This is a genomic window from Streptomyces sp. NPDC012769, from assembly GCF_042901205.1.
GTDB lineage: Bacteria > Actinomycetota > Actinomycetes > Streptomycetales > Streptomycetaceae > Streptomyces.
Window position 1 is genome coordinate 1 of record NZ_JBIBCP010000007.1, and the last position, 113632, is coordinate 113632.

96 protein-coding genes, 1 pseudogene and 1 riboswitch (1 of these 98 cut by a window edge) are annotated in these 113632 nt (G+C 73.3%); of the genes and pseudogenes, 30 read left to right on the forward strand and 67 right to left on the reverse strand.

Going from position 1 to position 113632, the window contains the following annotated elements:
* Positions 1-424: 424 nt before the first annotated feature.
* Positions 425-874: a PTS glucose transporter subunit IIA gene (locus ACFY7C_RS31215; protein ID WP_389656984.1), complete on the forward strand. Its 450-nt coding sequence runs from the start codon at positions 425-427 to the stop codon at positions 872-874.
* A gap of 100 nt (positions 875-974) precedes the next feature.
* Positions 975-2645, forward strand: coding sequence for a phosphoenolpyruvate--protein phosphotransferase (gene ptsP, locus ACFY7C_RS31220; RefSeq protein WP_389656987.1), 1671 nt, complete (start codon positions 975-977; stop codon positions 2643-2645).
* A 58-nt stretch (positions 2646-2703) separates the two neighbouring features.
* On the opposite strand, the gene ACFY7C_RS31225 is transcribed toward ptsP, so the two are convergent.
* Both ACFY7C_RS31225 and ACFY7C_RS31230 read right to left on the reverse strand, forming a co-directional pair.
* Positions 2704-3597: a hypothetical protein gene (locus tag ACFY7C_RS31225; RefSeq protein ID WP_389656990.1), complete on the reverse strand. Its 894-nt coding sequence runs from the start codon at positions 3595-3597 to the stop codon at positions 2704-2706.
* A 22-nt stretch (positions 3598-3619) separates the two neighbouring features.
* The gene (locus ACFY7C_RS31230; RefSeq protein WP_389656993.1) at positions 3620-4903 is read right to left on the reverse strand and encodes an MFS transporter; all 1284 of its coding nucleotides are present in this window, start codon (positions 4901-4903) and stop codon (positions 3620-3622) included.
* 47 nt (positions 4904-4950) lie between these two features.
* Between ACFY7C_RS31230 and ACFY7C_RS31235 the strand changes: the two genes are divergently transcribed.
* The gene (locus ACFY7C_RS31235) at positions 4951-6270 is read left to right on the forward strand and encodes an aminotransferase class I/II-fold pyridoxal phosphate-dependent enzyme (protein ID WP_389656996.1); all 1320 of its coding nucleotides are present in this window, start codon (positions 4951-4953) and stop codon (positions 6268-6270) included.
* Positions 6271-6333: 63 nt separating this feature from the next.
* Here ACFY7C_RS31235 and ACFY7C_RS31240 read toward each other — a convergent pair whose 3' ends face one another.
* The gene (locus tag ACFY7C_RS31240; protein ID WP_389656999.1) at positions 6334-8301 is read right to left on the reverse strand and encodes an acetoacetate--CoA ligase; all 1968 of its coding nucleotides are present in this window, start codon (positions 8299-8301) and stop codon (positions 6334-6336) included.
* 215 nt (positions 8302-8516) lie between these two features.
* Here ACFY7C_RS31240 and ACFY7C_RS31245 point away from each other — a divergent pair, with 215 nt between their 5' ends.
* Positions 8517-10925 (forward strand): glycoside hydrolase family 31 protein, encoded by a 2409-nt coding sequence (locus ACFY7C_RS31245; protein ID WP_389657001.1) that lies wholly within the window; start codon positions 8517-8519, stop codon positions 10923-10925.
* A gap of 133 nt (positions 10926-11058) precedes the next feature.
* Here the strand turns inward: ACFY7C_RS31245 and ACFY7C_RS31250 are convergent, their stop codons facing one another.
* Positions 11059-11637 carry an NUDIX domain-containing protein gene (locus ACFY7C_RS31250; RefSeq protein WP_389657004.1) on the reverse strand — a complete coding sequence of 193 codons (579 nt, stop codon included), beginning with the start codon at positions 11635-11637 and terminating at the stop codon, positions 11059-11061.
* Between ACFY7C_RS31250 and ACFY7C_RS31255 the strand changes: the two genes are divergently transcribed.
* The 3 genes from ACFY7C_RS31255 (at position 11636) to ACFY7C_RS31265 (ending at position 14271) form a co-directional block, all read left to right on the forward strand.
* The gene (locus tag ACFY7C_RS31255; protein ID WP_389657007.1) at positions 11636-12463 is read left to right on the forward strand and encodes a M15 family metallopeptidase; all 828 of its coding nucleotides are present in this window, start codon (positions 11636-11638) and stop codon (positions 12461-12463) included. The two genes, ACFY7C_RS31250 and ACFY7C_RS31255, sit on opposite strands and share 2 nt — an antisense overlap.
* Before the next feature lie 78 nt (positions 12464-12541).
* Entirely contained in the window at positions 12542-13087 is a 546-nt protein-coding gene (locus tag ACFY7C_RS31260) for a Zn-ribbon domain-containing OB-fold protein (protein ID WP_389657010.1), read from the forward strand.
* Positions 13084-14271, forward strand: a complete 1188-nt coding sequence (locus tag ACFY7C_RS31265; RefSeq protein ID WP_389657013.1) for a lipid-transfer protein — start codon at positions 13084-13086, stop codon at positions 14269-14271. The genes ACFY7C_RS31260 and ACFY7C_RS31265 overlap by 4 nt, the downstream gene beginning before the upstream one ends.
* Before the next feature lie 62 nt (positions 14272-14333).
* Here ACFY7C_RS31265 and ACFY7C_RS31270 read toward each other — a convergent pair whose 3' ends face one another.
* Genes ACFY7C_RS31270 through ACFY7C_RS31285 form a run of 4 tightly spaced genes read right to left on the reverse strand, consistent with a single transcriptional unit; the run spans position 14334 to position 18680 of the window.
* On the reverse strand, positions 14334-14945 hold the full coding sequence (locus ACFY7C_RS31270; protein WP_389657016.1) for an ATP/GTP-binding protein: 612 nt from the start codon (positions 14943-14945) through the stop codon (positions 14334-14336).
* A complete protein-coding gene (locus tag ACFY7C_RS31275; protein ID WP_389657019.1) occupies positions 14926-15354 on the reverse strand; it encodes a DUF742 domain-containing protein in 429 nt (142 codons plus the stop codon). Before ACFY7C_RS31275 ends, ACFY7C_RS31270 begins: the two co-directional genes overlap by 20 nt.
* Positions 15355-15369: 15 nt before the next feature.
* Entirely contained in the window at positions 15370-15810 is a 441-nt protein-coding gene (locus ACFY7C_RS31280) for a roadblock/LC7 domain-containing protein (RefSeq protein ID WP_389657022.1), read from the reverse strand.
* The gene (locus ACFY7C_RS31285) at positions 15807-18680 is read right to left on the reverse strand and encodes a nitrate- and nitrite sensing domain-containing protein (RefSeq protein ID WP_389657025.1); all 2874 of its coding nucleotides are present in this window, start codon (positions 18678-18680) and stop codon (positions 15807-15809) included. Before ACFY7C_RS31285 ends, ACFY7C_RS31280 begins: the two co-directional genes overlap by 4 nt.
* Before the next feature lie 458 nt (positions 18681-19138).
* Here ACFY7C_RS31285 and ACFY7C_RS31290 point away from each other — a divergent pair, with 458 nt between their 5' ends.
* Positions 19139-19498 carry a hypothetical protein gene (locus ACFY7C_RS31290; protein ID WP_389657028.1) on the forward strand — a complete coding sequence of 120 codons (360 nt, stop codon included), beginning with the start codon at positions 19139-19141 and terminating at the stop codon, positions 19496-19498.
* A 73-nt stretch (positions 19499-19571) separates the two neighbouring features.
* On the opposite strand, the gene ACFY7C_RS31295 is transcribed toward ACFY7C_RS31290, so the two are convergent.
* From ACFY7C_RS31295 to ACFY7C_RS31315, 5 genes are all read right to left on the reverse strand, one after another.
* A complete protein-coding gene (locus tag ACFY7C_RS31295) occupies positions 19572-24455 on the reverse strand; it encodes a hypothetical protein (RefSeq protein ID WP_389657031.1) in 4884 nt (1627 codons plus the stop codon).
* A gap of 117 nt (positions 24456-24572) precedes the next feature.
* Complete coding sequence (locus ACFY7C_RS31300) at positions 24573-25469, reverse strand: hypothetical protein (RefSeq protein WP_389657034.1); 897 nt, start codon at positions 25467-25469, stop codon at positions 24573-24575.
* On the reverse strand, positions 25466-26320 hold the full coding sequence (locus tag ACFY7C_RS31305; protein WP_389657037.1) for a hypothetical protein: 855 nt from the start codon (positions 26318-26320) through the stop codon (positions 25466-25468). The genes ACFY7C_RS31300 and ACFY7C_RS31305 overlap by 4 nt, the downstream gene beginning before the upstream one ends.
* Positions 26317-27843: a hypothetical protein gene (locus tag ACFY7C_RS31310; protein ID WP_389657040.1), complete on the reverse strand. Its 1527-nt coding sequence runs from the start codon at positions 27841-27843 to the stop codon at positions 26317-26319. Before ACFY7C_RS31310 ends, ACFY7C_RS31305 begins: the two co-directional genes overlap by 4 nt.
* 165 nt (positions 27844-28008) lie before the next feature.
* Complete coding sequence (locus ACFY7C_RS31315) at positions 28009-28704, reverse strand: GntR family transcriptional regulator (protein WP_389657042.1); 696 nt, start codon at positions 28702-28704, stop codon at positions 28009-28011.
* 156 nt (positions 28705-28860) lie between these two features.
* On the opposite strand from ACFY7C_RS31315, the gene ACFY7C_RS31320 reads away from it, so the two are divergent.
* Genes ACFY7C_RS31320 through ACFY7C_RS31340 form a run of 5 tightly spaced genes read left to right on the forward strand, consistent with a single transcriptional unit; the run spans position 28861 to position 33355 of the window.
* A complete protein-coding gene (locus ACFY7C_RS31320) occupies positions 28861-30141 on the forward strand; it encodes an MFS transporter (protein WP_389657045.1) in 1281 nt (426 codons plus the stop codon).
* Positions 30138-31007, forward strand: a complete 870-nt coding sequence (locus ACFY7C_RS31325) for a putative hydro-lyase (RefSeq protein ID WP_389657048.1) — start codon at positions 30138-30140, stop codon at positions 31005-31007. The genes ACFY7C_RS31320 and ACFY7C_RS31325 overlap by 4 nt, the downstream gene beginning before the upstream one ends.
* Before the next feature lie 55 nt (positions 31008-31062).
* Positions 31063-31872, forward strand: a complete 810-nt coding sequence (locus ACFY7C_RS31330; RefSeq protein WP_389657051.1) for a LamB/YcsF family protein — start codon at positions 31063-31065, stop codon at positions 31870-31872.
* Complete coding sequence (locus ACFY7C_RS31335) at positions 31869-32495, forward strand: allophanate hydrolase subunit 1 (protein WP_389657054.1); 627 nt, start codon at positions 31869-31871, stop codon at positions 32493-32495. The genes ACFY7C_RS31330 and ACFY7C_RS31335 overlap by 4 nt, the downstream gene beginning before the upstream one ends.
* Entirely contained in the window at positions 32492-33355 is an 864-nt protein-coding gene (locus ACFY7C_RS31340; RefSeq protein ID WP_389657057.1) for a biotin-dependent carboxyltransferase family protein, read from the forward strand. Before ACFY7C_RS31335 ends, ACFY7C_RS31340 begins: the two co-directional genes overlap by 4 nt.
* 61 nt (positions 33356-33416) lie before the next feature.
* Here ACFY7C_RS31340 and ACFY7C_RS31345 read toward each other — a convergent pair whose 3' ends face one another.
* The 6 genes from ACFY7C_RS31345 to ACFY7C_RS31370 form a co-directional block, all read right to left on the reverse strand.
* Positions 33417-37097, reverse strand: coding sequence for a hydantoinase B/oxoprolinase family protein (locus tag ACFY7C_RS31345; protein WP_389657060.1), 3681 nt, complete (start codon positions 37095-37097; stop codon positions 33417-33419).
* The gene (locus tag ACFY7C_RS31350; protein WP_389658119.1) at positions 37094-37936 is read right to left on the reverse strand and encodes an SGNH/GDSL hydrolase family protein; all 843 of its coding nucleotides are present in this window, start codon (positions 37934-37936) and stop codon (positions 37094-37096) included. The genes ACFY7C_RS31345 and ACFY7C_RS31350 overlap by 4 nt, the downstream gene beginning before the upstream one ends.
* Before the next feature lie 779 nt (positions 37937-38715).
* A complete protein-coding gene (locus tag ACFY7C_RS31355; protein WP_389658122.1) occupies positions 38716-39864 on the reverse strand; it encodes a glycosyltransferase in 1149 nt (382 codons plus the stop codon).
* 134 nt (positions 39865-39998) lie between these two features.
* Complete coding sequence (locus ACFY7C_RS31360) at positions 39999-41126, reverse strand: glycosyltransferase family 4 protein (RefSeq protein ID WP_389657063.1); 1128 nt, start codon at positions 41124-41126, stop codon at positions 39999-40001.
* 174 nt (positions 41127-41300) lie between these two features.
* The gene (locus tag ACFY7C_RS31365) at positions 41301-42722 is read right to left on the reverse strand and encodes a HEAT repeat domain-containing protein (protein ID WP_389657066.1); all 1422 of its coding nucleotides are present in this window, start codon (positions 42720-42722) and stop codon (positions 41301-41303) included.
* A gap of 243 nt (positions 42723-42965) precedes the next feature.
* Positions 42966-43364 carry an ankyrin repeat domain-containing protein gene (locus ACFY7C_RS31370; protein ID WP_389657069.1) on the reverse strand — a complete coding sequence of 133 codons (399 nt, stop codon included), beginning with the start codon at positions 43362-43364 and terminating at the stop codon, positions 42966-42968.
* A 302-nt stretch (positions 43365-43666) separates the two neighbouring features.
* Here ACFY7C_RS31370 and ACFY7C_RS31375 point away from each other — a divergent pair, with 302 nt between their 5' ends.
* Together ACFY7C_RS31375 and ACFY7C_RS31380 are read left to right on the forward strand one after the other, a co-directional pair.
* A complete protein-coding gene (locus ACFY7C_RS31375; protein ID WP_128976945.1) occupies positions 43667-43861 on the forward strand; it encodes a hypothetical protein in 195 nt (64 codons plus the stop codon).
* A 37-nt stretch (positions 43862-43898) separates the two neighbouring features.
* Positions 43899-45554: a hypothetical protein gene (locus ACFY7C_RS31380; protein ID WP_389657072.1), complete on the forward strand. Its 1656-nt coding sequence runs from the start codon at positions 43899-43901 to the stop codon at positions 45552-45554.
* Positions 45555-45644: 90 nt separating this feature from the next.
* Here ACFY7C_RS31380 and ACFY7C_RS31385 read toward each other — a convergent pair whose 3' ends face one another.
* On the reverse strand, positions 45645-47144 hold the full coding sequence (locus ACFY7C_RS31385) for a PLP-dependent aminotransferase family protein (protein ID WP_389657075.1): 1500 nt from the start codon (positions 47142-47144) through the stop codon (positions 45645-45647).
* Between the two features lie 132 nt (positions 47145-47276).
* On the opposite strand from ACFY7C_RS31385, the pseudogene ACFY7C_RS31390 reads away from it, so the two are divergent.
* The 4 genes and pseudogenes from ACFY7C_RS31390 to ACFY7C_RS31405 all read left to right on the forward strand — a co-directional run.
* A pseudogene (locus ACFY7C_RS31390) lies at positions 47277-47897 on the forward strand (YitT family protein); the annotation flags it as partial.
* A 176-nt stretch (positions 47898-48073) separates the two neighbouring features.
* Entirely contained in the window at positions 48074-48850 is a 777-nt protein-coding gene (locus ACFY7C_RS31395; protein ID WP_389657078.1) for a glycerophosphodiester phosphodiesterase, read from the forward strand.
* Between the two features lie 55 nt (positions 48851-48905).
* A complete protein-coding gene (locus ACFY7C_RS31400; RefSeq protein ID WP_389657081.1) occupies positions 48906-50288 on the forward strand; it encodes an MFS transporter in 1383 nt (460 codons plus the stop codon).
* Between the two features lie 255 nt (positions 50289-50543).
* Positions 50544-50918 (forward strand): RNA polymerase-binding protein RbpA, encoded by a 375-nt coding sequence (locus tag ACFY7C_RS31405; protein ID WP_026278069.1) that lies wholly within the window; start codon positions 50544-50546, stop codon positions 50916-50918.
* 149 nt (positions 50919-51067) lie between these two features.
* Here the strand turns inward: ACFY7C_RS31405 and fxsA are convergent, their stop codons facing one another.
* The 4 genes from fxsA to ACFY7C_RS31425 all read right to left on the reverse strand — a co-directional run bounded on the left by fxsA (position 51068) and on the right by ACFY7C_RS31425 (position 55153).
* Positions 51068-51661 carry an FxsA family membrane protein gene (fxsA, locus tag ACFY7C_RS31410; protein WP_389657084.1) on the reverse strand — a complete coding sequence of 198 codons (594 nt, stop codon included), beginning with the start codon at positions 51659-51661 and terminating at the stop codon, positions 51068-51070.
* Positions 51662-51850: 189 nt separating this feature from the next.
* The gene (locus tag ACFY7C_RS31415; protein WP_389657087.1) at positions 51851-52630 is read right to left on the reverse strand and encodes a polyprenol monophosphomannose synthase; all 780 of its coding nucleotides are present in this window, start codon (positions 52628-52630) and stop codon (positions 51851-51853) included.
* 403 nt (positions 52631-53033) lie between these two features.
* Entirely contained in the window at positions 53034-54644 is a 1611-nt protein-coding gene (locus ACFY7C_RS31420; RefSeq protein ID WP_389657090.1) for an amidohydrolase, read from the reverse strand.
* 68 nt (positions 54645-54712) lie between these two features.
* The gene (locus tag ACFY7C_RS31425) at positions 54713-55153 is read right to left on the reverse strand and encodes an Lrp/AsnC family transcriptional regulator (RefSeq protein WP_189976755.1); all 441 of its coding nucleotides are present in this window, start codon (positions 55151-55153) and stop codon (positions 54713-54715) included.
* Between the two features lie 223 nt (positions 55154-55376).
* Between ACFY7C_RS31425 and ACFY7C_RS31430 the strand changes: the two genes are divergently transcribed.
* Entirely contained in the window at positions 55377-55745 is a 369-nt protein-coding gene (locus tag ACFY7C_RS31430; protein ID WP_389657093.1) for a hypothetical protein, read from the forward strand.
* A 9-nt stretch (positions 55746-55754) separates the two neighbouring features.
* Here the strand turns inward: ACFY7C_RS31430 and ACFY7C_RS31435 are convergent, their stop codons facing one another.
* Both ACFY7C_RS31435 and ACFY7C_RS31440 read right to left on the reverse strand, forming a co-directional pair.
* Positions 55755-56855 (reverse strand): phosphotransferase family protein, encoded by a 1101-nt coding sequence (locus tag ACFY7C_RS31435; protein WP_389657096.1) that lies wholly within the window; start codon positions 56853-56855, stop codon positions 55755-55757.
* 12 nt (positions 56856-56867) lie between these two features.
* A complete protein-coding gene (locus tag ACFY7C_RS31440) occupies positions 56868-57989 on the reverse strand; it encodes a hypothetical protein (protein WP_389657099.1) in 1122 nt (373 codons plus the stop codon).
* A gap of 434 nt (positions 57990-58423) precedes the next feature.
* Between ACFY7C_RS31440 and ACFY7C_RS31445 the strand changes: the two genes are divergently transcribed.
* The gene (locus tag ACFY7C_RS31445; RefSeq protein WP_389657102.1) at positions 58424-58678 is read left to right on the forward strand and encodes a hypothetical protein; all 255 of its coding nucleotides are present in this window, start codon (positions 58424-58426) and stop codon (positions 58676-58678) included.
* Here ACFY7C_RS31445 and ACFY7C_RS31450 read toward each other — a convergent pair.
* From ACFY7C_RS31450 to ACFY7C_RS31460, 3 genes are all read right to left on the reverse strand, one after another.
* Positions 58641-59813 (reverse strand): acyl-CoA dehydrogenase family protein, encoded by a 1173-nt coding sequence (locus tag ACFY7C_RS31450; protein ID WP_389657105.1) that lies wholly within the window; start codon positions 59811-59813, stop codon positions 58641-58643. The genes ACFY7C_RS31445 and ACFY7C_RS31450 overlap by 38 nt on opposite strands.
* Before the next feature lie 178 nt (positions 59814-59991).
* Positions 59992-60138, reverse strand: coding sequence for an SCO1431 family membrane protein (locus ACFY7C_RS31455; protein WP_389657108.1), 147 nt, complete (start codon positions 60136-60138; stop codon positions 59992-59994).
* A 73-nt stretch (positions 60139-60211) separates the two neighbouring features.
* Positions 60212-61600: a peptidase C39 family protein gene (locus ACFY7C_RS31460; RefSeq protein WP_389657111.1), complete on the reverse strand. Its 1389-nt coding sequence runs from the start codon at positions 61598-61600 to the stop codon at positions 60212-60214.
* A 186-nt stretch (positions 61601-61786) separates the two neighbouring features.
* On the opposite strand from ACFY7C_RS31460, the gene ACFY7C_RS31465 reads away from it, so the two are divergent.
* On the forward strand, positions 61787-62416 hold the full coding sequence (locus ACFY7C_RS31465) for a uridine kinase (RefSeq protein WP_389657114.1): 630 nt from the start codon (positions 61787-61789) through the stop codon (positions 62414-62416).
* Positions 62417-62724: 308 nt separating this feature from the next.
* A complete protein-coding gene (locus ACFY7C_RS31470; RefSeq protein ID WP_389657117.1) occupies positions 62725-64614 on the forward strand; it encodes an AAA family ATPase in 1890 nt (629 codons plus the stop codon).
* A 192-nt stretch (positions 64615-64806) separates the two neighbouring features.
* Here the strand turns inward: ACFY7C_RS31470 and ACFY7C_RS31475 are convergent, their stop codons facing one another.
* The 10 genes from ACFY7C_RS31475 to ribD all read right to left on the reverse strand — a co-directional run bounded on the left by ACFY7C_RS31475 (position 64807) and on the right by ribD (position 73336).
* On the reverse strand, positions 64807-65880 hold the full coding sequence (locus tag ACFY7C_RS31475; RefSeq protein WP_389657120.1) for a hemolysin family protein: 1074 nt from the start codon (positions 65878-65880) through the stop codon (positions 64807-64809).
* The gene (locus ACFY7C_RS31480) at positions 65877-67217 is read right to left on the reverse strand and encodes a hemolysin family protein (protein WP_389657123.1); all 1341 of its coding nucleotides are present in this window, start codon (positions 67215-67217) and stop codon (positions 65877-65879) included. Before ACFY7C_RS31480 ends, ACFY7C_RS31475 begins: the two co-directional genes overlap by 4 nt.
* 233 nt (positions 67218-67450) lie before the next feature.
* Positions 67451-67912, reverse strand: a complete 462-nt coding sequence (locus tag ACFY7C_RS31485) for a PH domain-containing protein (RefSeq protein ID WP_389657126.1) — start codon at positions 67910-67912, stop codon at positions 67451-67453.
* Between the two features lie 66 nt (positions 67913-67978).
* The gene (gene hisG, locus ACFY7C_RS31490) at positions 67979-68827 is read right to left on the reverse strand and encodes an ATP phosphoribosyltransferase (protein ID WP_389657130.1); all 849 of its coding nucleotides are present in this window, start codon (positions 68825-68827) and stop codon (positions 67979-67981) included.
* Between the two features lie 48 nt (positions 68828-68875).
* Positions 68876-69157 carry a phosphoribosyl-ATP diphosphatase gene (locus ACFY7C_RS31495; protein WP_389657133.1) on the reverse strand — a complete coding sequence of 94 codons (282 nt, stop codon included), beginning with the start codon at positions 69155-69157 and terminating at the stop codon, positions 68876-68878.
* Positions 69158-69190: 33 nt separating this feature from the next.
* On the reverse strand, positions 69191-69676 hold the full coding sequence (ribH, locus tag ACFY7C_RS31500) for a 6,7-dimethyl-8-ribityllumazine synthase (protein ID WP_356701769.1): 486 nt from the start codon (positions 69674-69676) through the stop codon (positions 69191-69193).
* Between the two features lie 42 nt (positions 69677-69718).
* On the reverse strand, positions 69719-70999 hold the full coding sequence (locus tag ACFY7C_RS31505) for a bifunctional 3,4-dihydroxy-2-butanone-4-phosphate synthase/GTP cyclohydrolase II (protein ID WP_389657136.1): 1281 nt from the start codon (positions 70997-70999) through the stop codon (positions 69719-69721).
* Positions 70996-71586 (reverse strand): nicotinamide riboside transporter PnuC, encoded by a 591-nt coding sequence (locus ACFY7C_RS31510; RefSeq protein WP_389658125.1) that lies wholly within the window; start codon positions 71584-71586, stop codon positions 70996-70998. Before ACFY7C_RS31510 ends, ACFY7C_RS31505 begins: the two co-directional genes overlap by 4 nt.
* Before the next feature lie 44 nt (positions 71587-71630).
* The gene (locus ACFY7C_RS31515) at positions 71631-72239 is read right to left on the reverse strand and encodes a riboflavin synthase (RefSeq protein WP_389657139.1); all 609 of its coding nucleotides are present in this window, start codon (positions 72237-72239) and stop codon (positions 71631-71633) included.
* A 2-nt stretch (positions 72240-72241) separates the two neighbouring features.
* On the reverse strand, positions 72242-73336 hold the full coding sequence (gene ribD / locus ACFY7C_RS31520; protein WP_389657142.1) for a bifunctional diaminohydroxyphosphoribosylaminopyrimidine deaminase/5-amino-6-(5-phosphoribosylamino)uracil reductase RibD: 1095 nt from the start codon (positions 73334-73336) through the stop codon (positions 72242-72244).
* 180 nt (positions 73337-73516) lie between these two features.
* Positions 73517-73646, reverse strand: a riboswitch (FMN riboswitch).
* A gap of 281 nt (positions 73647-73927) precedes the next feature.
* On the opposite strand from ribD, the gene ACFY7C_RS31525 reads away from it, so the two are divergent.
* A complete protein-coding gene (locus tag ACFY7C_RS31525; protein ID WP_389657145.1) occupies positions 73928-76300 on the forward strand; it encodes a chitinase C-terminal domain-containing protein in 2373 nt (790 codons plus the stop codon).
* A 125-nt stretch (positions 76301-76425) separates the two neighbouring features.
* Here ACFY7C_RS31525 and ACFY7C_RS31530 read toward each other — a convergent pair whose 3' ends face one another.
* Entirely contained in the window at positions 76426-77553 is a 1128-nt protein-coding gene (locus ACFY7C_RS31530) for an ROK family transcriptional regulator (RefSeq protein WP_389657148.1), read from the reverse strand.
* 107 nt (positions 77554-77660) lie between these two features.
* Here ACFY7C_RS31530 and ACFY7C_RS31535 point away from each other — a divergent pair, with 107 nt between their 5' ends.
* The 3 genes from ACFY7C_RS31535 (at position 77661) to ACFY7C_RS31545 (ending at position 81173) form a co-directional block, all read left to right on the forward strand.
* Entirely contained in the window at positions 77661-78869 is a 1209-nt protein-coding gene (locus tag ACFY7C_RS31535; protein WP_389657152.1) for an MFS transporter, read from the forward strand.
* A gap of 104 nt (positions 78870-78973) precedes the next feature.
* A complete protein-coding gene (locus tag ACFY7C_RS31540; RefSeq protein WP_389657155.1) occupies positions 78974-80374 on the forward strand; it encodes a uracil-xanthine permease family protein in 1401 nt (466 codons plus the stop codon).
* Between the two features lie 73 nt (positions 80375-80447).
* On the forward strand, positions 80448-81173 hold the full coding sequence (locus ACFY7C_RS31545; RefSeq protein WP_389657158.1) for a DUF5995 family protein: 726 nt from the start codon (positions 80448-80450) through the stop codon (positions 81171-81173).
* A gap of 6 nt (positions 81174-81179) precedes the next feature.
* Here ACFY7C_RS31545 and ACFY7C_RS31550 read toward each other — a convergent pair whose 3' ends face one another.
* Both ACFY7C_RS31550 and ACFY7C_RS31555 read right to left on the reverse strand, forming a co-directional pair.
* The gene (locus ACFY7C_RS31550) at positions 81180-82874 is read right to left on the reverse strand and encodes a flavin monoamine oxidase family protein (protein ID WP_389657161.1); all 1695 of its coding nucleotides are present in this window, start codon (positions 82872-82874) and stop codon (positions 81180-81182) included.
* A 58-nt stretch (positions 82875-82932) separates the two neighbouring features.
* On the reverse strand, positions 82933-83739 hold the full coding sequence (locus ACFY7C_RS31555) for a carbon-nitrogen hydrolase family protein (RefSeq protein WP_389657164.1): 807 nt from the start codon (positions 83737-83739) through the stop codon (positions 82933-82935).
* A 288-nt stretch (positions 83740-84027) separates the two neighbouring features.
* Between ACFY7C_RS31555 and ACFY7C_RS31560 the strand changes: the two genes are divergently transcribed.
* Positions 84028-84570 carry a Repetin gene (locus tag ACFY7C_RS31560; RefSeq protein WP_389657167.1) on the forward strand — a complete coding sequence of 181 codons (543 nt, stop codon included), beginning with the start codon at positions 84028-84030 and terminating at the stop codon, positions 84568-84570.
* 69 nt (positions 84571-84639) lie between these two features.
* On the opposite strand, the gene ACFY7C_RS31565 is transcribed toward ACFY7C_RS31560, so the two are convergent.
* Both ACFY7C_RS31565 and ACFY7C_RS31570 read right to left on the reverse strand, forming a co-directional pair.
* Complete coding sequence (locus tag ACFY7C_RS31565; protein WP_015032260.1) at positions 84640-85095, reverse strand: Lrp/AsnC family transcriptional regulator; 456 nt, start codon at positions 85093-85095, stop codon at positions 84640-84642.
* 10 nt (positions 85096-85105) lie between these two features.
* Positions 85106-86602 (reverse strand): amino acid permease, encoded by a 1497-nt coding sequence (locus ACFY7C_RS31570; protein ID WP_389657170.1) that lies wholly within the window; start codon positions 86600-86602, stop codon positions 85106-85108.
* 331 nt (positions 86603-86933) lie between these two features.
* On the opposite strand from ACFY7C_RS31570, the gene ACFY7C_RS31575 reads away from it, so the two are divergent.
* Positions 86934-87950: a GDSL-type esterase/lipase family protein gene (locus ACFY7C_RS31575; protein WP_389657173.1), complete on the forward strand. Its 1017-nt coding sequence runs from the start codon at positions 86934-86936 to the stop codon at positions 87948-87950.
* Here the strand turns inward: ACFY7C_RS31575 and ACFY7C_RS31580 are convergent.
* From ACFY7C_RS31580 to fmt, 11 genes are all read right to left on the reverse strand, one after another.
* Entirely contained in the window at positions 87934-88437 is a 504-nt protein-coding gene (locus ACFY7C_RS31580; protein ID WP_389657176.1) for a GNAT family N-acetyltransferase, read from the reverse strand. The two genes, ACFY7C_RS31575 and ACFY7C_RS31580, sit on opposite strands and share 17 nt — an antisense overlap.
* 83 nt (positions 88438-88520) lie before the next feature.
* The gene (locus ACFY7C_RS31585; RefSeq protein ID WP_389657179.1) at positions 88521-89963 is read right to left on the reverse strand and encodes a GuaB1 family IMP dehydrogenase-related protein; all 1443 of its coding nucleotides are present in this window, start codon (positions 89961-89963) and stop codon (positions 88521-88523) included.
* 65 nt (positions 89964-90028) lie between these two features.
* Complete coding sequence (locus ACFY7C_RS31590) at positions 90029-90409, reverse strand: barstar family protein (protein ID WP_389657182.1); 381 nt, start codon at positions 90407-90409, stop codon at positions 90029-90031.
* 107 nt (positions 90410-90516) lie between these two features.
* Entirely contained in the window at positions 90517-91566 is a 1050-nt protein-coding gene (locus ACFY7C_RS31595; RefSeq protein ID WP_389657185.1) for a sugar-binding transcriptional regulator, read from the reverse strand.
* Positions 91567-91725: 159 nt separating this feature from the next.
* Positions 91726-92409, reverse strand: a complete 684-nt coding sequence (rpe, locus tag ACFY7C_RS31600; protein WP_389657188.1) for a ribulose-phosphate 3-epimerase — start codon at positions 92407-92409, stop codon at positions 91726-91728.
* Between the two features lie 157 nt (positions 92410-92566).
* Complete coding sequence (locus tag ACFY7C_RS31605) at positions 92567-93415, reverse strand: hypothetical protein (protein WP_389657191.1); 849 nt, start codon at positions 93413-93415, stop codon at positions 92567-92569.
* A gap of 113 nt (positions 93416-93528) precedes the next feature.
* Positions 93529-95364 (reverse strand): alpha/beta hydrolase, encoded by a 1836-nt coding sequence (locus ACFY7C_RS31610; RefSeq protein ID WP_389657194.1) that lies wholly within the window; start codon positions 95362-95364, stop codon positions 93529-93531.
* Between the two features lie 7 nt (positions 95365-95371).
* Entirely contained in the window at positions 95372-95830 is a 459-nt protein-coding gene (locus tag ACFY7C_RS31615; RefSeq protein WP_389657197.1) for a hypothetical protein, read from the reverse strand.
* 203 nt (positions 95831-96033) lie between these two features.
* Complete coding sequence (locus ACFY7C_RS31620) at positions 96034-97473, reverse strand: RsmB/NOP family class I SAM-dependent RNA methyltransferase (protein ID WP_389657200.1); 1440 nt, start codon at positions 97471-97473, stop codon at positions 96034-96036.
* A 38-nt stretch (positions 97474-97511) separates the two neighbouring features.
* Positions 97512-97868 carry a hypothetical protein gene (locus tag ACFY7C_RS31625; RefSeq protein ID WP_389657203.1) on the reverse strand — a complete coding sequence of 119 codons (357 nt, stop codon included), beginning with the start codon at positions 97866-97868 and terminating at the stop codon, positions 97512-97514.
* 26 nt (positions 97869-97894) lie between these two features.
* Positions 97895-98827: a methionyl-tRNA formyltransferase gene (fmt, locus tag ACFY7C_RS31630; protein ID WP_389657206.1), complete on the reverse strand. Its 933-nt coding sequence runs from the start codon at positions 98825-98827 to the stop codon at positions 97895-97897.
* A gap of 258 nt (positions 98828-99085) precedes the next feature.
* Between fmt and ACFY7C_RS31635 the strand changes: the two genes are divergently transcribed.
* Positions 99086-99604, forward strand: coding sequence for a hypothetical protein (locus ACFY7C_RS31635; RefSeq protein ID WP_389657209.1), 519 nt, complete (start codon positions 99086-99088; stop codon positions 99602-99604).
* Positions 99605-99721: 117 nt separating this feature from the next.
* Here the strand turns inward: ACFY7C_RS31635 and ACFY7C_RS31640 are convergent, their stop codons facing one another.
* The 12 genes from ACFY7C_RS31640 to ACFY7C_RS31695 form a co-directional block, all read right to left on the reverse strand.
* Positions 99722-101869: a primosomal protein N' gene (locus ACFY7C_RS31640; RefSeq protein WP_389657212.1), complete on the reverse strand. Its 2148-nt coding sequence runs from the start codon at positions 101867-101869 to the stop codon at positions 99722-99724.
* Between the two features lie 94 nt (positions 101870-101963).
* A complete protein-coding gene (gene metK / locus ACFY7C_RS31645; RefSeq protein WP_389657215.1) occupies positions 101964-103172 on the reverse strand; it encodes a methionine adenosyltransferase in 1209 nt (402 codons plus the stop codon).
* Positions 103173-103426: 254 nt separating this feature from the next.
* Entirely contained in the window at positions 103427-104698 is a 1272-nt protein-coding gene (gene coaBC / locus ACFY7C_RS31650; RefSeq protein ID WP_389657218.1) for a bifunctional phosphopantothenoylcysteine decarboxylase/phosphopantothenate--cysteine ligase CoaBC, read from the reverse strand.
* A gap of 67 nt (positions 104699-104765) precedes the next feature.
* Positions 104766-105038, reverse strand: a complete 273-nt coding sequence (gene rpoZ / locus ACFY7C_RS31655; RefSeq protein ID WP_005319902.1) for a DNA-directed RNA polymerase subunit omega — start codon at positions 105036-105038, stop codon at positions 104766-104768.
* Positions 105039-105066: 28 nt separating this feature from the next.
* Complete coding sequence (gmk, locus tag ACFY7C_RS31660; protein ID WP_389657221.1) at positions 105067-105630, reverse strand: guanylate kinase; 564 nt, start codon at positions 105628-105630, stop codon at positions 105067-105069.
* A gap of 61 nt (positions 105631-105691) precedes the next feature.
* Entirely contained in the window at positions 105692-106015 is a 324-nt protein-coding gene (locus tag ACFY7C_RS31665; RefSeq protein ID WP_026246651.1) for an integration host factor, read from the reverse strand.
* Positions 106016-106338: 323 nt separating this feature from the next.
* Entirely contained in the window at positions 106339-107172 is an 834-nt protein-coding gene (gene pyrF, locus ACFY7C_RS31670; RefSeq protein ID WP_389657223.1) for an orotidine-5'-phosphate decarboxylase, read from the reverse strand.
* Positions 107169-108278 (reverse strand): quinone-dependent dihydroorotate dehydrogenase, encoded by a 1110-nt coding sequence (locus ACFY7C_RS31675; protein ID WP_389657226.1) that lies wholly within the window; start codon positions 108276-108278, stop codon positions 107169-107171. Before ACFY7C_RS31675 ends, pyrF begins: the two co-directional genes overlap by 4 nt.
* Before the next feature lie 58 nt (positions 108279-108336).
* Positions 108337-111645, reverse strand: a complete 3309-nt coding sequence (gene carB, locus ACFY7C_RS31680) for a carbamoyl-phosphate synthase large subunit (protein WP_389657228.1) — start codon at positions 111643-111645, stop codon at positions 108337-108339.
* A complete protein-coding gene (carA, locus tag ACFY7C_RS31685) occupies positions 111638-112780 on the reverse strand; it encodes a glutamine-hydrolyzing carbamoyl-phosphate synthase small subunit (RefSeq protein ID WP_389657231.1) in 1143 nt (380 codons plus the stop codon). The genes carB and carA overlap by 8 nt, the downstream gene beginning before the upstream one ends.
* Positions 112777-113361 carry a hypothetical protein gene (locus ACFY7C_RS31690; protein WP_389657234.1) on the reverse strand — a complete coding sequence of 195 codons (585 nt, stop codon included), beginning with the start codon at positions 113359-113361 and terminating at the stop codon, positions 112777-112779. The genes carA and ACFY7C_RS31690 overlap by 4 nt, the downstream gene beginning before the upstream one ends.
* A protein-coding gene (locus tag ACFY7C_RS31695) for a dihydroorotase (RefSeq protein ID WP_389657237.1) crosses the window boundary here: on the reverse strand, positions 113358-113632 show its 3' portion. The gene runs 1012 nt beyond the window's last position; 275 of the gene's 1287 nt are visible here — the last part of the coding sequence; its start codon lies beyond the right edge, outside the window — the gene reads right to left on this strand; its stop codon occupies positions 113358-113360. Before ACFY7C_RS31695 ends, ACFY7C_RS31690 begins: the two co-directional genes overlap by 4 nt.

Below are 113632 nucleotides of genomic sequence, written 5' to 3' on the forward strand. Positions count from 1 at the left end.
CCTCCGGGCGCTTCCTTCGTTTCCGACTCTATCAGATCTTTCCGATCCGATTTCCTCGGTGCTTTCCGGGTCCTATTCGACTTTCGTCGTTTCGGTCCCTTCGGCGGGGTCAAACACTACCAGGCTTTTTCACTCCCCCTGACCACCCCTCCGCAGGCATGCAGAGGTGTAGACCACTGGGGTTAGGATCTGGCTTGATAGGTGCTGCCGACCCACGACTCAACGTCGCGTTGGGGTCAGGCAGGAGTACGACAGTACATCCCACCGCCACTAGAGGCAAATCGTTTCCGGTAGTCCCTAGCTCCGCCCAACTGGTACGTCTCGTGCGGAACCGGGACTTCCCATGACATAGGCTTCTGAACAGTACGCCGTCCAGGACAGGCAGTGACGGCGCCACACCATCTCCGCCCCTGGGAGGCTTCCCATGACAACCGTGACGTCGCCACTCGCTGGACGCGCCATCGGTCTCGCCGCAGTACCCGACCCCGTCTTCTCCGGCGCGATGGTCGGTCCCGGCACCGCCATCGACCCTGTGCGTGAGCCCTCCGAGGCCGTCTCGCCCGTCGACGGCGTCGTCGTCTCTCTCCACCCGCACGCGTTCGTCGTCGTCGACGGCGAGGGCCACGGCGTGCTGACCCACCTCGGGATCGACACCGTGCAGCTCAACGGGGAGGGCTTCGAGCTCCTCGTGAACAAGGGGGACACCGTGACGCGCGGACAGGCCGTCGTGCGCTGGAACCCTGCCGAGGTCGAGGCCGCCGGCAAGTCCGCCATCTGTCCGATCGTGGCCCTTGAGGCCACCGCGGACTCGCTCTCCGATGTCGTCGACGACCAGGACGTGAAGGCCGGCGACCAGCTCTTCGGCTGGAACTGACCGCCTGCTCGTCCCTTGACGCGCACGCGCGCGCGTACGAGCGCGCGCCCACGACATTCAACGCGGCGGCCCGGCCGCCGCTCTATCGGAGACGGGTGAGATGGAGACAACGCTGCGAGGCGTCGGTGTCAGCCACGGGGTGGCGATCGGCGAGGTCCGGCACATGGGCACGGCGGTTCTGGAGCCGCCGGCCAAGCAGATTCCGGCCGATGAGGCGGAGCGCGAACAGGGGCGCGCCCGTCAGGCCGTGGAGGCTGTGGCGGCCGATCTGATCGCTCGGGGCAATCTGGCCGGTGGCGAGGCGCAGGCGGTGCTCGAGGCCCAGGCGATGATCGCCCAGGACCCGGAGCTCATCGCCGACGTCGACCGTCGGATCGCCGTCGGCAGCACGGCGGAGCGGGGCATCTACGACGCGTTCTCGCACTACCGGGAGCTGCTCGCGGGTGCCGGTGAGTACATGGCCGGCCGGGTGGCCGACCTGGACGACGTGCGGAACCGGATCGTGGCGCGCCTGTTGGGTGTGCCGATGCCGGGTGTGCCGGACAGTGACGAGCCGTATGTGCTGATCGCGCGGGACCTGGCGCCCGCGGACACGGCGCTGCTCGACCCGACGCTGGTGCTCGGTTTCGTGACCGAGGAGGGCGGGCCGACGAGCCACAGCGCGATCCTCGCGCGTGCGCTGGGTGTGCCGGCCGTGGTCGCGCTGCCGGGTGCGGGCGAGCTGGCCGAGGGCACGGTCATCGCGGTGGACGGTTCCACGGGTGAGATCTTCGTGGAGCCGAGCGAGGAGAAGAAGGCGACGCTGACGAAGGCCGCCGAGGAGCGCAAGGCCGCGCTCGCCGCGTCCAGTGGTCCCGGGGCGACGTCGGACGGGCACAAGGTGCCGCTGCTGGCGAACGTGGGCGGGCCCGCGGACGTTCCGGCGGCGGTGGAGGCCGGTGCCGAGGGCGTGGGTCTGTTCCGTACGGAGTTCCTGTTCCTGGACGACAGCGAGCGGGCGCCGTCGGAGGAGAAGCAGATCGAGGCGTACCGCAAGGTGCTCGAGGCGTTCCCCGAGGGTCGTGTGGTCGTCCGCGTGCTGGATGCCGGGGCGGACAAGCCGCTGGACTTCCTGACGCCGTTGGACGAGCCGAACCCTGCCCTGGGCGTGCGGGGGCTGCGGACGCTGCTCGACCACCCGGAGGTGCTTCGGACGCAGCTGACGGCGCTGGCGAAGGCCGCCGAGGGTCTGCCGGTGTACCTGGAGGTCATGGCGCCGATGGTGGCCGACCGTACGGATGCGAAGGCGTTCGCCGACGCGTGCCGTGAGGCGGGGCTGCGGGCGAAGTTCGGGGCGATGGTGGAGATTCCGTCCGCCGCGCTGCGGGCGCGTTCGATCCTGCAGGAGGTCGAGTTCCTGTCGCTGGGTACGAACGACCTCGCGCAGTACACGTTCGCCGCCGACCGTCAGGTGGGTGCGGTGTCGCGTCTGCAGGATCCGTGGCAGCCGGCGCTGCTGGACCTGGTGGCGCTGTCCGCGGAGGCGGCGAAGGCCGAGGGCAAGAGCTGTGGTGTCTGTGGTGAGGCGGCCTCGGATCCGCTGCTGGCGTGTGTGCTGACGGGTCTGGGGGTGACCTCCCTGTCGATGGGTGCGGCGTCGATCCCGTATGTGCGGGCGACGCTGGCGAAGTACACGCTGGCGCAGTGTGAGCGTGCGGCCGCGGCGGCGCGTGCGGCGGACACGGCGCACGATGCGCGGATGGCCGCGCAGGCGGTGCTGTCCGGGGAGTGATCCCTGGCTGTGATGGTGGAAGGGGCTTCCCGCCTTGTGGCGGGGAGCCCCTTCGGCGTCAGTGGGGGTGGGGGTCGTCGTCGTGGTGGAGGGGGAAGCCGGCGCGGTAGTCGACGTGGGGTTCGGGGGCGATGGGTTCGCCGGTGCGGGCGTCGGTGCAGTAGGCGTCGAAGACTTCGGCCTCGGTGAGGGGGTGGAGGCGTCCGTCGTGGAGGCGCCAGCCGTGGAGGCGGTCTCGGGCGCCGGGCGTGGTGGTGCGCAGGACGACGCCGCCGGGGGTGCCGAGGGCGATGCCGGCGGCGAGGACGGTGACGAACTCGGCGCCTTCGGAGCTGTCGAGGCGGGCGGGTCCTGTGGTGTGGCGGGTGATGTGGAGGGTGGCGATGAGCTGTTCGTCGGCGGCGGGGACGCTGCAGACGAGGTGGTGGGTGCCGGGGCCGGCCGCGTCGAGGAGGCGGAGCAGGAGGGAGGAGGCGCGGTCGAAGGCGGCGGTGCCGATGTCCTGGCCGCAGTCGGCGCAGGTGCCGGCGTCGGTGAGGAGCATCGTGGCGTACTCCCAGGTGGCGCGGCGGACGGCGGTGTCGACGAGGGTGGGGAGGAGTGTGGTGAGGGGTTGGCCGGTGTAGGTGACGCGGGCGCCGGTGGCGGCGCGTTCGGCCGTGTAGCGGCTGCGGCTCGTGGGGCGGTCGGGGTCGAGGCCGGTGTCGGCGCAGTAGTCGGCGTAGTCCTCGGGGTCGAAGAGGGCGACGGTGGTGTGGCCGCCTTGGGCGGCGAGGGTCTTGAGGAGGCGCTCGACCTCGTGGAGGTAGTGGGTGTGGTCGTCGAAGGTGAAGGTCTCGTACTGCCGCATGGCGGTGAAGTCCTCCTCGTCGGCGAGGAGGGCGAGGGTGCCGGCGACTTCGCGGCGGAGTGCGCGGCGCTGCGCGGTGGTGGTGTGGTGGTGCTGGGTCATGTCTCCCCCTGAGCGCTGTCGATCAGTGCTCACTCACCGTAACCTCCGGCACTGACAGTGACGGCTTGGTCGGCTTCGGGAGGCGGTCGCGGATCAGGTGGTACTGGGCGGCTCCGGCGGCGACGAGGGCGAGGCCGAGCAGGGGCCAGGCGAGGGCTCCGGCGGTCATGACGCCGGTGACGAGGAGGGGTCCGGCGAAGCGCTGGGTGGAGTGGGCGGTGCCGTGGACGCCGAGGTAGGCGCCCTGGGCGTCGGCGGGGGCGAGGGCGACGGAGAGTTCCCACGAGGCGGTGGCGTGGATGATCTCGGCGAAGGTGAGCGCGATGACGGCGACGGCGAGGGCGGTGATGGCGAGGGTGCGCCCGCCGGCGGCGGAGGCGGCGAGGGCGAGGGTGCCGACGACGAAGAGGCCGCTGAGGGGGATGAGGAGGCGGCGGGCGGCGTGGGTGGTGGTGGCGAAGCGGGCGAGGGGGACCTGGAAGAGGACGACCAGGACGGTGTTGAGGACGAGGAGCAGCGGGGCGAGGCCGACGGGGGCGGCGGTGGCGTGGACGATCCAGAGGGGGACGGCGACCTGGAGGATCGTGTCGTCGAGGAAGAGGGCGGCCTCGGTGGCGGTGTAGGCGAGGAAGGTGCGGTCGCGCCAGGGGTTGGCGGGCTTGGCCCTGGGGGCGTCGGTGTCGGCGGCGGCGAGGCGGGACGGGGACGGCGGTTCGGTGCAGCGCAGGGTGAGGAGGGCGATGACGGCGTAGGTGAGGACGTTGCCGAGGAGGAGGAGTCCGTAGGCGCGGGTGCTGCCGGTGGCGAGGGCGGCGGCGGCGCCGAGGCCGCCGATGGACCAGCCGATGTTGACGGTGGTGCGCTGGATGGCCTGGTAACGGACGCGGTCGGGGCCGGCGACGCGGGCGGCGTAGAGCTTGATGAGGACGCTGCCGGCGCGGTCGGGGAGGGCGCCGAGGGCGGAGTAGAGGGTGAGGAGGAGGAAGTGGTCGGTGGTGAGGAGGGCGAGGAGGGCGGCGCCGCGCAGGAGTTGGGCGGCGACGATGACGCGGACGAGGGGGAAGCGGTCGGCGAGTCGGCCGGCCAGCGGGGCGCCGGCGATGCCGACGCCGCCGGCGACGGTCATGAGGAGGCCGACCTGACCGAGGCTCAGGCCGGAGACGTAGGTGAAGTAGAGGGCGGTGCAGCCGGCCCAGAGGCCGGTGCCGGTCTTGTCGATGATGCTGACGAGGAGCATGCGGCGGCCGTCACGGCCTCCGGGGATGCGGTTCAGCGCGGTGCGGTGCCATGAGGCGGGGCGGCTCACTCGGTTCCCCCTTGACGCGAGTTTTGTATTGATACATAGTTCTGTACGTGGCAACACAATATTCGATCCAGGGGACGACGGCCAAGGGAATTGCCGCGTCCGTCGAACACGGCGTGACCGACGGCGACCTCTCGCCGGGCGACCCGCTGCCTCCGGTGCGGCGCCTCGCCGACGAGCTGGGCGTCAGTCCCGGCACGGTCGCGACCGCGTACAAGGAACTCCGGCGGCGGGGTCTGGTGGTGACCCGCGGGCGTGGCGGCACGGTCGTGGCCGAGGCGCCCTCGGTCGCCTCCCGGCGCCCGCCCCGCGTGCCGGAGGGCCTGGTGGACCTCGCGAGCGGTCACCCCGACCCCGCGTTCCTGCCGGTCCTCAGGCCGCCGGCCGAGGTGCGTCCCGCGTTCGGCTCGCACCGTGCCGCGCCCCGGCTCACGGCGCTGGAGGAACTGACCCGCGCCTGGTTCGCCAGGGACGGGGTTCCGGCGGAGCGCGTCACCTTCGCGCACGGGGCCCTCGACTGCATCGCCCGGCTGCTCTCGGTCGAACTGCGGCCCGGTGACGCGGTCGCCGTGGAGGATCCGGGATTCCACCATCTCCTCGACCTGGTGCCGGCCCTGGGCCTGCGGATGGTGCCGGTGACCGTGGACCGTGAGGGCATCGTGCCCGAGGCCCTGCGGACGGCGCTGCGGGCCGGGGTGCGCGCGCTGGTGTGCACCCCGCGCGCCCAGAACCCCACCGGGGCGGCCTTCTCCCCCGCCCGGCGCGACGAACTGGCCTCGCTGCTCCGGGAGTTCCCGGAGGTGCTGGTGGTCGAGGACGACTACACCGTGGAGATCGAGGGCCCCGTCGCGCCCACCCTGGCCGCGGCCGGCCTGGAACGGTGGGCGCAGGTGCGGACCGTATCCAAGCGCCTGGGCGTCGACCTGCGGTGGGCCGCGGTCGCCGGTGACCCGGTGACGATCGCCCGGCACGACGGGCGGATGCTGATGACGTCCGGCTGGGTCAGCCACGTCCTTCAGGAGACGGTCGTCGGACTGTTCTCCGACCCCGGGGTGGCCCGGCTCGTGGCCGCGGGCGAGGCCGTGTACGCGGAACGGCGGCGGGCCCTGAGCGGCGCGCTCGCCACGTACGGCATCCGCTCGGCGGAGGGGACCGGGCTCAACGTGTGGGTGCCCGTGCGCGACGAGTCGGCCGTGGTGAACGGGCTGCGGACCCAGGGCTGGTGGGTGGCGGCCGGGGCCCGGTTCCGGATCGACGCCCCCACCGGCGTACGGATCACGACGGCGACGCTCCTGCCCGCGGACGCCGAGCGGCTCGCGGCGGACTTCGCGGCGGTCCTCGGCGACGCCCAGGCCACCTACGGCGGGTGAGGCGGACGACGCGAGGGCCCCGCGCGCGTGCGTGGGGCCCTCGTCGTGGCTGTCGGCTCGTGGCTATCGGCGGGTGCGGGCCAGCTCCTCGTAGAAGCGCAGCAGGTCGAGGTTGTCGACCGAGCCCGGGTTGACCGCCTTGGCCATCGGCGTGCCCTGGAGGAGGCGCTTGACCGGGACCTCGATCCGCTTGCCCGTCAGGGTGTGCGGGACGCCGGGGACCTCGATGATCTCGTCGGGCACATGCCGCGGTGAGAGCTCGGCGCGGATCGTCGCCTTGATGCGGCCGATGAGCTCCTCGTCCAGGGTGGCGCCCTCCGCGAGGTGGACGAACAGGGGCATCCAGTACCCGCCGTCCGGCTCCTCCAGGCCGATGACGAGGGACTCGCGGATCTCCGGGAGGCGTTCCACCGCCTCATAGATATCGGCGCTCCCCATACGGACGCCCTGGCGGTTCAGGGTGGAGTCGGAGCGGCCGTGGATGACGACCGAGCCGTGGTCGGTGATCGTGATCCAGTCGCCGTGGCGCCACACGCCGGGGAACATCTCGAAGTAGCTGTCGCGGTAGCGGCGGCCGTCCGGGTCGTTCCAGAAGTGGATCGGCATGGACGGCATGGGGTTGGTGACGACGAGCTCGCCGACCTCGCCGACGAGCGGCTTGCCCGAGGGGTCCCAGGACTGCAGGTCGGTGCCGAGGCCCGCGGCCTGGAGCTCGCCGATGTGGACCGGAAGGGTGGGTACGGCGCCGGCGAAGCAGGAGCAGACGTCGGTGCCGCCGCTGACGGACGCGATCCACAGATCGGCGCGGACCTCGTCGTGAAGCCAGCGGAAGCCGTCCGGAGGCAGCGGCGAGCCGGTGGTGGCCACGCACTTCACCCGGGACAGGTCGAAGTCCCGGCCGGGGTGCACGTCCGCCTTGGCGCAGGCCATGACGTACGCGGCGGAGGTGCCGTACAGGGTGGCGCCGGTGCGCTCGGCGACGCGCCACTGGGCGGCGGTGTCGGGATAGCCGGGGCTGCCGTCGTAGAGGACGACGGTGGTGCCGGTGAGCAGGCCGGAGACGAGGAAGTTCCACATCATCCAGCCGGTGGAGGTGTACCAGAAGAACACGTCGTCGGGGCCGAGGTCGCAGTGCAGGCCCAGCTGCTTGACGTGCTCGACGAGGATGCCGCCCTGGGACTGCACGATCGCCTTCGGCAGCCCGGTGGTGCCCGAGGAGTAGAGCACCCACAGGGGGTGGGAGAACGGGACCTGCTCGAAGACCGGCTCGGTGTCGGCCGCGGTGAGGTCGGACCAGGTCAGGGCGCCTTCGGGCGCGGGCGTGCCGAGCAGCGGGATGTGGACGACGGCGCGCAGCGAGGGCAGTTCGGCGCGCAGCTCGGCGACGGTGTCGCGGCGGTCGTGCTCCTTGCCGCCGTAGCGGTAGCCGTCGACGGTGAACAGGACGACGGGCTCCACCTGCTGGAAGCGGTCGAGGACGCTGCGGGCGCCGAAGTCGGGCGCGCAGGAGGTCCAGACGCCGCCGACGGCGGCGGTGGCGAGGAGGGCGACGACGGCCTCGGGGACGTTGGGCAGGTAGCCGGAGACGCGGTCGCCGGGCCGGACGCCGAGGCGGCGGAGTTCGGCGGCCAGCGAGCCGACCTGACGGCGCAGCTCGGCCCAGGTGATCGGCGTCGGCTCATGTGTCTCGTCCACATGGAGCAGGGCCGTGGCGTGGGGGCGCTCCTCGGCGGCGCGCAGCGCGTGCTCGGCGTAGTTCAGGGTGGCGCCCGGGAACCAGTCGGCGCCGGGCATGGAGCGGTCCCCGAGGACGCGCTCGTACGGGGTGGAGAAGCGGAGGTCGAACCACTCGGCGACGGCCGCCCAGAAGGCTTCGAGTTCCTCGACGGACCAGCGGTGCAGGGCCTCGTAGCCGCCCTCGGCGGGGGCTCCGTGGCGCTCCGCCGCCCAGGCCTGGAAGCGGGTGACGGCGGCCGCGGCGATGCGGTCCTCGTCAGGCTGCCAAAGCGGCTCGGTCTGCGCTGATGTCATGGGTCGGCTCCCTGGCTGTACGCGGGGTCTGCGTGTGTCTCGCGCACGTGCGGGGGTGTGCGCGTGACGCGGCTGACAGGGACGATGCCATGTGATCCTCTTTCGCACCAGGGTTCCCCGCCCATGGTCGGGGAGCTGAATATGTGCTCCCACCACGGGTGAACGGCAGTTGAACGGACCTCGCACGCCCCTGCACGGATGGCAGGGTGATCCACATGGACGGTCGTGAGCTGGTGCGTTCGATGAGGGTGCTGGGGTCGGTGCAGGGGTTGCGGGCGGTGCGGGCGGCGTGGCGGCGGCACCGCATCGATGCGCGGGCGCTGCCGCCGAGGGGTGCGGAGCGGGCCCGGGTGCCGGGTGCGGTGGGCGGGGCGGAGCCGTCGCCCGGCGGCGGGACCATCCGCTTCGCCCGCTCCGAGCTGCGGATCTCCGTGTCGGCGAACGGCACCGTCTTCTGGGGATGGGACGGCGTCGGGCCGCTGCCCTCCTACGCGCTGGCCGGCGATCCGCCCGAGCCCGATCCGCGCGCCGTCCTGGAACCGGACACGGACGGCGGCTGGCGGGTGGTGTCGGAGCGGGTGACGGTCGCGGTCTCCCGGCACGGGGCGGTGGAGGTCCGCACCCCGGGCGGGGTGGTGCTGCGCCGGGACCTGCCGCCGCGCTGGTGGGAGCCGGTGCGCGACGGAGAGGGCCGGGGCGAGGCGGCGGGTGGCGGGTCGGCGGCGGGTGGCGCGGCGGCGGGCCGGGCGGGGCGCTGGGTGCAGCGCAGCGAGGTGCCGGCGGACGCGCGGTTCTTCGGGCTCGGCGGCCGGGCCTCCGGGCCGCGGCTGCGGGACGGCTCGTACCGGCTGTGGAACACCGACCCCTCGGCGGCCTTCTCCCCCGGCGACGACCCGCTCTACATCACCATGCCGGTGCAGCTGGTGGTGGCGGACGCGGGGACGCACCTGGCCTTCCACGACAACTCCTGGGACGGGCGGGTGATCCTCGCCGAGGGCGAGGAGGGTGCCGGGTCGGGGCACGACCGGCCCGGCACGAGCGAGGTCCGGATGGAGGGCGGTCCCCTGCGCTGCTGGGTGATCGTCGGCACCCCCGCGCGCGTACTGCACGGCTGGGCGGCGCTGACCGGCGCGCCGGCGCTGCCACCGTCCTGGGCGCTCGGTCCGCAGCACGCGCGCTGGGGCTTCGGCAGCGAACGGGAGGTGCGGCGGGTGGTGGACGGCTACCGGGACCGGGGGCTGCCGCTGTCCGTACTGCATCTGGACATCGACCACTACGACGGGCACCGGGTGTTCACCGTGGACCGGGAGCGGTTCCCCGGCCTGCCCGGGCTCGCGGCCGAGCTGCGCGAGCGCGGGGTGCGGCTGGTGTCGATCGTCGACCCGGCGGTGAAGGCGGAGCCGGGGAACCCGGTCTACGAGGAGGGGCGGGCCGCAGGGGCGTTCGTGCGGGACGACCGGGGCGAGGAGGTGCGCGGGGTGGTGTGGCCCGGCGAGTGCGCCTATCCCGACTTCACCGATCCGCAGGCTCGGAAGTGGTGGGGCGGACTCTACGAGGAGCGGCTGAAGCAGGGCTTCTCCGGTGTCTGGCACGACATGAACGAGCCGGTCGCCTTCGCGCCCTTCGGCGACCGTACGCTGCCCCGCTCGGCCCGGCACGATCTCGAGGGGCGCGGCGGGGACCACCGCGAGGCGCACAACGTGTACGGGCTGGCCATGGCCCGGGCGGGGCACGAGGGGCTCTGCCGACTGCGGCCGGAGGAGCGGCCGTTCCTGTTCTCCCGTTCGGGGTGGGCGGGGATGCAGCGGTACGGCGGGACCTGGTCGGGCGACGTGGCGACGGGCTGGCCGGGGCTGCGGGCCTCGCTGGCGCTCGTGCTGGGTCTGGGGCTGTGCGGGGTGCCCTATTCGGGGCCGGACGTGGGCGGATTCGACGGTAGCCCGTCGCCGGAGCTGTTCCTGCGCTGGTACCAGCTGGGGGCCTGGCTGCCGCTGTTCCGCACGCACGCGGCGATCGACGCGGGGCGGCGCGAGCCCTGGGAGTTCGGGCCCGAGGTCCTGGAGCACGCGCGGGCCGCGCTGGCGGAACGGGAGCGGCTGCGGCCGTACTTCGTCACCCTGTCGCGGCTGGCGCGGATGACGGGCGCGCCCTATGTGCGGCCGGTGTGGTGGGGGACGCCGGAGGACCGGGCGCTGCGGGACTGCGAGGACTCCTTCCTGCTCGGGGACTCGCTGCTGGTCGCGCCGGTGCTGTCCCAGGGCACGGACCGGCGGGCGGTGCGGCTGCCGCGCGGCTGCTGGTACGACACGGCGACGGGGCAGGCGTACGAGGGGCCCGGTCAGGTGCTGCTCGACGCGCCGCTGTCGCGCGTTCCGGTGCTCGCCCGGGCGGGCGCGGTGATTCCGGTGCGGGGCGAGGCCGACGAGCTGGTCCTGGAGGTGTGGGCGCCGCCGGCCGGGCGTACGGGCGGCGGTCTGGTCGTCCGGGACGCGGGCGACGGCTGGGAGCCGGCGGAGATCGAGCGCTACCAGTCGCGGCGGGTCGACGGGCGGGTCGTGGTGGAGCGGGTGACGGACGAAGGGGCGGAGGAGGCGGGGTTGCGGGTGCGGGTGCGGGGGCTGTGACGGGATCCTGGATCCGAAATATTGGATCCAGGATCCTGAACATTGGATCCCATACATCAGATCCAATACGTCGTCGGATCCCCTACGTCGGATCCAGGATCCAGGATCCCGGATATTGGATCCCATCGCCCCCTCACCCATACGCCCCCGCGAAGAAGCGCCGCACCGCCTCCGTGTGGAGCAGGAAGGCCAGTTCCTCGGGGCCGTGCAGCAGGTGGTGCCCGCTGGTCTCGTCGGTCGGGGTGGACGGCGGGAGTGCGTCGGCCGGGCGGGTCGGGAGGAGGCCGAAGAGGAGGAGGTGGCCGGCCGGGGAGCTGAGGGCGTCGGCGAGACGGACGTCGGCGGCACCGGCCTCGATCCCGGTCTCCTCGCGCAGTTCGCGCACCACGGCCTCCCGCCAGTCCTCGCCGAAGTCGATGAAGCCGCCGGGCAGGGCGACCCGGCCGGTCTGGGGCGGGATGGTGCGGGTGATGACGACGAGTGCGGTGCCGTCGGCGCCGGTGACGGGCAGGAGGGCGACGGCGACCGGAAGCGGGTTGCGGTAGGCCGTGGTGCCGCAGGCGGGGCAGGTGCGGGGCCAGTCGGCACCGGTTGCGGCCGGGTGGCGGGCGCCGCAGGAGGAGCAGTGGGAGTGCGCTGAGTAGTCGGTCACGGGCCGACCGTATGCGATCGGCCTTTCCCGCCGCTGCCGTACCTGATAGACGGTGCGCATGACAGGACTGAAGCGACTGACAGGACGTGTCTCCGCTCTCCGCGCCCTCGGCGCGCTGGCCCTCGCCGGCCTGCTCGCCGCCACCGCCGCCGTGCCCTCGGCCGGCGCGGCGCCGGAGCCCAGGGCGCCGCGGGAGTTCGTGGCGCTCGACCGGGTGGACCCGACGATCGTCCAGGAGATGCGCTACACGACGGAGCACAACTTCGTGGGCGAGCCGATCGACGGCTACCGCCAGCCGGTGTGCATCCTGACCCGGCCGGCCGCCGAGGCGCTGCACCGCGCCCAGGTGAAGCTCCTGGCGCGGGGTTACACGCTCAAGGTGTACGACTGCTACCGGCCGCAGCGGGCGGTGGACCACTTCGTGCGCTGGGCGAAGGACCTCGACGACGAACGGATGAAGGGGGAGTTCTATCCGCTGGTCGACAAGTCGCGGCTGTTCGCGGACGGTTACATCGCGGAGAAGTCGGGCCACAGCCGGGGTTCGACGGTGGACCTGACGGTCGTGCGGCTGCCGGCCGCGCCGACCCGCCGCTACGTGCCGGGCGAGCCCCTGGTGGAGTGCTTCCGGCCGCAGGACGAGCGCTTCCCGGACAACTCCCTGGACATGGGCACCGGTTTCGACTGCTTCGACACCCTCTCCCACACCGACGACCCCCGGATCCAGGGGCCCCAGCGGGCCAACCGGGAGCTGCTGAGGAACGCGCTGGCCGAGCAGGGCTTCGTCAACCTGCCCGAGGAGTGGTGGCACTTCACCTTCAAGCCGGAGCCGTTCCCGTCGACCTTCTTCGACTTCCCGGTGGCCCGCAGGTCGGTGGCGGGGCACTGACGTCCTCCCCTTCCCCGGCCCGATCCGCCCGTGCCACACTTCTGACGGATCGTCAGATGACGTCGTGAGGAGCTGCTGATGGCACGGGCGCGCAGGCCGGTGGTGACCGGCTGGTTCACCGACGACGCCGACGGAACGGCGCCCGCGGAGGAGTTCCGGCTCCTGGGGACGCGCTGCACGGCCTGCGCGTCGGTCTTCTTCCCCCGCGAGGACGACTGGTGCCGCAATCCGTGCTGCCCCGGCGGGGGCGAGCTCACCGAGACCCCGCTCTCCCGGCGCGGCCGGATCTGGTCGTACACCGACGGCCGCTACCGCCCCCCGGCGCCCTACGTCTCGGACCCGGACGCGCCCTGGGAGCCGTACACCCTCGTCGCGGTGGAGCTCGCGGCCGAGGCCATGGTGGTCCTCGGGCAGGCCGCGCCGGGCGTACGGACGGCCGATCTGGCGGTGGGCGCGGAGGTCGAGCTCGTGCCGGGCGTGCTCAACGAGGACGACGGGCACGTCTGGACCACCTGGCACTGGCGGCCGGTGGCGAGAGACTCCAGGGAATCCCGGGACGCCGGGGACTCGGTGGACACCCGGGACTCCGGGACCTTCGGCGACTCCGGGGAGGCCCGGGCATGAAGGACATCGCCGTGCTCGGCGCCGGGATGCACCCGTGGGGCAAGTGGGGCCGCGGCTTCGTCACCTACGGGACGGCGGCCGCGCGGGCCGCGCTCGCCGACGCCGGCCTCGACTGGCAGGACGTCACGTCGGTCGTCGGCGCCGACACCGTGCGCTGCGGCTATCCCGGTTACGTGGCGGGAGCCACCTTCGCCCAGGCACTCGGCTGGCAGGGCGCGCGGGTGACCAGCGTCTACGCGGCCTGCGCCTCCGGGGCACAGGCGATCGGCACCGCCCGGGCGCAGATCCTGGCCGGGCTCGCGGACGTGGTCCTGGTGGTGGGCGCGGACTCGGCGCCGAAGGGCTTCTTCGCCCCGGCGGGCGGCGACCGCCCCGACGACCCGGACTGGCTGCGCTTCCGGGTGCTCGGGGCGACCAACCCCGCCTACTTCGGGCTCTACGCCCGGCGCAGGATGGCCCTGTACGGGGACACTCCCGAGGACTTCGCCGAGGTGAAGGTGAAGAACGCGGCGGCGGGGGCGCTCAATCCGCTCGCCCGCTACCGCACGCCGGTGACCGCGGCGGACGTGGCCGCCTCGGCCGTGGTCGCCGATCCGCTGCGACTGCTCGACATCTGCGCGACCTCCGACGGGGGCGCGGCGCTGGTCCTGTCGAGCATGGAGTTCGCCCGGCGGCGCGGGCACCCGGACCCGGTCCGTATCCGAGCGGTGTCCACGGTCACCCCGACCTATCCGAAGACCGTCCTCGACCTGCCCGACATCGCGACCGACTCGGCGGTGGCGGTCTCCCCCGCGCCCCTCACCTTCCGGGCGTCGATCGCCCGCGCCGCGTACGAGGAGGCGGGGATCGGCCCTGAGGACCTGTCCCTCGCCGAGGTGTACGACCTGTCCACGGCCCTGGAGCTGGAGTGGTACGAGGACATCGGCCTGTGCGGGGCGGGCGAGGGGGCGAAGTTGCTGCGGGAGGGGGCGACCGCGCTGGGCGGGCGCGTACCGGTCAACACGAGCGGCGGGCTCGCCTCCTTCGGGGAGGCGGTGCCGGCGCAGGCCATCGCCCAGGTCTGCGAGCTGACCTGGCAGCTGCGGGGGGCGGCGGGCGACCGGCAGGTGCCGGGGGCGCGGGTCGGGATCACCGCGAACCAGGGCCTGTTCGGCCATGGCTCGGCGGTGGTCGCGGTGCGCTGAGGCGGGCGCCCGGCGGCCGGCCTCGCGAGCAACGGGCTCAGGCCGCCGGGGCGGGCGCGGGCTCAGGTCGTCAGGGCGGCCGGGCCGTCCGCGAGGACCAGGGCGTGTTCGACGACCGCGACAAGGACGTTCTTGACCGACTCGCGGTCACGCGCGTCGCACATCAGGAGCTCGACCTCGGGATCGAGGTCGAGCGCGCCCCGGACCGTCTCGGGCGGGAAGCGGCGGGCGCCCTCGAAGCAGTTGACGGCGACCGTGAAGGGGATGCCACGCCGCTCGAAGTAGTCGATGGCGGCGAAGCTGTCCTCCAGGCGCCGGGTGTCGGCCAGCACGACCGCGCCGAGCGCGCCCTGGGCGAGCTCGTCCCACAGGAACCAGAAGCGGTCCTGGCCGGGCGTGCCGAAGAGGTAGAGGACGAGGTCCTCACGCAGGGTGATCCGGCCGAAGTCCATGGCGACCGTGGTGGTCGCCTTGGCCTCGACGCCGTGCAGGTCGTCCACCGGCCGGCCCGCCTCGCTGAGGATCTCCTCGGTCCGCAGCGGACGGATCTCGCTGACCGCGCCCACCAGCGTGGTCTTGCCGACTCCGAAGCCACCCGCCACCAGGATCTTCAGCGTCACCGGTTCGACCGGCGGCTGCTGCCTGCGGCTGGAGCTAGAGCGCCCGAAGGCCATTGATCACCTCGCGAAGGATGCTCACGTCCGGCAGCTCGGCCGGCGGAACGGGGCGGGTCACGTGCACGAGCTCGTCCTCGACGAGGTCGCCGACGAGGACCCGTACCACCCCTACGGGGAGGTCGAGGCCCGCGGCGAGCTCGGCGATCGACTGCGGCTGCTCGGAGCAGCGTTCGACGATCTCCACGTGTTCGGGGGACAGTGTCTGGTCGCGGCCGGGGTCGTCGGCGGCCGGTTCGGGCACCACCACCGCGATGAGGTCGAGCCGGTGGCGGGTCGCGGTGCTGGTGCGGCCGCGGGTCATCGCGTACGGGCGGACCACCGGGCCCGCCTCGTCGTCGAACCAGTGGCCGGGCGCCTCCTCGTGGGCGGCTTCGGTCCGGCCGCCGGTCCGGTCTGCGTCACTCATCCCCGTCCCCCTCACTCATCCCCCGGTCGGCAGCCCGGTCCGGGGCGCCGTGGCGAGGTGCGCGCCGACCCGCTTGACCATGAGGGTCATCTCGTACGCGACCTGGCCGACGTCCGAGTCGGCGTCGGCGAGGACGGCCAGGCAGCTGCCGTCACCGGCGGCGGTGACGAAGAGGAAGGCGTCCTCCAGCTCGACGACGGTCTGCCGGACCCTGCCCGCCTCGAAGTGGCGGCCCACGCCCTTGGCGAGGCTGTGGAAGCCGGAGGCGACGGCGGCGAGGTGCTCGCCGTCCTCGCGGGAGAGGTCCTGCGAGGCGCCGGTGGGCAGGCCGTCGCTGGAGAGCACCAGGGCCTTGCGGATGGAGCCGACGCGCTGGACGAGTTCGTCGAGGAGCCAGTTCAGCTCCCCGTTGCCGTGTGCGGAGCTGTGGGCTGCTGCGGCGTTCGGTGCGGTCATCGACCGTCCCCCTCGGGTGTCGTTCCTGGTGCTGTCGTTTCGGCGTTCTGCCGGCGGCCGCGCTGCCAGCCGCGCTGCATCGAGGCCATGCGGCTGCGCACCTCCTCGGCGTCGCGCTCGAAGGAGTCGGGTTCGGCGGCGGGGCCGGTGCCGGAGCCGGCCGTGGTGCCCTTCCGGTCGCCGTCCCGCCCGGCCGTGGCTCGGTCGTCGGCGCGCAGCTGGGGCGCGAGGCTGGCCTGGCGGACGCGGCGGGGCAGCCCGCCGAACGGGGCGGGGCTCTCCTGCGGTACGGGGACGAGGGTGGGCGCGGGGCGTACCCGGGCCAGCTCCATCGTGTCGTCGGTGCGGGAGCCGGAGGCGCCCGAGGAGCCCGGGATGCCGGACGAGCCCGACGAGCCCGTCGCCCCGGAGGAGCCCGTGGCCCCCCGGCGGGAACGGTCCTCGCCGTTCGTGCCGTTGACCCCGGTCACCCAGGTCACCCCGTCCGTACCGTTCACGCCGTCCTTGTCGGCCGGGCGGCCTGCCGGGCGGGTGCGGCCCGGCTCGTCGAGGCGCCGGCCGTGGTCGACGACGAGCGTCGGCGGGCGGCGGCGCGGCAGCGGGACGGGCCCGGCGGGCGTGTCGTCGTCGGCATGGACGCCGGGGCGGTCCGCGCTCTGCTGGTGCCGGCCCTGCTTCTGGCCCGGCTTCTGGTGCTGGTGCTGGTCGCCGCGGCGGCGGTGCTCGCGGGCCCGGAACAGGCCGCCCCGCTCGCTCTCGGTGTCGAGGAGGTCGGCCCCGCCGAGGAGGTCGTCGAGGCCGTCGGCGCCGAGCGGGGCCTCCAGCTCGACGGGGCCGTCGAGGGCCGCGTCGCGCACCTTGGTGAGGGCGGGCCGGCCGCCCGTCAGGCTCGCGGGGCCGGCGGTGTCCTTGCGGTCGGGGGTCGTGCGGTCCAGGCTCTTGCGGTCGAGCCGGAAGCCGGCGCCCTGGGTCTCGGGGGCGTCGGTGAGCAGCGCGGCCGGGATGAAGACGACCGCGGTGGTGCCTCCGTACGGGGAGGGCTGGAGCGAGACGCGGACGTTCTGGCGCTGGGCGAGGCGGCTGACCACGAAGAGGCCGAGGCGGTCGGTGTCGGAGAGCTCGAACTCGGGGGTCTCGGCGAGGCGCAGGTTGGCGTCGAGCAGTGCGTCGGGGTTCATGCCGAGGCCGCGGTCGTGGATCTCCAGGGTGAAGCCGTTGGCGACGCGCTCGCCGAGCACCTGGACGGCGGTGTGCGGCGGCGAGAACACGGTGGCGTTCTCGAGGAGTTCGGCGATGAGGTGGGTGAGGTCGGCGACGGCGGGGCCGCCGACGCCGAGCCGGGGCAGCCGGCGGACCTCGATGCGCTCGTAGTCCTCGACCTCGGCGACGGCGGCGCGGACGACGTCCATGAGCTGGACGGGCTTGCGCCACTGACGGGAGGGGGCGGCGCCGGAGAGGATCACCAGGCCCTCGGCGTGCCGGCGCATTCGGGTGGTGAGGTGGTCAAGACGGAACAGGTCGGCGAGCTCGTCGGTGTCCTCGGTGCGGCGCTCCATGGTGTCGAGGAGGGTGAGCTGGCGGTGCAGCAGGACCTGGTTGCGGCGGGCGAGGTTGACGAAGACCTCGGCGACGCCGCGGCGCATGTCGGCCTGCTTGACGGCGGCCTCGACGGCGGCGCGCTGGAGGGTGTTGAGGGCCTGGCCGACCTGGCCGACCTCGTCCTCGGCGTAGCGCAGGTGCGGCACCTCGGTCTCGATGTCGACGTGTTCGCCGGCGGCGAGCCGTCGCATGACGCTGGGCAGGCGGACGCCGGAGACCTCCTGGGCCTCCTTGCGGAGCAGGCGCAGGTCGCGGACGAGGTCGCGGCCGATGCGGACGGAGACGACGACGGAGACGAGGAGGGCGACGAAGCCGAGGACGCCGGCGACGCCCGCCTTGAGCAGCACGCTGTACGCGGCGGGCTGGACGCGGTCCTGGTAGCGGTCGCCCGCCGCGGTGTTCTCACGGGCGAGGTCGTCGAGGACGGGGGCGGTGTGCTCCTGCCACCGGTCGGCGGTGACGGCCCGGGGGTCGTCGGTGGCTCCCGCGGCGATGATCGACTCCTCCGCCTTGCGCAGGGGCGCGGTCTCGGGGCCGTTCCAGTACTGCTCGAAGCGCTGGCGTTCGGCCCCCGGCAGGATCTCCAGATTGGTCTGGTAGAAGAACTTCCGGCCGGCGACGAGGTCGGTGACGGCGCGGATCTCCTCGGTGGTGATGCGCTCGGCGATGAGCGCGGAGACGACGAGGGCGTCCTGGCGGGAGAGGAGTTCGCGGGCGCGGGTGACGCCGACGAGGGCGCGGCCCTGCTTGTCCATCTCGACGTTCTCCAGGGCGTGGAGGGTCAGGAGGAAGCTGTAGCAGGGGTCGACGAGCCGGCTGTAGAAGTCGAGGGCCTGCATGCGGCCGATGCTGCGGTTCTCCACGGAGCGGCGCAGCGAGGAGAGGCCGTCGAGGGCGTCGAGGACGGAGGTGAGCCGCTGGGCGGTGACGGGGCTCATCTCGCCGCGTACACCGGGGTCGGTCGCGTTGCGCCGGATCAGGGCGATCTGGCGGTCGGTGGCCTCGCGTTGCACGCGCAGCTCGGTCATGGCGTCGACGGCGCGGGGGTCGGCGAGGTAGACGAGGGACTGGCGGCGTTCCTTCTGGATGACGCGGACGGTGTCCTCGATGGGGTAGCCGACCTTGTCGACGATGTAGGCGACGTCGAGGAGTTGGCGGGCCTCGCGACCGGTGAGGACCGTCGCGAAGCCCCACAGGCAGGTGAGGGAGACGAGCGGCACCAGGAGCAACGCCACGATCTTCCTGCGGATGGACTTCCCGCGAAAGCGCATGGCCTCCCCCAGCTCGGCCTCCGCGGCCACGGAGGTCGTTCACATCGTCATGTCGTCACGCCCGGCGTCAACACGCGGCGTCAACCTTCAGTTTCAACAAACGGCGGCGCGAGCCTACTACTGCATCACAGCCATCTCGAAGACGCGTCCGGGCGATTTTCAGCCGGTCGAGTGAGTGTTGATCATGAGATGTCCCGGTATTCGGGTAGTTGGGTTCCGCCACTGTGGCGCAGGACACCTTGCGGGACACCGCGGGAGCCGCCAGGTTCCGCCTTCCCCATGATGGCTGGAACTGTTTGTTCCGCTGCGATCGTCTGATGGCCGGGGAGGGGGCCCGGCGAAACCTTTGCCCTCTCTCGTACGTCATTCTGTACCGGGGAGGGTTGTGTCCGCGTAAAGCGGCGCAAGACGGGCAGCAGCTTCCCCGGAGACATCGTTGGTGGGGAGTGACGAGCGCGATGGAACACGAGGCGCGGCCGGTGCGGCAGTTGTGGGTGGAGGACGAGAAGGGCCGTCGCCGGATGCCCGATCCGGTGCGGGCGGCCGCCGTGCGAGCCGTTCTGATCACTTCGGTGACGCTGATTCAGGCGATGGTCGCCTTCTTCTGCTCGATCGCCGGATCGTGGCTGGCGTTCCCGGTGACGGTCATGGCGGTGGGCAGCACCGTGGTGGCGACCTGGAGCGTGCTCGACGTGTGGGTCACGCGCCAGGTGTGGCGACAGCGCAACGGCGTCGTGTCGGAGCCGAGCAGCACGGCCCGCAAGCTGCGGCGCGAGCGGCGCCATGAGGAGCCGGCGGCCCTGTCCGAGGCCGCCTGAGCGACGAGGAGGGCGTTCGGCCCGGCCCCACGACTGGGGCCGGGCCGAACGCCTTCCTCATGACCGCTTCCGGCTACTCCGCCACGGAGGCGGGCGCGGGGCCCGCGGCCGGGGCCGCGGCGGGGTCGGGAGTACGGCGGAACATCCGGGTCGCCGTGATCTCGCCGTGGATGGTCTCGCCCTCCGCGCTCGGCTGGGGCAGGCCCGGGCGCAGGTGCTCCTCCACGCTGATGTACTTCAGGCCCGCCCGCAGGTCGGCGTCGTTGCGCAGCCGGATCACCAGCGGGAACTCGGCGAGAGCCGTCGTGTCGAACAGGCCCGTGGTGTACAGCAGCTGCACGCCGAGCGCGTCCGACACCGCCCGCTGGAGCTCCAGCAGATAGGTGGCGTTGGCGCGGCCGATGGGGTTGTCCAGGAACAGGGTGCCCGCGTGGCGGTGCTTGTCGCGGCCCCGGTCGTTGGAGCGGAGCGCGGCCATCGTGCAGTAGAGGGCGATGGCGGCGGTGAGCAGCTGGCCGCCGGAGAAGACGTCGCCCATCTGCCCGACCGGCACGCGCTCGGCGCGCAGCACCGCGTCCGGCTTGAGGATCTCGACGGCGACACCGCGCGGTTCGAGCGCCGCCTGGACCCCGCGCAGCAGCAGGGACATGCCGTCCCGGCGCAGGTCGGAGTTCTTCCGGACGGCGGCGCGGGTGGCCTCGTCGATCACCTCGCCGAGACGCTCGGTCAGCGTCGCCTGGTCGGGCTCCTCGAAGCGGATGCGCAGGAACTCCTGGCCCGACCACTCCCCCAGGCCCTCGGGCAGCCGGGAGAGCCGCTGGGCGGAGCGCAGGGTGGCGAGCGCGGACTCCACCAGGCCGCGCAGCCGGTCCACGATCGAGTCGCGGTTGCGCTCCAGCTGGGCCAGCTCGTCGGTGAGCACGCGCAGGCGCGGCGCGAAGGCCTCGGCCCACTTCGCCGCGTGCTCCGGCAGCGCGGCCGCGGGCAGTTCGCGGATCTGCTGGCGGGCCGGGGTGCGCACCTGCTCGAATCGGGTCGAGTTGGCGTGCCGTACGAGGATGTCACCGGCCTCGCGGACGGCGGCGTCGGCGGCGGACAGCTCGGCGGCGCAGGCGCGCAGCGAACGGCGGGCCTCCGTCGCCGAGTCGCGGGCCTCCGCCAGCGGTCCGGGATACGGCTCGGGCTCTCCCTGCTCGTCCTCCGCGTGGTCGCGCAGCAGGTCGCGCAGGAGCGCCGCGGTCTCGTCGAAGCCGCCGGCGGCGTCCTCGGCGGCCCGGTGGGCGTGGAGCAGTCCGGCGTGGGCCGCGCGCGCCGCCTCCAGCGCGTCGGTGCGGGCGGCGAGTTCGGTGGTGGCCGTACGGAGCAGGACCTGGGCGTGCTCGGCGTCGGCCGGGATCAGCTCCTCGGGCAGCTCGGTGTGCTCCTCGCCGTCCTCGGGGGCGAGCCGCTCGGCCTCGCCGCGCAGCCGGCCGAGCTTCTCGCTGGCCTCGGAGGCGCGCGTCTCCAGCTTCTGCACGAGGGCCTCGGCGCGGGCCGCGGCGGCCTGGCGGGAGGGGCCGTCGGCGCCGTCGGTGGACTCGAGGAGCTGTTCGGCGCGGGTGCGGACCTTGTTGGTGAGCCGGTCGAGCTCGGCGAGGGCCGCGGACTCGTCGCTCTCCGCGCGGGCCTGCTCGGCGCGCAGGTCGGCGCCGACGCCGACCTTCTCGTACACCTGGGAGGCGGCGCGGTAGGCCTCGCGGAGGGTGGGGAGCGCGACGCGCGGCGCGTCGGCGTCCTCCTCGGGCAGGTTCTCCGGAGCGCCGGCGATCTCGGCGCGCTCGGCGCGCAGCGCGCGGGCGGTGCGGTGGGCGTCGTCGGCGGCGCGCTGGGCGGCACGACGGTCCTCGTCGGCGGCGCGGGCCCGCTCCAGGCAGGTCTGGGCGCGGGCCTCGCACTCGGCGGCGTCGTCGGCGAGCTCGCGCAGCTTGGCCTGCCAGGCGGACCGCTCGCGCAGCCGGAAGGCGAGGCCGGCGAGCGCGTCGGCGACGCGGCGGGCGCGCTGGGCGGCTTCCTGGCGCTCGTCTCGCACCCGGGCGGCGTCGGCGGCGGCCTCCTCGGCCTCCGCCCGTACGGTGCGGGCCTCGGCGAGGGCGGCGGTCGCGGCCTCGGCGGCGGTGCGGGCGGAGGCCGCCGCGGCGGCCAGCTCGGTCAGCATGCCGGGCGGGCAGTCGGCGCGCCAGGCACCGATCCGGGCGGCCAGGGAGCGGTCGCCGGCGAGCCGGGCGGCGAGGGAGCGGATCTCCTCGTCGCGGGCGGCGGCGCGGGCGCGCAGCGCCTGACGCTCCTCGTCGGCGGCGTGCTCGTCGTGCATCGCCGGGTTCGGCGGCACGAGGAAGACGTCCCCGTCCTGGCCGGAGTCGGGCGCGGGCACGGGTGCGAGGAGGGCGGCGGCGGTGCCGACGGCGACGGTGGAGCGGGGCAGCAGGGCGGCGCCGCTCAGCACCTCACGGGCCCGGCCGTACGAGACGGGGTCGGTGATCACGACTCCGTCGACCAGCTCGGGGCGGGCGGCGAGGACGGCGGCGTGGTCGGCGGGGTCGACGGCCTGGGCGAGGTAGCGCCAGCCGGGGAGGGCGGGGATGCCGTGCTCGCCGAGGTACTCGACGGTGGCGAGGACGTCGGGGCCGGGCGGCAGCAGACCGCCGTCGCCGAGGGCGCCGAGGATGCGGTTGTCGTCGGCGGCGGCCGTGCGCAGGTCGAAGAGCTGGCGCTCGGCGGAGGCGATGGACTGGTCGAGCAGGGCGCGCAGGTCGTCGGCGTACCGGTCGAAGTCGGTGACGGTCAGCGGGCCGTCGGCGGCGCCGGTCGCGGCGGGGCCGAAGGCGGCACCGGGGACGGCGGTTCCGGGCCCTCCGGGGCGGTCCGGGGAGGCTCCGGCGGCGCGGCCCTCGGTGGCGACCGGGTCGCCGTCCGGGCCCGAGGCGGCGGTGCCGGGGTCGCCTGCCGCGGTGCCGTCGCGGTCCGTGTGGCCGTCCTCCCGGAGACCGCCGGTACGGCGGGCGCCGGACGCGGAGGCGGTGTCCGGGGCGCCGGTGCGCTGTCCCGGCAGCGGGGAGCCCGCGCCCTGCCCGGCGCCGGGCAGGCTCAGCAGCTCGGCCAGGCGCTCCTCGGCGGCCAGCGACTCGGCGGCGCGGCGCTCGGCGTCGTAGGCGTGCTCGGCGGCCTCGGCCGCGTCGGAGGCACGGGCGGCGGCGAGTTCGGCGCGGGATTCGGCGGCGGCGGCCTCGCGGGCGCGTTCGGCGGTCGTGCGGGCGGCCTCGCGGGCCGCGTCCCACGCGGCGACCGTGGTCTTCTCGGCGTCGCTGGCGGCGAGGGCGGCGCGGGCCGGGTCGGCGTCGGGCGCGGTGTCGTCGAGCCAGCCGGCCCGTACCGCCTCGGCGGTCTCCTGCTCGACCTCGGCGAGGCGCTGGCGCAGGTGGCCGGCCTCGCTGCGGGCGCGCTGGGCCTCGGTGGCGGCTGCGGTGGCATCGCGGTGGGCGGTCTCGCCGGCCTCCTGTAGGGCGGCGGAGCGCTCCTCCTCCTCGGCGGCCTGCCGCTCGCCCTCCTCGGCGGCGGCGGCCAGGGCCCGTACGAGATCGGCGGCGGCCTTGGCGCGGGCGGCGAGCGCCGGGGCGGCGTCCCGCTCGGCCTCGCGGATGGCGGCGGCGACGCGCGCGGAGCGGTCGCTCGCGGCGCGGTGGCGGAGCACGGACTCGGCGGCCTGCCACGCGGCGTGCAGGGTGCGGGCGTCGGTGAGCTCGCGGCGCTGGGAGGCGGCGCCCTTCTCGGCGGCGGTCAACGCCAGGGAGGCGTGCCGGTACGCGAGTTCGGCGGCGACGAGGGCGCTGCGGCCGCGCGCGGTCTCGGCCTCGGAGACGGCGTGGGCGGCGGAGGTGACCTGCTGGGCGAGCTCGGCGGCCCGGCCGCGCTCCTCGGCGGCGCGGGCGGAGAGCCGGCGGGCGAGGGTGCGGGTGCGGCGCTCGGCGCCGGCGTGCACGTCGCGGGCGCGGGCGCGGGTGTCGGCGGCCTCGACGATGCGGGTGAGGAGGTCGACGGAGCCGGCGGTGAAGTCCCGTTCGGCGGTGAGCTCGGCGCGGCGGCCCAGTTTGTTGCCGAATCCGCTCACCAGGTCGGCGAGGCCGTCGGTGTCGCGGGTGTCGGTGACGGCGCGCAGCAGGAGATCCGTGAAGTCGGAGTCCTTCTTGACCGCGAAGAGGCCGGCGGCCTCGCCCTCGTCGGCGTTCATCTCGCGCTGGTAGCGGAAGAGTTCGGGGTCGAGGCCGAGGTCGCCGAGGTGCTCGTTCCAGCGGTCGTGGATCTCCTCCCAGTAGACCTCCAGGTGCGGATAGGCCTTGCCCGCCTCGGTGAGGGCGTCGCGGAAGCCCTTCATGGTGCGGCGGCGGCCGGTGGCGCCGGAGGTGCCCTCGGCGGCCGGGCGGACGGAGGTGGCCTCGGCGACCGGCAGGTTGTCGAGGCTGAGCCCCGGGCCGGGTCGGAAGGAGTACCAGGCCTCGGCGAACTTGCGGGGGTCGTTGGAGACCTGGCGGCCGCGCCACTCGCTGGCCTTGCCGACGACGACGAGTTCGCCGGTGAGGGTGTGCTGCCACTCCAGGGCGACGTGACCGCAGTCGTCGGCGAGGAGGAACTTGCGGAGCACGCCGGAGCTGGCGCCGCCGAGGGTGTTGCGGTGGCCGGGAAGCATGACCGAGAAGATCAGCTTGAGGAGGACGGACTTGCCGCCGCCGTTCTCCAGGAAGAGCACGCCCGCGGGGGCGGGGCGGCGCGGCGGGCCGACCGGCTCGTCCTCGAAGAACTCCGCCTGGGTGGGCGCGGGGTGGGGCACGGGCGCGCCGACTCCGCGCAGGTCCAGGACGGTGTCGGCGTAGCGGGCACCGGCCGGGCCGATGGAGTAGAGGCGGACCCGGGACAGCTCGTACATGCGGCGGACTCTCGTGCTTGTCGTACTCGGTCGGGACGGTCGGTCGGTCGTGACGGTAGGTCGGGGCGGTCGGTCGCGTCGGGCGGTGACGCGGGACGGTGGGGGACGGTCGGGCGGTTACGCGTGGAAGGGCAGGCCCGCGTCGGCGGCGATCTCCAGGTCGTCGCCCTCGGGCGGCGGCAGGAGCGTCGCGGTGCCGTCGCTGACGGGGACGATGCCGAGGTCGAGGAGCTCGGCGAGGGCGGCGCTGCCGGCCATGTCGCGGACCTGGAGCTGGTAGCGGGCGGTGGTGCGGTAGGAGCCGCCGGACTCGTCGCCGGTGCGCTGGAGGAAGCCGGAGTCGGTGAGGAAGGCGACGGCCTTGCCGACGATGCCGGTGGTGGAGCCGGCCAGGCGGCGGGCGTCCTTGGTGGCACCGGTGGCGCTGCGGCGGGCGTAGATCCGCCAGGCGGCCTCCAGGCCGGGGGCGTCGGTCTCGGGGTCGGTGTTCTCGCCCTGCTGCTCGGCGCGCTCCTCCAGGCGGCGGCAGGCCTGTCGCACGAAGGCGTCGACGCCGTTGACGGTGAGCCGGCCGATGTAGCCGTCGTCGGCGAGGTCCTCGGGGCGGGGGAAGGCCATGGCGGCGACGGCGAGGTGGGCGAGGCCGTGCAGGAACCGGTCGGCGGAGTCGGTGGAGGCACGGCGGGCGTAGTCGCCCATGCGGACGGCGAAGACGGAGTCCTCGCCCGCGGTGACGGCCATGCCGGCGCGCGGGGAGACCTCCAGGACGACGAGGCCGAGGCCGGTGGCGACGGCGTCGGCGAGCCGCGCGAAGGAGGAGTCCTCGCGGTAGCGGCGCAGCAGCTCGGCGTATTCGGCGTCACGGGCGGGCAGCAGCTTGGGCTGCAGACCGAAGGAGACGAGCCGGGCGGCGTCGGCCGCGTCGGCGGGCGTCAGCGCCGTGGGCGCGGCGGGGGTCCTGGGGGCCTCCGGCTCGCTCCACGCGTCGTTGTGCTCGACGTGGTGTTCGCTCACGGCTGGGGCTCCTCGGGACGCTGGGTGGGTTCGGGCAGGGGAAGGCGTACGGGCGTGACGGTGACGGGCGGCGGCGCGGCCACCGGCTCCTCGCCGGCCCGCTCCCCGCGCGGCAGCGGCACGGCCCGCACGAACGGCCGCGCCACCGGACCGCTCGCCGTCCCCACGACCACGGCCTCCACCCGCGGCCCGTCCCCCGTCGGCTCCGTCCCGACGACGGCGGGCCGCTCCACGGCGACACGCGTCACCCGCAGGCGCGGGGCGGGGGCGGGGGTGCCGCCAGAGGCGAGGGGGGCGTCGCCCTCGGCCGCGCCACCGGCCGGGCGGGCCGCGCCGGGCGCGTCCGGCGCGTCGGAAGGCGCCGACACGGGTGGCTCGGCGCCGGACGGGCGGTCGTCGGTGGTGATGATCGGTGCGGCATCCGCGGCGGGGGCCTCGCCGGCCTCGTCCGGCGCGTCGGAAGGCGCCGACACGGGCGACTCGGCGCCGGCCGGGTCGCCGGGCACGGTGACGGGCACCGTGAGGGCGGCCTCAGCCGCGACAGCCGCCGCGGGGGCCGGACCCGCGGCCTCGGACGGCGCGGGCGGCTCCGGCTCGGCGGGGCGGGGTACGGGGAGGGCGGGGGCCGTCGTGGCGGTGGGGGGAGCGCCGCCCTCGGGGGTGGTGGGCAGGGGGGCCGCGTCGGCGGGAAGGGAGCCGCCGGCCGCGCAGGTCTCACAGGCGCCGGGGGCGTGCGGGCACGTGGGCGCGACGGAGACAGGCGCGGTGGGGGCGGTGGTCGGTGACGCGTCCGCCGCGTCGGAGCACAGCGGCTCCTCCGGGGCGGTGTCGGCGGGGCCGAGGGCGGTCATGAGGACTCCTTGCGGTCCGCCGCCATGCCGGCCGCGTCGAGGAGGGCGGTGCCGACGATGAGGTCGGCGCCGCCGAACTCGGGGTCGTCGAGGGGGGTGCCGTCGTCGACGGCGAAGAGGAGGCGTTCCTCGCCCTGGCGGTAGGCCGTGCCGACCGGCGGGCTGGCGGCGTGGACGGCGAGGAGGGCGACCAGATACGGCAGGTCGCGGTCTCGACGGCGGGCGTCCGCGAGGAGGCCGGAGAGCCGCCGCGGGGCGTCGTGCTCCAGGTCGAGCAGCTCCATGGCGCTCGCCAGCTGCTCCTCGCTGAACCGGCTGTCGTCAGGGGTGGCGATCAGGTCCGGTTCGGGCATCTCGGCGCCCAGGTGCTGGCGCTCCACCGGCGGGGTGAGGAGCATCTCGACGAGGTCGCCGACGCGGACGGAGGCGGGGGTGCGCAGCCCGGTGCCGTGGGCGAAGAAGGCGTCGGTGACCTTGATGGCCTGCTCGACGGGCAGCGGGAGGACCGGGGCGACCAGCTGTCCATACAGGTCGAGTCCGGTGTACGCGGTGGGCGCGGCGAAGGCCTGGCGGTCCTGCTCGGCGCGGAACAGCGGGCCGGCCTCCAGGAGGCGGGACTGGAGCTGGGTGTGCCGGCGGATGCAGTCCTTGACGATGTCGACGAGCTCGGCGGCACGACGCTTGTGCTCTTGGTCCTCCGCCTCGTCGCGGGCCTTGCGGATGTTGGTGAGGATGGCGTTCTCGTGGCGGTAGCGGTCGGCGACGTGGTCGAGCGCCTCGGCGATCATGTCGGGGACCGTGTTGAGCCAGTCGACCGCGCGGACGTTGCGCCGGGTGGCCTCCAGGGTCTTGCGGAGGGTCTCCGCGTACTGCACGGTCCGGTAGCGGGCCTGCTCCGCGGCGAGCTGGGCGTCGGCGAGGCGGCCCCGGTTGATGAGGACCTCCAGCTTGACCTCGGCGGCGATCTGGGCGCTGGTGACGTCCGTGTCGAGGGCGCCGACGAGGACGTTGACGGCTTCGTCGGTCGTACGGAGGTAGACGCCGCCGCCGTAACCCGGCACCTCTTCGATGAGCTTGAAGTCGTAGTCACGGCGGGTGTAGACGCCGTCGGATCCGAACGTGCCGTAGACCGCGCGGAAGCCGCGGTCGACGCTGCCGACGTTGATCAGGTTCTCCAGGACCCAGCGGGCGACCCGCTCGTGCTCGGCGGCGGGGCGCTCGGGGGCCTGGGCGGCGACGCGGGGCAGCAGACGGGCGATTATCTGCTCGCTGTCGGCGCCGGTGTCGAAGTCCATGTTGAGCGTGACCAGGTCGATCGCGGCGAGGGCGACCTCGGCCATCGCGTAGACCGAGTACTCACCGGCCAGATTCGCCTTGCGCGCGTCCAGATCGTGCAGCGGGGCGGTGCACGCGAGCGCGCGGAGCCGCCGCGCGAGCCCTTCGTCGGCGGCCGGGCCCTGCGCGGGGCGCGGCCCCGCGCTGAGCTGGGGCGGAGCGAGGTCCGTCGAGGCAGGCGAAGTCACGGTGCACAGAGTAGGTCCTCGAACTGACAACGGTCGAAACGGCGCTTATGCGACCGCTGCGCGACCACTGTGGGACCGCTGTGCGACCGCGACCGCGACCCGACCGCAGCCCGCGCGCCCGGCCCCGGTCGCTCCGGCCGCGACCCCGCCCGCCCCGGCGCCCGTTCACGCCTCCGGCTCGTCGACCGCCTTCGCGTACGCGTCGACGATGCGAGTGCGGGAGTCGTCCAGGTAGCGGACGAGGAGCTGCTCGGCGCGGTCTCGCTCTCCGGACCGGAGGACGTCCAGAATCTCCCGGTTTCGCAGGAGATAGGGCTCATGGAGCCCCCGCGGGTCGTCCACCATGTGGAAGGCCAGGCGGAGTTCGGCGAGCACGCCGCGCATCAGTTCGTCGGTGCGGGCGCTGCCGGCCAGGGCGACGAGTTCGCGGTGGAAGTGGATGTTGGCGGTCGAGACGCCCTTCCAGTCCTCGGCGTGGGCGGCCCGCTCGCCCTCGGCGACGGCGGCGGCGAGGCCGTCGACCGGGAACGGCGGCTCCCCGAGCCCGCGCACGACGGCGCATTCGACGAGCCGTCGGGTGCGGTAGATGTCGGCGACGTCGTCGACGGCGAGGACCCGGACGAAGACGCCCCGGTTGAGCCGGTGGACGAGCAGCCGTTCGTGGGTGAGCAGCCGGAAGGCCTCGCGCAGGGTGTTGCGGGACACCCCGAGGGCGCCGCCGATGCTCTCCTCGGACAGGCGGGTGCCGGGCGGGAAGAAACCCTCGGCGATCCGGGTGCGCAGGATGTCGGCGACCCGTTCCGCCGTGCTCGTACGTCCCAGCAGGGCGCGGTCGTCGGCCAGTTCGCCGAATCCGTCCATCGTGCCTCGTTCCCTCCGTCGTCCGCGGCCGAGTCAATCGCAGGAAGGGGCGTGGAACAAGGACGAGCCGACACGTCTCTTGTCGGATCGTTGAACAATCCCTACATTGAACGACACCGCACCGCTCCTCACTCCTCCTCCCTCTGCGAGGTGCAGATGAGCACGACCAAGCCCCAGCAGCAGACCCGGGACCAACGACCCGACGACACCGGCGCGTTCGCGTGGCTGCGCGCCCTCGGACCGCGCGGCCGACGCGCCTTCGGCGGCGCTTTCGGCGGTTACGCCCTCGATTCGTACGATTTCTTCACGCTGCCGCTGTCCATGGTGGCCATCGCCGCCTACTTCGGCCTCGACAAGGGACAGACCGGTCTCCTCACCACCGTCACCCTGGTGGTGTCGGCCCTCGGCGGCGCGCTCGCCGGCATCCTCGCCGACCGGATCGGGCGGGTGCGGGCGCTGATGATCACGGTGGCCACCTACGCCCTCTTCACCGTCCTGTGCGGCTTCGCGCCCAACTACGAGACGCTGATGGTCTTCCGCGCCCTTCAGGGCCTCGGCTTCGGCGGCGAGTGGGCGGTGGGCGCGATCCTGGTCGCCGAATACGCCTCCGCCCGGCACCGGGGCCGCACCCTCGGCGGCATCCAGAGCGCCTGGGCGGCCGGCTGGGCGCTCGCCGTGATCGTCTACACGCTGGTCTTCCAGTTCGTCGACGCCGACACCGCGTGGCGGATCATGTTCTGGACCGGCGCCCTGCCCGCCCTGCTCATCGTCTACGTGCGCCGCAACGTCGAGGACGCCCCGCAGGCGGCCGAGGTGCGCCGCGCGAGCGCCGACCGCGGCTCGTTCACCGCCGTCTTCAAGCGCCCGCTGCTCGGCACCACGCTCTTCGCCGTGCTCCTGTCGACCGGTGTCCAGGGCGGCTACTACACGCTCGCCACCTGGGTCCCGACCTTCCTCAAGACCGAGCGCGGGCTCACGGTCGTCGGCACCGGCGGCTACCTCACCTTCCTGATCTCCGGGGCCTTCATCGGCTACCTCACCGGCGGCTACCTCACCGACCGGCTCGGCCGGAAGAAGAACATCGCGCTCTTCGCGGTCCTGTCCGCGCTCGCCGTGCTCGCCTACACCCACATCCCGGCCGGGGCGAACGACCTGCTCCTGGTCCTCGGCTTCCCGCTCGGCTTCTGCATGTCGGCCATCTTCAGCGGCTTCGGCTCCTTCCTCGCCGAGCTCTATCCGACGGCCGTGCGCGGCACCGGCCAGGGCTTCACCTACAACACCGGCCGCGCCGTGGGCGCGCTCTTCCCGACCCTGGTCGGCTACCTCGCCGACAGCTGGGGCGTGGGCGGGGCACTGGTGTTCGGCGCCGTCGGCTACGGACTCGCCGTCATCGCCCTGCTCGGCCTGCCCGAGACCCGGGGGAGGGAACTCGTATGAGCCTCCCGACGGCCGGAGACCGCGCCGGCGACCCCGCCGGCGACCCCGAGCACGCCCCCGCGACGCCCGCGCCCCAACCCGCCTCCGGCCCCGCGCCCGACCCGCGTACGGCCCGCGCGCGAGCCCGCGCCGGGGCGACCGGCCCCACCGCCGGCTGGGCCCCGGGCCACACCCAGGCCAACCTGATCGCGGTGCCCGCGGACTGGGCGTACGACGTGCTGCTGTTCTGCACCCGCAACCCCCGGCCCTGCCCGGTCCTCGACGTCACCGACACAGGCTCCTGGCGGACCCGGCTCGCCCCGGACGCCGATCTGCGCACCGACATCCCGCGCTACCGGGTGTGGGAGCACGGGCGGCTGGTCGACGAACCGGCGGACGCGACCCCGTACTGGCGCGGCGACCTGGTGTCGTTCCTCATCGGCTGCAGCTTCACCTTCGAGGGGGCCCTCGCCGACGCGGGGGTGCCGCTGCGCCACATCGAGCAGGGCCGGAACGTGTCGATGTACGTCACCGACCGGCCCTGCCGGCCCGCCGGGCGGCTGCACGGGCCGATGGTGGTGTCGATGCGGCCGGTGCCCGCCGCCCTCGTCCCGACCGCGCGGCGGATCAGCGGACTGCTGCCCGCCGTGCACGGGGCGCCGGTGCACGCCGGCGACCCGGCGGCCCTGGGCATCGCGGATCTCTCCCGGCCCGATTTCGGCGACCCGGTGGTCGCCGAGCCGGGGGACGTGCCGGTGTTCTGGGCCTGCGGGGTCACCCCCCAGGCGGCCGTGACGGCCTCACGTCCGCCGTACGCCCTCACCCACGCGCCGGGGCGGATGCTGGTCACGGACGTACGGGACGCGGAATACCGCGTACCGGTGTGACGCCGGAGGCGGCTGGGATCGTGCTCTTCTGCACGGAAAGGAAAGGAAACCTCTCATGACCCGGGTCTCGATCGACCTCAACGCCGACCTCGGCGAGGGCTTCGGCCGCTGGACGCTGACCGACGACGAGCAGTTGCTGTCGGTCGTCACCAGCGCCAACGTGGCCTGCGGCTTCCACGCGGGGGACGCGGCGACCATGCGCCGCGTCTGCGAGCTCGCGGCGGAGCGGGACGTACGGATCGGGGCCCAGGTCTCCTACCGGGACCTCGCCGGCTTCGGCCGGCGCGCCATGGACGTGCCGCCGGCCGAGCTGGCGGCGGAGGTCGCGTACCAGATCGGCGCCCTGGAGGTGTTCGCCCGCGCCGCCGGCTCCCGGGTGGCGTACGTCAAGCCGCACGGCGCGCTCTACAACCGCGTGGTGCGCGACGAGGAGCAGGCGGCGGCGGTCGTGGACGGGGTGCTCCTCGCCTCGGCCGGACTGTCCGGGCACGGACCATCCGGCGGCGGCCCGGCCGCATACGGGCTGCCCGTTCTCGGACTGCCCGGGTCACGGCTGCACGAGGCCGCCGTGAAGGCCGGGCTGCCCGTCGTCGGCGAGGCGTTCGGCGACCGTGCCTACCGGGCCGACGGCACCCTGCTGCCACGGGGGCAGGAGGGCGCCGTCGTGACCGACCCGGCGGAGGTGGTGGAGCGGTCGCTGTCCATGGCCCGGTTCGGCGTGGTCACCGCCCGCTGCGGACGCTCGGTCGCCGTCCGGGCCCGCTCGCTGTGCCTGCACGGCGACACGCCCGGCGCCGTGGAGCTGGCCCGGCGGGTGCGGGCGCAGCTGGAGTCCGCCGGGGTCCGGGTGGAGGCCTTCGCATGAGGGCCCGCAAGGTGTTCCGGGTCGGCGAGCGCGGCCTGCTGGTCGAGCTGGTGAGCGGGGAGGCGACCGAGGCCTTCCACGCCGAGCTGCTGCGCCGGCGCGAGGCGGGCGCGCTGCCCGCCGTACGGGAGATCGTGCCGGCGGCGAGGACGGTGCTCCTCGAAGGAGTGGCGGCTCCGGACCGGCTCGCGGCCGAGCTGCGTTCCTGGGACGTTCCCGTGCTGCACGCGCGCGCGGCGGCCTCGGTGGAGGTGCCGGTGCGCTACGACGGGCCCGACCTCGCCGACGTGGCCGATCTGTGGGGGGTGTCCGTGGAGGCGGCGGTGCGGATCCACTCGGAGACCGGATTCCGGGTCGCCTTCTGCGGGTTCGCGCCGGGCTTCGGCTATCTCACGGGGCTCGGCGGACGGTACGAGGTGCCGCGGCGGGCCACTCCGCGCACCTCCGTCCCGGCCGGCTCGGTCGCGCTCGCGGGGCCGTACACCGGGGTGTACCCGCGTTCCTCGCCCGGCGGCTGGCAGCTGATCGGCACGACGGACGCGGTGCTGTGGGACACGGCCCGCGAGCCGGCCGCGCTGCTCTCCCCCGGCACCCGGGTGCGTTTCACGGTGGCGGGCCGATGACCGACCGTGCCTTCGCCGTCGTACGGGCCGGGGCGCTGACCACCGTGCAGGACCTGGGGCGTCCGGGCTACGCGCACCTGGGCGTGCCGCGCTCCGGGGCCCTCGACCCGGACGCCGTACGGCTCCTCAACCGGCTGCTCGGCAACCCGGAGGGCGCCGCCGTCCTGGAGACCACGCTCACCGGGTGCGCGGTGCGGCCGCGCTGCGCGGTGACGGCAGCGGTGGGCGGGGCGCCCTGCCCGGTGACGGTGGACGGCCGGCCCGCCGCCTGGGGCACTCCCGTACGGGTCGGGCCCGGGCAGCTCCTGGAGGTGGGCGCGGCGGCGCGCGGGCTGCGCTCGTACGTGGGGTTCGGCGGCGGCGTCGCGGTCGAACCGGTGCTCGGCAGCCGCTCCACCGACCTGCTGTCGGGGCTCGGCCCGGCGCCGCTGGCGGGCGGGGCGGTGCTGCCGCTGGGGGCGGCCACGGCCGTACGGGGGTCGGTCGACGCTCCCCCATGGCCGGGCCCGCGGGACGAGCTCGTCCTGCGGGTCCGGCTCGGGCCGCGTGACGACTGGTTCACTCCCGGCGCCCTGGCATCCCTCGCCACGCGCGCGTGGCGGGTCTCGTCGGCGAGCAACCGCATCGGACTGCGCACGGAGGGCCCGCCCCTGGAGCGGGCCGTCGACGGTGAACTGCCCAGTGAGGGCATGCCCCTGGGCGCGGTGCAGGTGCCGCCGGACGGCCGTCCGGTGGTGTTCCTCGCCGACCATCCGACGACCGGCGGCTATCCGGTGGTGGCCGTCGTCCGGGAGGCGGACCTGGCGGCGGCGGCACAGGCGGTGCCGGGGACGGCGGTGCGGTTCGTGCCGTACCGCTGACGCGGCCGGGCGGGCGGGCGGGCGCCACCGGAGCGCGCGACCACGCTGCTGCCAGGACGGGTCAGCGGGCCCGGTCGCCCGCCGTGGACGGGTTGTCGTCCTCGGGCGGGCCGTAGCCCCCGCCGCCCGGGGTGCGGACGACGAGGACGTCACCGGGGCCGACGTCGGTGGTGTCGACGCCCTCCAGCCGCTCGACGCTGCCGTCGGCGCGTTCGACCGTGTCGACGCCGAGCGCGCCCGGCAGGCCGCCCGCCCTGCCGTACGGCGGGACGCGGCGGTGGCCGGTGAGCAGGGCGACCGTCATGGGTTCCAGGAAGCGGATACGGCGCTCGACACCGTCTCCGCCGTCGTGGCGGCCGCGGCCGCCGCTGCCGTCCCGCACGGCGAAGGCGTCGACCCGGACCGGGAGGCGCCACTCCAGGATCTCGGGGTCGGTGAGCCGGGAGTTGGTCATATGGGTCTGTACGGCGTCGGCGCCGGCGAAGTCCTCGCCCGCGCCGGAGCCGGAGGCGACCGTCTCGTAGTACTGCACGCGGTCGTTGCCGAAGGTGACGTTGTTCATCGTGCCGGAGCCTTCGGCCTGGACGCCGAGGGCCGCGTAGAGGGCGCCGGTGACGGCCTGGGAGGTCTCGACGTTGCCGGCGACGGTGGCCGCCGGGTAGCGGGGCGCGAGCAGGGAGCCCGGTGGGACGCGCACGTCGAGCGGCTCCAGGCAGCCGCTGTTGAGCGGGATGTCGTCGTCGACGAGGGTGCGGAACACGTACAGGACGGCGGCCAGGACGACGGAGGTGGGCGCGTTGGCGTTGCCCGGCAGCTGCGGGGAGGTGCCGGTGAAGTCGAGGACGGCGCCGCGCCGTTCGCGGTCCACGCGCACGGAGACCTGGATGACGGCGCCGGCGTCGGTCTCGTAGCGGCAGGAGCCGTCGCGCAGTCCGGCGACGATGCGGCGGACGGACTCCTCGGCGTTGGCGCGGACGTGCCGCATATAGGCGTGGACGACGTCGAGGCCGAACTGGTCGACGGCCTTGCGGAGTTCCTCGATGCCCTTCTCGTTGGCGGCGATCTGGGCGCGCAGGTCGGCGAGGTTGGTGTCCGGATCGCGTGAGGGGTACGGGGCGCCGGTGAGCAGCGCCCGGGTCTCCGCCTCGCGCAGTCTGCCGTCACGGACGAGGAGCCAGTTGTCGAAGAGGACGCCCTCCTCGTGGACGGTGCGGCTGAAGGCGGGCATGGAGCCGGGGGTGATGCCGCCGATCTCGGCGTGATGGCCGCGGGAGGCGACGAGGAACAGCAGGTCCGTGCCGGTGTCGTCGAAGACGGGTGTGACGACGGTGACGTCGGGAAGGTGGGTGCCGCCGTGGTAGGGGTCGTTGATGGCGTACGCGTCCCCGGGGCGCAGGTCGTCGGCGTTGCGGCGCAGGACCTCCTTGATGGACTCGCCCATGGAGCCGAGGTGGACGGGGATGTGGGGGGCGTTGGCGATGAGGTTGCCGTCGGGGTCGAACAGGGCGCAGGAGAAGTCGAGGCGTTCCTTGATGTTGACGGAGTGGGCGGTGTTCTCCAGGCGGACGCCCATCTGCTCGGCGATCGCCATGAAGAGGTTGTTGAAGACCTCCAGGAGGACGGGGTCGACGTCGGTGCCGGCGGCGGTGCGGGCGGGGCGGGGGGTGACGCGGCGCAGCAGGAGGTGGCCGCCCTCGGCGGCGGTGGCGCGCCAGCCGGGGTCGACGAGTGTGGTGGCGTCGTCCTCGGCGAGGATGGCGGGGCCGTCGACGGTGTCGCCGGGGCGCAGGTCCTCCCGCCGGTACAGCGGGGTCGGCATCGGCTCGCCCCCGCTGTACGTGGTGACCGTCGCCCGGGGCGTGAGGGCGCCCTCACGAGCGGCCTGGGGGACGACGACGGGGCCGTGCGGTCCTGTGGTGCCGACGGCCTCGACGGACACGGCCTCGACGACGACAGGGGCGTCCGTGGTGAAGCCGTACCGTCGCAGGTGCGCGGCTGTGAACTCGGTTTTCATCGTATCTGCGGATGTGAGCGGTACGGGGAGGCTCGCGTCGGTGCCGGCGTAACGCAGCAGCACGCGCGCGGCGGTGGTGATCGCCTCGTCGGGCAGTCCCTCGGCGCGCAGTTCGGCGCGGGTCCGGTCGGCGAGTTCCGCACAGAGCCGGGTGACCCGCTCGGCGGTGGCGGGGTCTTCGGCGGTGCCGGGCGCCTCGGCGGTGCCGGGGTCGTCGGCGGTGCCGGGGTCGTCGAGTGCGGCCTCGACGGACTGCTCCCGCATGGCGGTGGCATCGGCGAGGCCGATCCCGTACGCCGAGAGGACCCCGGCGAGCGGCGGTACGACGACGGTGTCGACGCCCAGGGCGTCGGCGACGGCGCAGGCGTGCTGGCCGCCGGCGCCGCCGAAGCAGGTGAGGGCGTAACGGGTGATGTCGTGGCCGCGCTGGACGGAGATCTTCTTGACCGCGTTGGCCATGTTGAGGACGGCGATCTCCAGGAAGCCGGCGGCCACGTCCTCCGGGCGGCGGTCGCCGCCGATCTCGGCGGCGAGCGCCGTGAACCGCGTGCGGACGACGTCGGCGTCGAGCGGCTGGTCGCCGTGCTCCCCGAACACGGCGGGGAAGTGGTCCGGTTGGATCCGCCCGAGCATGACGTTGGCGTCGGTGACGGTCAGCGGGCCGCCGCGGCGGTAGCAGGCGGGTCCGGGGACGGCTCCGGCTGAGTCCGGCCCGACGCGGTAGCGCCGGCCGTCGTAGTGGAGGACGGAGCCGCCGCCCGCGGCGACGGTGTGGATGCTCATCATGGGGGCGCGCATCCGCACCCCGGCGACCCGCGTGCCGAGTTCCCGCTCGAACTCGCCCGCGTAGTGCGAGACGTCCGTCGAGGTGCCGCCCATGTCGAAGCCGACGACCCGGTCGAAGCCGGCCTGTTCGGAGGTGCGGGCCATGCCGACCACGCCGCCGGCCGGGCCGGACAGGACGGCGTCCTTGCCCCGGAAGTGGGCGGCCTCGCGCAGTCCGCCGTTGGACTGCATGAACATCAGCCGGATGCCGGAGAGTTCACGGGCGACCTCGTCGACGTACCGGCGCAGGATCGGCGAGAGGTACGCGTCGACGACGGTGGTGTCGCCACGTGGGACGAGCTTGATGAGCGGACTGACCTCGTGGGAGCAGCTGACCTGCGTGAAGCCGGCGGCGCGGGCGAGTGCCGCGACGCGGGTCTCGTGGGCGATGTGGCGGTAGCCGTGCATCAGGACGACGGCGGCGGAGCGCAGTCCGTCGCGGTGGGCGCCGGCCAGGGCGGCGGTGACGGCGTCCTCGTCGAGAGGCGTGACGACCCGGCCGTGGGCGTCGACCCGTTCGGGGACCTCGATCACCCGCGCGTACACCGCTTCGGGCAGCACGATACGGCGGTCGAAGATGCGGGGCCGGTTCTGGTAGGCGATGCGCAGGGCGTCGCGGAAGCCGGCGGTGATCAGCAGGACGGTGGGCTCGCCGCGCCGCTCCAGCAGGGCGTTGGTGGCGACGGTGGTGCCCATCTTGACGACGGCGATCCGCTCGGCGGGGACGGCTTCGTCGGGGCCGAGGCCGAGGAGAAGCCGGATTCCGGCGACGGCGGCGTCATGGGGCCGGGCCGGGTCGTGCGAGAGCAGTTTGCGGGTGACGAGCCGGCCGTCGGGACGCCGGCCCACGATGTCGGTGAAGGTGCCGCCGCGGTCGATCCAGAACTCCCAGCGTCCGGTCATTCCCCCATTGTGGCCGCGAGGGCCCGGGACAGGGCGTGCTCGGCGCGGGCGTCGAGCCGGGTGCCGGTTCCGGTGGCGGAGTGACGCAGCTCGGTGGCGGCGAGCAGGAGCAGCTGCGGCAGCAGGTCGCCGCAGCGGCGTACGACCCAGGCGGTCCCGGCGGTGGCGAGCCAGAGCAGGGCGTCCGTACGGGTGGGCGGAGGCTGTTCGGGTTCGCGGGACGGCGGTGTGCCGTGGGCGAGGCCGCGGTCGTGGAGGAGCCGGTGGAAGGCTGCGGCGACGGCGCGGTGGCCGCGCTCGCCGGGGTGGAGCCGGTCGGCGCTCCACAGGGTGCGGTCCTCGGTCCAGCCGGGATCGTCGAGATGGAGGTGGACGGCGCCGTACCGGGCGGAGAGCGCGTGGACGACGGCGTTGACCGCCCGCTGCCGCCGGGCCAGCGGCCGGGCGAGGGCGGCGGGCAGGCCGAGCATCCGTCCGGGGTCGGGGAGGCACGCGGTGAGCAGGACGGTGCCGGTGGCGGAGAGTTCGCCGCAGACGCGGTCGAGGCGGCGGGCGAGCGGTCCGATGTCGAAGGTGCGGCGCAGGGTGTCGTTGACGCCGACGACGACGGACGCGAGCTGGGGGCGTAGCGCCAGCGCCCTCGGCAGTTGGATTTCGGCCACGTCCCGGCTCTGCGCCCCGCTGATGGCGAGGTTGGTGAAGACGACCCCCTCCCCACCCGGCCGCAACCCCTCCGCGAGCAACGCGGCCCACCCCCGCCACCGCGCACCGACCGGGTCGCCCACGCCCTCGCTGAGCGAGTCGCCGAGCACCACGAACCGGGTGACGGGCGGCGCGATGAGCGCCGGACGTGGGGTGGGGGCCGGGCGGGCGGGCGCCGGGACGGTGGGCGCCGGGCCGGTCGGCGCCAGGTCGGCGGATGCCGGGACGGTGGGCGCCAGACCGGCGGGCACCAGACCGCCGGGCGTCGGGCCGGGAGCCGCGCGAGTGACCGCGATGGGCGCCGGGACGGCGGATGCCAGGCCGCAGGGCGGCAGGTCGGCGAATGCCGGGCTGCGGGGCGCCGGGCCGGCGGGCGCCAGGTCGGCGGAGGCCAGACCGGACGGCGCCGTACTGCCGGACGCCCCGCCGCAGGACGCGCCGCCGCAGGACGTCGGACGGCGAGGCGCCAGACCGCCGGGCGCCGGACTGGCGGGCGCCAGGTCGGCAGCCGCCAGGCCGCAGGAAGCCGGACCGCCGCTCGCCAGACCGCTGGACGACAGGCCGGCGGGCGCAGGGCCGGCGGATGCCGGGCCGCGGGCCGCCCCGGCGCAGGGCGCCAGACCGCCGGACACCGGGCCGCCGGACGCCAGACAGCCGGTCGCCATATCGCCGGACGCCAGACCGTCGGACACCGGACCGTCGGACACCGGACCAGAAGCCGCGCGGGTGGCCCCGGGGGGCAGCGGCCCGGTCCCGGGCGCCCCGGGTACCCCAGTCATCTCGGGTGGCGCGGGTATCCCGGGCACCACGGGTGTGCCGGCTACCCCGGCCAACTCAGGCACCTCAACCACCCCAACCACCCCAGCCGTCCCAGCCGGCCCGGCCGCCCTCCGCCACGCCCGGCCCTGCCCGCCCGTCATCGGGGTGTCTCCCGCGACGCCCTGGCCGCGGGGGCGGCCGGTGTCGCGTCATGCGCCGTCAGGAAGGCGGCGGTCGCGCGGGGCCAGGAGAAGAGCTCGGCACGGGCGCGGGCGGACGTGCGGCGCTGGGGTTCCGGTCGGGCCAGGACCGTGCGGACGGCCCGGGCGAGGGAGACGGGGTCGTCGGCGGCGCAGGCACCGGCGTCCGCGACGACCTCGGGCAGGGCGGAGGAGGCGCTGCAGACGACGGGGGTGCCGCAGGCGAGGGCTTCGAGGGCGGCGAGCCCGAACGTCTCGGCGGGTCCCGGGGCGAGACAGACGTCCGCCGCTGCCTGGAGATCGGCGAGGACCTCGCGGTCGGCGACATGCCCGAGGAACCGCACGGGGAGCCGCCGCTCCCGCGCCCGGCGCTCCAGGGCGCCCCGCAGCGGTCCCTCGCCGGCGACGACGAGGGCGGCTCGTACACCCAGGGCACGCAGCTCGGCGAGGGCGTCGAGCGCGGTGCCGGGCCGCTTCTCGACGGAGAGGCGGGAGCACATCAGGAGCAGCACCCGCTCGCCGTCCGCGTACCGGGCCCGCAGGACGGTGCTGCGGCGTCCCGGGCGGCAGCGGTGCAGGTCGACGCCGAGCGGAGCGCGGACGACGTTGCGCGCGCCGATCCGTACGAACTCCCGCTCGGCCCACTCCGTGGTGCAGACGATCCGGGAGTAGGCCCACGCCGTGCGGCGGTTGAGTCGGTCGGCCGCCCGGGCCGCGACCGCGGCGGGCACGCCCCAGGTGCGGAGCACCCCGTCGGCCGTCTCGTGCGACACCATGACCGACGGCACCCGGGCGCGGCGGGCCCACTCCCCCGTCCAGCGCAGGGTCGTCCGGTCGGAGACCTCCAGCCGGTCGGGGGCGAGCTCCTCCAGGAGCAGGCGCAGCCGCCGGCGGTCCGCGAGCACCCGGTAGCCGCCGGTGCCGGGGATCTCCGGCCCGGGGAGGGTGATCACCCGGCCCTGGGCCGTCTCCTCGTCGCTCGCCACGTCGCCGGGCACGACGAGCACGGCCTCGTGCCCGGCGTCGCGATAGCCGCGTCCGAGCTGGTCGAGAGCGGTGCGCAGCCCGCCGGAGGTCGGGGTGACGAAGTTGGCGAGCCGGACGATCCTGAGCGGGCGATCGCCTACGGGCGCGCCCGTACCGCCCGCGACGGGACCGAGTGCGGGTGCGGGTGCGGATACGGGTGCCGGACTGGACACGGATACGGATACGGGTGCCTGCCGGACACCGTGGGCCGCGTTCATGCCGCCACCGCCGTCCGTGCGCGCAGCACGTCCCCGTAATGGCCGATCAGTTCGTCGCCGACGGCCTCCCAGGTCCGGCGTTCGACGGCGGCCCGGGCGGCTCTTCCGTAGGCGGCGCGCAGGGCGGGCGCGCCGGTCAGGGAGGAGACGGCGTCGCGGAGGGCGTCGGGGTCCTCGGGTGGCACGAGGAGGCCCGTGTGACGGTGGACGACCAGGTCGAGGGGGCCGCCGGCGGCGGGGGCGACGACGGGGACGCCGGCGGCCATGGCCTCCTGCACGGTCTGGCAGAAGGTCTCGTACGGTCCGGTGTGGGCGAACACGTCGAGCGAGGCGAAGATCCGGGCCAGGTCGGCCCCGGTGCGGCGGCCCAGGAAGACGGCTCCGGGCAGCGCGGCCCGCAGCCCCGGCTCGCTGGGGCCGTCGCCGACGACCACGACCCGTACGCCGGGCAGTCCGCACACCCCGGCGAGCAGGTCGACGCGCTTCTCGGGGGCGAGACGCCCCACGTAGCCGACGATCGTCTCGCCGCCGGGCGCGAGCTCACGGCGCAGGACCGGGTCGCGCAGCGCGGGCCGGAAGCGTTCGGTGTCGACTCCGCGCCGCCAGAGCCGGATCCGCCCGATGCCGTGGGCCCGGAGGTCCCGTACGGCGGCGGTGGACGGCGCGAGGGTGCGGTCGGCGGCGCCGTGCACCGCCCGCAGGCGGCGCCAGGCGGCGGCCTCACCCGCGCCCATGTAGGTGCGGGCGTAGCCGGCGAGGTCGGTCTGGTAGACGGCGACGGCGGGCAGTCCGAGGCGGGTGGCGGCGCTCATCCCGCGCACGCCCAGGACGAACGGGCTCGCCAGGTGGACGAGGTCGGCGCGGTGCGCCGTGATCGCGGCGGCCACCCGCCGGCTGGGCAGGGCGACCCGTACCTGCGGATAGCCGGGCAGCGGGAGGGAGGGCACGCGGACGACGGGGCAGGGCGCGTCGGCGTCCGGTCCCATGGCCGCTGCGGGGACCGCGGGGGCGACGACCAGGGGGTCGTGCCCACGGCGGGCCAGGTGGTGGGCGGTCTGCAGGGCGCAGTGCGCCACACCGTTGACGTCGGGCGGGAAGGACTCGGTGACGATGACGACACGCATACGGGTGTTGTCGTCGCGCTCGGCGTGTCCCCGTCAAAGTGGATCTGGACGCCCGGGGAACGTCCCATGAGCGTTTGCCCCGGCGCGACCGCGTTCCGGGTCCCACGCGACCGCGTTGCCGGTCTCCGGGGGCGGCCGTCGGCGGCCGCCCCCGGTTCGGCTCACGCGGGGAGGTCAGACCTGGAGGTCGAGGTCCGGTCCTATCCGGTTGCGTACGGCCGTCTGGACCTCCGCCTCCTCGGCGGGGTCGGCGGCGAGGCGGCGCAGGCGTTCGGCGACGCGTACGTCGCCCGTCTCGGCGTGGAGTGCGGCGAGCTCGCGGGTGGTCTCCTCGCAGTCCCACAGGCACTCGACCGCGAAACCGGTGGCGAAGCCGGCGTCGGTGGCGGCGAGGGCGCGGGCGGTGCGGCCGCGCAACTGGGAGGAGGCGGTCTCGCGGTAGATGTGGCGCAGCACGGGCGCGGCGCAGGCGATGCCGAGGCGGCCGGCGCCGTCGACGAGCGGGTAGAGGGCGGGGGCGTCGGGGCCCTGGGAACGGACGGTCTCGCGGAGGGCGCCCAGGACGAGGGGGGAGTCCTGGGTGCCGCCGCGGTGGGCGAGCGTTCCGGCCGCGGCCGAGCCGAGCGCGTCGGGGCGGTGGATCCAGCCGCGGGCGCGGTCGACGGCGGCCTCGCCGCTCATCCGCTGGTACGCGGCGACCGCGGCGTCGGCGACGGTGCGGGAGCCGTCGAGGACGGCGCGTTCGACGAGGTCGAGGACGGCGGGGTCCTGTGACTCGGCGAGGTAGTGCAGGGCGGCGCAGCGGGCGCCGTCGGGGCCGCTGCCGGCGGCGGCGAGGATCGTCTCGCGGTCCTCGGGTCCGGCGACGGCGACCAGGCAGCGGGCGGCGGGCCCGTGCAGCTCGGCGCCGCGCTCGTGGCCCTCCTGGGCCCAGTCCAGGACGGCCTGGACGCTCCAGCCGGGCCGGGGCCCGGTGGGGCGGAGCTGCCGCTGCCAGCGGTCGAAGGAGCCCTGTTCGCGGGCGGCCCTGATCCGGGCGCCGACGGACTCGCGCGGGTCCTCGGCCCACAGGCGCCAGGGCCGCGGCTCGAAGGCGTCGCGGACGGTGGCGGCGAGCTCGGCCTCGCCCTCGGCGGTGGCCGGGAAGCGGGCGAGCACCGGCAGCGCGAGGGCGCGCAGGCCGGCGTCGTCGTCGCGCAGGGCGAGCTCGTCCAGGGCCCAGGCCCAGTTGGTCCCGGCGGCGGCGTACCGCCGCAGGAGCAGCAGGGCGTCATGGCGGCCGTAGGAGGCCAGGTGGCCGAGGACGGCGAGCGCGAGCCCGGTCCTGGACTCCTCGGTGTCGAGGTGGTCCTCGGCGCCGAAGAGATGCGCCTCGATCTCGTCCAGGCCTCCGTGGAGGTCGAGGTAGAGCCGGGCGTAGTAGAGCGAGCGGTTCTCGACCTGCCAGTCGTGGCGGGGGTCGTCGAGAACGCAGTGGTTGAGGGCCGCGAGGGCCTCGGCACGTGGCGCGGCGAGCGCGTGGAGGGTGCCGTCGCCGCGGCCCCTCTGCAGCAGACCGAGCAGGGTGCCGCTCGGCGCTATGACTGGATCGAACATGGAAGACGCCTCACATCAAGCTGTCGACACGACCGGGGGAAACCGGGGTGAACCGGGTCAGGCTGTTCGCCTAGGCCGTGCGGCAACATGTCGGGCCGCCCGTTGTCGTCCTGCGCTTGCCAGTGACCATCTTCCTCTGCCTCTCGTCGGTGGCCCCCTGCGGGCCCGACGTCATGATGACCCACCCATTTCGCCACCGCGACCACATTTACGGCGCCGTCTCACCTGGGGTTCAGCCGTTGTTCACCGGGCTCCGAAGAGCTCGAGCAGTTCCGCCTTCCCAAACATCCGTGCCGTATCCACGGCGGACGGAGTCCCTGCTTCCGGATCTGCCCCGCCGGAGAGGAGGGCGCGGACGACCGCGTCCTCGCCCTTGAAGACGGCGCCGGCGAGCGGGGTCTGGCCGCGGTCGTTGGCGCGGTCGGCGTCGGCGCCCCGGGACAGCAGGGCGGTGACCGCCGCGGCGTGGCCGTGGTAGGCGGCGAGCATGACGAGCGAGTCGCCCTTCTCGTTGGTGAGGTTCGCCGGGACACCGGCGTCGAGGTAGGCGGCCAGGGTCACCGCGTCCCCGGTGCGCGCCAGGTCGAAGACCTTGGAGGCCAGTTCGACGACCTCGGGGTCCGGGGCCTCGTGCTCGCTCATCGTGGTGTCCTGCCTCTCTTGCCTGTCCCGCGCACGGCGGGCGCGGCCGTACGAGTGAATCGACAGGGTACTGCCCGTCGGACGACATGAGGGGGCGTGTCCGCGGCAAGGATCACCGCAGCTCGCGGCCGGGCCGTCGCACTACCGCACCCGGCGCGTTTCGCCACCCGGAGAACCCCCGGCATCCGCCGGTCAAGTGAAATCGCCCGCCATTCACCCATATGCACCTTTAATCACATAGATACTTGCTGTGAACTTGGAAGGACTCATGGTGACTGTCCCCTCAACCAGGAGAACACCTCATGATCCTGTCCATCTCAGGCGTCGTCCTGCTCGGCATCATCTGCTTCCTGTTCTTCAAGAAGGACGGACTCAAGGCCTCGCACGCCCTCGTCTGCGCGCTCTTCGGCTTCTACCTCGCGGGCACCGCGATCGCCCCCAGCATCACCGCGGGCGGCCAGAGCCTCGCCAGCCTCTTGGGCGGGATCAAGTTCTGACGCCCCCCATCCCCTCCCACCACTCCAGGAGTACGACGTGGCCCGGCGACCACTCCCCCGCATCCTGAACAGCGGCAGCGCACAGATCGCTCGCAGCCGAGAGATCGCGCGCACGGCCGCCGACAGCGCCACCGACGTGCTCCATCCGCTGATCACCATCTCGCGTGGTCTGCGGAAGCTGGCCGCGACCGCGCGCGCCAAGTGGGCCGCGACCCCCAAGGAGCGGCGCGGTCCCACGCTGTTCCTGGTCGCGGCCTGCGTCCTGGTCGTCGCCCTCGTGCCGTACGGACCGCTGCTCGCCCTCGTCGCGGTGATGGGCGCGGCCGCCTGGCAGGGACGTGAGCGCCCGGTCGTCAAGACCGGGCCCGACGACGCCGAGATCGCCCGGCTCAAGGGCCTCTACGAGGCTCTGGTGCCGTATCTGTCGCTGCCCGAGGACCCCGAGCCGCTCTTCGCCCACGGCGGCGACTGGAGCGCCGCGTTCGCGGACCACGCCTTCGACGACGACGGCCGCCTGACCCGGCTGCGGATCTCCTACCCCCCGTACTTCACCGACGGCGAGCCGGCCGCCCGGGCCCGGATCGAGCATCTACTGCACGCCAAGTCGGGGCGTGGACGTGAGTACCTCTTCGACTGGGACGAGGAGGGCAACCGGCTCACCATGCGCGTGCTGCCCGCGCTGCCCACCACCATCGCCGCCCAGCGCTTCGTGACCGTGCCCGGCGAGACCGTGCTCGGGTTCACCGACGCCGACGCCGTGCAGCGGACCGTGCCGGTCCGAGCCTCCGACGGCACCGAGGACGCCCCGGCCGTCGTCTGGCGCACCGGTCCCCGCTCGACCGAGCCGCACCTGCTCGCCGTCGGCCAGCCCGGCAGCGGCACCACCTCCCTGCTGCGCTCGATCGCCCTCCAGGCCCTCCCCCACGGCGACGTCCTGATCGTCGAGGGCAGCGGCACCGGCGAATACGCCTGCCTGGTCGGCCGGGACGGCGTGCTCGCCGTCGAGTGCGGGCTCTCCGGCGCGCTCACCAGCCTGGAATGGGCCGCGCACGAGACCGAGCGGCGGCTGATCGCCGCCAACCGCGCCCGGCAGGCCGGCCGCCCCGCGCCGGAGGACACCCGACGGCCGCTGTGGATCGTGCTCGACCGGCCCAGCGTGCTCGGCCACCTGGCGGCCGCCGACGGCCGGCCGGACCCGCAGGACCTGCTTCAGGTGCCGCTGCGGCATGGGCGGGCCGCGCAGGTCACCGTCGTGGTGGCCGAGCAGTTCGACAGCGTGGAGGCGCTCGGCGAGACGGTACGGAGCCACACCCGGGCGCGGATCGTGCTCGGCCCGGCCTCGCCGGAGCAGATCGCGGCGGTGCTGGGCGCCGCACCGCACACCACCCCGGTGCCCGACGTCCCGCCGGGCCGCGGCTACGCCCGTCTCGGCGCCGGACCGGTGCTCCGCCTCCAGGTGCCGGCCACCCCCGACCCGTACGACGACGCGACCAGCGAGGCGCACCGGCGGGCGGTCCTGGAGCTGCTGCCCGAGCGCCGGACGGCGACGGCCCCCGGGATCGAGACGATCGAGGCCGTCGACACGGCCCCCGGCCCCGCTCCCGCACCGGACCTGGACGCCGACACCGCTCCGACCCGACGCAAGGAGCCGAGCCCGACGCCGCTCCCCGCCCCCGTCGCCGCGGAGAGCTGAGCCGCACCGGCCGACGTGGCCTGTGCGAGGTCCTACGCGAGGGCGGCCGCACCATGACGGGTGCGGCCGCCCTCGTTCGTCGACGGAGCGCTAGGCGACGAAGGAACGCGGCCCCTCGACGCCCGCCCCCGCGCCCGACTCCACCAGGCGGGCCGCGGCGGCCAGCCGGACGGCGGCCTCCTCGGCGACCGGGCCGCCGACCGTGAAGGGCAGCCGGACATAGCCCTCGAAGGCGCCGTCCACGCCGAAGCGCGGGCCTGAGGGGACCCGGACGCCGACGCGCTCGCCGACCTCCGCGATGCGGGAGCCCGAGAGGCCGCCGGTGCGCACCCACAGGGTCAGACCGCCGCGCGGGACCTCGAACTCCCAGTCGGGCAGCTCCTTGCGGACCGCGGCCACCAGGGCGTCGCGGTTCTCCCGGGCCTGGGCGCGGCGCAGTCCGACGGCCTCCTCCCAGCCGCCGGTGCGCATCAGCCAGTTGACGCCGAGCTGCTCCAGGACGGGGGTGCCGAGGTCCGCGTAGGCGCGGGCGGCGACGAGGGAGCGGATGACGTCGGGCGCGGCCCGCACCCAGCCGATCCGCATGCCCGCCCAGAACGCCTTGCTCGCCGAGCCGACGGTGAGGACGGTGGCACCGGCCGGATCGAAGGCGCAGACCCGCCGGGGCATCGTCAGGTCGTCGTCGAGGAACAGCTCGGTCATCGTCTCGTCGACCACCAGGACCGTGCCGGCCGAGCGGGCCGCCTCCACGAGCTGCCGGCGCTGGTCCTCGTCGGCGAGGGCGCCGGTCGGGTTGTGGAAGTCGGCGACGACGTACGCGAGGCGGGGCGCCGCGTCGCGCAGCACCTGGCGCCAGCGGCCGAGGTCCCAGCTGGCGAGGCCCTCGGCCATGGCGACGGGCACGAGCCGGGCGCCGGCCTCGCGCATCAGCTGGAGGATGTTGGCGTACGAGGGGGACTCGACGGCGATCCGCTCGCCGCGGCCGGCGAAGAGGTGGCAGATGGCGTCGATGGCGCCCATGGCGCCGGTGGTGACCATGATCTGCTCGGGCATCGTGGGGATGCCGCGCTCGGTGTAGCGGTCGGCGAGCATCTGCCGCAGCGCGGGCAGTCCGGCCGGATAGTCGCCGTGGGTGTGGGCGTACGGCGGCAGCTCCTCCAGGGCGCCCTGGATGCCGCGGGTGAGCCAGGGCTCGGGCGCGGGCAGCGCCGCGCAGCCCAGATCGATCATGGAGCCGAGCGACTCCGGCGGCAGCGGTTCGAGGCCGCGGGCGGGCAGCGGGTTGCCGGCCGGAACGGCGGTCCAGCTGCCGGCACCGCGCCGGGACTCGAGGAAGCCCTCGCCGCGCAGCGCCTCGTAGGCGGCGGCGACGGTGGTGCGGCTGACGGTGAGGGCCAGGGCCAGTTCGCGTTCGGCGGGCAGCCGGGCGGCGACCGGGACGCGGCCCTCCAGGACCAGCAGGCGGATGCCGTCGGCGAGGGCGCGATAGGCGGGCGGCTTGCGGGCGCCGGGCGCCGCGGGCCGCGGCTGCTGGGCCTGGAGCTGCCGGGCGAGCTGGGCCGGCCCCACGGCCGAAGTCCACTGGGCCATGGAAATCAGTCCACCTTCCGCGAATTGGCCATGGTTGGCCTGTCATCCCCCGCCACAGAGTGTCATGAACCAGTCCACCAACACCACCCAGGCCCATGCAGCGCCCGGGTCATCCCACGAGGGGGCAGTCCTTTGTCCATCGCCTCCGGCCTCCGCGGCCGGCACCTGACCCGCCGGCTCGTCCAGCTCTACGCCGGTCTCGCGCTGTACGGCATCAGCTCGGCGCTGCTCGTGCGCGGCGGGCTCGGCCTGGAGCCGTGGGGCGTGCTCCACCAGGGGCTCGCCGAGCGGACGGGGCTGAGCATCGGTGTCGTGTCGATCGTCGTCGGGGCGGTCGTGCTCCTTCTGTGGATCCCGATCCGGCAGAAGCCGGGCCTGGGGACCGTCTCCAACGTCTTCGTCATCGGGCTCGCGATGGACGGCACCCTGGCCCTGGTCCCGGAGACGGACGGCCTGCCGGCCGGGATCGCGCTGATGGTGCTCGGCATCGTCCTCAACGGCCTGGCGACCGGTCTCTACATCGCCGCCCGCTTCGGCCCCGGCCCGCGCGACGGCCTGATGACCGGCCTGCACCGGCTGACGGGCCGGTCGATCCGGCTGGTCCGCACGGCGATCGAGGTGGCCGTCGTGGCCACCGGCTTCCTCCTCGGCGGCTCGGTCGGCGTCGGCACGGTCCTCTACGCGCTGTCGATCGGGCCGCTCGCGCAGTTCTTCCTGCGGTGGTTCGCCGTGCCGGAGTCGGATCGTGGATCCGGGATCCAGGATGTCGGATCCACTCGGGAGACGGATCGTGGATCCCATATCCAGAGCGTCGGATCCCCTGTGGCGTCGGATCATGGATCCGATATCCAAGTTGTTGGATCCAATATTCAGGATCCTGGATCCGATCCGGTCGCCCCCGCGACACCCCGGCAGGCCATACTGCGGCGGTGACTCGCGCATCCCGCCCCCACCGCCACCCCTACCTCGACCACCCGGCCCCCATCCCCTTCGCCCACCGCGGCGGAACGGCGGACGGCCTGGAGAACACGGCGGCCGCCTTCCGGCGGGCCGCCGCGGCCGGTTACCGCTACTTCGAGACGGATGTGCACACGACCTCGGACGGGGTCCTCGTCGCCTTCCACGACGCGACGCTCGACCGCGTGACGGACGCCGGGGGCCGGATCAGGGACCTGCCGTGGGCGGCGGTCCGGGAGGCGCGGGTGGCCGGCAAGGAGCCGCTGCCGCTGTTCGCGGACCTCCTGGCCGAGTTCCCCGACGCCCGCTGGAACGTGGACCTCAAGACCGAGTCGGCGCTCGTCCCGCTGCTCGACGCGATCCGCGGGGCCGACGCCTGGGACCGCGTCTGCGTGAGCTCCTTCACCGAGGCCCGGGTGGCGCGGGCGCAGAAGCTCGGCGGCGAGCGCCTCGCCACCTCGTACGGCGTGCGGGGCGTCGTCGGTCTGCGGCTGCGCTCGCTCGGCCTGCCGGCGGCGCTGCGCGCGGGCGCGGTCGCCGCCCAGGTCCCGGAGCGCCAGGCCGGCATCCCGGTGGTGGACCGGCGCTTCGTGCGCGAGGCGCACGCGCGCGGCCTCCAGGTGCACGTGTGGACCGTGAACGATCCGGCGCGGATGAACGCTCTCCTCGACCTCGGGGTGGATGGCATCATGACCGATCATCTGGAGACGCTGCGCGCGGTGCTCACCGACCGGGGAGTGTGGGCCTGAGGCCTCGAAGCCGCGCGCGCGTCCCGTCGACGGGGACGAACGAGGGGGCGCGGGCGTGACGGCCGACACCACCGATCCGGAGGGGCGGACCGCCGACCCCGCCGAGCGCAGACGCGAGCAGCGCGGCTGGTACTTCTACGACTTCGCGTGCTCGGTCTACTCGACCAGCGTCCTGACGGTGTTCCTCGGGCCGTATCTGACCTCGGTCGCGAAGGCGGCGGCGGACCCGGAGGGGTTCGTGCACCCGCTGGGCATCCCGGTCAGGGCGGGCTCGCTCTTCGCGTACTCCGTCTCGGCCTCGCTGGTGGTGGCGGTGCTCGCCATGCCGCTGGCGGGCGCGGCGGCCGACCGGACGGGCCGCAAGAAGCCGCTGCTGGCGGTGGCGGCCTATCTGGGCGCGGCCGCGACGACCGGCATGTTCTTCCTGGAGGGACAGCGCTATCTCCTGGGCGCGTTCCTGCTGATCGTGGCGAACGCCTCCTTCGCGGTGGCGATGGCGCTGTACAACGCGTATCTGCCGCAGATCGCCGAGCCGGACGAGCGGGACGCGGTCTCCTCGCGCGGCTGGGCGTTCGGCTACACGTCGGGGGCGCTGGTCCTGGTCCTGGATCTGGTGCTGTATTCCGGTCACGAGTCCTTCGGACTCACGGAGGGCACGGCGGTGCGGATCTGTCTGGCCTCGGCCGGGCTGTGGTGGGGCGTGTTCGCGCTCGTCCCGTTGCGGCGCCTGCGGGACCGGCCGGTGCGCCCGGCCGAGTCGGCGGGCGCGGAGGGCGCCGAGGACACCGAGGGCGCCGTCGGTGGCTGGCGGCAGCTGGTGGCGACGCTCAAGGACATGCGGCGCCATCCGCTGACCCTGTCCTTCCTGCTCGCGTACCTGGTCTACAACGACGGCGTGCAGACGGTGATCTCCCAGGCCTCCATCTACGGCTCCGAGGAGCTGGGCCTGGACCAGACGACGCTGATCACGGCGGTGCTGCTCGTCCAGGTCCTCGCGGTGGTGGGGGCGCTCGGGATGGGCCGGATGGCGCGGTCGTACGGGGCGAAGCGGACGATCCTCGGGTCGCTGGCGGTGTGGACGGCGATCCTGGCGGCGGGGTACTTCCTGCCGGCCGGCGCGCCGGTGTTCTTCTACTGCCTGGCGGCGGCGATCGGTCTGGTCCTGGGCGGCAGCCAGGCGCTGTCGCGGTCGCTGTTCTCTCATCTGGTGCCGCGTGGCAAGGAGGCGGAGTACTTCTCGGCGTACGAGATGAGCGACCGGGGACTGAGTTGGCTGGGTCCGTTGGTGTTCGGTCTCGCGTATCAGCTGACCGGGAGCTATCGGGATGCCATCATCTCTCTGGTGATCTTCTTCGCCGCCGGCTTCGTCCTGCTCGCGAGGGTGCCGGTGCGGCGCGCTGTGGCCGCCGCGGGGAACCCCGTACCCGACCGGATTTAGACGCAGGAGTGAAAGGGCGGTAGTGTACGCGTTTGGCCTGCCAGGCGGACCGTTACTGCGTGCTGACTTGGTGAAAACGTTGAGTGACATCTGCTGCCAGATGTGACAAAACGGGCACTGGTGGGTACAACAAGGGGCGGCACGACGGGCGACGCATGACCCGGAACGGGAATCTTTACCGCCGACCGGACGTTGACCGGATGACGACGACAGCGACACCTGTCCTGTGGGCGACAAGCCCGGGAGGCACGATTCATGAGTGAGCGAGCTCTTCGCGGCACGCGCCTCGTGGTGACCAGCTACGAGACCGACCGCGGCATCGATCTGGCCCCGCGCCAGGCGGTGGAGTACGCATGCGAGAAGGGGCATCGTTTCGAGATGCCCTTCTCGGTCGAGGCGGAGATTCCGCCGGAGTGGGAGTGCAAGGTCTGCGGAAGCCAGGCACTTCTGGTGGACGGGGACGGCCCCGAGGAGAAGAAGGGCAAGCCGGCGCGTACGCACTGGGACATGCTCATGGAGCGGCGTACCCGCGAGGAGCTGGAGGAGGTGCTGGCCGAGAGGCTGGCGGTCCTTCGGTCCGGCGCCATGAACATCGCCGTGCATCCGCGCGACAGCCGCAAGTCCGCCTGACGCGACAGTCCGTCTGACGGACGGCCGCACGGCCCGACAGAACAACGCCGCGGGGCCCGGTACACGATTCGTGTACCGGGCCCCGCGGCGTTGTCATACAAGGTCGCAAGTGCACCCAAGGTCGCCAGCGCGCCGGACGGCGCCGCCGGTCACGGCGTGAGGGGCGGACGGGGCTCCTGCGGCCGACGCGGCCCCTGGGCGGCGTCCTCGCGGATGACCTCACCCTGCACGACCTTTCCGTCGGGCCGGTGCATACGGGCCTGCTGGAAGGCGTCCTGGAGGCTTCCCCGCGGCGCGGCGGCCATCCGGCGCTCCGCCGCCTTCTCCGCGTACCGGCCCACGGCGGTGCGGACCGGCGGCACGAGCAGCAGCAGACCGGCCAGGTCGGAGAGCAGGCCGGGGAGCATCAGGAGCAGGCCGCCGAGCATCAGGAAGCCGTTGCGGTCCTCCGCCCCCGTCCGGTCGGCGGCCGTGGGCGTCTCACCGCGCAGCGCGGCCTCCTGGGCGCGCTGGAAGGTCGTGGTGAGGTTGGCGAAGGCCCGCCGGCCCGCCCGCTTGATCACGGCGGCGCCGAGCACGGCACCTCCGACGAGCAGCAGGAAGACGGTCAGCCCGCCCGCCGCGTCCGCCACGACGGTGAGCAGCCAGATCTCCAGGACCAGCCAGGCGGCGAGACCCAGCGGAAGGAACGTACGCGCGCGTGAGCGCTTCGGGGCGAGGGGAGGCGGTGCGCCGGTCGTCATGCCCCCCAGTGTGCCTGGCGGCCCGCAGGAACGCCGTAAAGGCGGCAGTCCGCACGACGGACCGGCGCGACCCGGTCCGGGAGACCCGGAGCTGTCAGCCCGGGAGAGCCGCGCGCCCGGCCCGAGCGGGCGGGCGCGATCAGCGCGCGCCGACGGGCCGGGGCGATCAGGGCGAGAGGGCCGGAGCGATCAGTGCGAGGGCTTGCGGCCGAGGAGCTTGCCGACCTTCTGCGCCCGGGCCGTCAGACCCCAGCCGGTGACCCGCCACAGCGCCTCGACGACGATGTTGCGGCTCATCTTGGAGTCGCCGACCTCGCGCTCCACGAAGGTGATGGGCACCTCGACGACGTGGAAGCCGGCGGCGACCGCGCGGCGGGCGAGGTCGACCTGGAAGCAGTAGCCGGCCGAGGCGACGTCGTCGAGGCCGAGGCCCTCCAGGGTCTCCTTGCGGAAGGCCCGGTAGCCGCCGGTGACGTCGCGGATCGGGACGTCGAGCATCAGGCGCGAGTAGAGGCTGCCGCCGCGGGAGATGAACTCGCGGGACTTGGGCCAGTTCACGATCCGGCCGCCGGGCACCCAGCGGGAGCCGAGCACCAGGTCCGCGCCCTTGAGGGCGGTGAGCAGCCGGGGCAGCTCCTCGGGCTGGTGGGAGCCGTCGGCGTCCATCTCGACGAGGACGTCGTAGCCGTGGTCCATGCCCCAGCGGAAGCCCGCGAGGTAGGCGGCGCCGAGCCCTTCCTTGCCCTTGCGGTGCAGCACGTGGACGTGATCGTCCTCGGCGGCGAGCTCGTCGGCGAACTTGCCCGTGCCGTCGGGGCTGTTGTCGTCGGCCACGAGGATGTGCGCCTCGGGTACGGACTCCCGTACGCGCGAGACGATCGGCTTGATGTTCTCCGCCTCGTTGTACGTGGGGATGATCACCAAGGCCTTGCCGAGCGGGCCGTAACGCCTCTGGCCACCGTCGTTCACTACTGCCCCTTCGGATACATACGCGAGCCCCCACCATAGCGAGCCCTGCGCATGGGGTGCGGGATCGGGGCCCGGCGTCCTTCGGGCCGACCCGGGACCCGCTGGCTGCGGATCGACCCAAGGCCGTTGTCTACTGAACGCCGGGGCCCCACCCGGGTCGCACCCTCCGCCGGAAAAACCTTCCCTCGCCCCCGAGGCGCGGGCGGCGTTCGGTGCCTGCGTGGAGGTTTGAAACCGGTCGGACGTCCTTGGTGGACCCGCCGAACCTACCGGCCGGTGGCGGCCTGCTGTCAACACCCGTTTGACCTGCGGTGATGAACCGTCTCTGCGGAGCGTCGGTAAAGATCCGCAGGTCGCGGGCGAGCCCGCCGGAAGTCGAGCGGTGGTACGAAATGTCCTTACGTCACTCGTTCGGCCGTACGAACACCGTCTGCCCGAAGACGACGGTCCGCAGGCAGACGGGGAGCTCGCCGCCGGGGGACAGATCGGGCAGACCGGGCGTCCCGGAGCGCGGGTCGGTCGACCAGCGGGCCACTCGGTCGTCCGGGGCCTGGACCACCAGCTCGCCGGTGCGCCAGATCGCGTAGTCGGCCGGCGCGCCGGGCACCAGCGTGCCGGCGTCGTCGCGGCCGACCGCGCGCCAGCCGCCCCGGGTGTGGGCGGTGAAGGCGGCGCGGACGGAGATCCGGTGCTCGGGCGTCCGGTGGAAGGCGGCGGCGCGCACGGTGCCCCACGGGTCGAGCGGGGTGACCGGGCTGTCCGAGCCGAAGGCGAGCGGCACGCCCGCGCGCAGCAGGGCGGCGTACGGGTTGAGGGTGCGGGCCCGCTCGGCGCCGAGGCGGTCGGCGTACATGCCGTCCTCGCCGCCCCAGTACGCGTCGAAGGCCGGTTGCACGGACGCGGTGAGTCCCAGCTCGGCGAAGGCGGCGATCGACTCGGGGCTGAGCATCTCCGCGTGCTCCACGCGGTGGCGGGCGGCCCTGATCCGGGCCAGACCGAGCTTCTCGGAGGCGGTCCTGACGCCCTCGACGACCGCGTCGACGGCGGCATCGCCGATGGCGTGGAACCCGGCCTGGAGGCCGGCCTCGGTGCAGGCGACGACATGGGCGGCGACGGCGGCCGCGTCGAGGTGGGCGACGCCGGCGCCGGAGTCGTCGGCGTACGGTTCGTGCAGGCAGGCGGTGTGGGAACCGAGGGAGCCGTCGGCGAAGAGGTCGCCGGCCGCGCCGAGGGCGCCGAGGGCGCGCGCCCGTTCGACGTCGAGGTCGGCCCAGTAGCCGACGATCCGGGGGCCGGGCTCGCTGCGGGCGAGGTCGAGCAGGCCGGTGAAGTCGTCCTCCGAGGAGATCTCGGGGCCGCCGCACTCGTGCAGGGTGCCGATGCCGAGGGAGGCTGCGTGCTGCCGGGCGGCGCGCTGGGCCTCGGTGCGCTGCCGCGGGGAGAGCGCGGCGTAGGCGGCGGCGCGGACGGCGTGGTGGGCGTCGCCGGTGAGCGGCTGCCCGTCGTGGAAGCCGGTCAGCGCGCGGACGCCGGGCACGAGGTCGAGCAGGGCGGTGGTGACGACGGCCGAGTGGACGTCGATGCGGGTGAGGTAGAGCGGCCGGCCGCCGGTGAGGCCGTCGAGCTCGGCGCGGGTGAGCGGGCGGCGCTCGGGCCAGCGGGCGGCGTCCCAGCCGTGGCCGATGAGGATGCGGTCGGCGGGACGGGCGGCGGCGTGGGCGCGGATCGCGTCGGCCGCCTCGGCCAGCGAGGCGGCGCCGGACAGGTCGAGGCCGGTGAGCGCGAGGCCGGTGGCGGTGGTGTGCACATGGGCGTCGACGAACGCCGGGGTCACGAGCGCGCCGTCGAGGTCCACGACCTCGTCGACACCGGAGGCGAAGGCGTCGGCCGCGCCCTCGGAGCCCACCCAGGCGACGTGTCCGCGCTCCACGACCATGGCGGTGGCGAAGGGGTCGGCGGGGCTGTGGACTTCTCCACCGCGCAGCAGCACGGTGCGGTGTTCGTACGCGCTCATGCGACCAGGCTAGGACCTGCGGGGACCCGGTTTGTCCGCCGGGCCCCCGGAGTCAGGGCGCTCGCCCCTCAGATGCGGGGCGGTCTGGCCTCGTAGGGGGTGGACAGGACGACGGTGGTGCGGCTGGAGACATGGGCCTGGGAGCGGATCCGGCTGAGCAGGTGCTCGAGTTCCAGGGGGGTGGCGACGCGCACCTTGAGGATGTAGTTCTCCTCCCCCGCGACGCTGTGGCAGGCCTCGATCTCGGGGATGTCGGCGAGTCGGTCGGGGGTGTCGTCGGGGGCGCTGGGGTCGAAGGGTTTCACCGAGATGAAGGCGGTGAGCGGCAGACCGACGGCCTCCGGGTCGACGACGGCGGCATAGCCGCGGATGACTCCGCGCTGCTCCAGGCGGCGGACGCGCTGATGTACGGCCGAGGTGGACAGGCCGGTGGCCTTGCCCAGGTCGGTGTAGCTCATGCGCCCGTCCTTGACGAGCAACTCGACGATCTGACGATCCAGCTCCTCCATGCGGTGACCCTATTGCCCCGGAGGGGCGGGGGCACAGTCGGGGCCGGACCTATCCCAGAGTTTGGGCATCCATGGGGCACCTGCGACCGGCATGTGACGAACACCACAGGTTTTGCGGGGGCTGAGGCGTGACCTCACGGTTATGCGGTCGGCCGTATGGGAATTGGTTGCTGTGGTCGAGGCCACTCAGATCCGGCCGACCCGTCCGAGGGGGAGATTCTCCATGCAGGAGCCTGTTGATTCCGTCGACACGTCCGACGAGCTCGACGCGTACGACACCTTTGAGATGTACCGGGTGATCTGCCCGGACTGCGAGCAGCCGATCGCACTGCTCGCGGACGAGGACGTCCTGCCGGAGCACGCGCTCTGCCCGACGCCGTGGAACCCCTTCGTCCTGACGGTCTGCACCGGCACCGGCCGGTCCGCCGCCGACACCCGTCCCGCGGACGACACCCTGGAGGTCCAGGAGCAGGACACCGCCCTGCTCCTGACGCTCCCTCAGGGTCTGGACTGGCGGACGCAGCCGTTCTCGCACGTCGGCGGCCCGGGCTCGCGGCCGATCAAGCGGGCGCAGCTGCGCCGCGCGGCCTGATCCCGGCCCTCACCAGTAGCGCCCCTGCACCATCGCCGCGAGGGTGGCGTGGTGCAGGATCAGGCGGTCGGCGTCTTCCGCGGCCCCCGGGACCCGCGCCTCGCCGAAGTGCACCTGGCGGTAGGCGATCCTGAGCATCACGATCGCGTGCCGCAGCGCCGCGTAGAGGGTGTGGAACTCCATGTCCCGGGGCGTGTGCCCGGTCAGTTCGGCGTACCTGCGCTCGACGGCGTTGCGCCGCAGGAAGTCGGGGAGTCCGGGCTGCCCGAAGCTCACGGTGAGGTCCTGGAAGAAGCGGTGCAGGTAGACCGTCCAGCCGAGGTCGACCTCGCGCGGGGCGAAGCCGGCCATCTCCCAGTCGAGCACGGCCGCGGGGGTGAACCCGTCGTAGACGATGTTCCCGATGCGGGCGTCTCCCCAGTTGAGGACGGCCGGCCCCTCGTCGGCGGGCCAGTGCGCCTCCAGCCAGTCGAAGGCGGACTCGATCAGCGGTGAGGGAGTGAGGCCGTCCACCACCCAGGCGTAGTAGGCCCGTTGGGCGTCGACATGGCGGCGCAGCGGGCTTCCCTCGCCGGGCGGCATCAGGAACTCGGCCTCCTTGGCCGGGAATCCGTCGTGCAGCCGGGCGAGGACGGCGACCGACGCCGCCTCCAGCGCCGCGCGTTCGGCGTCGGTGGCCGCGTGCAGCCAGTTCCCCTCGTACGTGTAGGGCATGACGTCCGGCGGGACGCGGCCCTCTGCGCGGGCCATCACGAAGAAGGGCGCCCCGAGCGGTCCAGGGTCCTCCTCCAGCCAGAGCACCCGCGGCACGGGGACGTCGGTGTGCTCGCCGACCAGGCGCATCACCCGGTGCTGACGCGCCATGTCGTAGACGGGGAAGACGGTGTACGCGGCGGGGTCGGCGGCGAGCCGGAGCGCGCAGCCCCGCACCGGGGCGTCGGGGTGCTCCAGGTCGAACAGCAGCGTCTCGCTGGACATGCCGTTGGAGCCGGGCACGGCGAGGCCGCCGACGCGGGCGCCGGGCAACCGCCGGTCGAGCCAGACGGTGAGCCGCCGGCCCAGCTCCTCGGGGTCGCGGGTGGTGGTGCGGGGGCGGGGCGCGGTGGCCATCAGGGGCACTCCCTACGGGGCGGTGGCGGCGTGGTCGGCGAAGCCGCTGGGGTCGTGGCGGCCGAAGGAGCCGTGCTCGAAGATGCCGTAGCCGGTGCGGCCTTCGAGGGTGAAGCGGGCGGCGTGGTCGGTGACGCCGAAGGCGGCCAGGGGGTGGGCGGCCGGGTCGGAGAGGTCGTAGACGCGGCGGTCGGTCCAGCCGCGGCCCTGCCAGGTGCCGTGCTGCCAGTCGGGGGCGGGCGGATAGCCGGCGCCGACGGCGAGCGGGGAGGAGGCGAGGATCTCGACGCCGATCTCCAGGGGTTTCCCGGCCGGGTCGGCGAGATGGACGACGGCCCGCTCGGGCGTACGGGTGCCGGGGCGGTAGGTGATGTCCGTACGCGGCCAGCCCAGTTGCGTGTCGCGCCGGCCGTTCCGCACGAGCAGGGCCTCGTTGAGGGTGCGGTAGCCGTCGGCGTCCTCCTGGGCGATGACCATGAGGAAGCGGCCGTCGAAGCGCATGGGGATCCAGAGCCAGTGGAAGCCCTCGGGGCGGAACTCCTCGGCGCGGCCGGGCTCTTCGCCGGGCAGCGGGCGGATGCCCCAGCTGCGGTCGCGGGTGCCGGTCCACTCCCCCGCGGCGACGGCGAAGGTCTCGCCGCCCGCCCGGACGGTGCCGGTGGCGTGGCCGGCCTGGACGAAGCGGCGGCCCTCCAGGGTGAGACGGTCGCCGCGGCGCTGGGTGTGGTGCGGTTCCCAGACGGCGGGGAAGTCGCCGGTCCAGGCCAGGTCGAAGGAGAGCCCGTCGGGGTCGTCGGGGTCGGGGTCGCAGTGCAGGCCGAGCCGTCGCAGCGGTTCGTCGACGGTGATCCGCAGGGGGCCGACGGACAGGTCCGTCCGGTCGTCGCCGAGGGCGTCGGAGGCGCGGACGGCGTGCAGCCGGTCGCCGGTGCGCAGGGTGGCGTAGGCGTCGATGACGCCGGCGTTGGGGTAGACGCCGAGGCCGGCGATCAGCAGGGCGCGGCCCTGGTGGTCGAAGACATGGAAGATGCATCGGTCGTAGACGTTCCGGTCACCGCTGATGTGGTGCTTCATGGAGAGCGGTGCCTGGTGCACGGGGTACTCGTCGAGCGGGACGGGCCGGTCGTCGGACACGGCTGACCTCCTGACCTCCTGAGCGGGGCAAGGAAGTTGACGGTACGTCAGTTGATGCGGCGAGGGCCAGGGTCGTGCAGGCGCCTGGGCGGGCTCGGGAGGGGGCCGGGGAGGACCGGGGAGGGGGCCGGGGAGGACCGGGGAGGGGGCCGGGGAGGGCCGGGGACGCCTCGAACTTCCGCTCGACGGCCCCGGGCGGTGACCGGGAGGCGGCGCGGAGCGTTGATCCCGGCATGACCACGCTGTATACGACACCCAGCGGATACGGCCGGCATCGACAGTCCGAGCCGCGCTTTGAAGAATCGGTTCAGCACGACGTTTCGATGCCGGACCCCACGCCGGTTCCGATGCCGGTACCGGCCCAGATGCCCGCGACCGCGCCCATCAGCGCGACCGCGACCATGACCGCGTCCGCGTCCGCGACCATGACCGCGATGACGGCGGCACCGATGACGGCGCCGATGGCCGTTCCCGTGCCGCCGTCCGCTCCCGGTCCCGCGGCCCCACCGCCGCCGCACCTCGCCGACCCGCCGATCTACACGGCGCTGCTGCACCTCTGGGCCAGCAACGGAAGGACCCTGCCCGGCCGTCGCGACCAGGAGTGGAGCCGCCTCGCCGCCGGCCCCGTGTGGGCCGACCGGACCGTACGCGTCAGCGGGACTCTGGTCCGGCAAGGTGACGTGCGATGACCACCCGCTGGATCTGATTCGTGCCCTCGACGATCTGGAGCATCTTGGCCTCGCGCAGAAACCGTTCGACGGGGAAGTCCGCGGTGTAGCCGTAGCCGCCGAGCACCTGCACCGCGTCCGTCGTGACCCGCATCGCCGCGTCCGAGCAGAACAGCTTGGCCATCGCCGCCTGCCGCCCGAACGGCCGCCCCTCGTCGCGCAGCCGCGCCGCCTCCAGGTAGAGCGCCCGGCCCGCCTCGACCTGCGTGGCCATGTCGGCGAGCAGGAAGCGCAGCCCCTGGAAGTCGGCGATCGGCCGGCCGAACTGGCGTCGCTCCAGCGCGTGGCCGACGGCCGCGTCCAGTGCCGCCTGCGCGAGGCCCACCGCACACGCCGCGATGCCGAGCCGCCCCGAGTCCAGGGACGCGAGGGCGATCGAGAAGCCCTGCCCCTCCGCTCCGATCCGCCGCGCGTCGGGGACGCGGACGCCGTCGAGGTGCACCTGCGCGGTCGGCGAGCCCTTCATTCCCATCTTCCGCTCCGGCGCCGCGGCGCTCAGCCCCTCCGCGTCCCCGGGCACCAGGAAGGCAGTGATCCCCTTCGGCCCCTCCCCGCCCGTACGGGCCATCACGGTGTAGAAGTCGGCGATCCCGCCGTGGGTGATCCACGCCTTGGTGCCGTCGAGCACCCAGTCGTCGCCGTCCCTGACCGCCCGGGTGCGCAGCGCGGCCGCGTCGGATCCCGAGGACGGCTCGGAGAGGCCGTACGCGCCGAGGAGACCGCCGCCGAGCATCGCCGGCAGATGCGCGGCCCGCTGCTCCTCGGTGCCGAAGGCGGCCAGGGCGTGGCAGGACAGGCTGTGCACGCTGACCCCGAGGGCCACGGTGAGCCGGGCGGCGGCCAGCTCCTCCAGGACCTGGAGGTGGACGGTGTACGGCTGGTCGCCGCCGCCGTACGCGGAGTCGTACGGCAGTCCGAGCAGGCCCGAGGCGGAGAGCAGCGAGAAGAGCTCGCGGGGGAAGCGGCCGGCGACCTCCTCCTCGGCGGCGCGCGGAGCGATCTCCCGCGCGATGATCTCCCGGACCAGGGCGAACAGCTCCCGGGACTCCTCGGTGGGCAGCCTGCGTTCCACGGGCTGCGGGGCGCGGTCGGACATGGCGGCGCACTCCTCCCTCTCGCGGCCCCTCGGGCCGGGGCACTGCGCCGATGCTGCCCCGCGGCGAGCGCGCGCGGGCGCGGCAGGCGGCCGTGGCGGCTGGAGTATGCCCGTTCGGCGGCGCCCGCTCACACCCCGCCCGCGCCGCGCCTCCCAGGCGCACCGAGGGCCGGCCGGCTCACATCAGACCGGCCTGGGTGACGAACATCGCCAGGACGACCACCAGGGTCCAGCCGAGGAGGTGTTCCAGGACCTTCGGTCCATCGGTCTTCGGGCCACCGGTGCGGGTGCGGACACGGGCGGCGGCGTGAGAGGTCGCGGTCATGCCGCTCACCCTGCCAGCCGCCCGGGCAGGGGGCAGCGACGCAGATCACGCCGCCCCGGGGCACACGCGGGCCTCAGCGGACGCCGACGGCGGCAAGCGCCTTCCGCTGCGCGGGAGTCGGCCGGTCGGGGAAGTAGAGGTAGCAGACCCCTCCTGTGCCGGACACCACTTTGCCGCTCGCGTTGTAGCGCTTCGTCCGCAGCCAGATGTTCTCCCACTCGCGCCGCCGGTAGACCCGGCGGACGGCCTCGTTGCTCGGGGAGGCCGGGTCGTTGGCGATCACGTCGCCGGCCGGGGTGAAGCCGATCACGGTCATGAGGTGGCCGGAGGTGCCGTAGCCCGCGCCGGTGAGTTCCTCCTTGCGGAAGGACTGGGAGGTGATGACCGGGATGCCCGCGGCGATCAGGGTCTCGAGGTCGGCGAGCGAGCGCAGCCGGGTCACGACCGCGTTCATGTCGGGGTAGGTGGCGGCGTAGGCGGCGTTGAAGGGCCAGTTGCCGCAGCCCTCGTACTGGTGGTCGTAGGTGAAGCGGGCCGCGTGGCAGACCTGGGGGTCGGCGAAGGCGGGGTTCACCCAGGCCAGGTCCTCGGGCGACGGCCGACGGCCCCAGTACTCGACGATCATCTGCGAGGAGGTGGGGCTGCACCAGGCCTCGCCGCCGTTGTCGTACTCCGGGTACTGGCCGATGTGGGTGTTCTGCGAGTAGCGCGGCACGATCAGCTCGCGGTCGAGGCCGGGCGCCGAGGCGGGCACGGTGAAGCGGTCGGGGATGTCCGAGGCCATCGCGCCCACTCGCCACACCATCGGGGTGAGGGTGGTGCCGGGCCTGCGGTGGAGGGTGAGGCGCAGCCGGTACGAGAGGATCCGCAGGCCGCTCGCCGGGTCGTCGACGGAGAGGGTGTCGGTCCAGAGGGAGGCCCTGCCGTCGGTCTGGTCGTCGACCGAGGTACGGCGGATGTCGGTGTCGCCGGCGGCCCAGCGGCCCATGACGAACCAGGGCGTCCGGGTTCCGTCGCCGTACGCACCGCTCAGCTCGACCTGCAGCCAGGTGCCGGGCGGGGTGTCGGCGTTCCAGGAGGCGATGACCTCGGTGGCGGGGACGGTGGAGGTGTGGACGGGCGAGGTCCAGACCGCGTACTCCCAGGTGCTCGTGAGGCCGGTGTGCGGGTCGGTGTAGTCGGTGCGGCCGGCGGGGGCGTCGATGACGAGGGCGGGGCGGTGGCCGGCGACGGCCCGGGTGCCGGCGGGGGTGCCGCAGCGCCAGTCGGTGTACGTGCTCCAGAAGCGGTTGTCGACCGTGCCGGGCGCCGGGGCGTGGCCGCCCCTGGTCTCGTCGGCACCGGCCGCGCCGTCGGTGCAGGCCCCGGTCAGCGCGGCGGCGGGGGTGGCGGTGGCCGCGGTCGTGCCCGCGGCGGCCGCGAGGGCGGCGAGGACGGTTCTGCGCGGAGTGGCAGGGGGCATGGGCGGTGACCCTCCAGTCGGTGGTGGCGAACGGACGGGCTGCGGGCCCACTATCGCGGCTCGCGGACGCGTTCTGCCAGCGATTCGACGCGTGCCGCCCGAGCAATATTGGTCTCGACCGATGGCACCGTGCGCGGCGCTGACCTGCGGCGTCCCGCTCGCTCCGGCTCGCCTACCCTGGAGGCCATGAACGACCTCGACCGCTCGGCCGCGTTCTTGCGCCGGCTGCCGCCCTCCTGCGGACCGGTGCGGCTCGTCGCGGTCGACGGCCACGCGGGCTCCGGCAAGTCCACGCTCGCCGCGCGGCTCTCCGCGGCTCTCGACGACGCCCCGGTCCTGCACCTCGACGACCTCGCCACCCACGCGGAGCTCTTCGAGTGGACCGGCCGGATGCTCGCCGAGGTGATCGGGCCGCTCTCCCGGGGCGAGACGGCGCTCTATCGCCCGTACGACTGGAATCTGCGCGCCTTCGGACCGCCGAGGGAGCTGTCCCCGGCACCCGTGGTGCTGGTGGAGGGTGTGGGGGCCGGGCGGCGGGAGCTGCGGCCGTTCCTCGCGCGACTGCTGTGGATGGAGCGCGGTCCAGAGGAGTCCTGGGCGCGCGGCCGGCACCGCGACGGGCCTGCGCTGTCCTCCTTCTGGGACGGCTGGACGGTGGCGGAGACTCGCCATTTCGCCGCGGACCCCTCACGGCCGTTCGCGGACACCTTGGTACGGGAGCGGGGCGAGGGGTACGAGTGGCTTCCCGGCCCTTCTGTGACAGCAGGCCCGAACCAGATCCTCACCCATCGTGACGGCTCCCCGGCCGCAAACTGAGGAGGCGGAAGTCCACTTCCGCAAGTGCCCCAACTCGGCTTGACCCCAGGGGCGGACAGGTCTTACGTTCTTCAATGTGCGGCTCTTCGGAGTCGCCGCGGACGCGAAGCCCCCGGTTGTTCCCCCGTGATCGGGGGCTTCGTTCCGCCCCGATCATCACCGAGGGTCACGATCGCCGTGCCTCCGGCGGATCGCGTCGATCACGATTGATCGCCTCCTTCTCCCTCATCACGCACCCCCTGCGCAGGTACGATGCCCCTCGGTGCGGTCAATTCCCGTCCACGTGTAGACGGTTGTGGGGGACCCGAATGGACTTCGGCACACAGGGCACGCATGCCCCCGCCGAGCTCGCCTGGCTGCGCGGAGTCGACGCCTACACGATGGGCGCCTATCCGCAGGCCGAGGAGGAGTTCCGTACGGCGGTACGCATCGACCCCGGCATGGCCGACGGCTGGCTCGGTCTGCACGCGCTGCGGGTGGACACCACCACCGCCCTGCTGCGGATGTACCGCCACCGCGAGCGGTTCGGCGAACAGCGCGCCCGGCACCGCAGGAACCTGAACTCCTGGTACTGGCTGGGCTGGTGGGTGCAACCGGTGCTCGAGAGCCCGCGTGATCTGCTGCTCGCGCACGCCTCGCACTGGCTCGACGGACGCCATGTGCCGGAGCTCGACCGGGCGCTCGCCGGCCTCCCGCCGGTCGACACCGACCCCCAGGTCCGCTTCCTGCACGCCTGCCGCTCGTACCTGGTCAAGGACTGGGAGCAGCTGGTGCGGCACACCGAGCCGCTGGTCGACGATCCGCTGCTCGGCATCGAGGCGGGGCTCTTCGGAGGCATGGCGCGGGTGCGTCTGGAGATGTACGGCCAGGCCGAGCCGCTGCTCGCGACGGCGCTCATGCGCTGCCGCAGCGAGCAGCCCCAGCGCAAGGAGCTGCGCTACTGGCTGGCCAGGGCGCACGAGGGCACCGGCCGCACCGCCGCCGCGCTGCCCCTGTACCGGGCGGTGCACCGGATCGACCCGGCCTTCATGGACACGGCGGCGCGGCTCACCGCCATCGCCGAGTACGACGGCTTCGACGGGCCGGATGACCCGATGGGACTCGCCCCGGCGATGTACGGCGGCCTCGGCCAGGACACGGTGGACGGCGAGCGCGCCGACCCCGAGGTCCCGGCCGGCGACGGCCTGCTCCTGAAACCCGAGGCCGTACCGCCGCCGGCGCCCGCGGTGCCGCCGGAGGCGGTGCGCCAGAAGGCGGCGGTCCCGCCCCAGCCGGTGCCGCCCCGCTTCCCGGCCAGCCCGACCGACCCGGCGCTGCTCGCCGAGGCACTCGCGGAGCTGGAACGGATGGTCGGCATGGAGCCGGTCAAACGGCAGGTGAAGGCGCTGTCGGCGCAGCTGGAGATGGCCCGGCTGCGGGCGGGGCAGGGGCTTCCGGTCCAGCCGCCGAAACGTCACTTTGTGTTCTCCGGTCCCTCCGGCACCGGGAAGACCACCGTGGCCCGCATCCTCGGCCGGGTCTTCTACGCCCTCGGGCTGCTCGGAGGGGACCATCTGGTGGAGGCCCAGCGGGCCGATCTGGTCGGCGAGTTCCTGGGCCAGACCGCCGTCAAGGCGAACGAGCTGATCGACTCCGCGGTCGGCGGGGTGCTCTTCGTCGACGAGGCCTATTCGCTCTCCAACACCGGCTACAGCAAGGGCGACGCCTACGGCGACGAAGCCCTCCAGGTCCTCCTCAAGCGCGCCGAGGACAACCGCGACCACCTGGTGGTGATCCTGGCCGGCTACCCGGAGGGGATGGACCGGCTCCTCGCCACCAACCCGGGGCTCTCCTCCCGGTTCACGACCCGGGTCGACTTCCCCTCGTACCGCCCGCGAGAGCTCACGGCGATCGGCGAGGTGCTCGCCGCCGCCAACGGGGACGGCTGGGACGAGGAGGCCCTCGACGAGCTGCGCTCCATCAGCGCGCACGTCGTCGAACAGGGCTGGATCGACGAGCTCGGCAACGGCCGCTTTCTGCGGACCCTGTACGAGAAGTCCTGCGCCTACCGCGATCTGCGGCTCTCGGGTTACCCCAGCACCCCGAGCCGCGAGGACCTCGCCACGCTGCGGCTGCCGGACCTGATGCAGGCGTACGGGGAGGTGCTGTCGGGCCGCGGTCCGACGAACCGCGGCCCGCAGGAACCGCCGGGGATCTGACCGGATCCAGGATGTTGGATCCGACATCCGACATCTCGGATCCAATATCCCGGATCCAACATCCGACATCTCGGATCCAATATCCCGGATCCAACATCCGACATCTCGGATCCAATATCCCGGATCCAACATCCGACATCTCGGATCCGATATTCGGATATTGGATCCGAGATCCGACCCGGGCCTCACGCCTCAGCTCGCCAGCACCTGCTCCGGCCTCGGAGGCCGCGGCGGCGACACCACCCGGTGCGCCGGGTCACGGACCTCGCCGACCAGGGTCTCCAGAACGTCCTCCAGGGCCACGAGACCCAGCACCCGGCCGGAGGCGTCCGCGACCTGGGCCAGATGGGTCGCGGCCCGGCGCATCACCGTGAGGGCGTCGTCCAGCGGCAGCTCGGCCCGCAGCGTGGCCATCGGCCGCCAGATCTGCTGGGGCACCGCCCGCTCCCCGTCCTCCAGGTCCAGGACGTCCTTCACGTGCACGAAGCCCATGAAGGTGCCGCCCCGGCCCTCGGCACACACCGGGAAGCGGGAGTAGCCGGTCCGGACCGTGAGTTCCTCGATCTGGCGCGGGGTGACGGACGGGGAGACCGTCACCAGGGAGGCCGAGGGGATGAGGACGTCCGTCACCGGGCGGGTGCCCAGTTCCAGGGCGTCCTCCAGCCGCTCCTGCTCGGCCGGGTCGAGCAGTCCGGCCTGACCGGCGTCCTCGACGAGCCGGCCGAGCTGGGTGCTGGTGAAGACCGCCTCCACCTCGTCCTTGGGCTCGACCCGGAAGGCCCGCAGCACCACCCGGGCACAGGCGCCCAGTGCGCGGGTCACCGGCCGGCAGAGCCGGGCGAAGCCGACCAGGGCGGGGCCGAGCCACAGCGCGGTCCGCTCGGGGGCGGCCATGGCCAGGTTCTTCGGGACCATCTCGCCGATCACCAGGTGGAGGAAGACCACCGCGGCGAGCGCGAGCACGTACCCGAGGGGATGGATCAGGCCCTCCGGCACACCCACGGCGTGGAAGACCGGTTCGAGCAGCCGGGCCACGGTCGGCTCGGCGACCGCGCCGAGCGTCAGCGAGCAGACGGTGATGCCGAACTGGGCGGCGGCCATCATCTGCGGCAGGTTCTCGAGCCCGTACAGGACCTGGCGGGCCCGTTTGCCGCCCAGCGGCTCGATCTGGCTGCGCCGCACGGACACCAGGGCGAACTCGGCGCCGACGAAGAAGCCGTTGGCGAGGACGAGCAGGAGGGCGAAGAGCAGGGGAAGCAGACTCATCGGGCCGCCTCCGCCGCGACCGGCACCTGGGCGGTGCGCATGATCCGCACCCGTTCGGCGCGGTAGCGGTCGACCTGGCGCACGGAGAGCCGCCAGCCGGGGAGTTCGGCACGGTCGCCCGGGGCGGGGATGCGCCCGAGCAGATCGGCGACGAGCCCGGCGACCGTCTCGTACGGCCCTTCGGGCACGTCGAGGCCTATCCGGTGCAGGGTGTGCACCCGGCAGGAGCCGTCGGCCTCCCAGACCTGCGAGCCGTCCTCGGAGGGCAGGGCGGCCAGTTCCGGCCGTTCGTCGGCGGCGGTGTCGTGCTCGTCGCGGACCTCGCCGACGAGCTCCTCGACGATGTCCTCCAGGGTGACGACCCCGGCGGTGCCGCCGTACTCGTCGACGACGACCGCGATCGGCTGCTCGCGGCGCAGCCGCTCCAGGAGCGTCCGGGCCGGCAGCGACTCGGGGACGAGCAGCGGCGGGACGGCGATCCGGCCCACGGGCACGCGATGCCGCTCGTGCGGCACGACGGCGAGGGCGTCCTTGAGATGGACCATGCCGACGATCTCGTCGATCCGCTCGCGGTAGACGGGGAACCGGGACAGGCCGGTGGCCCGGGTGAGGTTGACGACGTCGGCCGCGGTGGCGTCCGACTGCAGGGCGCTCACCTTGACCCGCGGGGTCATGAGCTGCTCGGCGGTCAGCCCGCCGAAGGACAGGGTCCGTACGAAGAGGTCGGCGGTGTCCTGTTCGAGGGCGCCGGCCCGGGCGGAGTGGCGGGCGAGGGCGACGAGCTCGCCCGGGGTGCGGACCGAGTCGAGCTCGTCCGCCGGTTCGACGCCGAACAGCCGGACGATCCGGTTGGCGACGGTGTTCAGGAGGGTGATCACGGGCCGGAACAGCGTGGCGAAGACATGCTGCGGTCCGGCGACGAACCGGGCCACCTGGAGCGGCCGGGAGACCGCCCAGTTCTTGGGCACGAGTTCGCCGACGACCATCTGCACGGCCGACGCCAGCAGCATGCCCACGATCACGGCGATGCCGGAGACGGCGCCCGCGGGCAGTCCGGTCGCGGTGAGCGGCCCGTCGAGCAGCCCGGCGAGCGCGGGCTCGGCGAGCATGCCGGTGACCAGCGAGGTGAGGGTGATGCCGAGCTGGGTGCCGGAGAGCTGGAAGGACAGCTCGCGCAGCGCCCTGACGACGGTGCGCGCCCGGCGGTCGCCTTCGGCGGCGGCGCGCTCGGCGTCGGCGCGTTCCACGGTCACGAGGCCGAACTCGGCGGCCACGAAGAAGCCGTTGGCGAGGATCAGGAGAAAGGCCGCGGCGAGCAGCAGCAGGGAGACGATCATGCCGCCGCCTCGGGGAAGAGGGCGGCGCAGGTACTACCGGACGATCCGTCCATTGCCGGAGGGAGTCACTCCTCGGGTCGAAGGGCTGCCTCGCGGGCCGCCGGCGGCGGCCCTGCACATACGCGAGGCGGTGGTGCCACTCGGCACCACCGCCACAAGAGTAATCACGCCCGTGCCGTCGCGGGCAGGGGGTCGGCCCCGTATGGGGGACGAACGGGGGACGGTCCGGGGGCTCAGGCCGCCCCGGCCGACTCGGCGCCGGTGCCCCGGCTCTCGGCGAGGGCCCGCAGCGCGCGGGCGTCCCTGATGGCCTGCTGCTTGGCGATTCCCGGCTGGATGCCGAGGGCCGGCAGGCTGGTGCCGTCGCTCAGGTCGAGGAAGACCCAGGGGTCGCCGGGGCGCAGGTTGACCCGGAGGATCTCCGCCCATGCCAGTCGGCGTGTCCGGGTGATGTTGACGACCGTCACCCCCTCCTGGTCGGCGACGACCTTGGGGCGGCTGAGCATCACCAGGACGCCGAGGAAGAGCGCGGCGGTGAAGACGAAGCTGACCCGCTCCCCCGGGTTGAGCCGCTCCAGCATCAGCGCGACCACGGTGATGACCACGAACATCACCGTCCCGACGGTCAGCAGCACCGCCCGGGTGCGGCCGGGCCGGAAGGTGACCGGGAGGGCGGGGGCGGTGGCGTCGGACATGGCGTTCCTAGCAGTGCGGTGCGAGCAGTGCGGGCCTGGCGATGCAGGTGCGAGCAGGCGGCGGGGTCAGAGGCGGCAGGCGTGGATGGCCGTGGTCAGGATCGCCCGGGCGCCCAGCTCGTAGAGGTCGTCCATGACCTTCTGCGCCTCCTTGGCGGGGACCATGGCGCGGACGGCGACCCAGCCCTCGTTGTGCAGCGGCGAGACGGTGGGCGACTCGAGGCCCGGGGTGAGGGCGACGGCCTGCTCCAGGTGCTCGGCGCGGCAGTCGTAGTCCATCATCACGTAGCTGCGGGCGACGAGGACGCCCTGGAGGCGGCGCAGGAACTGCTGGACCTTCGGGTCGTCGGTCGGGGCGCCGGTGCGGCGTACGACGACGGCCTCGGAGGTGAGGATCGGCTCGCCGATGACCTCCAGGCCGGCGTTGCGCAGGCTGGTGCCGGTCTCGACGACGTCCGCGATGATCTCGGCGACGCCCAGCTGGATCGCGGTCTCGACGGCGCCGTCGAGGTGGACGACGGAGGCGTCGACGCCCTGCTCGGCGAGGTGCTTGGCGACGATGCCCTCGTAGGAGGTGGCGATCGTCATCCCGTGGAAGTCCTCGGGGCCGCTCGCGGTGCCGGGCCGGGTGGCGTAGCGGAAGGTGGAGCGGCCGAAGTTCAGCGGCAGGATCTCCTCGGCGTTGGCGCCGGAGTCGAGGAGCAGGTCGCGGCCGGTGATGCCGATGTCGAGCCGGCCGGACGCCACGTAGATCGCGATGTCCTTGGGACGGAGGTAGAAGAACTCCACCTCGTTGTCCGGGTCGACGGTGACGAGCTCCTTGGACTCCTTGCGCTGCCGGTAGCCCGCCTCATGGAGCATCTCCATCGCAGGTCCGGAGAGTGAACCCTTGTTGGGGACGGCGATGCGCAGCATGGGGTGGGCTTCCTTTGCCTCAGAGGTTGGTGACGTAAGGGGAAAGAATCAGAGGTGGGCGTAGACGTCGTCGAGGGAGATCCCGCGGGCGACCATCATCACCTGGACGTGGTACAGCAGCTGCGAGATCTCCTCGGCGGCGGCTTCCCTGCCCTCGTACTCGGCGGCCATCCAGACCTCGGCGGCCTCCTCGACGACCTTCTTGCCGATGGCATGGACGCCCTTGCCGACCAGTTCCGCGGTGCGGGAGGTCGCCGGGTCGCCGGTCTCGGCCTTGAGCTTGAGCTCGGCGAAGAGCTCTTCGAAGCTCTTGCGGGTTTCGTTCGCCATGATGTCCTAAGAGTACGGGGTGGGGATCTGCACTCAGCGCCAGGGTTCGCTGACCGTCCGCAGCGTGGTCGCGGTGGCGACGGCGGCGGTGACGGCCTCGTGGCCCTTGTCCTCGCTGGAGCCTTCCAGGCCGGCCCGGTCCAGGGCCTGCTCCTCGTTGTCGACGGTCAGGACGCCGAATCCGACGGGTACGCCGGTGTCGATCGAGACCTGGGTGAGGCCGTGGGTGACGCCCTGGCACACGTACTCGAAGTGCGGCGTTCCGCCGCGGATGACGACGCCGAGCGCCACGATGGCATCGTAGCCGCGACCGGCGAGCACCTTCGCCACGACCGGGAGCTCGAAGCTGCCGGGGACGCGCAGCAGGGTGGGCTCCTCGATGCCGAGCTCGCTCAGGGCGCGCAGGGCGCCGTCGACGAGGCCGTCCATGATCTTCTCGTGCCACTGGGCCGCGACGACCGCGACGCGGAGGTCGCCGCAGTTCTTCACGCTGAGGACGGGTGCGCCCTTGCCGCTCATGTCTCTCCTTGGTCCTGCTCGGGTGACTTGTGTACGGGTGACTTACTGGTTGCCGCAGGTGGCGGCCGGGGAGCCGTCCAGCCAGGGCAGGTCGTGGCCCATCCGGTCGCGCTTGGTGCGCAGGTAGCGGAGGTTGTGCTCGCCCGCCGTGACGGGCATGGGCTCGCGGCCCTCGACGTCGAGGCCGTGGCGGGTGAGGGCGTCGATCTTGTCCGGGTTGTTGGTCATCAGCCGCACACCGCGGACGCCGAGGTCGGCGAGGATCTGCGCGCCGGCCGCGTAGTCGCGGGCGTCGGCGGGCAGCCCGAGCTCCAGGTTGGCGTCGAGGGTGTCGCGGCCGCGCTCCTGGAGCTCGTACGCGCGCAGCTTGGACAGCAGTCCGATGCCACGACCCTCGTGGCCGCGCAGATAGACGACGACGCCGCGGCCGGCCTCGGTGATGCGGTCCATGGAGGCCTGGAGCTGGGGGCCGCAGTCGCAGCGCAGCGAGTGGAAGACGTCGCCGGTCAGGCACTCGGAGTGGACCCGGACCAGAACGTCCCGGCCGTCGCCGATCTCGCCGTGGACGAGGGCGACGTGCTCGACGCCGTCGACGGTGGAGCGGTAGCCGTACGCGGTGAACTCGCCGTGCGCCGTGGGCAGGTGGACCTCGGCCTCGCGGCGGACGGTCGGCTCGGCGGAGCGGCGGTAGGCGATCAGGTCCTCGATGGAGATGATCGTCAGGCCGTGCTTGCGGGCGAACGGGATCAGCTCCGGCAGCCGCAGCATGACGCCGTCCTCGCCGGCGATCTCGACGATCGCGCCGGCCGGGCGCAGACCCGCGAGGCGGGCGAGGTCCACCGCCGCCTCGGTGTGGCCGTTGCGGACCAGGACGCCGCCTTCCTTGGCGCGCAGCGGGAAGATGTGGCCCGGCCGGACGAAGTCGGAGGGCTCGTATTCGCCGCTCGCCAGCATCCGCAGGGTGGTGGCGCGGTCGGCGGCGGAGATGCCGGTGGTGACGCCGTGGGCGGGGGCCGCGTCGACGGAGACGGTGAAGGCGGTCCGCATCGACTCGGTGTTGTGCTCGACCATCTGCGGGAGCTGGAGGCGCTCCAGCTCGTCGTTCTCCATGGGTGCGCAGATCAGGCCGCGGCACTCGCTCATCATGAAGGCGATGACCTCGGGGGTGGCCATCTCCGCGGCGATGACGAGGTCGCCCTCGTTCTCGCGGTCCTCGTCGTCGACCACGACGACGGGGCGGCCCGCGGCGATGTCGCGGATGGCCTGCTCGACGGGGTCGAGGGCGAGGTCGGTGGCGTCGAACAGAAGGGGTGCCGTGCTCATGCCGCTGCTCCTTCCAGGGCCGGAGCGGTGCGCGTCCGGAGCCACCAGTCGCGCATGCCCCAGATGACGAGGGCGAAGTAGATGACGTAGACCAGGCCGGAGAAGGCGAGGCCGCTGTTGAAGGCGAGGGGGACGCCGACGAGGTCGACGAGGAGCCAGGCGAACCAGAACTCGACCAGGCCGCGGGCCTGGGCGACCATCGCGACGAGGGTGCCGACGAAGATGTACGCGTCGGCCCAGGGGCTCCAGGAGAGCGACGGGTAGAGGGTGAACAGTCCGCCGACGGCGAGGGTGCCGAGGACGGCGCCGGCGAGGAGCAGTCCGCGCTCCTTCCAGGTGGCGAAGCGGACGGCGATGGAGCCGTCCTGGGCCTGCTGCCGGCCTCGGTTCCACTGCCACCAGCCCCAGGCGGCCACGGCGATGACGAGGAGCTGCTTGCCGACGCCGCCGGAGAGGTGGGCGGAGGCGTAGGCGCCGACGAGGATGACGCCGGAGAGCAGCTGGGCGGGCCAGGTGAGGATGGAGCGGCGCCAGCCGAGGGCCAGGGCGATCAGACCGATCGTGTTGCCGATCATGTCGGACCACATGATGTGCTGACCGAAGACGGTGAACGCCTCGGAGTTGAGCCAGTTCACTTGACGTTCTCCTGTGCGTTCGGGCCGAGCAGCCGCTCGACGTACTTGGCGATGACGTCCACCTCGAGGTTGACCGGGTCGCCGGGCTGCTTGATGCCGAGCGTGGTCAGGGCGAGGGTGGTGGGGATGAGGCTGATGGTGAACCAGTCGTCGCCGACCTCGACGACGGTGAGGCTGACGCCGTCGACGGTGATGGAGCCCTTCTCGACGATGTAGCGGGCGAGCGGGGCGGGCAGGCCGACCTTGACGATCTCCCAGTGCTCGGAGGGGGTCCGCTCCAGGACGGTGCCGGTGCCGTCGACGTGTCCCTGGACGATGTGGCCGCCGAGGTGCCCGCCGACGGCCATGGGCCGCTCCAGGTTGACCCGGGAGCCGACCTCCAGGGCGCCGAGCGAGGACCGCTTGAGGGTCTCGGCCATGACGTCGGCAGTGAACTCCCCGTCACCGAACTCGACCACCGTGAGGCAGACGCCGTTGACGGCGATCGAGTCGCCGTGCTGGGCGCCCTCGGTGACCAGGGGGCCGCGCAGGCGGAAGCGGGAGGCGTCCGCCAGTCGCTCGACGGCGACGACCTCGCCCAGCTCTTCGACGATTCCGGTGAACACGGTCAGGCTCCCTTGGAGGTGAGGGTCGCGGTGATGCGGAGGTCGGGTCCGACGGGCGTGGTCTCGGTGATGTCGAGCCGCAGCGCGTCGGCGATGGTGGTGATGCCGGCGTCGGCCAGCGCGTGCGGGCCGGCGCCGAGGAGGACGGGGGCGAGGTAGCCGACGACCTGGTCGACGGCGCCGGCGGCGACGAAGGCGCCGGCGAGGGTGGGGCCGCCCTCCAGGAGGACGGAGCGGACGCCGCGGTCGTACAGGGCGGCGAGGAGGGCCGGCACGGACAGGCCGCGGCCGTCCCTGGGGAGGCGTACGACCTGCTCGCTCGCGAGGGTCGTCCCGGCGTCCTCGGCGATCGCGATCAGGGTGGGCGCGGCGTCGTCCAGGACGCGGGCGCCGGGCTGCACGGCGGTGGCGTCGGTGTCGACGACGACCCGCAGCGGCTGGACGATCTCCTCGGCCGCCGCGGTGCCCCGGACGGCGAGGTGCGGGTCGTCGGCGCGGGCGGTGCCGGAGCCGACGACGACGGCGTCGGACTCGGCGCGCAGCCGGTGGACGTCGGCGCGGGACTCGGCAGAGCTGATCCAGCGGGAGGTGCCGTCGGCGGCGGCGATCCGGCCGTCGAGGGTGGCGGCGTACTTCCAGCGGACGAAGGGGCGGCCCTGGCGGACGGAGGTGAGCCAGGCGATGTTGCCGGCCTCGGCCTCGTCCTGGAGGAGGCCCTGCGTCACCTCGACGCCGGCCGCGCCGAGGGTGTCGGCACCGCCCGTGGCCTGCGGGTTCGGGTCGCCGACGGCGTAGACGACACGGGCGATCCCGGCCTCGATCAGGGCCTGGGCGCAGGGGCCGGTGCGGCCGGTGTGGTTGCAGGGTTCGAGGGTGACGTAGGCGGTGCCGCCGCGGGCCAGGACGCCGGCCTCGCGCAGGGCGTGGACCTCGGCGTGCGGGCCGCCGGCGCGCCGGTGCCAGCCCTCGCCGACCTGGTGGCCGGAGGCGTCGGTGATGACGCAGCCGACGACGGGGTTGGGGCTGGTGGAGCCGAGACCGCGGGCGGCGAGCGCGATCGCGCGTCGCATGGCGGTGATGTCGGCCTGCTGGGCCACCGGGTCCTCCTGCCTCTTCGGGCACGGACTCCGGGGCCTGTCGATGACGACAGAGAGCGGGTACGACGGCTCGCGCAGGGGGTGCGTGGGCCTTCAGTCCCCGGTACGCCGGTGCGGCACTCGTGCCGAGACGGCGACCAGCGGACGTACGGCCGGCACACCCCTGGAAAGGGTCGCCCGCCGCGCACTGCCTCCCATCCGGACTTTCACCGTCGGTCCAGGAATCTCACCTGGTCAACCGGCCGCTGGCTGCGGACGGGTCGCGGACTATACCGCCGGTTCGGAATTACACCGACCCCGGAGTGCGCTGCTGCTGATACAGGGCCAGTGTGCCACGGCCGGGGAGCGGCCATGCGGGTGAAGCCCTGTGGGCTGGCTCACAAAGCGCCATGCCCCTGTCACACCCCACGCCTGGAGACCTCTCCCGAATTCCTCGTTGGTCCAGACCTATTGACGCACTGGTCTAGTCCTCTTAATCTCCGAGTCACCTCCGAGGTACGGCCCGCCGGCGTGCGCACTCCACGGGCCCAACACGATCCACCCCCTTGTTCGTTGTTGTGCTCTGCCGACCTCCCCCTGGAGGAACCGACCGTGTTGTCCCCCACGAAGAAGAGGGCGTCGCTGCTCGCTTCCGGCGCCGCCGTCGCCGGACTGCTGATCAGCTCCCTCGCCTCCGGCGGCGTCTCGTACGCCGCCGACAACGAGTCCTGTCGCCCCGACGGCCTCTACAAGACCCCCGGCGTCGACGTCCCGTACTGCTCGGTCTACGACACCGAGGGCCGCGAGAAGATGGGCGCGGACCACCAGCGCCGGGTGATCGGCTACTTCACCGGCTGGCGCACCGGCAGGAACGGCGAGCCCGCCTACCTCGCCAAGGACATTCCCTGGGACAAGATCACCCACATCAACTACGCCTTCGGGCACGTCGGCGGCGACAACAAGCTGTCCGTGGGCACCGACGGTCCGGACAACGCGGCCACCGGGATGACCTGGCCCGGTGTCGCGGGCGCGGAGATGGACCCGGCGTACGCCTACAAGGGCCACTTCAACCTGCTCAACAAGTTCAAGAAGCAGCACCCCGACGTGAAGACGCTGATCTCGGTCGGCGGCTGGGCGGAGACCGGCGGCTACTTCGACGACAAGGGCACCCGGGTGAACTCGGGCGGCTTCTACTCCATGGCGACCAACGCCGACGGGTCGGTCAACCAGGCCGGGATCGACACGTTCGCGAACTCGGCCGTCGACTTCATCCGGAAGTACGGCTTCAACGGCGTCGACATCGACTACGAGTACCCCACGACGATGAAGGACGCCGGCAACCCGCTCGACTGGCAGCTCGCCAACGCGCGCCGCGCCGGCCTCGTCCAGGGCTACGCCGCCCTGATGAAGTCCCTGCGCGAGAAGCTCGACCGGGCCGGTGCCGCCGACGGGAAGCACTACCTGCTGACCGTCGCCGCGCCCTCCTCCGGCTACCTGCTGCGCGGCATGGAGACCTTCCAGGTGCAGAAGTACCTGGACTACGTCAACATCATGTCCTACGACCTGCACGGCGCCTGGAACGAGTACGTCGGCCCGAACGCCTCGCTCTTCGACGACGGCAAGGACGGCGAGCTGGCGGCCGCGAACGTCTACGGCTCCTCCCAGTACGGCGGCATCGGCTACCTCAACACCGACTGGGCGTACCACTACTTCCGCGGCTCGATGCCGGCCGGCCGGATCAACATCGGCCTGCCCTACTACACCCGCGGCCACAAGAACGTGCAGGGCGGCACCGACGGTCTGTGGGGCAAGGCCGCAGCGACCAGCTGCCCGGCCGGCGCCGGCCTGACCAAGTGCGGTGACGGCGCCGTCGGCATCGACAACCTGTGGCACGACAAGGACACCAGCGGGCAGGAGTCGCCCGCCGGTTCCAACCCGATGTGGCACGCCAAGAACCTGGAGAAGGGGATCGTCGGCGACTACGTCACGAAGTACGGCTTCCCCGCGAACACCACGCTCACCGGCACCTACGCCCGCAAGTACGACTCCACGCTGGTCGCGCCGTGGCTGTGGAACGCCCAGAAGAAGGTCTTCCTCTCCACCGAGGACGAGCAGTCGGTGGCCGCCAAGGCGGACTACGTCGTCAGCCGCGGCATCGGCGGCACGATGGTCTGGGAGATGGCCGGCGACTACGACTGGAACGCCGCCAAGGGTCAGTACGAGATGGGTGACACGCTCACCTCCCTGATGTACGACAAGTTCAAGGCGGCCACCCCGTACGGCGCCAAGAAGTCGAACAAGGCGCTGCCGGCCCAGGCGGTGAACGTGGGCGTGGAGTTCACCGAGTTCAAGCTCGGCGACTCCAACTACCCGATCACCCCCAAGATCAAGATCACCAACAACACCAAGACGGCGCTGCCGGGCGGCACCGAGTTCCAGTTCGACTACGCGACCGCCGCCCCGGGCAACGCCTCCGACCAGTCCGGCTTCGGTACGAAGGTGATCAGCAGCGACCACACGGGCGGCAACGTGGGCGGCCTGAAGGGCGACTTCCACCGGGTCTCGCTGAAGCTGCCGGCCTGGCAGTCGCTGGCCCCGGGCGCGAGTGTCGACCTGGCGTTCAACTACTACCTGCCGGTCTCGACCCCGTCGAACTGGACGGTGAACATCAGCGGCACGACGTACGCGCTCGCCGGCGACCTGGCCCGCGGCACGACGGTCGTCGAGCCGGGCGGCTCGACCCCGACGCCCACCCCGACGCCGACCCCGACCGGTCCGACGCCCACCCCCACCGGGCCGACCCCGACCCCCACGCCCACGGGTGGCACCTGCACCGCGCCGGCGTACGTGGCGGGCACGGTCTACAACGCGGGGAACCTGGTCTCCCACAAGGGCCGCACCTGGAAGGCCCAGTGGTGGACCCAGAACGAGGAGCCGGGCACGACCGGCGAGTGGGGCGTCTGGAGGGACCAGGGCGCCTGCTGATCGACACGACCCGAGAACCCCCGGCGGTGGTCTCACGGCCCTTGGCCGCCGCCGGGCCTCCCCCGCCCGCGCCGCGCTCCCCTGTCCGGAGCGCGGCGCGGTCGCGTTTCCCGGGCCCGCCCCCCTTACGGGAAGAGGGCGTCCTGCGCCGCGTCGCGGGCGGTCAGGAGCGCGCCGCGCAGGATGGCGGCGTCGCCGAGGGTGGTGGCGCGGACCTCGGTGCGCAGCGGGGACAGCTCGGCGAGGCGGGCCTCCACGCGGGCGGCGAGGCCGGGGCCGCCACGGTGGCCGGTCTCGCCCGCGAGGACGACGCAGCCGGGGTCGAGGACGGCCGCGACGGCGGCCGCGCCGATGGCGAGCCGGTCGGCGAGGGCGTCGAGGAAGGGGGCGTGGCCGGATTCCAGGGCGGTGGCGGGGTCGAGGCCGTGGGTGCGGGCGAGGGCGGCGACCGCGGCGGCGCAGGCCAGCTCGTCGAAGCCGCCGTCACAGCCGTGGGCGGAGGGCAGCCCGGAGGTGCCCGGCACCGGCAGGAAGCCGATCTCGCCCGCTCCCCCGGAGGCCCCGCGGCGCAGCCGCCCGTCCAGGACGATCGCCGCGCCCACCCCCTGGCCGAGCCAGAGCAGCACGAAGGTGTCGCGGTCCTGGCGGGCGGCGCCCTCGCGCAGTTCGGCGACGGCGGCGAGGTTGACCTCGTTCTCCACCAGGACGGCGGCGGGCAGTCGTTCCTGGAGGGCGGCGATCAGGCGCCGGTGCCATTCGGGGAGCTGGGCGGTGTCCCGCAGCTCCCGGGTGGCCGGGTCGATGAGGCCGGGGGCGCCGACGGCCACGCTGTGCAGCCGGGCGGCGCCGGCCTCGGCCGCGGTGCGTTCGAGGAGGGCGACGGCCCGGTCGGCGGCCGGTCCGGGTGCGGCGCCCTCGTCGATCGGCAGGGACGCCTCGGCGAGGGTGGTGCCGAGGAGGTCGGCGACCACGACGGTGACGGAGCGGGTGCGCACGTCGAGGGCGGCGAGATGGGCGCGGTCGGCGACGATCCCGTACAGCTTGGCGTTGGGGCCGCGGCGCTCGGCGCCGCTCTCGCCGACGACATGGACGAGCCCGGAGTCCCGGAGCCGCTCGACGAGGTCGGCGACGGTGGGGCGGGACAGTCCGGTGAGCGTCTTGAGCTGGGTCGCCGTCAACGGGCCCTCGGCCTGGAGCAGTCGCAGGGCGAGCCGGTCGTTGATGGCCCGCGCGGTGCTCGGGGATGCGGCCATGCGGCGATCCTCTCAGACGGACTCGGACTTCCGTTCCCCTCGGCCCACTATTTATCAGGCAGGGTTCCTGATAGTTTACGCCGAGACCACGACCCAAGGGAGGGACCATGGCGGCGGAGACCGTCTTCAGCACCGAACGGCTGCGCCGGGCCCGGTTCGCCGTCGCCGCCGTCTTCTGCGTCCACGGCGCGGTCACGGGCAGCTTCGCCACCCGCATCCCCTGGATCCAGGACCACGCGGGCGTCAGCCCGGGCCAGCTGGGTCTCGCCCTCGCCTTCCCGGCGATCGGCGCCTCGCTCGCGATGCCGCTGGCCGGCGCGATCAGCCACCGCTTCGGCGCCCGTACCGCGCTGCGCGGCCTGCTCACGCTGTGGACCCTGTCGCTGATCCTGCCGTCCCTCGCGCCGAACATCTACGGACTGTGCGCGGCCCTCTTCGTCTACGGCGCCGCCGCCGGCATGTCCGACGTGGCCATGAACGCGCTCGGCGTCGAGACCGAGAACCGGCTCGGCCGCTCGATCATGTCCAGCCTCCACGGCATGTGGAGCGCCGGTGCCCTGATCGGCTCCGCGGCCGGCACCGTCGCCGCCCACCTCGGCGGCGACGCCCGGCTGCACCATCTGATCGCCGCCCTGGTCCTGACCGTGATCGGGCTCGTCTGCTGCCAGGGCGTGCTCGACCTGCAGAGCGCGCCCGAGGAGGAGGCGCCGCCGCGCTTCTCGCTGCCCCCGAAGTCGGCGCTGGTCATCGGCGCCATCGGCTTCTGCGGGGTGTTCGCGGAGGGCGCCAGCCTGGACTGGTCGGCCGTCTACCTCAGGGACGAGCTGGGCACGTCGGCCGGTCTGGCCGCGGCGTCCACCACCGCCTTCGCCCTCACCATGGCCGTGGCACGCCTCGTCGGCGACCGGGTGGTGGACCGCTTCGGCGCGGTGCGGACGGTACGCGTGGGAGGCCTGGCCGCCACCCTGGGCGGGCTCCTCGTGGTGTTCGCCCCGCACGCGGCCCTCGCGCTGACCGGTTTCGGACTCATCGGGCTCGGCGTCGCGGTCGTCGTCCCGCTGGCGTTCGCCGCCGCGGGGCGCAGCGGCCCGAACCCGAGCCAGGCCATCGCGGGCGTCGCCACCATCACGTACACCTCGGGCCTCATCGCCCCGTCGGCGATCGGCGGGATCGCCGACGCCACCTCGCTGGTCTTCTCCTTCGGCCTGGTCACGCTGCTGACGTTCGGGCTCGTCCTGGGGGCGGGCGTGCTGCGGTCGGGCGGCCGGGCCCCGGCCGGGACGACGAAGGTCGGTGCCTCGGACGGGGTCCGCTGACCGGCGGCGCACTACCATGTGGCTGATCTTTTTCGGTCCCGCTCCCGGCCCCGGCACGACGGGACCGGAGCCACCGGAATCCCCTTGAGAACTGGAGCGACCACATGAGCCTCGGCGTGCGCTGGACCCTGCACGGCGACGGGAGGACACCCGCCCCCGGAGCCGTCGTCCGTCCGGACGAACGCCTCTCCTGGCCCCGTACGGTCGGTCTCGGCGCCCAGCACGTGGTGGCGATGTTCGGCGCCTCGTTCGTGGCTCCGGTCCTCATGGGCCTCGACCCGAACCTCGCGATCATGATGTCCGGTGTCGCCACCGTGATCTTCCTGCTCGCGACCCGCGGCACGGTCCCGTCCTACCTGGGCTGCTCGCTCTCCTTCGTGGGCGTCGCCGCCGCGATCCGGGCCTCCGGCGGCGACAGCGCCACCGTCACCGGCGCGGTGCTCGTGGTCGGCGTGGTGCTCTTCCTCGCCGGTCTCGCGGTCGCGAGGTTCGGCGCGCGGATCATCCACGCGGCCATGCCGCCGGTCGTCACCGGCGCGGTGGTCATGCTGATCGGCTTCAACCTGGCCCCGGTCACCGCCTCCACGTACTGGCCGCAGGACCAGTGGACGGCGCTGCTGGTGATGCTGTTCACCGGTCTGGCCGTGGTCGCGCTGCGCGGCTTCTGGTCGCGGATCGCGATCTTCCTCGGCCTGATCTTCGGCTACGGCATCTCCTGGGTCTTCGACCTGGTCTTCGGCAGGATCCACTCGATGTCCCCGAGCGGCCAGGTCACCGACCACTGGCGACTGGACCTGTCCGGCGTCGGCAAGGCCGACTGGATCGGCCTGCCCTCCTTCCACGGACCGAGCTTCGAGTGGTCCGCGATCCTGGTGGCGCTGCCCGTGGTCATCGCGCTGATCGCCGAGAACGCCGGACACGTCAAGGCCGTCGGCGAGATGACCGGCGACCCGCTGGACGACAGGCTCGGCACCGCGATCGCCGCCGACGGCGCCGCCTCCGTGCTGTCCACCGCCGTGGGCGGCCCGCCGAACACCACGTACTCCGAGAACATCGGCGTCATGGCCGCCACCCGCGTCTACTCCACCGCCGCCTACTGGGCCGCGGCCGGCTTCGCGCTGCTCTTCGGCCTGTGCCCCAAGTTCGGCGCGGTCGTCGCCGCCATCCCCGGCGGCGTGCTCGGCGGCATCACCGTGATCCTGTACGGCATGATCGGCCTGCTCGGCGCGCAGATCTGGATCAACGCCGGGGTCGACCTGCGCAACCCGCTCAACCTGGTGCCCGCCGCGGCCGGCATCATCATCGGCGTCGGCGGGGTGAAGCTCACCTTCACCGACACCTTCGAGCTCGGCGGCATCGCGCTCGGCACCCTCGTCGTCATCACCGGCTACCACGTGCTGCGCGCCTTCGCCCCGGCCCACATGAAGCAGCAGGAGCCCCTGCTCGACGCCGGCACCAGCTCGTACGAGACCACGGACGGCCAGGAACCCGCCGCCAAGCCGTAACCGATTCGCCCGATCTGGGGAAGCCGGGCGGCGGAATCCTTCCGTCCGGCTCTCCGGCTGCCACGCTGCACCCATGGCATCCACGGCGCAGACGCAGGACATGGCGCAGCAGGACATCGAGCTCGGGCCGTTCACGGCCGTCGATCCCGTGGTGGACCGGATGCGGGCCATCCGTTCCGCCTGGCACCCCTCGGACGGGGTCGCCGTGTTCAACCGGGTCTATCTGACCGTCACCGAGGAGATCGGCCGGGCCATCGAGGCGGGCACGTTCGCCGACCGGCAGGCCGCCGCCACCCTCGACGTACGGTTCGCCGAGCGCTATCTCGCGGTCGTCGACGCCGTCGCCACCGACCGTCCGGCCCCCGCCTGCTGGCGGCCGCTCTTCCACTACCGGCGCCACCCCGGCGTACGGCCCCTCCAGTTCGCGCTCGCCGGGATCAACGCGCACATCGGCCACGACCTGGCCCTCGCGGTGGTCGACACCTGCCGGACCCTGGACTGCGCGCCCGCCGACCTGGAGGACGAGTTCCACCGGGTCGGCGACGTGCTGGTCCTCCTGGAGGAGCGGATCCGGGAGGAACTGATGCCGGGCCCGGACCTCCTGGAGGTCACGGACCCGCTGACGCATCTGCTCGGCTGCTGGAGCCTGGACCGGGCCCGCGACGGGGCCTGGCTCGCCGCCCGCTCGCTGTGGCAGCTGCGGCGGCTGCCCGACCTGGCCGAGGAGTTCACCGAACGCCTCGACCGGTCGGTGGGCCTGGTGGGGCGGATGATGCTCACGCCCCTCACCAGGCCCTGACCCGGATCAGTCCTCCGGCAGCTCGACCGGGGCGATCTCGTCGTACACGTCGCCCGGGCCCGGGTTGGTGGCGTCGGTCTCGCCGCCGAAGTGGTGCATCACGCCCCACACCGCGTTGAGCGCCGTCTGCACCGCGCCCTCGGCCCAGCCGGCCGTCCAGGAGATGTCGTCGCCGGCGAGGAAGATGCCCCGCTTGTCCTCGGGCAGCCGGTCCTGCATGAAGTGCGTGAACAGGCGGCGCTGGTAGCGGTAGTGGCCCGGCAGGTTGGCCTTGAAGGCGCCCATGAAGTAGGGCTCGTTCTCCCAGGAGACCGTCACCGGGTTGCCGATGATGTGCTTCCGGATGTCGACCTTCGGGTAGATCTCGCCGAGCGACTTCAGCATGACCTCCATCCGCTCGTTCGCGGACAGCGGCAGCCACTTCAGGCTGTCGTCGCACCACGTGTACGAGAGGCAGATGACGGCCGGCTTGTCCGGGCCGTCGTCCAGGAGGTAGGTGCCGCGGGTCATCCGGTCGGTCAGCGTCATCGACATGACGTCCCGGCCGGTCTCCTCGTCCTTGTCCAGCCAGAACGGCCGGTCGACGGGCACGAAGAGCTTGGACGACTCCATGTAGTGGGTGCGCTCGATCGCCGTCCAGTGGTCGATCGGGAAGAGCGAGTCGTCACACGCGATCTTGGACAGCAGCATCCAGGACTGCGCGGTGAAGATCGCCGCCTGGTACGTACGGATGTCACCGGAGGCGTCCGTGACGGTGATCCGGTTGCCGGCGGTGCGGTTCAGGCGCGTGACGGCCGGCTTGGGGGTGCCGTCGTGCAGCGAGGACAGCGAGGTGCCCTGCGCCCAGTGGACGATCTTCTCCGGCTCGCGCTCCCACAGGCGCAGCGGCAGCTGCTGGGAGCCGCCCACGATGCCGCGGTGGTGGTCGTCGGCCTCGGTGTAGACGACCCGCAGGATCTCCAGGATGGAGTTGGGGAAGTCGGTGTCCCAGCCGCCGGTGCCGAAGCCGACCTGGCCGAAGATCTCCCGGTGCCGGAAGGACTTGAAGGCGTCGGAGTCGCACAGGAAGCCGTAGAAGGTCTGGTTGTCGAGCTTCTCGACGAGCTTGGCCCAGATCTCGCGGATGCGCGGCACGTCGCGCTCGCGCATGGCCTGGTTCATGTCGGAGAAGTCGGCGCCCTCCTCCAGGCAGTCGTTCCACGCCTTCGCCACGTCGCGGTAGACCTGCGGCAGGTCGTCGACGGTCTCGGCGTAGTGCGACTCGCCCTTGAGGTCGACGACGGTCGACGGGGTGGACTCGGCCAGCGGGTTCGGGAACGGCGTGGTCTTCAGGCCCACCAGGTCGATGTAGTGCTGCAGCGCCGTGGAGGACGGCGGGAAGCGCATCGCGCCCATCTCGGCGGTCAGGCCGTCCGTGCCGGTGCCCTCGAAGCCGACGGTGCGCAGCCGGCCGCCGATCTGGTCGGCCTCGTAGACGACGGGCTTCAGGCCCATCTTCATCAGCTCGTACGCGGCGATGATCCCGGAGAGCCCGCCGCCGATGACGGCGACCTCGGTGCCGTGCTCGGTCGCGGGTATCTGGCCGAGACCGGCCGGGTGGGCCAGGAAGTCGTCGTAGGCGTACGGGAAGTCCGGGCCGAACATGGTGATCGGCGGCTGACCGTCGGTGTGCTGGACGGCGGTGGGCACCGTGGACGTCATGGGGTACGGACTCCTTGCACGAAACAGGTGAGGCAGGGGGAGGGCGGGGCGGGCCGGCTCAGACGAGGGAGCCGTAGAGCCCGGGGCGGCGGTCGCGGAGGTAGGGGTTGACCTTCCGGGAGGCCGCCAGGAAGTCGGGGTCGACCTCGCCGATCACGAGGTCCTCGCCGCGCCCGGCGCGGACCCGGGCGGTGCCGTCGGGGGCGGCGAGGGTGGACAGGCCGACGAACTCGAAGTCGCCCTCGGGGCCGGTCCGGTTGGCGTACGCGATGTAGAGCTGGTTCTCGAAGGCGCGCACGGGGACGACGGAGTCGGGGACGATCTCGGCCGGGTGCATCAGCGCGGTCGGCACGAGGAGGAGGTCCGTGCCGGCCAGCGCCTGCGCCCGTACGTTCTCGGGGAACTCGACGTCGTAGCAGATCATCAGGCCGATGGTGAGGCCGTCGAGCTCCGCCTGGACGACACCGTCGTCGCCGGGCGTGAACCACTTCGCCTCGAAGTCGCCGAAGAGGTGGGTCTTGCGGTAGTGCGCCAGCACCGCGCCGTCGGCGCCGAAGAGCTGAGCCGAGTTGTACAGCACGCCGTGCCGCTCGGTGTCGCGCTCCGGGTAGCCGTAGCCGACGGCCAGGCCGTGGCGGGCGGCGATGTCCGCGACCGCGCGGGCGGAGGGGCCGTCGGAGGGCTCGGCGAGCCGCGCGAGGTCGGGGCCGATGGCGTAGCCGGTCAGGAACAGCTCGGGGGCCAGCAGAAGGCGCGCACCGGCGTCGGCGGCCCGCGCCGCGGCCTCGTCGAGGATCTTCAGATTGGCGGCCACGTCACCGAGCTGTCCGGAGCTCTGGAGCAGGGCGGTGCGCAGCGCGGGCATGAGCGATCCTCGGGGGGCGGAGTTGAGGGGGAAGACGTCAAAAACGGTACGGTTTCGCGCTCGGTCGGGACAAGGCGGGAGCGTTGCGGACCGACCGTCGAACCGTTGCGCGATTCTCGACGGCGGCGGCGATTCGTTGCGCACGGCTCCGACCGGGGGTGTACGGCTCCCCCGCCGCGCGGCGGAGACGGGGACCGTTCCCCGGCGCGACGCCGTGGCGCGGGCGGCGCGGAAGAGTGGTGGTCGTCCGGAAGACAGCCGGACGACCTGCCGAAAGGACCAGTCGACATGAACCGTCGTACGAAGATCGCCGCCCTGGCCGCCGCCCTGTTGATCACGGCGGGGGCGGCCGGTTCCGCCACCGCCTCGGGGGACGGGAAGGGCGGCGACCGCGAGGCGGCGGCGCTGACCGGCACCGCCAAGCTCTACCGGCCGGCCGGCGACGACATCACCTTCTCCTTCGACGCGCACCTGGCGGCGAAGGACACCATGGACCCGCAGGCCGCGACCGGCACCTTCCGCTACAGCCACTACAAGAACGGCGAGGGCGGCTACGCGGTGGCCGAGGTCGACTGCCTCACCACCGGCGGGAAGGTGGCCGTGGTGACGGGCGTCGTCGTCGACACCGATCTGGAGCCCCTCAGGGGGAAGCGGGTCGGGATCTCCGTGCACGACGACGGGAAGCGCGACCGGCTGGGCTACAGCTGGGTCGGGCGGGACGCGAGCGTGGAGGTGCCGCCCTGCCTGAGCGCCGCGCCCTTCGAGAAGGTGCGGGCCGGCACGGGTGACTTCCAGGTACTGCCCTGGCACCTGGTCTACCCGACCGAATAGACCGACCGCATAGACCGACCGCCCCGTCCCACGGGGGTGGGCGGGGCGGTCGACAGGCCGCGCGGGGCCTTACGCGGGCGAGCCGGAGGAGAAGCGCCGCAGCAGCGGCGAGAGCACCAGGACGGACTTGGTGCGCTCCACGAAGGGCTCGCCCGCGATCCGCTCCAGGACGCGCTCGAAGTGGCGCATGTCGGAGGCGAAGACCTGGACGACGGCGTCCGCGTCACCGGTGACGGTCGACGCGGACACCACCTCCGGGTACCGCTCCAACCCGCGCCGGATGTCGTCCGGCGAGGTGTTGTGGCGGCAGTAGATCTCGACGAACCCCTCCGTCTCCCAGCCGAGCGCCGCCGGGTCCACCCGTACGGTGAATCCGGTGATGGCGCCCTCGGCCCGGAGCCGGTCCACGCGCCGTTTGACGGCGGGCGCGGAGAGGCCGACGAGCGAGCCGATGTCGGCGTAGCTGCGGCGGGCGTCTTCCGCGAGGGCGTGGACGATGCGTTCGTCGAGGTCGTTGAGTCGCACTACGGGTGGATCACTTCTCTGCGGGGGCCTCTGCCAGGGCCGGGGCCGTGGCCAGTCGGGAGCGGCGCATGCCGTACAGGAAGTAGAACACGAGACCCACGGCCATCCAGGCACCGAAGTACGCCCAGGTGATCAGGTCGAGGCTGTACATGCTGTAGGCGCAGCACACGAAGCCGAGCACCGGGAAGACCGGGCCGAAGGGCACCTTGAAGGTGCGCTCCATGTCCTTGCGGGTGGAGCGGAGCACCACCACGGCGACGTTGACGAGGGCGAACGCGAAGAGCGTGCCGATGCTGGTGGCGTTGACCAGCTCGCCGAGCGGGACGACGGCGGCGAGGACGCCGCACAGCAGGGAGACGATCAGCGTGTTGACGCGGGGCGTGCCGGTGCGGGCGTCGACCTTGCCGAACACCTTGGGCACCAGGCCGTCGCGGGACATCGCGAAGAGGATGCGGGTCTGGCCGTAGAGCACGGTGAGGACGACGCTGGCGATGGAGATGACGGCACCGGCGGCGAGCAGGGTGCCCCAGAAGCTCTGGCCCGTGACATCGTTCATGATCGCGGCCAGCGAGGCCTCGGAGCCCGCGAACTTCTTCCAGTCCCAGGCGCCCACGGCGACGGCGGCGACGAGCACGTACAGCGCGGTCACGATGACCAGCGAGAGCATGATCGCCCGCGGCAGGTCACGCTTGGGGTCCTTGGCCTCCTCGCCGGCGGTGGAGGCGGCGTCGAAGCCGATGTAGGAGAAGAAGAGGATCGCTCCCGCGGCGCCGACGCTCCCGATGCCGAGCGGCATGAAGTCGGAGTAGTTGCCGGACTTGAAGCCCATGAAGCCGACGGCGCAGAAGAGCACCAGGGCGGCGATCTTCACGCCCACCATGATCGTGTTCGCACGGGCCGACTCGCGGGCGCCGCCGAGCAGGAAGAGCATGGCGAGGACGACGACGATCAGCGCCGGCAGGTTGAACACGCCGCCGTCGCCGGGGGGCGCGCTGAGCGTCTCGGGGAGGGTGACGCCGATCGTGCCGTCGAGCAGCTCGTTGAGGTAGTCGCCCCAGCCGACCGCCACGGCGGCGACCGAGACGCCGTACTCCAGCATCAGGCACCAGCCGCACACCCAGGCGACGAGTTCACCCATCGTTGCGTACGCGTACGAGTACGAGGATCCGGCGACCGGTATGGTCCCGGCCAGCTCGGCGTACGAGAGCGCCGAGAAGAGCGCGGTGAGGCCGGCGAAGACGAACGCCAGCGTGACCGCCGGGCCGGCCTCGGGAACGGCCTCGCCGAGCACGACGAAGATGCCGGTGCCGAGCGTCGCACCGATGCTGATCATGGTCAGCTGCCACATCGAGAGCGAGCGGCGGAGGCTGCCGCCCTCGCCCTGGCCACCCTCTGCGACCAGGTCTTCGACCGGCTTGCGGCGGGTGAGGGCGGAGAGCCCGGAAGTCTTGCGGGCGGTCGGGACGGTCGTGTCCTCGGCCGGTGGGGCTGCGCCGTGGTCCAGCACTGCGGAGGCTCCTTATCGCTGCCTGTGACGAGGCGAGGACCGCGGCGGTACGCGGGCATGTCGAGACAGCCCACGGGGGAAGGGGGAACCGCCGAGCAGGCGGTCGCCGCCACTCCTGGTACGAGGCACGAGCCTAAGCGCTGAGGCTTCGCACTCGTAATGCAGGGTTGTTGCGCACTGTCGAATGATCATTGCGCGCTTCCGACACAGACGGGGAAACATTGCGCTCCCCCGCATGAATCGACACATCGGGGGCGTACGGAGGCCCGTTCAGGTGCATGGACTCCTTGTGGCGCATGACCCACGCCGCACCCGCCGATCGGAGGTCGTCGTGAGCTGGCTCGAACCGGAACCCTTTCTGCGCGGTACGGCATGGCGGGACGGCGCACGGCCGGTCCGGGCCGACCCCGCGGACCTGGGACGGCTGCCCTCGGACATCGCCGCGCGGGCGGCGCTGCCCATCGGGGTGCGGGTGGAGTTCAGGGCGGCGCCGGGCACCCGGGCGGTGGAGCTGCGCTACCGGGCGGCCGTGCCGGCGGCGGGCGACGCCCTGCGGGCGCTGCGGCACGGCTTCGCGCTCTGGGACAGGTCACGCTGTCTCGCCGAGGTGTTCGCCGAGCCCGCCGAGGAGTCCGCCGTCCGCATCGAACTCCCTCCCGGCGGCGGCGAGTTCACCATCCATCTCCCGGAGGGACAGGCCCCGTTCGTCCGGGGCATCAGGCCGCTCGGCGGCGCCCTGGCCCCCGCGCCGCGGCGCCCGCGCTGGCTGGTCCACGGCGACTCGATCACCGAGGGCTGGTGGGCCACCCGGCCCGCGCACTCCTGGCCCGCGACGGCCGGCCGCACGCTCGGGCTCGACCCGGTCAACCTCGGCTACGCGGGCGGCGCGCGCGGCGAGCTGCCCCTCGCCGAGCAGCTCTCCCGCCTCCCGGGCGAGCTGATCACGCTCGCCTTCGGCACCAACTGCTGGGGGGCCGTGCCCCATTCGGCCCCGCTGCTCTACGAGACGACCCGGGCCTTCGTCACCCTGGTCCGCCGCGGCCACCCGGGCACCCCGCTGCTGCTGCTCTCCCCCGTGCTGCGCCCCGCGGCCGAGCGGACCGGGAACGCCCTGGGCGCCACGCTCGCGGAGCTGCGCACGGCCATGGAGGAGGCCCTACGGGACCTCAGGGCGGCCGGCGACGCCCGTCTGGCGCTGCTGCCCGGCCGGGAGCTCCTCGGCCCGGAGGACCTGGCGGACGGCCTCCACCCGAACGACCGGGGCCACGCGCGGATCGCGGCGGCGGTGGCGGCGGCGCTGCGCGAGGCGGGCTTCGTGGGGCGAGCGGGGGTCAGTCCAGCCGCCTGACCAGGAACGTGCAGGAGTCGGCCTCGTGGTGCGTCCGCCCCTGCGGGTCCGTGTACGACCAGCGGTCGATGTAGGCGGTCACGGGCTCGTAGCCCAGCCGCGCGTACAGCGCCGCCGCCCGGGGGTTGTCGTGGGCCACGCCGAGCCCGAGGAGGCCCGCGCCGCGCTTCCGCGCCAGCTCCTCGGCCGCCCGGACCAGCTCCGTGCCGATGCCCTGCCCGCGCAGCTCCGCCCGTACGTCCAGGCCGTTGAACTCGGGGCAGTCGCCGAGCACGGCCCGCACCTCGGGCGCCGCGCAGCCGTCCCAGCGCACCTGGCCGTGCCCGACCGGCTCGCCGTCGCGCCAGGCGATCAGATACGTGCCGAGCCCGGCCTCCTGCCGCGCGAACCGCCCGGGATGACGGTCCGGCGCGCCGGGAGCGGGCAGGTGTCGGTCGAGCGGGGTGAGGTCCTCGGCCCGGCAGGGTCTGATCTCCGTAAGGTCCATGCGGCCGACCGTACGGGAAGGCCGTGGGCCCCCGGGAGGTGTTTTCCCGGGGGCCCACGGCATCAGCCGATTCGTTTCGGCGGTCAGCTCCAGCTGGCGTGCAGCGGCTTGCCCTCCGCGTAACCGGCGGCGGACTGGATGCCGACGACGGCCTTCTCCTCGAACTCGGCGAGCGAGCCCGCACCGGCGTAGGTGCAGGAGGAGCGGACACCGGCGATGATCGAGTCGATCAGGTCCTCGACGCCCGGGCGCTGCGGGTCGAGGAACATCCGGGAGGTGGAGATGCCCTCCTCGAACAGCGCCTTGCGGGCGCGGTCGTAGGCGGACTCGTCCGAGGTCCGGTTCTTGACGGCGCGGGCCGAGGCCATGCCGAAGGACTCCTTGTACGCACGCCCCTTGGCGTCGTGCTGGAGGTCGCCGGGGGACTCGTAGGTGCCGGCGAACCAGGAGCCGATCATGACGTTGGACGCACCGGCGGCGAGCGCCATGGCGACGTCACGCGGGTGACGGACACCGCCGTCGGCCCAGACGTGCTTGCCGTACTTCTTCGCCTCGGCGGCGCACTCCAGGACGGCCGAGAACTGCGGGCGGCCGACACCGGTCATCATGCGGGTGGTGCACATGGCGCCGGGGCCCACACCGACCTTGATGATGTCGGCGCCGGCGTCGATCAGGTCCTTGACGCCCTCGGCGGCGACGATGTTGCCCGCCACGATCGGGACCTGCGGGTCGAGCGCCCGGACGGTCCGGATGGCGGAGATCATCGACTCCTGGTGGCCGTGCGCGGTGTCGATGACGAGCGTGTCCACGCCCGCGTCGAGCAGCTGCTTGGCCTTGCCCGCCACGTCGCCGTTGATGCCGACGGCGGCGGCGATGCGCAGCCGGCCCTTGTCGTCGACGGCCGGCGTGTACAGGGTGGCGCGCAGGGCGCCCTTGCGGGTCAGGATGCCGACCAGCTTGCCGTCCTGGTCGACCGCCGGGGCGTAGCGCCGGTTGTGGTGGTCCAGGGTGTTGAACGCCTCGCGCGGGTCGATGTCGGCGTCGAGCAGCAGCAGGTCCCGGGACATGATCTCGGACAGCTGGGTGAAGCGGTCCACGCCGGACAGGTCGGCGTCCGTGACGACACCGACCGGGCGGTCGAACTCGTCCACGACCACGCCGGCGTCGTGCGCCCGCTTCGGCAGCAGCGAGAGGGCGTCGGCGACGGTCTGGTGCGGGGCCAGGACGATCGGGGTGTCGAGGACGTGGTGACGGCTCTTGACCCACGAGATGACGTCGGTGACGACCTCGATGGGGATGTCCTGCGGGATGACGACCAGGCCGCCGCGGCGGGCCACGGTCTCGGCCATCCGCCGGCCGGCGATGGCGGTCATGTTGGCCACGACCAGCGGAATCGTCGTACCGGTCCCGTCCGGGGAGGAGAGGTCCACGGCCTGGCGGGAACCGACGGCCGAGCGGCTCGGCACCATGAACACATCGTCGTACGTGAGGTCGTACGGCGGCTTGACGTCATTGAGGAAACGCACGTGCTGACATCCCAGTCGTTCGGATCGGCCCCTAGGCATTTCAGCCAGGGGAAAAAGCACGTAGTTCATTGTCCCACGCCGGGGGCGCGGGGTGATGCGGGCTGATCGTCCGAGCCTTGCGAGGGGGCGCTTGTGCGATCCTCCAGATGGGCGAGGTCGCCGCCGAGCGAGAGGAGGACCGCGAGGCCGGCGGAGCTCGCCCGGGCCGCCGCCGAGAACACCTCCTGGGCGATGGACCAGTCGTCCGGTTCGGCCTCGGCGTAAGCGTGCCAGCCCGTCACCACGATCGCCATGGGTTCGCGCATATCGGCGAGGCAGTCGGCGAGCGCGTCCCAGTTGCGGCCGAACCAGACCGGCAGCGGCAGGGTGCGGACGCAGCGGTTGATGAAGGCGTTCTTGTCCGTGACCCCGTGCAGGTCGAGGACGACGGCGTCGTCGATCCTCATCCGGGACCACCTCCCGGAGGCTCTGGTAGTGGTCGTCCGTGTAGTGCGTCTCCCCACCTCGGCCGGTGACGATGCGCCGGGCCCCGGTCGCGTTCGCCGGGCGTCCGTCAGACGCCGTCCGGGTCGGCGCGGTCGAGGGCCGGGCGCGGGGCCGGGCTGAACTCGGTCAGCAGGTAGTCGGCCGCGGACCGGTCGGTCACCAGGCTGGTGACGAGACCGGAGCGGAGCACCGCGCCGATCGCCGCCGCCTTGCGCTGGCCGCCGGCGATGGCGACGACCTCGGGGATCCGGCGCAGCCGGTCCGCCTCGACGGTGATGCACCGCTCGCCGAGGTCCCGGCCGACCCGGCGGCCCTCCGCGTCGAAGAGGTGCGCCGACATCTCGGCCGCGACGCCGAGCGAGGCGTAGTGGGCCCGCTCCTCGTCGGAGAGCATGTCGTGCACGGTCGAGATGCCCGGCTCCCAGGAGCCGATGGACACGCAGGCGACCGTCACCTTGTCGAAGTACTCGAAGGCCCGCGCGATGCCGGTCTGGCTGCGCAGGGCGTTGGCGGTCGCCGCGTCCGGCAGCAGCATGGGCGCGTAGATGGGGTGCGCCTCGCCGCCGGAGACCTGGGCGGCACGCCGTACCGCCTCGACCGAGCCGCGCTCGGCGGTGCCCGCGTCGTACACGCCGGTGAGCTGGACGACGGTGCAGGGCGGCAGCCGGTCGAGGGCGGCCGCCATGTGGATGGTGGAGCGGCCCCAGGCCAGGCCCAGGACGTCTCCCTCGGTGACCAGCTCGCCGAGCAGGTCGGCCGCCACCTCGCCGAGGTTCTCCGGGTCGGGCGACTCCTCGTCGCCCTCCGCCGGGGACTCGACGACGACGGCGTGGCGCAGCCCGTAGCGGGCGCGGAGCGCGTCGGAGCGCTCGGCGTCCAGCTCGGCCGGTACGCGGATCTCGATGCGCACGAGGTCGCGCTCCAGGGCGGTCTCCAGGACCCGCGCCACCTTGAAGCGGCTCACGCCGAACTCCTCGGCGATCTGGATCTTCGACTTGCCCTCGAGGTAGAAGCGGCGGGCCATGGCCGCCGCCTGCACGAGCTCCGCGGGTCCCATCCGCAGGGCTGACCGTCCCGCCGACATACCCGCCACCGCGATCTCCTCACTGCTGTTCACGTACCGCTGCTCATGTGCCGTGTTCCGGCCGCGCTTGCGCTTCGGTGCTGCTGTTCACACTCCGGACTCACCGTTCATCCTGTCAGATCCGGTGGGTCCTGATCGGCCGTGTCGGCGGCCCGATGGACCACGTTCACGTACCGGTGGGTCATTGGAGGCTCAGTGGCCACACGCCCACGGTGCCGAGGCGGTCGCGGCCTCGGCCTGAGCCCGCAGGGAACGGACGGCGGCGGCCGGGTCCGCGGCCCCGTAGACGGCGGAACCGGCCACGAAGACGTCCGCGCCGGCCTCGGCGCACCGCTCGATGGTGGACTCGGCGACGCCGCCGTCGACCTGGAGCCAGAGCTCCAGACCGTGCTTGGAGATCAGCTCACGGGTGCGGCGGATCTTCGGCAGCATGATGTCGAGGAAGGCCTGGCCGCCGAAGCCGGGCTCGACGGTCATGATCAGGAGCATGTCGAGCTCGGGGAGCAGGTCCTCGTACGGCTCGATCGGCGTGGCCGGCTTGAGCGCCATCGACGCCCGTGCCCCCTTGGCCCGGATCTCCCGCGCCAGGCGCACCGGGGCGGCGGCGGCCTCCACGTGGAAGGTGACCGAACCGGCGCCGGCCTCCACGTACTGCGGGGCCCAGCGGTCCGGGTCCTCGATCATGAGGTGGCAGTCGAGGGGGGTGTCCGTCGCCCGGCTGAGCGACTCGACCACCGGCACGCCCAGCGTCAGGTTGGGCACGAAGTGGTTGTCCATCACGTCGACGTGCAGCCAGTCGGCGCCGTCGACCGCCTTCGCCTCCTCGGCGAGGCGGGCGAAGTCCGCGGACAGGATGCTGGGATTGATCTGCGCCATGTGCCAAGCCTGCCACGTTCTTGAGGACTTCTTTGCCGCGATGCGGTGCGGATTGTGCGGGGGCGGGTCCCCGCACGGGACGTAATGGTACAGACCAGTGGATTTCGCCGGCCGCGTGCTCCCGGAACGCGCGGCCGGCGGCGGTCGGAACCGGCCGTCACACGTCCGCGGACGCCGGACCGTCGAAGGGCGTCGTCACCGCGACCCGCAACGCACCGGTGGGCGAGGCCGCGACCTGGGCGACCGTGTGCTCCTCGGGGTGGCCGGCGACGAGGGCCGGGGCGGCCTCCGGGGCCGGCAGCCGGCGCACGTTCCACCCCGCACCACGGAAGTACGTCTCCGCACGCGCGACGGCCCGTGTCCTCTCCTCGTCCGACAGCGGCACGGTCGACCAGGTGTGGTGCACCCCGGCCAGCGCTTCGTCCCGGACCGTGGTGAGGCCCTCCCCGGTCCGCGGGGGCACCGATCCCACCCCCAGCGCGTCGTAGATCCGGCTGGAGTGCCCGAGGGCCCGGCGCGCGGCGGGAGAGTCGGCCTCCGCGGTCTCGAACGCGGCGGGGTCGGCGGCGGCCGAGCCCGCCGAGGCCTTGCCGGGCGGGAGGAAGCAGGGGGACGTCACCTTGAGGGAGGCGATCCCTTCGCCCTTGGCGCGGTCGACGACACCGGTCACGGCGTCCATCCAGAAGTCGTCGGGCTCCGTCCGCATGTAGACCGTCGGGAAGGCCCCGGCCCAGTCGACCTCGCCCGAGGTGTTGTACGTGTAGCCCTTCTTCAGCCAGGCGTCCCGGGCCTGGCGCACGAGGTTCTGGGCCTGGGCCCCGGGAACGCCGGTCAGTTTGTAGATGAGGGTGACCTGCACCCGTTCGTCGGGGCCGTGGTCGTCCCTGGCGAGGCAGGCGCCGACGGGCGCGTTGCCCATGCGCTCCAGGGTCGGTCGGGGTGACATGCCGTCCACCGCCTCGCCGATGATCTGCTCGGCCCGGTCGATCGCCTGCTGCTCGTTCATCGTTACCTGCTTCGGTGGGTTTGCGCCGGCCTGTCCGTCCTCCTGTGCCCCGCACCCGGTCGCCATGATCGTCATGGCCAGCAGTGCGGCAGCCGGGATTGCCCTGCGTGCTTTCACGGTCGTCCTCCGGTCACGATCTTCCCCAGGCTGCCGAGCGGCTTCTCCTCCCAGTACTGGGAGTGCGCCGGCATCATCTCCCAGTCGTGCACCAACGGCAGCTTCCCGTTGGGAACCTCGAAGACCTGGCCACCGAAGTCCTCGGAGGTCGGGTCGGTTCCGTGCACGATCGCGTCACCGTCGAAGAACGTGTCCCAGTACGCCTTCGGGCTGAGCGGGTCCTTGCCTATCGGCGGGGCGAGGTTGATCAGGTCGTTCTGGGCCGTGGCCGCGAAGACGCGGTCCGGCGGGATGTTCAGGTCCTTGGCGTGGTCCACTCCCACACCCGGACTGCCCAGCATGATCGCGTTGTCGACAGGCAGATCGATGTGCATCTCCATCGTCTCGCCCACGACCAGGGAGCCGTAGCTGTGGCCCATGAGCGTCTGCCGCACACCGCCTTCGCGGTGATTGGCCTCCTCGATCCCCTGGATGAAGTCGCCGAGCGGCTCCTTCGCGGCGTCGGCCCACTCGGGCTCCGTCGCGTCGGTCATGATGCCCTGCGGGGCGTCGTAACCGAGCCACACGATCGAGGCCGTCCTGTGGGCGCCGTCCTGGCGCTCCGCCTCCGCCTGGAGCGCCACGGCCCTGTCCATGTCCCCGCCGATGGACTCCAGCTTGGCGAACGTACCCGGCACGTACGTCACCACGTTGTCGGCGGTGTCCGGGTTGCCGATGGAGACGATGGCGCGGCCCATGTTGTCGCCGTCGAACCCGAGGAGATAGGGGCGGTTGCTCTCGCTCGTGAAGGTCTCGAACCGGGACTGGATGGCGTCCATGCCCTTGTAGCCGTTCTCCAGCTGCTTCCTCTTCTCCTCCCACTCCTTCCACTCGTCCGTCGGGACCATCGCGCCCTTGACCTCGCGCCCCGTGACGGGGCTGATGTAGGGCCGGTAGTGCTCCGGCTCCTTCTTCAGCCAGGCGTCGTACTCCAGCTGCCTGGCGGCTCGCTGTTCCGCGAGCACCGTGCGGTTGGCCTCGTCGCGCACGGTCGAGGGGAGGCCGTCGAGGGCCCCGACGCTCGCGGGGTGCATCGAGATGTAGGCCTCGCGCTGCTCGTCGGTCAGGCCGTTCCACCAGTTGGCGTTGTCCTGGGGCCAGTTGTTCTCGGGCGGCGGCTTGATCGCGTCGAGGTAGGCGTCGGCCGCCTCGCGTACGCCCCCGGTGTCCGACGTGACGTCCGTCCAGTCCTTGTCGGACACGGTCAGGTCGTCATCGGCCTTGAGGGCCCGTATCTTCGGCTCCCACTTCGCGTCCGCGTCCGTGGCTTCCTTGAGCGCGTCGGCGATCCGGTCGGCGTACGCCATCGCCTTGCCGTAGTTCGGATTGGGGTGGATGTTCGCCGCCTGGCGCTCCAGGGCGTCGGAGGTCTCGTTCCCGCCGGCGCTCCCCGTCACCGTGCCGCCCTCGGTGTCCTTGTCCGCGCCGGGCTTCCGGCCCGCGGGAAAGGCGACCGAGCCGTCCGCGCCGACCGTGCAGCCGTCGGCCGTGGCGTCGGCGACGGCCGACTCCAGCTTCCGCTTGGCGGCCGCCATGTCGTGGGCGAAGCCGTTGAGGGCCGTGCTGATCACGTGGCACTCGGTCACGGCGTAGTGGAAGTTCTTCGCCAGTGCCTGGAGCTGCTTCTGCGACGCCTCCATCGCCTCACCCGCCAGCGACTTGCGCATCCCGGTGGCGACGGTGTTCTCGACGTGCTCCTTGGCCGCCTGGGCCGCGTTGCCCAGGGCACGGTATCCGTCGGCGGCGCCCTCGAACTCGGCCGACTTGAAGGCCTTGAGGGTGGCGTAGTCCATGCCCGCCTCACCGGCCCTTCGTCTGGCCGCCGACGGCGTCCGTGTCCGCGTACTCGCGGCTCAGCCGGTCCATCTCGCCCTTGACCGCGTCATCGGTCGTCAGTACGTCGCGGCCCACCTGCTGCAGGATGCCCTGGAGGGAACCGCACCTCTTGCTGACGCTCTCGGCGTACTTCTTCCAGGAGTCGTAGACGTCCTTCTGCGCGGCCGCGGTCAGACAGCCCGTGGTCGCGCCGAGCCCCGCCTGGCCCGCCTCCAGCTTGGTCAGCCCGGTGCCGATGCCCTGGCGAAGGGAGCCCACGCCCTCACCGGCGGTGTTCCACGCCTTCTGGCTGGACTTCAGGCCGCCCGTCACGGCGCTGGGCCCGGAACCGGGCTCGACCGGCACCTGGTTGAGCCGCATCGCCGTGGGTTGCCCGCCGCCGGCCATCTCGGCCTTGATCTGGTCCCACTCGTCCCACGCCACGCCTCGTCCCCCGCTTCACCGCTGTGGATCATCAGTCAGGGACCACTAGATCCCAGCAGCGAGGCTCAACTCATGAGTATCCGTACTCATCTGACTGAGCATCCGATCCACCGCGGGGCGCGGGGACCAGGGGCGAAGGCCGGCAGGCGTGGGCACGGCGGCGGCCCGCCGGCGCGGTGCAGGCCGCCGTTTCCGGGCGGGGTTCAGGCCGTGCGGCGGATCAGGGCCAGGTACATCGCGTCCGTGCCGTGCAGATGCGGCCACAGCTGGACGTCCGGCCCGTCGCCGAGCTCGGGGACGCCGGGCAGCAGCGGCCGGGCGTCGATCAGTTCGGCGCCGCCGGTCTTCTTCAGGACGTCGTCGACGACCACCCGGGTCTCCGCCAGGTGCGGCGAGCAGGTCGCGTAACCGACCACTCCCCCGATACGGACGGCCCGCAGCGCCTCGGTGAGCAGCCCGCGCTGGAGCGGGGCGAAGCCGTCGAGGTCGGAGGGGCGGCGGCGCCAGCGTGCCTCGGGGCGACGGCGCAGGGCGCCGAGGCCCGAGCAGGGCACGTCCATCAGGACCCGGTCGAAGGAGCCCTCGCGCCACGGCGGGCGGGTGCCGTCGGCGGCGATGACCTGATACGGGCCGGGGTTGCCGGCCAGGGCGCGCTCGACCAGGCGGGCGCGGTGCGGCTGCTTCTCGGAGGCCAGCAGGGCGGCGCCGCGCTCGGCGGCGAGCGCGCCCAGCAGGGCCGCCTTGCCGCCGGGGCCCGCACAGCCGTCGAGCCAGCGGGTGTCGGGGCCGTCGACGGGCGCGTTGGCGAGGGCGATCGCGACCAGCTGGCTGCCCTCGTCCTGGACGCCGGCCCGGCCCTCCGCGACGGCCGTGAGGGCGCCGGGCTCGCCGCCCTCGGCGAGCCGCCGCGCGTACGGCGACCAGCGCCCGGGCTCGGTCTCGGCCGCCGCGGCCAGCTCCTCGGTGGTGGCCCGGCCGGGGCGGGCGACCAGGGTCACCTCGGGCCGCTCGTTGTCGGCCTCCAGGAGCGCCTCGATCCCGGCGCGGCCGCCGCCGAGGGCGTCCCAGAGCGCGGAGACCACCCAGCGGGGGTGCGAGTGGACGACGGCGAGGTGGTCCTCGGCGTCCTCCTCGTAAGGCGGCGCGACCCGGGCCACCCAGGTGTCGAAGTCGTCCTGCGCGATCTTGCGCAGCACCGCGTTCACGAACTTGGCCCGCCCGTCGCCGAGCACCACCCGGGCCAGCTCGACGGTGGCGGACACGGCGGCGTGGCTCGGCGTCCGCATGCCGAGCAGCTGGTGCGCGCCGAGCGCGAGCACGTCGAGCACCGGCGGGTCGACCTCGCGCAGCGGCCGGTCGACGCAGGCGGCGATGATCGCGTCGTACGTCCCCTGCCGGCGCAGCGTCCCGTACACCAGCTCGGTCGCCAGCGCCGCGTCCCGGCCGTCGAAGTCACCCTTGTCCCGGGCCTTCTTCAGCAGCGGCGGCAGCACCAGGTTCGCGTAGGCGTCCCGCTCGTCCACGGCCCGCAGCGCCTCGAAGGCGAGGATCCGGACGGGGTCCTTCTTGGGCCTGCGGTGCGGCCTGGGGGCCTTGGTGGCGTTCGAGGGGTTCGGGGTGCGGCGACGTGCCTGCTCGCTCAAAGGTGCTCCGCGTGACGAAAGTGAGAGGTCGAACCCTCTCAGCGTACGTCCGCGCTCCCCCGCCGGGAAAAACGCCCCTGCCGGATCGCCCAGCCGTCGGCGGCGATCAGACACGACACCGGCTCGGTGCCGCCGCCGTCGGCCTCGAAGGCGACGAGCACGCCCGGCTCGTCGCCGACGAGCCGGGTGATCTCCGCTCGCTCCCGCGGCGTCGGTTCGCGGAACGCCGGGTCCATGAAGTCCGTCGGGCAGCGCATGTAGAGGGTGTCCGTGAAGACCACCTCGAGCCCGTGGTGGTACGTGAGGTCGTGGCCGGCGGCGAGCGTCAGCCGGCTGCCGTCGTAGCGCAGGACCGTCCAGTCCCACCAGGACCCCTCGGGGAGCGGGAGCAGCACGTCCCTACCGCCTGCGCCCTGCCCCGCTACGCCCCGACGCGCTCGCCGGGGGCGATCCGGACGCCGCGTGCCCAGTCCGCCGCCTTCATCGGCTTCTTGCCCTGGGGCTGGACCCACAGCAGCTCGACGGCGTGGGAGCCGGTGCCGACGTACACGTTGTTCTTGCCGACCGCGAGTTCGCCCGGAGCCAGGTCGGTGCGGTCCGGCAGCAGGGCGAGCTGGATCAGCTTGAGGCGCTCGCCGCGGAACAGGGTCCAGGCGCCGGGGGCCGGGGTGCAGCCGCGGACCACGCGGTCGACGCGGAGCGCCGGGGCGGCGAAGTCGACGTGCGCGTCCTCGACCTGGATCTTCGGGGCGAGGGTGATGCCCTCGGCCGGCTGCGGCACGGCCTTGAGGGTGCCGTCCTCGATGCCGTCCATGGTCGCCGCGAGCAGCCCCGCGCCCGCGAAGGCCAGCCGGGTGAGCAGGTCGCCGCTGGTGTCGGTGGGGCGGACCTCCTCGGTGACGACCCCGTACACCGGCCCGGAGTCGAGACCCTCCTCGATCCGGAAGGTCGACGCTCCGGTCACCTGGTCCCCGGCCATCACCGCGTGCTGCACCGGCGCCGCGCCGCGCCACGCGGGCAGCAGCGAGAAGTGCAGGTTGACCCAGCCGTTGGCCGGGATGTCCAGGGCGACGCGGGGCAGCAGCGCGCCGTACGCGACGACCGGGCAGCAGTCGGGCGCGATCTCCCGGAGCCGTGCGAGGAACGCCTCGTCGCGCGGCCGCTCCGGCTTGAGGACCTCGATCCCGGCCTCCTCCGCCCGCTCGGCGACGGGGCTCGCGACGAGCCGCCGCCCGCGCCCCGCGGGGGCGTCGGGCCGGGTGACGACGGCGGCCACCTCGTGCCGCCCGGAGGCGAGCAGGGCGTCCAGGGCGGGTACGGCGACCTCGGGGGTACCTGCGAAGACGAGCTTCACGCGGGAAAACCTCGCATCTCGGGGCGTTGGGAGTGCCTCCCTGCTCGGGCCAAGCCGAGCGCGGGGAGGGCAGCACACCAGTCTAGGGGCCGCCGGCCCGGGGGGCGTACGGAAGGGCGAGCGCCCTGCGCATATGCGGATACGCCCCCGCAGCGTGACCCCAGCCCGGGTGGCGCGTTGGTCAAGAGAGATTGACCGAATCGGGTCGCCCTCCCCCCGCGACCCGCCCCTTTTCACGCCGGTTCGAGAGGCTTATCCATGGCCGACCACGCAACCCACGACGCCCAGGCCCGGGCGAGTCTGCACCTGCTGGTGCGGGACATCGAGCGGGTCCGGCGGCAGGTTGACGCACTGCGCACCCTGACGGCCCAGCTGGGCAATGTCTACCGCCCTCGCCGCTCCGCCCCTTCGACGGGCTTCGTCGTCTACGGACGCGCCCCCGCTCCGACCGTCCGCCTCGCCCAGGAGCTGCGGGACAGCGTCGAGACCCTGGTGACGGCCGCGGTGGACTTCGACCGCTCCCTCGGTTTCTCGTGGGACGCGGTGGGCTCCGCGCTCGGAGTCACCAAGCAGGCGGTCCACCGCCGCTACGGATCCCGCCGCGCGCCCCAGCCGGGCGTCGCCCTGGAGCAGGAGCGCCCCGCGGAGACGACCGCGACGCGGACGATCCCGGTGGTCCCGCCGGCCCGCAGCATGCCGCCCCAGCCGACGTCGGGCAGCCAGACCCTCCGCGAGGAGGCCCGCCCGGCGGCCTTCCCGGCGCCGCGCAACGGCTGACGGGACCCCCAGGCCGGCCCCAGACCGTCCGCAGACCCTTCCAGGCCGCCCGTGCCCCACGGCACGGGCGGCCTGACGCGTCAGCGGGCCGGGCGGGCTCGCGGGGCGGGGCGGCGGTCAGCCGATGTCCGGCGGGTCGACCCGCACGCGCACCGGCTCGCCCCCGCCCCGGGCGAGCCGGGACGCCTGGGCCTTCTTCAGGGCCGTGGCCAGGGCGGCGCCGCTGCCCGGGGGGACGCGGATCAGGGCGCGGTCCCACTGCTCGCCCGGCGGGGTGTCGCCGGGGCGGCGGGGACCGCCGGGGCGGGTGACGGGCAGCGGGACCGGACCCAGGATCTCGGCGTCGGGGGGCAGTTCGGCGGCGGACAGGAAGGCCGCGAGGGCCTCCGGCGGGGCCGCCACCGCCGCCATGCGCGAGACGGGCGGGAACCCCAGCTCGGCGCGCTCGGCCAGCTCGCGCTGGGCGTGGCCGACGGGGTCCCAGCGGACGAGGGCCTGGACGGGGCGCAGGGTGGGTTCCGCGACGACCACCACCGTGCCGCCGTCGCCCTGGCCACGCACCAGCGAGGCCGCGTCGATCCAGCGGCGCAGCGCCTCCTCGCCGGCCCGCAGGTCGGGGCGGCCGAGCATGGCCCAGCCATCGAGGAGCAGGGCGGCCGCGTAGCCGCCCTCGGCGACGGGTTCGGCGCCGGGGGTGCTCACCACCAGGGCCGGCCGGCCGGGCACGCGGTCGAGGACGTGGTCGCGCCCCGAGGTGCGTACGGGCACGGCGGGGAAGGCCCGGCCCAGCTCCTCGGCGGTGCGCCGGGCGCCCACCACCTGGGCGCGCAGCCGGGTGGAGCCGCACGCCACGCAGTGCCAGTCGGCCGCGGACTTCCCGCACCAGCCGCAGTGCAGCTCCTGCTGTTCGGGGGCCTCCAGGGGGCCGGAGCAGTGCCGGCAGCGGGCGGGGGTGCGGCACCGCTCGCAGGCGAGCCGGGGCACGTATCCACGGCGCGGCACCTGGACGAGGACCGGACCGGTCTTCAGGCCCTCGCGCACCACCTGCCAGGCGAGGGTGGGCAGCCGGGCGGCGCGGGCGGCCTCGTCGCGGGCGAGGTCCGTGTCGCCGACGGTCCGGACGAGCGGGGCGGCGGTCCGCACCTGGTCCCGGCCGGCGACCAGTGGCCGGGCCCAGCCGGACTCGACGAGCTGGGCGGCCTCGACGGTGCAGCTGGTGGAGCCGAGCAGGAAGGCGCACCGGTCGTGGGCGGCGCGCAGCAGCAGCACGTCGCGGGCGTGCGGCTGGGGGGCGTGGAGCTCGCTGTGGCTGGTGTCGCCGTCGTCCCAGATGACGGCGAGCCCGAGGTCGCGGACCGGCGCGAACATGGCGGCCCGGGTGCCGACGACCGCGCGGACGGCTCCGCGCCGGACGGCGAGCCACTGCGCGTACCGCTTCTCGGGGCCGGCCTCGGCGGTGAGCAGGGCGTGCCGCCCCTCGCCGAGGAGGTCGGTGAGGGCCTGGTCGACGCGGGCGGCGGCCCGGCCGTCGGGGACGACGACGAGCGCGCCCCGGCCGGAGGCGAGGGTGGCCGTGACGGCGCGGGCGATCTCGTCGGCCCAGTGCGGGCCCGGCAGCGCGTTCCACACGGCCCGGGGCGCACCACCGCTCGCCAGCGCGTCCAGGAACGCCGCTCCCTGCTCGTACCGCCCCCAGCTGCCCGGCTCGGGCGGGGCCGGAGCCGGCAGCGGCGCGGGCGAGGGCCGGCTCTCGGCGCGGGCGTTGCGCGGCGGGACGGCGAGCTGGAGCACGTCGGCGAGGCTGCCCGCGTAGCGGTCGGCGACGGCGCGGGCGAGTCCGAGCAGCTCGGGTCCGAGCACCGGCTCGGGCGAGACGACGTCGGCGAGCGCGGCGAGCGGCCCGGAGTAGTCCGACTCGGCGCGCCGCTCCACGAGGAACCCGTCGATCAGCCGCCCGCCCTCGCGCCGGCCGCCCCGCACCTGGTGCGCCCCGGCCCCGAACCGCACCCGCACCCGCACCCCGGGCTGGGCGACGGCGTCCAGCTCCTCGGGCACGGCGTAGTCGAAGAACTGGTCGAGGTGCAGCACGCCCTTGTTCACCACGACCCGCGCCACCGGCAGCTCCTTCGCCAGTGCGGCCCCCCGCCACGTCCGCGGCTTGGCCCGCGGCACCTTCGCCTGCCGCACCGTCTCCCGGATGAGCGCGAGCTGCTCGGGCTCCTCGTGCCCCTCGTGCCCCCGGGGCTTCTCGTTCTCGCTGCTCACAGCCCCATACCTACCAGACGCCACCGACAGTCAGGAGAAGACGGCGAAGGCCCGGCACCACCGGGTGCCGGGCCTTTCGTCGTGCTGCGGTCGCTTACAGACCGGCGGCCGCCTTGAGGGCGTCGACGCGGTCGGTGCGCTCCCAGGTGAAGTCCGGCAGCTCACGGCCGAAGTGGCCGTAGGCGGCGGTCTGGGAGTAGATCGGGCGGAGCAGGTCGAGGTCGCGGATGATCGCGGCCGGGCGGAGGTCGAAGACCTCGGCGATGGCGTTCTCGATCTTCTCGTTCTCGATGGTGTTGGTGCCGAAGGTCTCGACGAAGAGGCCGACGGGCTCGGCCTTGCCGATCGCGTAGGCGACCTGGACCTCGCAGCGGGAGGCGAGGCCCGCGGCGACGACGTTCTTGGCGACCCAGCGCATGGCGTAGGCGGCCGAGCGGTCGACCTTGGACGGGTCCTTGCCGGAGAAGGCGCCGCCACCGTGGCGGGCCATGCCGCCGTAGGTGTCGATGATGATCTTGCGGCCGGTGAGGCCGGCGTCGCCCATCGGGCCGCCGATCTCGAAGCGGCCGGTCGGGTTGACCAGGAGGCGGTAGCCGTCGGTGTCGAGCTTGATGCCCTCCTCGACGAGCTGCTTCAGGACGTGCTCGACGACGAACTCGCGGATGTCGGGCGCGAGCAGCGACTCGAGGTCGATGTCCGAGGCGTGCTGGGAGGAGACGACGACCGTGTCGAGGCGGACGGCCTTGTCGCCGTCGTACTCGATGGTGACCTGGGTCTTGCCGTCGGGGCGCAGGTACGGGATGGTCCCGTTCTTGCGGACCTCGGTCAGGCGGCGCGAGAGGCGGTGCGCCAGGTGGATCGGGAGCGGCATGAGCTCCGGGGTCTCGTCCGACGCGTAGCCGAACATCAGGCCCTGGTCGCCGGCGCCCTGCTTGTCGAGCTCGTCCTCGTCGCCCTCGACGCGCGACTCGTAGGCGGTGTCGACGCCCTGCGCGATGTCCGGGGACTGCGACCCGATGGAGACCGAGACGCCGCAGGACGCGCCGTCGAAGCCCTTCTTCGAGGAGTCGTACCCGATGTCGAGGATCTTGTTGCGGACGAGGGTGGGGATGTCCGCCCAGGCCTTGGTGGTGACCTCACCGGCGACGTGCACGAGGCCGGTGGTGATCAGCGTCTCGACGGCGACGCGGGAGGTGGGGTCCTCCTTGAGCAGCGCGTCGAGGATGGTGTCGCTGATCTGGTCAGCGATCTTGTCGGGGTGACCCTCGGTCACGGACTCCGAGGTGAACAGACGACGGGACACAACGCTCCCTGGGGTTGCAGCGGCTGCTGGCTACTCGATTGCGGACCGGCAGGGGGCTGCGCCCCGCGACGTTCCGAGGACAGTCTATCGGGCAGGATCGGGCATCTGACCAGGTCCCCTTTCCGGCAGGGGCGTGATCTGTGCGGTATTCGACGCGCCGAGCTGGACTTATGTCCGGTTTCGCGGGATTTCTCTCCGCCGTGGGAGGGACGTCCGGGCGCCCCTTCCCGTTCCCGCGGAATTCACCCCGGCCCTCACCCGACGCGGGTGCGCAGGCGCGGCAGCACCAGGTCCCAGACCGTCTCCGCGAGGGCTTCCTTCGGTCCGTACGGCACGGGCGTCTCGGTGCCGTCGGCGGCGAGGACCACGGCCTCGTTCTCCTCCGACCCGAAGGTCTTGCGTTCCCCCACCTCGTTGACGACGAGCAGGTCGCAGCCCTTGCGGCGCAGCTTCTGCCGGCCGTTGGGGAGCACGTCGTCCGTCTCGGCGGCGAAGCCGACGACGACCTGGCCGGGCAGGGCGCGGTCGGCGGAGATCTCGGCCAGGATGTCCGGGTTGCGGACCAGCTCGACGGTCGGGGCGCCGCCGTCGTCGGTCTTCTTGATCTTGCCGGCGGCGTAGGCGGCGGGGCGGAAGTCGGCGACCGCCGCCGCCATGACGACCGCGTCGGCGTCGGCGGCGGCCTTGAGGACCGCCTCGCGCAGCTGTACGGCGGTGCCGACGCGCACGACGTCGACGCCCGCGGGGTCGGGCAGCCCGGTGTTGGCCTCGATCAGGGTGACCCGGGCGCCGCGGGCGGCGGCGGCCCTGGCGAGGGCGTAGCCCTGCTTGCCGGAGGAGCGGTTGCCCAGGTAGCGGACCGGGTCGAGGGGCTCGCGGGTGCCGCCGGCGCTGATCACCACATGGCGGCCGGCGAGGTCGGGGGTCGTCACGCCTCGGGCGAGGACCCGTCGGCAGATCTCGAAGATCTCGTTGGGGTCGGGCAGCCGGCCCTTGCCGGTGTCGACGCCGGTGAGCCGGCCGACGGCGGGCTCGATGACCACGGCGCCGCGGCGGCGCAGGGTGGCCACGTTCTCCTGGGTGGCGGGGTGCTCCCACATCTCGGTGTGCATGGCGGGCGCGAAGACCACCGGGCAGCGGGCGGTGAGCAGGGTGTTGGTCAGCAGGTCGTCGGCGAGGCCGTGGGCGGCCTTGGCCAGCATGTCGGCGGTGGCGGGGGCGACGACGACGAGGTCGGCGGCCTGGCCGATCCGCACGTGCGGGACCTCGTGGACGGTCTCCCACACCTCGGTGGAGACGGGGTTGCCGGAGAGCGCGGACCAGGTGGCCTCTCCGACGAAGTGCAGGGCCGAGTCCGTCGGCACGACCCGGACGTCGTGTCCCGACTCGGTCAGCCGCCGCAGCAGCTCGCACGCCTTGTACGCGGCGATGCCGCCGCTCACGCCCAGCACGACCTTCGGCCTCGTCACCGCGCTCAACTCTGCTCCCCGCGCTCGGATGCGTACGACGGATGCGTACGACTCCATGAGACACCACAGGCCCGGCGGATGTTCCGCCGGGCCTGTGGTGGCAATCGTGACAAGCGATGCGCGCTTACTGCGCCGGGCCCTCGATGGCCTCGGAGGTCAGCAGGCCCGCGTTGATCTCGCGCAGGGCGATCGAGAGCGGCTTCTCGTGGACGTGGGTGTCCACGAGCGGTCCGACGTACTCGAGCAGACCCTCACCGAGCTGCGAGTAGTACGCGTTGATCTGACGCGCGCGCTTGGCCGCGTAGATCACGAGGCTGTACTTCGAGTCAGTGGCCTCGAGCAGCTCGTCGATCGGCGGGTTGATGATGCCCTCGGGCGCGGTGATGGAAGAGGACACGCTCTACCTTCCGAAGATGGAAAAAAGATCAGACAACGTGCATCAACGTTAGCAGCTCGCGTGCGACGTCCTCGACGGAGGTGTTGACGAGGGTGGTGTCGAACTCCGACTCGGCGGCCAGCTCGACCTTCGCGGCCTGCAGCCGGCGCTCGATGACGTCGGGCGACTCGGTGCCGCGGCCGGTGAGCCGGCGGACCAGCTCGTCCCAGCTCGGCGGGGCCAGGAAGACCAGCTGGGCCTCGGCCATGGAGTCCTTGACCTGACGCGCGCCCTGGAGGTCGATCTCCAGGAGCACCGGCTCGCCCGCCTCCAGGCGGTCGAGGACGGCGCGGCGCGGGGTGCCGTAGCGGTTGCCCGCGAACTCGGCCCACTCCAGCAGCTCGCCGTTGGCGACCAGCTTGTCGAACTCGTCGTCCGTGACGAAGAAGTACTGGACGCCGTGCTGCTCGCCGGGTCGCGGCTTCCGTGTCGTGGCCGACACCGAGAGCCAGACCTCGGGGTGGACCTTGCGCATATGAGCGACGACCGTGCTCTTGCCCACCCCTGAGGGGCCGGAGAGCACGGTCAGCCGCGGACGTACCTCTGCTGCCATGCAGCGATTATTCCAGCTTTACGGGTGTGCCCGGGACGCTTGCCCCCGGGCGGGGGCGCCCTCAGGCGCCGGTGCTGCCGAACTCGCGCTCCAGGGAGGCGATCTGGTTGGACCCGAGGCCGCGGACCCGGCGGCTCTCGGAGATGCCCAGTCGCTCCATGATCTGCTTGGCGCGGACCTTGCCCACGCCCGGCAGGGACTCGAGCAGCGCGGAGACCTTCATCTTGCCGATGACGTCGTTCTCCTGGCCCTGCTTGATGACCTCGTGGAGGGAGGCGCCGGAGTGCTTGAGTCGATTCTTGACCTCGGCCCGCTCCCGGCGAGCCGCGGCGGCCTTTTCGAGCGCGGCTGCGCGCTGTTCAGGGGTAAGGGGCGGAAGAGCCACGCCTACGTCACCTCGGATGTCGAACTGTCGGATACGGACCGGTGGGAAGCTGCACGCCCCGCGCGAGCGGAGCACACCACACCAGTGGAGCAACGACCGACGTGGAGTACGCCGAACGCCGACTCTGTCCCGGAGACTAGCGGCCGAGGCCGCTCCAGTCAGCGAGAACAGACGAAAAGTCCTGGTCAGCATCGACCGACCAGGACTTTTCCGACATAACGACCCGGTTTTGGGTCAAGTTTTGTCAAGGAGTGAGACGGCGAGGACACGCCGCCCGACCTGCGGATTGGCGAGAACCCGCCGAAAACGGCCCTCGGGGTGCCTCAGGCGCCCACGGCCTCCCTGATCTCGTTCGCGTAACGTTCCGCCGCGGCCCGCAGCGCGGCTCCGTCCGGACCCTCCTTGAGCACCCCGCGGCTGACGTTCGGGACCACGTTGCGCACCGCCGCGCCGAAGACGGCGGGCAGGTCGGCCGCGGTCGCGCCCTGGGCGCCGATGCCGGGCGCGAGCAGGGGGCCGTTGATGTCGAGGTCGAAGGCGGACAGGTCGCCGAGGGTGGCGCCGACGACCGCGCCGAAGGAGCCGAGCGGGCTCTCCCCCGCGTTCTCCTCCGCCAGGTGCGCCAGCATCGTCGCGCCGACGCTGCGGCCGTCCTCGCGCACCGCGCGCTGGACCTCGGCCCCCTCCGGGTTGGAGGTCAGCGCCAGCACGAAGAGCCCGGCACCGGACTCCCGGGCCAGGTCCACGGCCGGCTTCAGCGAGCCGTAGCCGAGGTACGGGGAGACGGTGAGCGCGTCGGAGAAGAGCGGGGAGTCCTTGCGCAGGAAGGCCTCCGCGTAGGCGGCCATGGTGGAGCCGATGTCGCCGCGCTTGGCGTCCATGACGACCAGGCCGCCGGCCTCGCGCAGATCGGCGACGGCCCGCTCCAGGACGGCGACGCCGCGGGAGCCGAAGCGCTCGAAGAAGGCCGCCTGGGGCTTGAAGACGGCGACGGTGTCGGCCAGCGCCTCGACGACCGTGTACGTGAAGCGCTCCAGGCCCGCGATGTCGTCGGCCAGGCCCCAGGAGTCCAGGAGCGAGGCGTGCGGGTCGATGCCGACGCACAGGGGGCCGCGCTCGTCCATGGCGGAACGGAGTCGTGCACCGAAGGGGATCATGCGGTGGCCTTTCGGGTGTCGGCGCCGACGGCCTCGGCGAGGGTGGCGTACGGGGAGGCGGCGAGGCGCGCCGCGAGGCCCTTGTGGATCGCGCGGGCGTAGAAGGGGCCCTCGTAGATGAAGGCGCTGTAGCCCTGGACCAGGGTGGCGCCGGCGAGGATCCGCTGCCAGGCGTCCTCGGCGTTCTCGATGCCGCCGACGCCCACGAGGACCATCCGGTCGCCCACGCGCGCGTAGAGGCGGCGCAGGACCTCCAGGGAGCGCTGCTTGACGGGGGCGCCGGACAGGCCGCCGGTCTCCTTGATCAGCGCGGGGTCGGACTTCAGGCCCAGGCCCTCGCGGGCGATGGTGGTGTTGGTGGCGATGATGCCGTCCAGACCGAGCTCCAGGGCGAGGTCGGCGACGGCGTCCACGTCCTCGTCGGCGAGGTCGGGGGCGATCTTCACCAGGAGCGGGACGCGGCGGCCCGTCACGGAGCGGTCCGCGGCCTCGCGGACGGCCGTGAGCAGCGGCCGCAGCGACTCGGTGGCCTGGAGGTTGCGCAGGCCCGGGGTGTTCGGGGAGGAGACGTTGACGACCAGGTAGTCGGCGTGCCGGGCGAGGCGCTCGGTGGACTTCACGTAGTCGGCGGCGGCCTCGGCCTCGGGCACGACCTTGGTCTTGCCGATGTTGACGCCCACGACCGTCCTGAAGACGGGGTTGCGGGCGGCCAGGCGGGCGGCGACGGCGGCGGAGCCCTCGTTGTTGAAGCCCATCCGGTTGATCAGGGCGCGGTCCCCCACGAGCCGGAAGAGCCGCTTCCTGGGGTTGCCGGGCTGGGCCTCGCCGGTGACCGTGCCGATCTCGACGTGGTCGAAGCCGAGCATGGCCATGCCGTCGATGGCGACGGCGTTCTTGTCGAAGCCGGCGGCGAGGCCGAAGGGGCCGTGCATGCGCAGGCCGAGGGCCTCGGTGCGCAGCTCCTCGTACCGGGGCGCGAACGCGGCGGCGACGAAGGTGCGCAGGACCGGGACGCGGGCCGCGAACCGGATCCAGCGGAAGGCCAGGTGGTGGGCCTCCTCCGGGTCCATCCGCTTGAAGACGAGGTGGAAGAAGAACTTGTACATGAAGGGTGTCCTCAGCAAGAGGGGGACACCGTTTTCTCGGTGTCCCCCTTGTGGGCTGCTAGTCGCGGGCCGCGATCAGATGCGCCGCGTGTTCCTGGAGCGAGCGGACGCCCACGTCGCCGTGGCCCAGCGCCTCGATGCCCTGGACGGCCGCGGCGAGCGCCTGGACCGTGGTCAGGCACGGGACGCCGCGCGAGACCGCCGCCGTACGGATCTCGTAGCCGTCGAGGCGGCCACCGGTGCCGTAGGGGGTGTTGACGATGAGGTCGACCTGACCGTCGTGGATGAGCTGGACGATCGTCTTCTCGCCGCCGGGGCCCTCGCCCTCGCTGAGCTTGCGCACGACGGTGGCGTTGATGCCGTTGCGCTTGAGGACCTCGGCGGTGCCGGAGGTGGCGAGCAGCTCGAAGCCGTGGGCGACGAGCTCGCGGGCCGGGAAGATCATCGAGCGCTTGTCGCGGTTGGCGACGGAGATGAACGCGCGGCCCTTGGTGGGCAGCGGGCCGTAGGCGCCGGCCTGCGACTTGGCGTACGCCGTGCCGAAGACCGAGTCGATGCCCATGACCTCGCCGGTGGAGCGCATCTCCGGGCCGAGGACGGTGTCCACGCCGCGGCCGTGGATGTCGCGGAAGCGCGACCACGGCATCACGGCCTCCTTGACGGAGATCGGCGCGTCCAGCGGCAGGGTGCCGCCGTCGCCGGTCTTCGGCAGCAGGCCCTCGGCGCGCAGCTCGGCGATGGTGGCGCCCAGCGAGATGCGGGCGGCGGCCTTCGCGAGCGGCACCGCGGTCGCCTTCGAGGTGAAGGGGACGGTGCGGGAGGCACGCGGGTTGGCCTCCAGGACGTACAGGATGTCGCCGGCCATCGCGAACTGGATGTTGATCAGGCCGCGTACGCCGACGCCCTTGGCGATGGCCTCGGTGGAGGCGCGCAGCCGCTTGATGTCGAAGCCGCCCAGCGTGATCGGCGGCAGGGCGCAGGCCGAGTCGCCGGAGTGGATGCCGGCCTCCTCGATGTGCTCCATGACGCCGCCGAGGTAGAGCTCCTCGCCGTCGTAGAGCGCGTCGACGTCGATCTCGATGGCGTCGTCGAGGAAGCGGTCGACGAGGACCGGGCGGGTCGGGGAGATCTCGGTGGACTCGGCGATATACGCCTCCAGGCGCGCCTCGTCGTAGACGATCTCCATGCCGCGGCCGCCGAGCACGTACGACGGGCGTACGAGGACGGGGTAGCCGATCTCGTCGGCGATGGCCTTGGCGCCGGCGAAGGTGGTGGCGGTGCCGTGCTTGGGGGCCGGCAGACCCGCGTCGGCGAGCACCTGGCCGAAGGCGCCGCGGTCCTCGGCGGCGTGGATGGCCTCCGGAGAGGTGCCGACGACCGGCACGCCGTTGTCCTTGAGGGCCTGGGCGAGGCCCAGCGGGGTCTGGCCGCCGAGCTGGACGACGACACCGGCGAGCGGGCCGGCGAGCGACTCGGCGTGGACGATCTCCAGCACGTCCTCGAGCGTCAGCGGCTCGAAGTACAGGCGGTCGGAGGTGTCGTAGTCGGTGGAGACGGTCTCCGGGTTGCAGTTGACCATCACGGTCTCGTAGCCGGCGTCGCTGAGCGCGAAGGAGGCGTGGACGCAGGAGTAGTCGAACTCGATGCCCTGGCCGATGCGGTTCGGGCCGGAGCCCAGGATGATCACCGCGGGCTTCTCGCGCGGTGCGACCTCGGTCTCCTCGTCGTAGGACGAGTAGAAGTACGGGGTCTTCGCGGCGAACTCGGCGGCGCAGGTGTCGACCGTCTTGTAGACCGGGCGGACGCCGAGGGCGTGCCGGACCTCGCGGACGACGTCCTCGCGCAGGCCGCGGATCTCGGCGATCTGGGCGTCGGAGAAGCCGTGGCGCTTGGCCTCGGCGAGCAGCTCGGGGTCGAGCTTCTCGGCCAGGGCGAGCTCGTCGGCGATCTCCTTGATGAGGAAGAGCTGGTCGACGAACCAGGGGTCGATCTTGGTGGCCTCGAAGACCTCCTCGGGCGTGGCGCCCGCGCGGATGGCCTGCATGACCGTGTTGATCCGGCCGTCGGTCGGGCGGACCGCCTCGCGCAGCAGCTCGGCCTTGTCGCCGGGCTCGCCGGTGAAGGCGAACTGGCTGCCCTTCTTCTCCAGGGAGCGCAGGGCCTTCTGGAGGGCCTCGGTGAAGTTGCGGCCGATCGCCATGGCCTCGCCGACCGACTTCATGGTCGTGGTCAGCGTGGAGTCGGCGGAGGGGAACTTCTCGAAGGCGAAGCGCGGGGCCTTGACGACGACGTAGTCGAGGGTCGGCTCGAAGGAGGCCGGGGTCTTCTCGGTGATGTCGTTGGGGATCTCGTCCAGCGTGTAGCCGACGGCCAGCTTGGCGGCGATCTTGGCGATCGGGAAGCCGGTGGCCTTGGAGGCGAGCGCGGAGGAGCGGGAGACGCGCGGGTTCATCTCGATGACGATGATCCGGCCGTCGTCCGGGTTGACCGCGAACTGGATGTTGCAGCCGCCGGTGTCGACGCCGACCTCGCGGATGATCGCGATGCCGATGTCGCGCAGTCGCTGGTACTCGCGGTCGGTCAGCGTCATCGCCGGGGCGACGGTGATGGAGTCGCCGGTGTGGACGCCCATCGGGTCGAAGTTCTCGATGGAGCAGACGACCACGACGTTGTCGGCCTTGTCGCGCATCAGCTCCAGCTCGTACTCCTTCCAGCCGAGGATGGACTCCTCCAGGAGCACCTCGGTGGTCGGGGAGAGCGTGAGGCCCTGGCCGGCGATGCGGCGCAGCTCCTCCTCGTCGTGGGCGAAGCCGGAGCCGGCGCCGCCCATGGTGAAGGAGGGGCGGACGACGACGGGGTAGCCGCCGAGGGTGTCGACGCCCTTGAGGACGTCGTCCATGGAGTGGCAGATCACGGACCGGGCGGACTCGCCGTAACCGATCTTGGCCTTGACGGCCTCGACGACGCCCTTGAAGAGGTCGCGGTCCTCGCCCTTGTGGATGGCGTCCACGTTGGCGCCGATGAGCTCGACGCCGTACTTCTCCAGCACACCCTGCTCGTGCATGGAGATCGCGGTGTTGAGCGCGGTCTGGCCGCCCAGGGTGGGCAGGAGGGCGTCGGGGCGCTCCTTGGCGATGATCTTCTCGACGAACTCGGGGGTGATCGGCTCGACGTAGGTGGCGTCGGCGATCTCCGGGTCGGTCATGATCGTGGCCGGGTTGGAGTTGACCAGGATGACGCGCAGGCCCTCGGACTTGAGGACCCGGCAGGCCTGGGTGCCGGAGTAGTCGAACTCGGCGGCCTGGCCGATGACGATCGGGCCGGAGCCGATGACCAGGACGGACTGGATATCGGTGCGCTTAGGCACGCTCGGCCTCCATCAGAGAAACGAAGCGGTCGAAGAGGTACGCGGCGTCGTGCGGGCCCGCGGCCGCCTCGGGGTGGTACTGGACGGAGAAGGCGGGCTGGTCGAGCAGCTGCAGGCCTTCCACGACGTTGTCGTTCAGGCACACGTGGGAGACCTCGGCACGCCCGAAGGGGGTGTCGGAGACCTTGTCGAGGGGCGCGTCGACGGCGAAGCCGTGGTTGTGCGCGGTGACCTCGACCTTGCCGGTGGTGCGGTCCTGGACGGGCTGGTTGATGCCGCGGTGGCCGTACTTCAGCTTGTACGTGCCGAAGCCGAGGGCGCGGCCGAGGATCTGGTTGCCGAAGCAGATGCCGAAGAGCGGCGTCCTGCGCTCCAGGACGGCGCGCATGACGGCGACGGGGCCGTCGGCGGTGGCGGGGTCGCCGGGGCCGTTGGAGAAGAACACGCCGTCGGGGTTCACCGCGAAGACGTCCTCGGCGGTGGCGGTGGCGGGCAGCACGTGGACCTCGATGCCGCGCTCGGCCATCCGGTGCGGGGTCATGCCCTTGATGCCGAGGTCGACCGCGGCGACGGTGAACTTCTTCTCGCCGATCGCGGGGACGACGTAGGTCTCCTTGGTGGCGACCTCGGCGGAGAGGTCGGCGCCCTTCATCTCGGGCTGCTGGCGGACCTCCGCGAGCATGGTGCCCTCGTCGGGCAGGGCGCTGCCGGAGAAGATGCCGACGCGCATGGCGCCGCTCTCGCGCAGGTGGCGGGTGAGGGCGCGGGTGTCGATGCCCTGGATGCCGACGACGCCCTGGTGGCGCAGCTCCTCGTCGAGGGAGCGCTGTGCGCGCCAGTTGGAGGAGACGCGGGCGGGGTCGCGGACGACGTAGCCGGCCACCCAGATGCGGGCGGACTCGGGGTCCTCGTCGTTGACGCCGGTGTTGCCGACGTGGGGGGCCGTCATGACGACGACCTGGCGGTGGTACGACGGGTCGGTCAGGGTCTCCTGGTAGCCGGTCATGCCGGTGGAGAACACGGCCTCGCCGAAGGTCTCCCCCACGGCCCCGTAGGCGCGGCCGCGGAAGATGCGGCCGTCCTCCAGGACGAGTACGGCGGGAACCTTGCTGGCTCCCCTGGTGGAGGTCGTCATCGTGCGGTGCCTTCCGTCGTGCTTGCGTGGTTCGGGGTGGTGAGGGCGTTGACCGCCTCGACCCAGGCGGCGTGCTCGGCCGCGCGGTCGGCGCGGAAGCCGGAGTCGAGCAGCTTGTCGCCGTGGGCCCAGGTGACGACCAGCAGGCCGCCCTCGGCGAGGACCTTGCCGGCGATGCCCTTGTCGAGGCGGGCCTCGCGCAGGGCGGCGGCGGGGATCAGGAAGTCGTTCGCCCCGGGGCGTACGACCGAGATCCCGGCGTCGGTGAGCGTGAGCTCGGCGCGGCTGCGGGTGCCCAGGCCGTGGGCGACGATCCGGTCGAGCCACTGTCCGGCGGTGGTGGAGCCGTGGTAGCGGCCCTGGAGCGTCAGCCGCGGCTCATCGGGCGCCTCGGGGACGGCGGGGAGCGGCGGGAGGTCGGACTGGAGGCTGCCGCGCCACTTCCATCCCTGGCGCATCAGCCAGTAGACGAAGGCGATGAAGAGCAGCAGTCCGGCGACCCAGCCGAGCCGTCCGGCCCAGTCGGTGACCTCGGCCGATTTCTGTTCGGCTTCGGCGGCCAGGTGGATGAGTGGTGTCACGCCAGCTTCCCGTCGACGAGCGTTGCCCGGCCCCGCAGGAACGTGTGGGTGACGCGTCCCGGAAGCTCGCGGCCCTCGTAGGGGGTGTTGCGGCTGCGGGAGGCGAAGTCGGCGGGGTCCACGACACCACGGTATGCCGGATCGACCAGGGTCAGGTTGGCGGGCTCACCTGCCGAGACGGGGCGTCCGTGGCCCTTGGCCTGCCCGATCCGGGCGGGGTTGACGGACATCCGGTCGGCGACGCCGGCCCAGTCGAGCAGGCCGGTCTCCA

Bases quoted from the DNA above. Each gene is read 5' to 3' on its own strand.
- ACFY7C_RS31510 (WP_389658125.1), bottom strand. From the start codon at position 71,586: ATGTGGTCCGACATGATCGGCAACACGATCGGTCTGATCGCCCTGGCC.
- ACFY7C_RS31365 (WP_389657066.1), bottom strand. From the start codon at position 42,722: ATGTTCGATCCAGTCATAGCGCCGAGCGGCACCCTGCTCGGTCTGCTG.
- coaBC (WP_389657218.1), bottom strand. From the start codon at position 104,698: ATGGAGTCGTACGCATCCGTCGTACGCATCCGAGCGCGGGGAGCAGAG.
- ACFY7C_RS31255 (WP_389657007.1), top strand. From the start codon at position 11,636: ATGACAGGACTGAAGCGACTGACAGGACGTGTCTCCGCTCTCCGCGCC.
- ACFY7C_RS31550 (WP_389657161.1), bottom strand. From the start codon at position 82,874: ATGACGTCCACGGTGCCCACCGCCGTCCAGCACACCGACGGTCAGCCG.
- ACFY7C_RS31345 (WP_389657060.1), bottom strand. From the start codon at position 37,097: ATGACCGGACGCTGGGAGTTCTGGATCGACCGCGGCGGCACCTTCACC.
- ACFY7C_RS31250 (WP_389657004.1), bottom strand. From the start codon at position 11,637: ATGCGCACCGTCTATCAGGTACGGCAGCGGCGGGAAAGGCCGATCGCA.
- ACFY7C_RS31455 (WP_389657108.1), bottom strand. From the start codon at position 60,138: ATGACCGCGACCTCTCACGCCGCCGCCCGTGTCCGCACCCGCACCGGT.
- ACFY7C_RS31280 (WP_389657022.1), bottom strand. From the start codon at position 15,810: ATGACCGCACCGAACGCCGCAGCAGCCCACAGCTCCGCACACGGCAAC.
- ACFY7C_RS31445 (WP_389657102.1), top strand. From the start codon at position 58,424: ATGACGGCGGCACCGATGACGGCGCCGATGGCCGTTCCCGTGCCGCCG.
- ACFY7C_RS31590 (WP_389657182.1), bottom strand. From the start codon at position 90,409: ATGAGGATCGACGACGCCGTCGTCCTCGACCTGCACGGGGTCACGGAC.
- ACFY7C_RS31320 (WP_389657045.1), top strand. From the start codon at position 28,861: ATGAGCACGACCAAGCCCCAGCAGCAGACCCGGGACCAACGACCCGAC.
- ACFY7C_RS31370 (WP_389657069.1), bottom strand. From the start codon at position 43,364: ATGAGCGAGCACGAGGCCCCGGACCCCGAGGTCGTCGAACTGGCCTCC.
- ACFY7C_RS31215 (WP_389656984.1), top strand. From the start codon at position 425: ATGACAACCGTGACGTCGCCACTCGCTGGACGCGCCATCGGTCTCGCC.
- ACFY7C_RS31555 (WP_389657164.1), bottom strand. From the start codon at position 83,739: ATGCCCGCGCTGCGCACCGCCCTGCTCCAGAGCTCCGGACAGCTCGGT.
- ACFY7C_RS31225 (WP_389656990.1), bottom strand. From the start codon at position 3,597: ATGACCCAGCACCACCACACCACCACCGCGCAGCGCCGCGCACTCCGC.
- ACFY7C_RS31535 (WP_389657152.1), top strand. From the start codon at position 77,661: ATGGCGGCGGAGACCGTCTTCAGCACCGAACGGCTGCGCCGGGCCCGG.
- ACFY7C_RS31675 (WP_389657226.1), bottom strand. From the start codon at position 108,278: ATGTACAAGTTCTTCTTCCACCTCGTCTTCAAGCGGATGGACCCGGAG.
- ACFY7C_RS31260 (WP_389657010.1), top strand. From the start codon at position 12,542: ATGGCACGGGCGCGCAGGCCGGTGGTGACCGGCTGGTTCACCGACGAC.
- ACFY7C_RS31480 (WP_389657123.1), bottom strand. From the start codon at position 67,217: ATGATCGTCTCCCTGCTGCTGCTCGCCGCGGCCTTTCTCCTGATCCTC.
- rpe (WP_389657188.1), bottom strand. From the start codon at position 92,409: ATGGCGCAGATCAATCCCAGCATCCTGTCCGCGGACTTCGCCCGCCTC.
- ACFY7C_RS31335 (WP_389657054.1), top strand. From the start codon at position 31,869: ATGAGGGCCCGCAAGGTGTTCCGGGTCGGCGAGCGCGGCCTGCTGGTC.
- ACFY7C_RS31330 (WP_389657051.1), top strand. From the start codon at position 31,063: ATGACCCGGGTCTCGATCGACCTCAACGCCGACCTCGGCGAGGGCTTC.
- ACFY7C_RS31435 (WP_389657096.1), bottom strand. From the start codon at position 56,855: ATGGCCACCGCGCCCCGCCCCCGCACCACCACCCGCGACCCCGAGGAG.
- ACFY7C_RS31580 (WP_389657176.1), bottom strand. From the start codon at position 88,437: ATGGACCTTACGGAGATCAGACCCTGCCGGGCCGAGGACCTCACCCCG.
- ACFY7C_RS31485 (WP_389657126.1), bottom strand. From the start codon at position 67,912: ATGTCCGACGCCACCGCCCCCGCCCTCCCGGTCACCTTCCGGCCCGGC.
- ACFY7C_RS31560 (WP_389657167.1), top strand. From the start codon at position 84,028: ATGAACCGTCGTACGAAGATCGCCGCCCTGGCCGCCGCCCTGTTGATC.
- ACFY7C_RS31545 (WP_389657158.1), top strand. From the start codon at position 80,448: ATGGCATCCACGGCGCAGACGCAGGACATGGCGCAGCAGGACATCGAG.
- ACFY7C_RS31540 (WP_389657155.1), top strand. From the start codon at position 78,974: ATGAGCCTCGGCGTGCGCTGGACCCTGCACGGCGACGGGAGGACACCC.
- ACFY7C_RS31360 (WP_389657063.1), bottom strand. From the start codon at position 41,126: ATGCGTGTCGTCATCGTCACCGAGTCCTTCCCGCCCGACGTCAACGGT.
- ACFY7C_RS31495 (WP_389657133.1), bottom strand. From the start codon at position 69,157: ATGGCGAACGAAACCCGCAAGAGCTTCGAAGAGCTCTTCGCCGAGCTC.
- ACFY7C_RS31265 (WP_389657013.1), top strand. From the start codon at position 13,084: ATGAAGGACATCGCCGTGCTCGGCGCCGGGATGCACCCGTGGGGCAAG.
- ACFY7C_RS31295 (WP_389657031.1), bottom strand. From the start codon at position 24,455: ATGTACGAGCTGTCCCGGGTCCGCCTCTACTCCATCGGCCCGGCCGGT.
- pyrF (WP_389657223.1), bottom strand. From the start codon at position 107,172: ATGATCCCCTTCGGTGCACGACTCCGTTCCGCCATGGACGAGCGCGGC.
- ACFY7C_RS31425 (WP_189976755.1), bottom strand. From the start codon at position 55,153: ATGGAGGAGCTGGATCGTCAGATCGTCGAGTTGCTCGTCAAGGACGGG.
- ribH (WP_356701769.1), bottom strand. From the start codon at position 69,676: ATGAGCGGCAAGGGCGCACCCGTCCTCAGCGTGAAGAACTGCGGCGAC.
- ACFY7C_RS31420 (WP_389657090.1), bottom strand. From the start codon at position 54,644: ATGAGCGCGTACGAACACCGCACCGTGCTGCTGCGCGGTGGAGAAGTC.
- ACFY7C_RS31475 (WP_389657120.1), bottom strand. From the start codon at position 65,880: ATGAGTCTGCTTCCCCTGCTCTTCGCCCTCCTGCTCGTCCTCGCCAAC.
- carA (WP_389657231.1), bottom strand. From the start codon at position 112,780: ATGACGACCTCCACCAGGGGAGCCAGCAAGGTTCCCGCCGTACTCGTC.
- ACFY7C_RS31315 (WP_389657042.1), bottom strand. From the start codon at position 28,704: ATGGACGGATTCGGCGAACTGGCCGACGACCGCGCCCTGCTGGGACGT.
- ACFY7C_RS31530 (WP_389657148.1), bottom strand. From the start codon at position 77,553: ATGGCCGCATCCCCGAGCACCGCGCGGGCCATCAACGACCGGCTCGCC.
- ACFY7C_RS31405 (WP_026278069.1), top strand. From the start codon at position 50,544: ATGAGTGAGCGAGCTCTTCGCGGCACGCGCCTCGTGGTGACCAGCTAC.
- ACFY7C_RS31470 (WP_389657117.1), top strand. From the start codon at position 62,725: ATGGACTTCGGCACACAGGGCACGCATGCCCCCGCCGAGCTCGCCTGG.
- ACFY7C_RS31450 (WP_389657105.1), bottom strand. From the start codon at position 59,813: ATGTCCGACCGCGCCCCGCAGCCCGTGGAACGCAGGCTGCCCACCGAG.
- ACFY7C_RS31270 (WP_389657016.1), bottom strand. From the start codon at position 14,945: ATGGCCTTCGGGCGCTCTAGCTCCAGCCGCAGGCAGCAGCCGCCGGTC.
- ACFY7C_RS31290 (WP_389657028.1), top strand. From the start codon at position 19,139: ATGGAACACGAGGCGCGGCCGGTGCGGCAGTTGTGGGTGGAGGACGAG.
- ACFY7C_RS31430 (WP_389657093.1), top strand. From the start codon at position 55,377: ATGCAGGAGCCTGTTGATTCCGTCGACACGTCCGACGAGCTCGACGCG.
- gmk (WP_389657221.1), bottom strand. From the start codon at position 105,630: ATGGCAGCAGAGGTACGTCCGCGGCTGACCGTGCTCTCCGGCCCCTCA.
- ptsP (WP_389656987.1), top strand. From the start codon at position 975: ATGGAGACAACGCTGCGAGGCGTCGGTGTCAGCCACGGGGTGGCGATC.
- fxsA (WP_389657084.1), bottom strand. From the start codon at position 51,661: ATGACGACCGGCGCACCGCCTCCCCTCGCCCCGAAGCGCTCACGCGCG.
- ACFY7C_RS31505 (WP_389657136.1), bottom strand. From the start codon at position 70,999: ATGAGCACGGCACCCCTTCTGTTCGACGCCACCGACCTCGCCCTCGAC.
- ACFY7C_RS31460 (WP_389657111.1), bottom strand. From the start codon at position 61,600: ATGCCCCCTGCCACTCCGCGCAGAACCGTCCTCGCCGCCCTCGCGGCC.
- ACFY7C_RS31385 (WP_389657075.1), bottom strand. From the start codon at position 47,144: ATGGCCCAGTGGACTTCGGCCGTGGGGCCGGCCCAGCTCGCCCGGCAG.
- ACFY7C_RS31305 (WP_389657037.1), bottom strand. From the start codon at position 26,320: ATGACCGCCCTCGGCCCCGCCGACACCGCCCCGGAGGAGCCGCTGTGC.
- ACFY7C_RS31245 (WP_389657001.1), top strand. From the start codon at position 8,517: ATGGACGGTCGTGAGCTGGTGCGTTCGATGAGGGTGCTGGGGTCGGTG.
- ACFY7C_RS31340 (WP_389657057.1), top strand. From the start codon at position 32,492: ATGACCGACCGTGCCTTCGCCGTCGTACGGGCCGGGGCGCTGACCACC.
- ACFY7C_RS31610 (WP_389657194.1), bottom strand. From the start codon at position 95,364: ATGGACTACGCCACCCTCAAGGCCTTCAAGTCGGCCGAGTTCGAGGGC.
- ACFY7C_RS31285 (WP_389657025.1), bottom strand. From the start codon at position 18,680: ATGCGCTTTCGCGGGAAGTCCATCCGCAGGAAGATCGTGGCGTTGCTC.
- ACFY7C_RS31375 (WP_128976945.1), top strand. From the start codon at position 43,667: ATGATCCTGTCCATCTCAGGCGTCGTCCTGCTCGGCATCATCTGCTTC.
- hisG (WP_389657130.1), bottom strand. From the start codon at position 68,827: ATGCTGCGCATCGCCGTCCCCAACAAGGGTTCACTCTCCGGACCTGCG.
- ACFY7C_RS31325 (WP_389657048.1), top strand. From the start codon at position 30,138: ATGAGCCTCCCGACGGCCGGAGACCGCGCCGGCGACCCCGCCGGCGAC.
- ACFY7C_RS31465 (WP_389657114.1), top strand. From the start codon at position 61,787: ATGAACGACCTCGACCGCTCGGCCGCGTTCTTGCGCCGGCTGCCGCCC.
- ACFY7C_RS31275 (WP_389657019.1), bottom strand. From the start codon at position 15,354: ATGAGTGACGCAGACCGGACCGGCGGCCGGACCGAAGCCGCCCACGAG.
- ACFY7C_RS31240 (WP_389656999.1), bottom strand. From the start codon at position 8,301: ATGACATCAGCGCAGACCGAGCCGCTTTGGCAGCCTGACGAGGACCGC.
- ACFY7C_RS31605 (WP_389657191.1), bottom strand. From the start codon at position 93,415: ATGAACGAGCAGCAGGCGATCGACCGGGCCGAGCAGATCATCGGCGAG.
- ACFY7C_RS31635 (WP_389657209.1), top strand. From the start codon at position 99,086: ATGGCCGACCACGCAACCCACGACGCCCAGGCCCGGGCGAGTCTGCAC.